This window comes from Paenibacillus typhae (genome assembly GCF_900099765.1).
In the GTDB taxonomy this organism is placed as follows: Bacteria; Bacillota; Bacilli; order Paenibacillales; family Paenibacillaceae; genus Paenibacillus_AQ; species Paenibacillus_AQ typhae.
In genome coordinates, this window is record NZ_FNDX01000001.1 from 115,343 (window position 1) to 230,685 (window position 115,343).

Below are 115,343 nucleotides of genomic sequence, written 5' to 3' on the forward strand. Positions count from 1 at the left end.
TTGACGGCGGCAATCGCTGCTTCGTAATTCGGGTGCTCGGACATTTCGCCAAGGTACTCAACATAAGTTAATTTGTCATTCTTGTCGATAACGAAGATAGAGCGCATATCCAGGCGGAATTCTTTGATCAGTACGCCGTAGGCTTGTCCGAAGGCGGCTTCCTTGTGGTCTGACAGGGTGATAACCCGGTCAATGCCGGCAGCGCCGCACCAGCGGGCCTGGGCGAACGGCAGATCTGTGCTGATGGTGAGGATGACAACGTCGTCTCCAAGCTCAGCTGCTTCGCTGTTGAAGCGGCGGGTCTGGGCGTCGCATACGCCTGTGTCCAGGGAAGGCACGACACTGATCAGCTTGATTTTTCCGGCATAATCACCCAGGGTGGCTTCCTCGAGCAGGTTCTTGCTTACTGTGAAATCCGGAGCGCTGTCTCCGGCTTTGAGCTCAGGTCCCACCAGTGTAATCGGATTGCCTTTGAATGCGGCTACGCCTGTTCTTTCTTGCGTCATGTCCTTGTTTCCTCCTCAGGTTACAATATTGGATTGTTACTGCCAGAATAAATTATAATCGTTTTAGAAGGTTGATGTCCAACCGGACAACATACATAAAGGATGGGTGCCATGATATTCATACGTTACGAAAACTGGAAAAGCTATCTGCGATACTATCCCGTAACCGTTATTCTTTTGTTAGCCAACCTTGTGATGTTTTTAATAGCATCGCTGAACGGCGGTTCAACAAATTTGGATACGCTTGTAAAGCTCGGTGCTGTGGTGGATAACGGGCCTGAAAAAGAAGAGCTGTGGCGTTATTTTGCTGCTATGTTTCTGCATAACGGATTTTCCCATCTTTTCTTTAACAGCTTCTCGCTGCTGGTGTTTGCTCCCCCGCTTGAACGGCTGCTGGGCTGGTGGCGCTATGCAATTCTGTACATTATCGGCGGATTCCTGGCCAATGTACTTTCGGTTGCACTCGGCGGGACGCCGGATCCTTATACCGCTACTGTATCTGTAGGCGCCTCAGGCGCGATATACGCGATTTACGGCGCATTTCTGTATATCGCCACCCTGCAGCGCGGTATGATGGATGAGGGCTCTCGTAAGACACTGTACGGACTCCTGATGATGGGGATTGTGATGTCGTTTGTTACTCCATATGTCAATTGGATGGCTCATCTGGGCGGACTGGTCGCCGGGTTTTTCCTGTACGGGCTGATTATCCGACTTTTAAAAAGAAGCAGGCGATAGGAGAGGTTGGGAAGTGGAACTTAGACAGCTGCAATACTTTCTGAAGGTTGCCCAAAAGGAGCACGTTACCAAAGCGGCGGAGGAGCTTCATGTAGCCCAATCGGCGGTAAGCCGCCAGATTCATCAGCTGGAACAGGAGCTCGGGGTGGATTTGTTTATGCAAAAAGGCCGAAATCTGCAGCTTACGCCTGTAGGACAGCTTTTTTGCAAGCGGGTCGAAACGCTGCTCAAGGATCTGGAGCGCTCTGTAGCGGAGGTTCATGAATTCCTGGACCCGGAGCTGGGGGAAATCCGTATCGGCTTTCCGCACAGTCTGGGAACACACCTGATTCCCTCCATTGTGGCAGAGTTCCGCAGGCATTACCCTAATGTCAGGTTCCGCTTCAAGCAAGGGACCTATGCGTCCTTAATCAAGGATGTTTCGTCAGGTGAGGTGGATCTGGCGTTTATTTCACCGTTCCCGGAGAATGAGGGGAACGTAGCCGGAGATATCGTAATGACGGAAGAGCTGTTTGCTATCCTGCCGCAGCATCATCCGCTGGCCGGTGAAACGGTGATCCGGCTTGAACAGCTGCGTGATGAGAAATTCGTATTGTTCAGCCAGGGGTACTCCCTGAGACCGATTGTCTGGCAGGCCTGTATCCAGGCCGGCTTTAAGCCCCAGATCGCTTTTGAAGGCGGGGAGACGGATACCATCCGCGGTCTGGTTGCCGCCGGCATGGGCGTCAGCCTGCTTCCGGAGACGGCGCTGTACCAGACGAATCCGATGCAGCCGGCCCAGGTTAGAGTTATAGAGCCGGCTGTTACACGGACGGTGGGGATCATTCACCGCAGCGACGGTAAGCTGCCGCTGGTAGCCAGATCGTTCAGGACTTTCCTGCTCACCTATTTCAAGGACAAAAACAACAATAACCCGGAAGGCTAGAGCCTTCCGGGTTATTTGTCTCAGCTGTGTTTTGCAGCGGAGGGAGGATTATTCACGGTTGCCGAGAAACATGGTGATCAGACGCAGAAGCTCAAGCAGGGAGACCAGGGCGGCAGCCACATAAGTCAGCGCGGCGGCATTCAGTACCTTGGCAACGCCGCGTTCTTCCTCGTTGCGGATGAAGCCTTGCTCAACCATAACCTGACGTGCGCGGTTGCTGGCGTTGAACTCGACCGGCAGCGTGACAAGCTGGAACGCTACGGCAGCAGAGAAGAAGATGATTCCAAGCCCGATAAGATTGGTGGCACTGAAAATGAAGCCTGCCAGCAGCATGAACGGCGCAACACCTGAAGCAAAGTTAACGACAGGGAACATCCGGTGGCGGAGCGTCAGCATCGGATAGTGTACCTTGTGCTGAATGGCGTGGCCGACCTCATGGCAGGCAACGGAAACTGCGGATATAGAATTCTCATAATAGACCGGTTCTGACAGGCGGACTACCCGGTTAATCGGATCGTAGTGGTCAGACAGAGTTCCGCGAACAGGTTCAATAGGGACGTCGTGCAGGCCGTTGGCATCCAGCATGCGCCGTGCCGCTTCGTAACCGGTTAATCCGTTTGCGTTGGGAACTTTAGCCCATTTATTAAAAGTACCCTTAACTCTGAACTGGGCCCACAAAGAGAACAGAAAGGCAACAATGACTAATAAAAACATATCTCATTCCTCCATCATGATGTGTGTGAGTAATTACATTGGCGGATTCTGCGTCAGCAGCAGCTTGATCGCCTCCATGCAGGCAACGCCTTGCGGAATGAGGGCAGCCAGCGCACGTCTGGCCTGTACAGGCTTCAGTCCGTTAATCATTGGCTCCAGCGCCTTGACTTCGCGTTCTAGACGCTGCATCTGAAGCTCCAGCTCTGCCAGTTTGTCCGAAACATCGGCTTCTGGAGTGGCGGCATTCCATTTATCCATCATGGATTTGATTTCTTCCAATGTATATTTCTCTTGCTTTAGCTGATTAATACGTTCCAAAGCGGCTAAGGTTTCATGGCTGTACAGCCGATAGTTCTTCATGCTTCTTGATTCCGGCTTGATCAGGCCGAGCTTCGTATAATAGTCGATGGTCCGTTCGCTTAAACTGGCGGCTTTGGCGAGCTCGCCAATCCGGTAAAGGATCATATCCCCATGTCGGTTCACCTCGCTGTATAATCCTCCCGCTAATGAGCGGAAGTTTCTAACTTAATGATTGATTATATCTATATCAAAAGGATACCAAAAATCGAACCGTACAGTCAAACGTCATACTTACTTTAAGTATATGCGGTATAAACATGAAAGATACTAATGATAATTCTTCAAACATAACGCACTTATGTCATATATTAAACTCCTGACTCGTCTTAGAAAGGCGTGTGCATTGTTTTAAAACTTGAAAAGAAAGCGCAGTTGTCACTGTTTTACTGCGATGTCAGCGTAATAAAGAAAATAATACCGCCAAATAGAGCAGCATGTTTAATCGAACTTGTTAATAAAAATACAATATATAATGCAAAGAGGTTGTATGCGTTTGCAGAGGGGGAGGCTTAAGAGTGCGGTTATGGCACTACTTCACCTGCTGTATTGCTTCAGCGCTATCCAACGGTGCAGAAATAATGGTATTCAAAAATAAAAGGACAGACTAATAAAAAATAGTCTTGTCAATTTACCTGACTTCTGATTATAATGACATTAAGAGTTTCACGCTTTGTTAGAAAATATAACATTGGGGAGTGGGGTTAAGATGAAGAAAAAGTTATTGATGATGTTTCTGGCCATGATTACCTTGATGATCTATCCGGTCAGTGCTTTTGCTGCTGACGGTCCGGCAGCACCGGATTTGCAGATCGGACTGGACACAGCGTTTACGTTTTTGGCATTCATCTTAGTATTCTTTATGCAATCAGGATTTGCACTTCTTGAAGCCGGTTCGGTCCGGATGAAGAATGCCGGTCACGTAGCCGGTAAAACAGTGCTGACACTGGCGATTGCCAGCTTATGCTTCTGGGCTGTCGGTTTTGCCTTTGGCTTCGGTAACGGTAACGGCTTAATCGGACTTGATGGTTTCTTCTATGGTGGAGATTCAATGTCCGCAGCTTTTGAGTCACTGGCCTTCTCCGATGTAACGCTTAACACTAAATTCCTGTTCCAGATGGCTTTCGCTGCAGTATCACTGGCGATCGTATCCGGTGGTATGGCTGAACGCGCTAAACTGAGCGTGTATATTATCTTCGGGATTTTGTTCTCCGTTATTATCTATCCTGTTGTAGCACACTGGGTATGGGGCGGCGGCTGGCTGGCTACGCTCGAAATGCAGGACTATGCAGGTTCTACAGTTGTTCACCTTACCGGTGCAACGGCTGCTGTAATAGCGACCATTCTGCTTAAACCGCGTCTCGGCAAGTTTAATAAAGAAGGCAAACCGGTCATTATCCCGGGTCACAACCAGGTGTTCACTGTACTTGGGGTAATTATCCTCTGGTTCGGCTGGTTCGGCTTCAATCCGGGTAGCGCATTGTCTCCTATGGGCGGTTTCTTCGGACACGTAGCACTGACAACTAATATTGCGGCTGCTGCCGGCGGTCTGGCCGCACTGGTTGCTTCCTGGCTGTACTTCGGTAAATCCGACATTCCGGCAATGCTGAACGGCGTACTGGCTGCACTTGTTGCCATCACCGGTGCTTGCGCATTCGTAGAGCCTTGGGCTGCTATTATTATCGGTCTTGTGGCTGGAGCATTCACTTTCATGACTTCGCAATGGCTGGAACGTGCAGGTCTTGATGATCCGATCTATGCTTTCTCTGTACACGGTATTGCAGGTATGTGGGGTGCGTTGTCCACAGGTCTCTTCGCAACTCCTGAGTTGATTGAACAAGGAGCGCTTGTAGGTGAACCTGGCCTGTTCTACGGCGGCGGCTTCCACCAGCTGGGCGTTCAGGCACTTGGTGTGGTCGGAACCTTCGCATTCGTAGCTGTACTGTCCTTTGTAATCCTTTATGTTATGAAATTGGTTATGGGCATCCGCGTTACTGAAGAGGAAGAATTGATGGGTCTGGATATCAGTGAGCACGGTACTTACGGCTATCCTGAGCAGATGAAGCTGATTGCAGATTCCGAATCCAAAACCCACAAAATGTAATTATATACAGATGGGGGGCGGACCGCGTGGCTGGGATGGAAATGACAGAGTGGAGTAAAGATGAAAGAATGCTATCCATCGCAACAGCCGGTTCGCCGCAAGAGCTGAAAGGCAGGCGTACCGCCTGCCAGCAGGCCCTTCTGGAGCAGTTAAATGTGATTCCGATTGAGGAATGGGTGTCCAAAGTCAACGCAATGCATGATCTGATTGCTGCGGCTGCGGTGAACATTTGTGAGGCGCAGATGAAAGAGGCGGGCTACGGCCCGCCTCCCTGCGCCTATTCCTTTATTGTATTCGGCAGCGCTGGCAGACAGGAATCCACCCTTTGGAGCGATCAGGATAACGGCCTGATTGTGGGGGGGGAACCGGATAACGTTAAGCTGACCTATTTTACTGCTTTTGGCGAGCTGCTGTCGGATGTGCTTGAGGCAGTCGGTTATGAGAAATGTGAAGGCAGAGTCATGTGCTCTGAGCCGCTTTGGCGGAAGACGCTGCCGGAGTGGAAGGAGCAGCTGAACAGCTGGATGAGCCAGCTGGAATGGGAGCCCATCCGTTATCTCATTATTGCTTCGGATATGAGGCATGTGGCTGGAAGTGCGGAGCTGTCGGCTGAATGGAGGGAAGCCTTTCATGCCGGCTTTGTGGGCAATGATAAATTGACTACGGCTGTTTTACGTAACACTGTCCGCCACAAAGCAACTTTGAACCTGCTTGGACAGGTGCTTACCGAACGTTTTGGCGATTATGCCGGCGGATTTGATGTTAAATATGGCGTTTATATTCCGCTTGTTAATATAGTAAGGCATTTAGCGTTGCTGAATGCGGTCAAGGACAGCTCAACCCTGAAACGGCTTGCAAGACTGGAAGTGCTCGGGGAATACGAATATCTTCAGGAGATCCGCGAGGCCTTCCTGACCGCTTTGCGGATGCGTGTGAATACACCGCATACGGTACAGGATGGACTGCTGCTCAGCAGTGATTATATTTCCGAAAATGATCTGAAGAATAAACAGCTTGTGTCCGAGCTTCGTGAAAGTCTGCTGCTGGTCAGAAGACTGCATAGGGCCTTACAGCGCCAGCTCCGGTCAGCGGAAAGGAGGCAGTCATGAAGGAGCCGAATAAAGGCGGCGGATTCTGGAACAACTTACGGCAGGGCGGAATGCCCTCCGCAATTGCATCTATAAGAGGCGGCGAATCCGCTCAGCAAACTGCGCAGCAGATGGCCTTTATCAGGTCCCTTATGCGTGAGAAGCGGCGGCCGGAAGTACTGCATACTCCGCTTTCCGAGCTGGAGACGGTCATATTTGATCTTGAAACGACCGGTTTCTCCCACCAGCATGGCGATGAAATTATGTCATTTGGTGCAATCCGGGTAGTTGGCCAGGACATTAAGGAAGAAGAATGCTTTTATACGCTGGTAAAATGCCAGACAGCCATTCCGGAGAATATTACCAGGCTAACAGGAATCACGGAGGAGATGACGGCTGCGGCTCCACCATTGATCGACGGCCTGCATAACTTCATGGCTTTTGTCGGTCAGCGTGTCCTGGTGGCGCATGGCAGTGCACATGACAAATCCTTTCTGAATGCGGCGTTGTGGAAAACCTCCAAGGTTCAGCTGACCCACCGTGTACTGGACACGATGATGCTGGCTCGCTGGCTGGAGCCGCAGCGCAGCAATTATACGCTGGATGAGCTGCTTGCCGTTCATAATATTCCAATCCAGGGGCGGCATCACGCACTGGAGGATGCCAAGATGACAGCACGGCTGTGGGTATCGTATCTCCGCGAGATTTCGAACAGACGTCAGGTCGATACACTTGGTGATCTCTACGCCTATTTGAGCAGAGCCTGAAGCGCTGCCGGCAGCAATTGCGCAGCGGTCTTTCCTTCAGTACTTTCCCGGCTGATAATAAAGCCGTTAAGAACCGGCAGCGGGCCGCTGCCGGTTCCCGGAGAGCCGATCAGATACACCTTGAACTCCGGCCCCAGGGCTTCAAGCCCTAGCATATCTGCAGGGGAAGGCCAGGGCGGTGAGGTTGGATGGGAATGGAACAGGCCGATGGGGGCCGGGTCACTGTAAAGCGCCTTGACCCATTCCCGCGGATCAGGCTCAAAAGCATGCAGCGGGTCAGGCGCTACGTTGCTCAAAGGCACATAGCTGCTTATGAGTATGCCTCCCGCTGCGGCAGTACCCAGCAGTATTCCGCAAGCTTCGTGCGGAAGACAGGTCAGCAGATGCTTCCCCAGCATGAGCTGTACGGAGGAATCCAGCCAAACCGGCGGGGTTGTTCCCTGGAATGCTGTCATGTATTGACCCCTCTCTCTTCATGGGATTCCGTCTTTGGGCGGAGTCCTCTTTTTTGTGTCTGGATGGTTTGAAATGGACGGCAATGGGGGTACAATAGGAGCAACCCATCCCATATGTAAAGGAACAGACATCTGATGAGAGCTGTTAATAGAAGGAATGTTGCAGTCCTGGCACTTGTTGTCCTGGTTACAGCAGTCGTCCTCGTACGCTGGCTGAATGATGAACCGGAGGCTGTTCCGGCAGTACAGCAGGCTTCTGGAGGCGGGATTGGCGCCGGTAAGCCGGCCCCAGCCTTTTCGCTCAAGGATAACGCTGGCCGTGAGTATACGGTTGGCGGTCCGAGGGATAAGGCGCTGATTGTGAATTTCTGGGCTTCCTGGTGCGATCCCTGCCGGCAGGAGGCGCCGGAGCTGAATGCGATGGCACTGAAATACAAAAATGTGCTGGATATCTACGGAGTTAACGTGACCAGCCAGGATTATAAGCCGAATGCCGAGCGGTTCATCAGGAAGTATATGCTGGCTTTTCCGGTTATGTTTGATCTCAAAGGCGAAGTGTTTGACCGGTACCGGGGCCAGGTTTTCCCGACCAATGTGCTGATTGACAAGAATGGCAAGATCACCGAGGTTGTGCTGGGTGCCCTGACCAGAGAAGAACTGGAGAAAAAAATAATAGCTCTGACCGGCTCCTGAGCATTCAGCATCCGGAAATGAAGCCCCTCTGCCGGTCCGGGAATTGTAGTCTCCCGCTGCAGAGGGGCTTCATGATGTGAGGCTTGGAGGCAGGCTGATATTAGTGATTGACCAGACCCCGCGGCTCGCTGCTGTGTGTGGTTTCATTCTCTAAAGAGATCTGTCCGAGCAGGGCATACCGCATACTGTCTACGAGTGCTTCCCAGCTGGCCTCAATGACATTGCTGGATACTCCGACCGTGCTCCAGGTATTATTGTAATCCTTCGATTCGATCAGCACGCGTACCTTGGCAGCGGTCTGATCCTGCTCATCAAGAACACGTACCTTATAGTCGGAGAGATGCATTTCATCAAGCCGCGGGAAATAGGTCTTCAACGCTTTGCGCAGCGCATTATCCAGCGCGTTGACTGGACCGTTGCCCTCGGCAGCAGTATAGAGGCTGTCACCGCCTACGCGTAGCTTAACGAAGGCCTCGGAGACTACAGGCTGGCCGGCATTTTTTTCAACAAGCATCTTAAAGGATTCAAAGACAAACAGCTCGTTCAGCTCACCGGTTGCTTCACGCAGCAGCAGTTCCAGGGAGGCATCGGCACCTTCAAACTGATAGCCCTGATGTTCAAGATTCTTAATCTTGTCAATGACTTTGCGGGCCTGCTCGCTGGTCGGGTCAAGACTCAGCCCCATATCCTGGGCTTTGGAGAGCACATTGCTCTGGCCGGCAAGCTCCGAGACGAGTACCCGCTGCTTGTTACCGACCAGCTCCGGGGCAATATGTTCATATGTGCGGGAATCACGGAGGATTGCCGAGACATGGATGCCGCCTTTATGCGCGAACGCGGCTGCTCCGACATAAGGCTGATTCACAGGCATATTCACATTGGCAACTTCGCTTACATAACGGGCGGTGTTGGTCAGCTGCGGCAGAGAGTCGCCAGGTATGCAGTGATAGCCCATCTTGAGCTGAAGCGTCGGGATGATGGAGCACAGATTGGCATTTCCGCAGCGTTCGCCGTACCCGTTGATGGTGCCCTGTACCTGGCGCGCTCCAGCGTTGATTGCACTCAATGCATTAGCAACAGCAAGCTCGCAGTCATTATGGGTGTGAATGCCCAGAGCAGCGCCGGGAAGATGGGCCGAAACAGAAGTTACGATGTCGTATACTTCATTAGGCAGGGTACCGCCGTTCGTATCACACATGACAAGCCAGTCTGCACCCGCCTCCCGGGCTTTGGCCAGCACGGCTGCAGCATATTCCGGATTGTTTTTGTAGCCGTCGAAGAAATGCTCGGCATCGAAGATGACCTCAAGGCCCTTCTGCTTGAGATAGGAGATGGAGTCGCCAATCATCGCGAGATTCTCCTCGAGCGTGGTCTGCAGTGCAGTATGCACATGGAAATCCCAAGATTTGCCGACCAGCGTAGCTGCAGGCACACCGGCATCAATCATTCTCTGCAGATTGTCATCATGCTCGGCGATGGAGTTTTTGCGGCGGGTGCTGCCGAAGGCGGTGATTTTGGCGTTCAGATACAATTCCTTGACCCGTTTGAAAAACTCAATGTCTTTATTGTTGCTACCCGGTATGCCACCTTCAATGTAATGCACACCGAGATCATCGAGCTTCTTGGCAATCTTCAGCTTGTCATCTGCCGACAGACTGATGCCCTCGCCTTGTGTGCCGTCGCGAAGTGTCGTATCGAAGATGGAAATGGACTTAGACATTAAGTCTCCTCCTAAAAGTTTTGTGAGCATGGCTTCCACGAACTGCTTCGTGCAAAACTGGCTCCGAAAGCATATGCTAAGTTTTGTGAGCATGGCTTCCACGAACTGCTTCGTGCAAAACTGGCTCCGAAAGCATATGCTAAGTTTTGTGAGCATCTGCTCCATTGATTCGGCTTCGCGCAAAACTGTCTTCGGAAGCATCAGCTACGTATTGAAATAATTTTTATATTATAGCATTTTTACGCGGGAATGTAACAAAGAACTTTACAGGAGAGATACGTCTTTAATTGACCTCCTGCAGACAAAAGCGTTATGCTGAATTGAACAATGGAAACCATGTAGATAAGAAGGTAGATATTGTGCATAATGTAGACCAATATTATCCGGCAAGCGGAAGGGTTATCCTGCATGTGGATATGAACGCTTTTTACTGCTCTGTGCATGAAGCGGAGGACCCGGATCAGTATAAAGGCAAGCCTACTGCCGTTGCCGGGAGTGTCGAGCAGCGCAGGGGGATCATTGTAACCTGTTCCTATGCAGCCCGCAGACTCGGGATATCTACAGGAATGCAGGTGCAAAAAGCGCTGCGCATATGCCCGTCCTTAACTCTTATTCAGCCGAACTTTCATCTATACCGCAAATATTCCAATGCTTTTATGCAGATTGCCTATAGCTATACCCCGCTGCTTGAAGCGGTCTCAATCGATGAATGTTATCTTGATATTACCGGCTCCAAACAGTTTGGCACTCCGCTGGAAATTGCCGGGGAGATACAGAGGCGGATTATGGATGAGCTGGGTCTTCCCTGCTCGATCGGCGTTGCACCCAACAAGCTTCTCGCTAAAATGGCCTCGGATCTGAAAAAGCCGAACGGTATATCCGTGCTGCGCCTGCGAGATGTACCTGAGGTGCTGTGGAACAAGCCGTGCGGTGAAATGTTCGGGATCGGCGGCAAGACGGCTGAGAAGCTGCGCAAGCTGGGAATCTACAATATAGGCCAGCTTGCGGCAGCCGACGAGCGGATGCTTACAGACCATTTCGGGGTGATGGGCTCCTGGCTGAAACGGGCCGGTAACGGCATTGATTACGGAGTGGTTAATCCTGAGCGTGAACAGAGCAAGTCCATCGGACATACGACAACCTTGCCCAAGGATGTGGTCGGGCTGGCAGATGCAAGGCCAATCCTGCTCAATCTCAGTGACCAGGTGGCAAGGCGGCTGCGGAAGCAGGGACTGGTGGCTTCAGGCGTGCAGCTTACAATCCGTACCCCTGATATGAAGACCATTACACGCTCCCGACAGCTTGAGGCCCCGACAGAAACCGCCGAGGATATTTACAAGGTTGTGTGTGATCAGTTTGCCCGCCACTGGAAAGGCGACAAGCCCGTAAGGCTGCTCGGCGTAACCCTGCAGAACCTTAGCCCCAAGGAAGAGTCGGCAATTCAGCTTGACCTGTTCGATTATGAACGGCAGCCGAAGAAGGAATCCCTGAACAAGGCCATGGATATGCTGCGCAACAAATTCGGTGAGAATGCCGTGCTTACCGCCGGAATGCTCAGCGGCAGCCATTCCGCCCGGCTGCGTAACCATAAGGAGCGCGGTACCTCACTGCAAAAGGATAATCTGCGGCAGGTGGACCACGATAAAGACTGACAGAATCCCGCGGCCGCCAAAGCTTATATCCGACAGATTATGCAGCAAAACTGTAAACATGTTGAAAATTCATTGAAATTGTATGCTTTTTATATTAATATGAGTGAAATAACAGGCTGCTGCTGCAGGCTGTATTGTTCAACGGGAGGCAGAGATAAAATGGCTAAGTACACCTGGGTCGAGAAAGACACTTGCATCGCTTGCGGTGCGTGTGGCGCAACGGCTCCTGATATTTTTGATTACGATGATGAAGGCTTGGCAGAAGTGATTTTTGAGAATGACGGAAACCGCGGATGCACAGTGATTCCTGATGATCTGTTCGACGATCTGCAGGATTCGGCTGACGGCTGCCCAACCGATTCCATCAAAATTGCGGACGCTCCTTTCAATAAGGAAGGCTAATCTTACAGGCTGGCGGTTTCGCACCGGATATGAGGGCCGGATATAAGATACAGGCTTATATTTGATTCTTGTATACACATAAAGACATCTTTACGCCGGCTTTGACCGGCGGGGATGTCTTTTTTGCTTGGACAGGCCGATATAAGGTATAAAGAATCCATTACCCGCGGAGGCCCAGATGAAAAATTCGCAGCATCTCAAGGCTTATGTCCAAATGCACCCCGATAACAAGATGGCATGGTACTTGCTTGGTAAGGAATACTATAAGAACGGCCAGCAGGGGAAGGCAAACTATTGCTTCAATCAGGCCGGAGAAGTGTATGAAGCTTTTGAACGCAGCAAAGTTCCGGCAGACATGCTGCGTGAATATGAGGATGGCCTGCTCAAGGTGGAGCATGAACGCCACCAGGCCGGGCTCCGCAAACGCCGGCTGCTGGTTGCGCTGGCACTTACCCTGCTCGTGTTCCTGCCGTCCGCAGTTCCAGCCGGCACGGACGCGGGGAGCGGGGCAGCTCTGGCGTCCCTGCTTAGTGAAGCGGCTGACGCCTCTGTCGAACCTGCAGCGGATAAAACCGGGGCAGAGCAGGTGAATGCGCCTGAAGAGCCGGAGCCAGGGCTGGCTTTCACGGCAATGGGCAGTGACGCCGCAGCCTCCGGAGCGGCGATTGCGCAGCTGCTGCGGGACGGAGCCCGTTCAGCTACAGCAATTCTGGCGATGGAGCGCTCCGGGAAGTGGCTGCTATGGAAAGAAAAGCTTCCGCTGGCCGCAACCGTGGTCCAGAGCGGAAAGGGCCGCGCTGTATACCAGTCCTATGATAAGGCGGGCTGCCGCTGCGAGCCGCCGGAAGCCGGAGCCTTGCAGCAGCAGGCCGGACAGTGGCAGCGGCAGCAGGAGCAGCTGGCTGTGCTGTGGAGCGCTATGCTCGCTTACAGAAGCAGCGAAGGCAGTCTTCCGCCATCCCTCGCCGCACTTACCGGTGCATTTCCCGGCAACTGGCTGGGCGGAACTACTCCCCTGATGAAGGAGAAATTCGCCTCTGTACGGAATGTGGCAGCCGCAGGAGCAGCACAGCAGCCTGCGGCAGACCCGGGCGGTAAGGAAACAGCTTCCGGCAGCGGGGAAGCCGCCGGAGGTAATGCAGCCGCCGCCGGAAGCGGAGGGCAGGAGCTGCCCTTTTTTACCGGACCGCTCACTATAATAGTAGATAAACAAAATCACCGCCTGGCAGTAACCAGCGGCTCCGTTATTATCAGAAATTATAAAGTGGGACTGGGCGGCGCGAGGACGCCGGAGGGGACTTTTACCATCACAGATAAGGTAGTGAACCCTAACGGGCGCGACAACGGGGAATTCGGCAGCAGGGGAATGCAGCTATCGGACAGCAATTATGCCATTCATGGAACAGATGAGCCGGAGAGCATCGGCAAGGATGAATCGCTGGGCTGTATCCGGATGAGCCGTGAGGATGTGGAGGAGCTATTCGCCATGGTACCGATGGGTACGAAGGTGCAGATTAGTAAAGGGGGTCTGCCTGAAGAACTGCTGGTTCCTGCGGATCGTTATCCTTCAGAAGCACCCGGCAATCAGACGAACCCCAATAAAGTCTACCACTGGCTAAATTAGTTGCCCGCTACCAGAAACAGAACGATAATCAGAAGAATCAGCAGGACCAGACTTGCACTAATCCACAGAATTGCTTTGCGGTTCACTTCTTCTTTCTTCTGCTGAAGTGTTGGAGGTTTGCGTTTTGTTGACATAATAGCCATCCCTCTTTCTCTCTTTATCGGTGATTACCCTTACATTGTAATGGGTTTGGATGAAAATTACTATACTCCCGGCCTCAGCATGGAAGATCCATAGGGTAAAAAACTTTTCTTTTCGCCCGGAAACGGATAAAATTAAGAAGAAAACTAATGAAACGGGGAATCGGAGGACGATTCGGGTAATCCCTTGAAGGAGCGAGAACGTTGCTGTATCGGCATTTAGGCAAACCTATTTTCTTTAAAATGGACCCGGAAAAAGCGCATCATCTCGTAATCGGCGGATTAAACAAAGCGGCATTTGTTCCCGGCGGCAGCGCGGCTATGCGGCTTATGTACGGTGTCCCCGAAACTGCGGATATGGCAGTTGATTTGTTCGGTGTGCATTTCCCTACACCGGTTGGCCTTGCGGCCGGTCTCGACAAGAATGCGGAGGCGGTCGGCGGCTTCTCATCCATCGGCTTCGGATTTATGGAAGTCGGCACAGTAACGCCCGTAGGGCAGCCGGGCAATGACAGTCCAAGACTATTCCGCCTGATTCCTGATGAAGCGCTCATCAACCGGATGGGCTTCAATAATGAAGGCGCAGAGGCGATGGCAGATCGCCTGAAAGGTCTTAAGCAGCGCAGGATACCGGTAGCGGTCAATATCGGGCGCAATAAATCCACTCCGAATGAAACTGCGCATGAGGATTACCGCAAGTGTATCCGCACGCTGTATCCGTACGGTGATTTTTTTGTGGTTAATATCAGCTCGCCGAACACGCCGGACCTGCGCAGTCTGCAGCATGGCAGTGAGCTGTCGAAGCTGCTCTCTGAGGTGAAGGAGGAGATGGCGGTCCAGCACAGCAAGAGCGGCAAGGCCAAGGCCAAAAGCCTGCTGGTCAAAATAGCTCCGGATGTCAGTGACAGCGAACTGGAATTTATGGTACATACGCTTTCAGAAGCTGGAGTAGACGGTGTTATTGCAACTAACACTACGCTAAGCCGCGAGGGGCTGACCAGCGACAAAGCCGGGGAAACGGGAGGGCTGAGCGGCAAGCCGCTCAGGGACCGGTCGACGGAAATTATCCGCAGCATTTACCGCCAGACCGGCGGCAAGCTGCCGATTATCGGCTCAGGCGGAATATTCAGCAGCCAGGATGCGTATGACAAAATCCGGGCAGGCGCAAGCCTGGTTGAAATTTATACGGCGCTCATCTATGAAGGACCGGAGGTTAACCGCCGGCTGCATGCCGGACTAAGGCAGCTCCTGCGGCGGGACGGATTCTCTCATATCCTGGAAGCGGTGGGCGCCGATCATCACTGAAGGATGAATGGACAGGAGGACGAAGGCGATGGACGGCAGGGACTGGGGAACTTTTTTGCTTCCATATGAACAGACTGTGGAGGAACTCAAGGTTAAATTCAAAACAATGCGCTCGGAGCTCAAAAAGAGAGAGGAATACACACCGATCGAATTTGTAACCGGACGTGTAAAGCGGCTGTCCAGCATTCTGGAAAAGGCCAAGCGTCTGAACGTGAAGATGGAGGATCTGGAGACAGGCATTGAGGATATCGCCGGCATCCGGATCATGTGCCAGTTCGTTGAGGACATCCGCAGAGTGGCGGAATATATCCGTGCCCGCAAGGATCTGGAAGTGCTGTATGAGAAGGATTACATTACGAATTATAAGGAAAGCGGCTACCGCAGCTTCCATATGATTATTAAATATCCGGTACAGACTGCCCTGGGACAAAAGATCGTACTGGCCGAAATTCAGATCCGCACGCTGGCAATGAATTTCTGGGCCACCATCGAGCATTCCCTGAACTATAAATACCGCGAAAGCCTGCCGGATGAAATGCGGCTGCGCCTGAAGACGGCAGCAGAAGCCGCATCGATTCTGGACAGTGAAATGTCCAGCATCCGTGAAGAAATTCTGGAGGCGCAGAAGCTATTCGAGGAAAACTCCAATACAACCACACAGGTACTTACCGCGATCCACCAGCTGTATTTCTATCATCTGGTGAATGAGGCGATTGAGAGCCAGAACCGCTTCAATGAGATCTGGCAGACGCAGGACATGGAAGCGATGAAGCAGCTGCTGGAGCATGTGCGCGAACTGATCTCGAATGCCAAAAAGGACAGTCTGCCGGATGGCCTATGAACCGCTGTACCTGGCATATCTGGTCTACTTTAACCGGGACAGGGATTATTTTGAATGCCATGAGGTGCTTGAAGAGCTGTGGCTCGCCAACGACAAAGACCCTTTATACAAAGCGCTGCTGCAGGTGGCAGTCGGACTGTATCATTTCCGAAACGGTAATGTGCGCGGCGGCATGATCATGATGAACAGGTCACATAGCGTGCTGGGAACGTATCCCGGCGAGACGCTGGGCATTAATCTAGCCAAGCTGGTGCAGGAGGTAGGGCTGTATGCTTCACAGCTCAATCACTACGCTGAAAGGCCGTTTGCTTATTACGACCTGACGATTGAAGTTGCCGATCCGGCGCTTGCACAGGAAGTAGAGCTGGCTGCGTCTGGCATTGTGCCTAACCGGCCGCAGCGGCGCGGCCCGCAAAGACCAGCGAAAGGGCACCGCAAATAACGACGCAATAATAGGAGCACCAAATCAGGAGCACCCGCAGGGGTGTTCCTTGATTATTGATCCCCAAAATTCAGGTAACACAAGCAGGAGGACAGCATCATGGCAGCACAACTGCCCGGCACTTTCACAGAGCGGATGAAGGAGCTGCTGGGGACAGAATATGAGCAATTTGCGGAAACCTATAAGGAGACACCTTATGCGGGTATCCGTGTCAATACACTGAAAATTACGGTTCCGGAGCTGCTCGAACGCTCTCCGTTTGACCTTGAGCCTATCCCATGGTGTCCTACAGGCTTCTATACGGAAGAAGGCGCACGGCCGGGTAAGCATCCGTATTACCATGCCGGCTTGTACTATATCCAGGAGCCAAGCGCCATGGCGCCGGTTGAGCTGCTGGTTATTCAGCCCGGTGACCGGGTGCTCGACTTATGTGCTGCGCCGGGAGGCAAGTCTACCCAGATCGCTGCTAAGCTTCAGGGCACAGGACTGCTGATCAGCAATGATCTCCATCCGGACCGGACCAAGGCGCTGGCTAAAAATCTGGAGCTGTACGGCGTAAGGAACGGTATTGTGCTGAACGAGAGCCCGGAGCGGATTGCTGCGGCTTTTCCGGGCTTTTTCGACCGGATTCTGATTGATGCACCCTGTTCCGGAGAAGGCATGTTCCGGAAAGACGAGGACATGGTGAAGCAGTGGGAGCCGGGGACTCCCCGGAAGTATGCCGATATGCAGCGGGAGATACTGCTCGCCGCAGCGGATTCGCTGAAGCCTGGAGGTACGATTGTGTATTCGACATGCACCTTCGCCCCGGAGGAGAATGAAGGGTCGATCCTGGAATTCCTCGCCGGGCATCCGCAGTTTACGGCGGTCCCGGCGGGCGGGTCCGGCTGGTTCGCGCCGGGCCTGGACGGACTCCCCGAGGCCGCGCGGCTGTGGCCGCACAAGGTCAAGGGCGAGGGCCATTTCATGGCGGTGCTGCGCCATGACGGCAGTGCCGCTGCGCCAGGAAGTGACGGGGACGCGGATACCGCGCTCCCGGCTTCCGTGCGCAGCAAGGGCGGTTCAGCCGCCCGGCCGGTCAAGGCGGGCGGCGGCAAAGACCGCGAGGCCAAAGGCGGCCGCGGTCAAGGCAAAGGCGGCGGCGCGCGCGGGCAGCGGCCGCAGGGCTCCGGCATCGATGCGGCGCTGGCCGCGTTCGCCGGGTTCTGCCGGGAGCAGCTCGGCTGGCAGCCGGCCGGCTTCCCGGTGCTGTTCGGCGAGCATCTGTACGTCTCGCCGCTGCCGTCTTCAGCCCTGGACGGACTCAAAACGATCCGTCCGGGCTGGTATATGGGCCAGCTGCGCAGCGGCCGGTTCATTCCCGGCCATCCGCTGGCGACGGCGCTGAAGCCTTCCGAGAGCGGCCGCAGCCTGTCACTGGACAGCACAAATGGTGAAGCCGTGTCCTATCTGAAAGGCGAGACGCTTGCTGTTCCCGAACAGCGGCTGGCTGTGCAGCCCGGCAGCTCCCCCAAAGGATATGTCCTGGTCTGCATCGACGGATTCAGTGCAGGCTGGGGCAAATGGCAGGACGGTATGCTGAAGAATGAATATCCCGCAGGATGGAGGTGGACCTAAGCATGAGCGCATCTAGTAATGCCGGCAAGAAGCAGCGCATTGATAAAGTGCTGTCCCATATGGGCATCGGCTCACGCAGTGATATCCGCAAGCAGGCCAAGCAGGGCCTGATTACCGTGAACGGCACTGTCGTTAAAGACAGCGGCTTTCATGTCGATCCTTATAAAGACTTAATTGAGGTGGGCGGTGAGGTTGTCCGCTACCGTGAATTTGTGTATCTGATGATGAACAAACCAGCCGGTGTCCTGTCAGCTACAGAGGATAAACGGGACCGTACGGTACTGGATCTGCTGAAGCCGGAGCATGCCCTGTTCGAGCCATTTCCGGTCGGCAGGCTGGATAAGGATACAGTCGGGCTTCTGCTGCTGACCAATGACGGCAAGCTGGCCCATGAGCTGCTCTCCCCGCGCAAGCATGTGCCCAAGACCTATGAAGCTACCGTAGAAGGGGATGTGGATGCTGCGGATGTGGAGGCTTTTGCCAAAGGGGTTGAGCTGGAGGACGGTTATGTGACCCTGCCTGCACAGCTGAGCATTCTTGGCCGCGAGCGGGGAAGCAAGACCATCTCGTACATTTCACTTACGATTACAGAAGGGAAGTTCCATCAGGTTAAACGGATGTTTATCGCTGTAGGCAAAAAAGTGACCTTTCTGAAGCGGGTCTCGATGGGCGAGCTGAAGCTGGATGAGAGTCTGCCGCTTGGAGCCTGCCGGGAGCTGACCGACGCAGAGCTGGCGCTGTTAACTGGCGAGGCTGGAGAATCTGCGGTTTGACGGCGTGAGCGTCCGGGTCGATTTTATATAGGCTAAATATATTAACGGGTTTTCATTGACCTGAGTTTGATAAGCTTGCTTAGTACAGCCGGGCAGAAATAGAAAGACAAGGATGGTGGGGGTATGAAATACAAGCTGATTGCACTGGACGTTGACGGAACGCTTTTGAATGATGATCATAAGCTGAGTGACGAAAATAAAGAAGCGATTGCCGAGGTGACGCGCCGGGGAGGCCAAATCGTATTGTGCACCGGCCGCAGCCCGCAGAACTCAATTCCTTTTATGGAGGAGCTGGGACTCACGGGGTATGTCCTTGGACACAACGGCGGGGCGACGGTATCGGTCAGTGACCGCAAGGTGCTTGATCAATACGGGATGGACGGCCGCGGCCTCGATCCGTATATCGAATACTGCCGGCAGCATGACATCCATTTCGATGTCAGCACGGCCTTCGAGATGTATGTGGACAACGTGGAGAATCTGACCAAGGAAGCCAACTATATGTATGAGCACTTCCGGATCATGCCGGCCTCCCTGCCGGCGTGGGAGGAATTCCGCGAACCGATTGTCAAATTTACAGTGTTCACCAAGTCTGCGGTGCTGGATGAGGCCATGCGGGAATGGGGCACCTGGACCCAGCAGTATAATATGCTGCGCAGCGGCGAGTTTTTTGCCGATTTCATGCATCATGAAGCCTCCAAGGGCAATGCGCTCAAGAATCTAGCCGCAAGGCTCGGTATCGCGCAGGAGGAAGTAATGGCTATCGGCAACTATTACAATGATATCTCGATGCTGACCTATGCCGGCCTGGGCGTTGCCGTAGATAATGCTCCGCTTGAGGTTAAAGCGGCCGCCGATGCCATTACAGGCACGAATAACGAGCATGGTGTTCGGGATGCACTTGTGAAATATTGCCTCTAGCAACTCCGGCCATAATTGCATTATAATCTTCCCAAGCATAAACCAGTGCCTTATGGCGCTGATTTATGCTTTTTTTGAGTTTGGGCGGTGTGACGGGAGGGGGTGTGGTGTTTAGACGGGAATGGACGGACTGGTGACGGATGAATTTGTGCTGGATAATGAATTCGGTATGTGTTATCTGATCTGACCGCCATATATTTGGGAGCCATCGAAGTAATAAGTGGAAATTCGCCACCTAATACTTCTCCAAACAATGAGAATAGAGTATTAGTTGGAAAAACGGCACTTAATTATCCGATTTTTGTGCAAAAAGGGGTTTGTGGTCTAATTTAGATGACGATTTTCTACTTAATGAGCTGAAATATTGGAAAACTGAGTAATTAAGTGGCCAAAATCCAACTAGATTCGGGAGGCCGGAGGCGGGAGGTGGGAAGCGGGAAGTGAGAAGTGGGAAGCGGGAAGTGGGAAGTGGGAAGTGAGAAGTGGGGAATGAGAAAAGGAAGTGGGAAGCGGGAGTGGGGAGTGAGAGGCGGGAAGTGGGAAGTGAGAAGTGGGGAATGAGAAACGGAAGTGGGAAGCGGGAGTGTGAACGTGAGAAGTGGGAAGTGTGAACGTGAGAAGTGGGGAATGAGTAACGGGAATGGGAAGTGGGAAGCGGGAGTGGGGGAGTGAGTGGCGGGAACCGGGAAGTGAGAAACGGCTACAGGCAGCAGCCCATTCTCCACAAGCCGAGCGGCCCGCCAGCTTAGCCTTCAGATCAAAAAGCGGCTGCACGGCCCCGGGAAGGGCGGCGCAGCCGCTTGGTGTCACTGTCGCATAAACCTGCGGACGGAATTAGACAAACAACGAACGGGAAATGATGACGAGCAGGATAAAGAGCACCAAAATTGCACCGGTCGAAGTAAAGCCTGGCATTGCACCCATGTCTGATTCCTCCCTTAACTTATGTCTGATCCCCATTGCTGCGTCTGCACCAGCTGCGGTGTCCTTGGGATAATGACATCATATGCATATAAGGGGGGGCTGAACTGGTCAGCTGCCTAAGACTCGTCAAGATGGGCTTTCAGGATTCTCAGTCCCTTGGGCAGATGGTTCTTCAGCTGGCCCGAGCTGGCTTTGCCCCAGCCGATTGGCAGGCCTTCGACGCAGACGAGCGTCCAGCCGTGCAGCTCAGCGGGAACCGGCAGGCTCTCACCGCGCAGCCAGGCCTGAATATCCAGACTGTCAGCAGACAGGTCGAAGCTGCGTGCAGCCTGCTCCGGTGAAAGCGCCATGGCCAGGGCATGGGCCGGTTCAATCCGGTTTTTCTTCAAATGCGCTACATGCAGCCCGGCGCGCGGGACCTTGAGGCCTTCCAGCAGGCCGGTATGCAAACGTTCATTAAACGCTTCAGGCAGCAGGTAAAGCGACTCTCCAAACAACACTGGTGTACCCTGCACGTTGTAGCCGGGCAGCTCCTTGGCGGCCCAGTCCAGGAACTGCTGATAAGCCTCACGGACCGAAGCGTTTACGCGAGGGCCGTTTTTGCTTTTTCCGCCGCCGCGTTTATTGCGGGTGCTGACCGCGTCACCGGATGCTGAAGCTGGTGCTTTATGCAGCAGCGCGACGAAATGCCCCTCGCCTTTCTCAAGATGAGGCCAGAGCCGTTTGGCCGTAATGAGCTCCATATCGGGATAAGCTGCTGTAAAACGGGCGATTGTCTCCTCGTTCTCCTGGCGGTTAAAGGTACAGGTCGAATAAACCATACTGCCGCCCGGCTTCAGCATGATATAGGCATCCTGCAGAATATCCCACTGCCTGGATGCACACATCCGGACATGGTCAGGGGACCACTCACGGATGGCTGCTGGGTCTTTGCGGAACATGCCTTCACCGGAGCAGGGAGCATCCAGCATAATCCGGTCGAAGACCTCCGGGAAACGCCGTGACAGCTCGTCGGGAGCAGCACTGGTTACGAGCGCATGGGGAATACCCAGACGTTCGACGTTCTCGGCCAGAATTTTGGCGCGTTCGGGATGAATCTCATTGGAGACAAGCAGGCCCTGTCCCTGCATCAGGGAGGCGAGGTGGGTGGTTTTGCCGCCTGGCGCAGCAGCCATATCAAGCACTGTTTCACCAGGCAGCGGTGCCAACAGCTCGGCCGCGGACATTGCTGACGGTTCCTGAATATAATATAGTCCGGCAGTATGGAAGGGGTGCCGGCCGGGGCGGGCAGGGTCCTCATAATAATAACCTGTACTGCACCAGGGAACCGGAGTCAGGCCGAACTGCGTAATTGCTTGGCTGGCAGGGGCGCTGCCGGAGGTGCTTTTTAAAGTGTTGAACCGCAAGCCCTGGGTCCGCGGCATCGTGTAGCTGTGCAGAAAAGCGTCCGCCTCCTGCCCCAGCAGCTCTTTCATGGCAGTGGTAAAAGCGGCGGGCAGCCGTTCTTCATTCATAAGTCATTCTCCTCTGGTTGATTTCAAAACAGGCTCAAGTGTTCTTATTCCTTGCTGTTTCAGGTGGATACCGATAAAATCAAGATATGGGACCTCAGCGTTGCCTGTATATGTACATATATATAACTATATCATAATTGCCGAGTCTCACCGTAATCGGGGCAATCGAAAAGGGGATGTACCTTATGAATTTGCTGCAAGCGCTATTCTTCCCGCCGGAGCAGCCCGGCGGCGTATCTTCCATGATTCCTTACCTGCAGGAGCGGTTCCGCTCCAGCCGCTGGGATATGGATTTGTTCTGGCTGCCCAAGCGGATTCGGAACAAGGGACGCGAAGAGATTGTCTTTGAAACGTTTGACTGGACGGTGTACGGCGAAAGTCCGGTTGTGCAAAAATATATCCAGACCTACCGTGACTATATCTGGTGGACCAAGCTGCGGATGAGCAAGCAGTATGATCTGATTCATGCCCATCATCCGATTGCCGGCCTGGCGATGAAGAGGATCTATCCGGATATTCCGCTGATTCAGACGTTGCACTCCAGTTACGAACGCGAGCTGATCCTTAACGGCGCTATCCAGGAAGGCGGAATAGAGCATCAGTTTCTGGTCTCCATATACCGCGAGCTTGAGCATGTCAGCGACCGGCTGATGACAGTATCGAACGCATTTGCCGATTATCTGGCACCTTATACAGATCATCCTGCGAACATCGGGGTTATCCCGAACGGTTTTGACGAAAAAAGATTTAAGCCGGTTCCGCATGATAACAGTATTCCGCAGCTGGTGACGGTTACGCGGCTGGTTCCTGCCAAAGGCCTGGATATCCTGTTCAGGGCTTGTGCAGAGCTGAAAAACCGCGGTCATGAATATGTGCTGCATATTATCGGAGACGGCCCTTCGCGCGGGGAGCTGGAGTCGCTGGCGCAGGAGCTCGGAATTTATAATGAAACGATTTTTTACGGCTATACGCTGCATCCTGAAGAATTCATGCCGTTTTTTGATATTTTTGTACTCCCGTCAAGGGCGGAAGCATTCGGTTCCGTGTTTGCGGAGGCTGCGCTAAGCTGTCTAGCCCTGGTCGGTACAAATGTCGGCGGGATACCGGAGCAGATTGAAGACGGGGTCAACGGTCTGCTGGTCAACCCGGATGACCAGAACGCACTTGCCGATGCACTCGAAAAGGTGATTGCAGATCCCGGCTACCGTTATGAGCTGTCGAGATCCGCATGGGATAAAGCAAAGAGCCAGTATTCCCTGACCCGGGTCGCCAATGAGCTCAAAAAAATCTATCTGCAGTACCAGCCGGAAACGAAAGGGTGAGCTCAGGTGATTCCTTTCCGATTCCTGCATGCTGCGGATCTGCACCTGGACAGCCGCTTCGTCGGTCTGGCGCAGCTTCCGCAGGCTGTTCGCTCCTATCTAAGGGAGTCCACCTTCGCCGCCCTCGGGCGGCTTGTTGGCGTAGCTGTAGAGGAGAAAGTCGATTTTGTAGTCATCAGCGGTGATGTATACGATGTTTCGGATGCTTCGCTGCAGGGCCAGCTGCGTTTTCAGGAGGCCCTCAGGGAACTGGCCGGACAGGGCATACAGGTCTACCTGATTCACGGCAATCATGATCCGCTGGACGGGCCGCGCCTGAACATGGAGCTGCCTGCCGGAGTCACCCTGTTCGGAGCCGGAGAGCCGGGACAAGCCGTAGCCTGCCGCCGGAGTGACGGGACGGAGCTGGCTGTGATCAGCGGCATTTCTTATCCCACGGCAAAAGTAACGGAAAATACCGCCTTACGGTTCAGCCGCAAGCCGGGCAGCAGCCTGTTCCATATCGCGCTTTTACACGGCAATGTAGACGGTGACTTGCAGCATGAAACCTACTCGCCGTGCACCCGCAAGGATCTGATTGGACGGGGATTTGATTACTGGGCCCTGGGGCATATTCATAAGCGCAGTATTCTGCACGAGCGTCCGGCCATTGTGTATCCGGGCAACATTCAAGGGCGCAGTGTCAAGGAGACAGGCCCTAAAGGCTGCTACATAGTGGATGTAAATGAAGAAGGCCACACCGCTCTGCGCTTTCGTGAGCTGGATACGGTCCGCTGGCAGGTAAAGGAAATACCGATTGACGGTCTGGCAGATGAGGCGGAGTGGACAAATGCCGTGGAACGGGCAGTAGAGGAAATCCGGGATGAGCTTCCGCAGCTGATGTCTGTCGTGCGCTTCAGACTTACCGGCCGCGGGAACGTACACAGACTATTGTCTGAAAAAGGGGCTGCTGCCGACCTTCTGACCGAGCTGCAGCGGCGGGAGGCGGTGCGTGCCGGGCAGCAAAGGTATGCGGGCCTGGTGTGGACCGAAGGCTTTTCTGTAGAGACAGGCCTGCCGGTTGACCGGGAGCGTCTTGTGCAGGAGGACAGTTTCCTCGGCGAGCTGCTGCGGCTCTCCGGCCGGAGCGGACAGACGCAAGACGGGCTGGAGGACTTGCTCTCGGCAGCGCTCAAGCCGCTGATGGAAAACCGCGAGCTGCGCAGGCTGCTGACCGCAATAGACGGAGATGACAAGCGGGACTGGCTGCGCAGCGCCGAAGAGCTTGGCATTACACTGCTGAGCGGTGCGGAGGAAGCTGCACGGACCGGCAGCCGTCATCAGGTTCATGGTGAAGAGGCAGCGGAAGACCCGGGTATGCCGGATACCTTGATTGGGAATTCAGCAGACACAGGAAGTGGCGCCGAAGAGTGGTAAAAGACTGCTGCAGGAAAATCAAGTTAACGTGCAGGGTGAAAGAAGCGGAAGTGTCAGACTGTAAGCAGCAGCGGGTATAGAAGCTGTATCAGGCGGCTGACCGGCAGAAGCGGGGGAATGCGCAATGAAGATAGAGCAGTTGCAGATCAGCGGCTTCGGGCGGCTGCAGCAGCGGGAAATTGAGCTGAAGGAAGGCGTTACTGTACTATACGGTCGTAATGAAGCCGGCAAGAGCACCACACTGCAGTTTATCCGGGCCATGCTGTTCGGGATTCCCGGCAGGGCGCATCCGGCGGAGCGGTATGAACCGCTGCAGGGCAGCCAGCACGGGGGGATTCTGACGGCATGCGACAGCACGGGGGCACAGTGGATCATCCGGCGCTACGCTGCCGGAGGGGAGCAGCAGGCCCGGAGCGAAAGGCTTAGTATTACCGTCCGGCATCCTGACGGCCGGACGGAAGAGGCGTCACAGGAGGAGCTGGAACGCCGGCTGCTGGGCGGCATCTCGCGAAGCATGTTCCGGCAGCTGTTCGCTGTATCACTGGACGAGCTGCAGGAGCTTGGCGCGCTGCAGTCCGAGGAAATGAGCAGCTATCTGTTCCACGCGGGCATGGGCGGAGGCGGTGATATTATGCGCGCCGAACGCAAGCTGCTCCAGGAAGCGGAGAAGCTGTATAAGCCGAGGGGCAAAGTGCAGGAGGCGGCCAAAATCCTTCAGCAGATTGAGAAGCTGGAGCGGGATATGGCCGAGAGCCGGGCTTTGCTGCCCCGGTATAACGCGAATCTGGCTGCGCTTGAGCTTGCGGAACAGAAGCTGGCAGAGCTTGAGCTTGCACGGAACAGCAAAGGCAGCAGACTGAAGCTGCTGCGCAAAGCGGCAGATATCCGTGAACTGTGGCTGAAGTGGCGTGAAGCCCGGTTTGAGCTGGAGAGCCTGCCGGAAATATCGGATTTTCCGGAAAACGGCACGGTGCGCTGGCAGACGCTGGAAGCGGAAATCAGCAGTGCGGCTGGTGCTGTTGAGCGGCTTCAACGGCAGCGTGACGAGCTTGCCGCCGAGCTGGCGCTCCACCTGCCGGACGAGCTGCTCCTTGCACAGGGTCCTGTGCTGGACCTTCTTGACCGCAGGCGTGTGAGTTACGAAGACCGCCGGGCAGAGCGGCAGCGCCTGGAAGCCGACCTTGCCGTACACGAGGCGCATCTGGAGCGCATCCTGCGCAGCCTCGGCACCGGGTGGAGCTATCCGGAGCTTGCCGCTTTTGCGGTTACTGCGGCGGAGCGCGAAGCTGCGCGGCGCTTTGCCGCCGCATTCGCCGGCTACGACCGGCGCATGGAGGCCCGGGAAGCGGAGCGGCAGAGCCTCCGCTCCCGCCTGGCCGCCGCCGCCGCTGCGCTGCAGGCGGCGGAGCGCTCGCTTGCGCGCGAGCACGCAAGCGGCGCCGCCAGCTTCGCGGGCCTCGCCCCGCGCAGCCCGCGTGAACGGCTGCAGCTGTGGGACGAGCTGCAGCAGGCTGCCGAGCGCTGGCGCGAAGCCCAGCTCGGCACAGCCGGGCCGCTCAGCGGCCCGGAAAGCGCCGGGCGCCGCAGCTCCGGCGCCGAGAACCGCCGGGCGGCACGCTACCGGCGGTGGCTGGCCGCAGGCGCAGCGCTGACGCTGCTGCTGCCGGCGGCCCTGCAGCTGAGCGGGGCTCCGCCGCTCAGCGTCTGGTCCGCGCTCGGCCTGCTGGCCGCAGCGGACCTGGCCCTGTGGGCCGGCCTGCGCGCAGCGGGCCGGCAGGGCACCCCGCCGGAGCACGGCGGCGGGGATCGCGCAGCGGCCGCAGCGGAGATGCTGCGGCTGCGCGGGCTGCTGCTCTCCGGTGCGGAGCCGGAGAGCAGGGGCATGGATGCCGGCGCGCTTGAGGCCGGCATGCGGGAGCTGCGCCGCCTGATGGAGGCGTGGAACGCCTGGCAGCAGCGCATGGACCGGCTGTCCGGCGAGTGCGAAGCATGCCGGACAGAAGCAGAGGCGCTCGCCGGGCATGAGCGCGCCCTGGCAGAGGAGCTGGAGCGCGCCGAGGCGGAGTTTGCTGAACTCGACGGCCGGTACACAGACTGGCTGCGTCAGCGCAAGCTGCCGGAAGGCTTGTCTCCGGATGGGCTGCCGGATCTCTTTGCGCTGGTAGAGCAGGGAAATGAGCTGCTCCGCCAGCGTGACAAGCTGACTGTGCGGCTCGGGGAGCTTGGAGCAGAGTGTGAAGCCTATGAGCATGAAGCCTTGTCCCTGCTGCAGCAGGCCGGAGGGAACAGCAGCGGTGAAGTTCCCCTGTTCACCTTGCTCAGCTGGCTGGAGAACCGGAAACGGGAGTGGGATGTGCTGCGGAGTGAGCTGCTTCGCAGGGAAGGCTTGTCTGCCCGGATGGCGGAAATGCATGAGGAGCTGGAGGAGAACAGGCGGCAGCTGGAAGGTCTGGTGCATCGGAGCAGCGCTCTTCTGCGTGAAGGCGGAGCCGGGGACGGCGAGGACTTTCTGCGGCGCGCTTCGGCAGTGCAGCGGCGGACGGAGCTTGTAAGAGCGATCCGCCAATGGGAGCTGGCCATGTTCACCGGCTGGGAAGGCAGCAGAGCAGAGCAATTGCAGCAGCTGCTGGAGCAGCACGATGCTTCCTCGCTTGAAGAGGAACGCTCTGCAGCCGAAAATGCTGCGGTGAACCTGGAAGAAGAGCGGAATATCCTTTTGGAGCAGAGGGGCAAGCTGCTGCAGGAGCAGGAGCATTTGCATGAACGCTGTATGGGGGACACTGTCAGCCAGCAGCTGGAGGAGCAGCGGTCGGCACTCCGCCAGCTGGCCGGACAGTATGCCGTGACGGCACTGGCAGCAGAGCTGATCGGGCGGACGAGAAGGATTTATGAGCAGGAGAAGCAGCCGCAGGTCCTGCAGCTGGCTTCAGCCTATTTTGCAAAGCTGACACAGGGGGAATACCGGAGAATGGTTATGACCCTTGGCCATAAAGAGCTAAAAGCCGAGCATGAAGCGTTGGGTCTGCTCGACAGCGGGCTGCTGAGCCGCGGCACGCAGGAGCAATTGTATCTTGCGGTCCGGCTGGCTCTGGCCGAAACCATGAGCCGGCAAATCAGGCTGCCGCTGATGCTGGATGATCTGTTCGTCAATTTTGATGAAGGCCGCTTGTCTGCAGCACTGGCCTTGATAGGCGAACTGTCGGCAACCAGGCAGATCGTTATGATGACCTGTCACCGCTATGTTGCGGATGCGGCAATGCGGATTATTCCATCTGCGTCGGTAATATCCGTCTGACTTCCCTTATTTCCGCCCCCGTATAACCGGCTTGACGGCAACAATCGTTATGCCTTTAGCTTTGTCTTTCCCTTCAGTTCCCTGAGGAGGGGGTGAAAGAGGTGCGCGCAGCAGCATGCTGACCCAGACCACGGCCAGAGCGCCGAAGATCGGGTAGAACACCCCGAGCAGCGAGCTGAAGCCGAACTGGCTGAACAGATAACAGAACAGCATGAGCAGCGGAGTCACCAGGGCGGGGGCAATCGGGAGGCGCTGCTGCAGCTGTACACTGACGCCGTAAATGTTGGCTATGAAGGTGCTGAAGATTTCAAGGAAGATCAGCAGCAGATAGATCAGCTGAACGGCGGAGCCGAGCCGGAAGGCGATACTTCCCATCGGGACTTCATACTGCAGAATGCCGGGCATCTGCGAGCTCATGGCGAAATGCGCAGCCAGCAGCATGAAGCCGATCCCGATGCCGCCCAGAATACCGCCGCGTACCAGCGACTGTTCGTCCCCGGTATGCCGGGCCAGCGGAACAAGCACAGCCTGGGCCATACCCAGATTAAAGGCGGTATACAGCAGAGGTGACATCCAAGCGCCGAAGCTGCTGCTGTCCGTCTGCAGGAACAGAAACCGCTCCGCCCCCGGCAATCCGAATGTATTAAAAATAATGATAAGCGACAGAGTAAGCATCAGCGGCACAACCAGGCTGTTCAGCTGCATAATGCCTGACATCCCGCGCTTCAGCAAAAAGAACGAGCCGGTCAGTGTAATCAGCAGTCCTGCCTGATAAGGGAAGCCAAAATGCTCCTGAAAGATGGCCCCGGCGCCGGCCAGCATAATGCTGTTGACCCCGATCAGGATAACCAGGGTGAACAGGCTGATGCGGCTGCCCGCTTTTTCACCGAACAGATGGCGGTTGAAATCCTCATACGAATCTGCACCGATCCGGCGGGCAATGACCATCATCTTCGTGCCGAGCCAAATGAACAGAAGGCTTGAGAGCATGATGGTAAGCAGGGCCCAGTGGCCGTACCGGGTAAAAAAACGGAGAATCTCCTGGCCGGTAGCAAACCCTGCGCCTACAATGGTGCCGATATAGGTGAAAGCAATCTGCAGCGTGCGGACATGCGATTTCATGGCTTCACTCCTCATGTGCTCTGATTATAAAAATGGGCGTTGCCCGCCGGATTGCCTTGTGCAGTCCATATAGTACAGGTTATGATGATAGCCAGAGGGACATGACTTCCGCACTGGTGAAATGAAGGTTTGCGGCTGCGGAGCGTCTGGAATTATTAAGGTAATGGGGGTACTAAGTCATGGAAGTATTGAAACAGCGGATATTAGAGGAAGGGGTTGTCCATTCCGATCAGGTGCTGAAGCTGGATGCCCTGCTCAACCACCAGGTTGATCCGATCCTGACGATGGAAATGGGACGGGAGTTTGCCGGGAGATTCGCGGATGCAGGGATCACACGGGTGGTCACTGTGGAATCCTCGGGTATTGCCGTGGCGTTTGCCACCGCTTTGGAAATGAAGGTGCCGCTTGTATTTGCCCGCCGCAAAAAAACGCTGCTGGCTGATCCGGATGCCCTGTGCGAACGGGTTCCGTCCTTTACCAAAGGGATTGTTACCGACATCATGCTGTCCCGCCAGTATATTTCCCGGGAAGATAAGGTTCTTTTTATTGATGATATTATTGCCAACGGTGATGCTGCGCGCGGGCTGATCAAGATTATCCAGCGTTCCGGCGCTGAGCTGGCCGGAATGGGAGTCGTCGTGGAGAAGTGCTTCCAGGCAGGCGCCCGTACGATCAGGGATCAGGGTATCCGTCTGGAATCGCTAGTCCGTATAGAGTCGCTGGAAGACGGAAAGGTTCATTTCGCCGATTAATTCAGTGACAATTATCGGAACAAAGCCTATTTTTAAAACATCTTCTTTTCACCCTATAACTTTTCCTTTATAATAAAGATTAGACATAGGAGAGGAGGCGTCACAATGGGGAAAGAACCGGTGACAGAGCAATTTTTTATTGATAAGCTAACCGAGGCCAAGGATCATTTCGAGCGTGCCCTGGATTGTAAACACACAGAGTTCGACGATCTGTATCCCTATATGATTGAACATCCTCAATTTTTCTGGTATAAACGTTATGTTGCCTGGTCGGAACTTTTAACGATCACCAGTCTGTGCCAAGAGCTGGAATTCAACTGGAAAGAGAATTTCACAGACAATCAGGTTGAATACCTGGAACAACGTGTGATGTCCGCTAAAGTTCTTGATTTCTGGTTTGAGAAGAATGAAGCGCTGATATAGGATCTTAGTCAAGCAAGACCCAAATGGATTCTCATTTGGGTCTTTTTTTGAATAGACAAGCTTTTTTGCAAAGGAGGGTTAGGAACATGATCAGTGATGAAGAATTGGATGCTTACCGTTTGTCCGGTGAGAAGGTGCGTGTTATTCGTGACGCACTCCAGAGCAATGATGTAAGAGGCATAATCCTGGCCTGGAATGAGACCCAGGTGATGGTGCGCCGTCCAAATAAGCATGTAGTCAAGCTCGACCGCAATTACATTTTTCAGCCGTACTCAGAGCCGCGCAAAGGGCTGGAGGATTTATAAGATAAAGCGCATCATAACGCAGAGAAGCCCCGTCCGGGTATGGACGGGGCTTCTCGCATACAGGCTGATAACCATCAGATGGACATAGCCATCTGTTCAACGCTCTCGTTCTTGGATAATACGGCGAGTTCCGGATTCAGCCCGAGGTAAGCGCGCATGCGCTGCATCATCTCATTACGGAAGCCGGGCCACTGGATGTTGATCTCGCCGGTATAGCCCCGGCAGGCATAAGAGGCTTCAACGCCGCGCTGATCCTGGCGGATCGTCGTAATCTTCAGATTGTGGGAGGTCAGCTCGCGGGTTACCTCCTGCAGCATCAGCGAAGTCTTCTTGGTTGCGCCAGTAACCAGCTCCATGTAGAGCTGGGGGGTCTTGAATAAACCGCTCCTGCCGATTACACGGCAATCACGCTCGAATACTTTATGAATAAACGTCAGCAGCAGATAGCTTCTCACAAGGGACAGTTCGTCTTTGGTTATATCTTCAGGAATAGTTGGTGTGTTCAGAGTGGTTCTGGTAGTAGTCGCCATATAAATCACCTCATTTATAGTATGCGAACTTTTGTTCTTATTATACCTTGAATTTATAATGAAAAGCAATAATTATCCAAAAAAATATGAAAAGAAATGAAAATAAAAAAGTCTTGACTCTTATATCTGTACATGGTAAGATCTATCTTGTGGCCGCGAGAGTGGCATAATAGAATTTGCGGTCGTGGCGGAATTGGCAGACGCGCACGGTTCAGGTCCGTGTGGTAGCAATACCGTGGAGGTTCGAGTCCTCTCGACCGCATCCTAATGAAGAAAGACCCGTAATGCCTTAGGCGATTACGGGTCTTTTTTTTGCGTGAAAATGAGCTTTAATTATATCTCCTCGTCTTCATCTATTGTTTACTGCCGCCCCCTTGACAGCAGAGCCCAAAGCCATTATATTTTCACTTATTAAAAGAGTTGTAATAACTCAGAAAACAGGAAGGGGACAATAATGCCAATAACCCACAACACCGCTCAAGTCAAGAAGATCAATGTGGAGCTGGTCAAAAATACGTTGAAGGCTGCCGGTACAGGCACAAAGGCGTCAATCGCCAATATGACACGGCTGAGCGTAGCCACTTGCGGCAGTATTCTGAATGAGCTGGTCCGCAGCGGTGAGGTGATTGAACTGGAGCTTGAGGAATCGAGCGGCGGGCGTCCTGCCAGGCAGTACAGGTTCAATGCTGATTATGCCTGTGTGCTGTGTCTGATGGTGAAGACGGAAGGCGGCCGTCATTCCATTACTTACCTTATTGTCAATCTGGCAGGTGATCAGGTGGAGGAGGGGACCCGGCATTATGGCTATATAGATGCAGATACCATTCATTCTCTGGTCGGGGAACTTGCCGGGAAACACCGCCATGTAAAAGCAGCCGGCATCGGCATTCCGGGAGTCGCGCACCGCGGGGTTATCGGAATCTGTGACGTGGCTGCACTTGCCGGGGTGCCGCTGGGTGAGCAGCTTAGTGAGAAGTACAATATGGACATCATTATCGAGAATGATATGAATGCTACAGTGTATGGCTTTTATCAGCTTCAGAACCTGGAGGAGGATCAGCCGTTTGCCGTAGTGACCTTTCCTGACAATCATTTTCCGGGAGCAGGCTTCATCGTTAACGGGCGCATGGTGACGGGCTCAACCCATTTTGCAGGGGAGATCTCTTATTTTCCGGTTGGCCTTTCACGGGAGGAGCAGCTGGAAAGGCTGCATAACAAGGATACGTTCGTATCTGTAGCGGCCCATATGCTGTCTTCCATCATAACGGTCCTTAATCCGGTCTCCATTGCGGTCACAGGCGATTTGACCCATCCTTCGATGACGGAGGAGCTGCTTGACGGCTGCCGGCAATACATACCGGAGGAGCATCTGCCGGCGCTGCTTATCAAAAACAATACACAGGAAGAATACAAAACCGGCCTAACTGCACTTACGCTGGAGAGTCTTACTTACCGGCTGCAGCTGGTGGAACGGAAATAACGAACGGTCCCGTGCGGCCCCATTGCCCATTGTTATACCCGTTGTCCAATAACAACTAATCCTTCAGGAGGCCATCAAGTTGAAACAGCGCACAACCTCATTCAATAAAACCTATGCCATGCAGCTTGTAACGATCTTTTTAGGCTTTATTATCTTCGGTATTTCCGAAAATATTAAAGGACCGGCTATCCCGCGGATTCAGTTTGACTTTGCCTTGAACGAGGAGCAGCTGGGGAGTCTGCTGTCCCTGAACGCCCTCGGCTATCTGATTGCCTGTTCATTCACCGCTATACTGGTGCGTAAATTCGGAATCAAAGCGACAAGCATTATGTCCTTTGCCTCCATGCTGCTGTCCGGTATTTTTATCTTTGTATCCCATGCCTATCCTGCGTTCGCGGCATCTTATTTCCTGATGTACATCGGCAACGGGATGCTGGAGATTGCCCTGGCTATCCTGGGGGCACGTATTTTTGTCAAAAATGTCGGGACCATGATGAACCTGTCCCACTTTTTTTATGGACTAAGCTCCACAGTTGCCCCGCTGATCGCTACAGGCATGATGTCTGTGCACCTTTTTGGCCATGAACTGGACTGGCGGGGAATGTATCTGGTCATGCTCTCGCTCTCGCTGCTGCCGATCCTGAGTGCGCTGCGCAGCTCCTTTCCGGGAGATGATATGCCGGCTGAGCACCGTACGCCGTTCAAGGAATTAAGACGGGACCCGGCCCTGTGGTGGATGGTGCTGATCCTGTCCTTCGGCGTTGTATCTGAGCTGGCCGTCGGCGGCTGGCTGGTTAATTTTCTGGAGAAGGCGTACGACTGGGATACTGTTAAGGCATCGGGTCTGCTGTCTGTTTTCTTCCTGCTGTTTTCGGTCGGCAGACTTGTGCTTGGACCGGTGACGGACAAAATCGGCTTCACCCTGTCGTTGATTATTTTCTCGGGCTTCTCCGCCGTTTGTACCTTTGCGGCGATTGCAGGGGGAGAGTCCCTGGCGTTTCTGTTCGCGGCCGCAGGGCTTGGGATTGCGATGATTTATCCGACCGTTATGGCCTTTATTGCGAAACGTTATCCGGGCGGCAGTGATACAGCTATTACCTTTACGGTTACCATGATGGGACTCGGAAGTGTTATCGGGAACTATGTGATCGGCTTTGTGATCGAAGCGGTGAAGAAGCTGTATGATGAAAATGACCCGAACGCCCTGCTGCACGGATTGCAGGCGGGATACGGATTTATCGGCCTGTGTGCCCTGCTGTGTGCGGTATGCGCCTTTGTGCTGTACCGCTACCTGAATAAACGCGGTGAACTGATCTGATCCGGCATCCGTTAATCCCTTTTGCCGAGCAGGTCTTCCGTAGCCTCCCACAATTTTTTCTGCTGTACTGGATCATTGCCCGGGAAGACGGGTTCAATGGGCCTGCCGGTTCCGACATTGAAGTATCCGCCGGTTACTTTACCGTATTCAGGCTCCAGAATGAGCCGGGTTATGATGTCTGTTCCTCTGCGGGGATCGCCGATATGAAGCCCTTTTAACAGCCGTTCGATTAAACCGGCAAACTTCAGTTCACGTCCAAGGCCAGTGACGTTAAATCCGGGATTGAGAGCATTGACAGTGATTCCGCTGCCCGACCATCTGCGGGCCAGCTCAGCGGTGAACATAATGTTGAGCAGCTTGGTTTTGCCGTAAAGCGCGGATGAGCCGCGGGCTGTAAAAGGGCTGGTGTCACTTAAATCCTCTGGCAGCTTCAGCGTTCCGTGATTGCGTGAAGCTTCGGAGGCAACATTGACCACCCGGGCCTGCCCGGCTTTCAATAGAGAGGGCTGAAGGATTTGGGTCAGCAGCCAGGGCGCCAAATAGTTGACAGCAATCATTTCGGCATAGCCTTCAGAAGTGACACGAGGCTCAAAGGCATGGATACCGGCATTGTTTAATAATACGTCGATTGCTGGATGAGCGGACAGGATTTCTTGTCCGACTCTGCGGACATCCTTCATTACCGAGAGGTCACCGTAATAAAAGTGGATTGGCGCACCGGGGGCTTGTTGTCTGATTTTGAGTGCTGCGGCCTCGGCACGTTCCATGCTCCGGGCTGTCAAAACTAGCCTGAAACCTCGTTCCGCCAGCGTAGCGGCAGCCAGCTGCCCGAGTCCGCTGGTGGCTCCTGTAATGACTGCAACAGGATTTTTAGACATGAGTTCGGTCTCCTTCATGTGATATAATGGTATAGCAATATAGTTGATATATGTCCATCATAATAATATGATTGATATATGTCAACTATATTAGGCGTTTATTCTGAACTGAAGGAAGAAAGGTGAACAGATTGAGTACAGATTCCTTGGCTGATGCAGGAAGAGAAGCGCTTGAAGCAGCGCTCGGAGAACAGCTGAACGCGCTGCTTAGCGCGTCCCATGCCATCAACGTGAGGGCGGCAGCCCGGTTTGATGATTCTTTGCAGCCGGCGGCTTTTCACCTCATCCGCTGGCTGTATTCTTATGGACCGGCCAGTGCTGCGGTGCTGGCGGAATCCACAGCAATGGACCGCAGCTCGGTAAGCCGGCTGATTAAACAACTGGAAGCCTTGGGTTATGTGAGGAGAGAGTCGTCTCCGGAAGACGGGCGGGCCATTCTGCTCTCACTCACCGGACACGGGCAGGAGAAGATCGTGGAGGCGCTTAAAGAGAAGGGTACTGTTTTTTATGAGCGGATTGCGGGCTGGAAGGATGAGCAGCTATATGAATTTGTTGAAATGCTTAGGCAGTTTAACGGCTTGAACCCTTGAACCCTTGAATCCGGGTGAACGTAGCTGAAAGTAATTAATATAGTGCAGAGGGAGATCGTTTGATAATTAAGGCACTGAAGCGGAGTATCAGGGGGAAGGTCTTGGAAGAGTCCTGCTGCGGGCAGCACTTCACACCGCTAAGAATAACGGCTACAGCCGGAGTATCCTGTGTGTGAATGCAGAGAACGAGCAGGCAAAAGCGTTGTACACCGGGGAGGGCTTCAGGGAGGCTGAGTCTGCTGAAATAAGGTGCTTTCCTTACGAGGAGAGCACCTTTTTGTCCTGCTATAACACAAATTCAGGTGCGGATCTGCGGAGCAGTCCTGCGGTTCAGCAGAAGCGCATTGATCTCTCCGCCCGCCAGAATGATGATGGAGCTGATATAGAGCCAGATTAACAGGATCATGACCCCGCCAAGGCTGCCGTAGGTTTTGGTGAAATCACTGAATTGATTGACATAGACGGAAAAAAGTACAGAAGTGACGATCCAGCCGACGGTAGAGAAGAGCGCACCCGGCATAACCTCCCTGAGGCGCAGTCTGCGGCTGGGAGCAATCCAGTAGAGCAGCGTGAATACGACGAACATAACGAATAGGGGAACGGCATACTGGAGCAGGTCCCAGAGCTTTTGCAGACCATAAGGCAGATCAGTGAGCAAAAAGACCTGTGTCTTCAGCCAGCTCCCGAATACGAGCAGCAGAATGCTGAGCAGCACCACCAGACCGATGGACAGTGTAGCCAGAAAAGCAATCCCCCTGACTTTCCAGAAGACCCTGCTCTCGTCAATATCGTAGGCGCGGTTGAGGCCTTTGATAATGGCGTTGATTCCCTTCGAGGCGGCCCACAGCGTAGCCAGCATACCAAACGACAGCAGGGCCTGGCTCCGCCCCTCAGAGACATCCTGCAGAATTTCTTCAATAATAGAGTAGGCTTCGGCCGGCATAATCGGCTGTAGCTGCTGAATCTTGTCCTCCAGGGAAATATGGGCGTACCCGATCAGCGTCATGATGAAGATCAAGAACGGAAACAGGGAGAGGATGAGATAATAGGTTAATTGTGCACTGACGCCCTGCACATCATCATATTTAATTTTGGTGAACAGCGCTTTGGCAAAAGCGTACATTCCGGCGGCATTCTTCTTCATAATTCCCTCCTCTGCGTACTCTATAATATGCACTGGTATGTTTATAATATTAACCTGCTTGAACAACATCACAGCCAAAATGCTGCCTGTCAGATATATAATACAGGGGTATGGGCTGCTTGAGCAGCGTAAATTGAATTAAAGGGGAATGAGGATGAAGCTTGCACGGGAGGATTTTCAAGGAATCAGAAACTGGTTTTACCGTAATGCCCGTCCGCTCGAATTGGCAAAATGGCAGTTTCATTTCGAGAATGGCGGACAGACTGCTGTGCTGACGGCACTTGCAGCCTACCAGAATGAAGACGGCGGATTCGGAAATGCCCTCGAGCCGGATGCCTGGAATCCGTATTCCTCGCCGCTTCAGACCGCAACCGGGGCGGATATGCTGATGGAGATTGGGTTTGAGGACAAAGATCATCCCGTTGTGCAGGGGATACTCAGGTATCTGAACAGCGGAGCCGAAATGGACGGTAACACATGGCGGAATGTGATTGCTTCTAACAACAATTATCCGCATGCACCCTGGTGGAATATGGACTCTGACAGCACAGCCCGCAGCATCTTTAATCCGACCGCGATTCTCGCCGGCTTTATTCTGCGGTTCGCTGACTGGGACAGCGCGCTTTATGCACGCGGCTTCGGAATTGCGAAGGAGCTAGAAGATCTTTTTTTACAGGAATCGGAGATCGAGATGCATCCGCTCAAATGTGTCCTTACACTGCTTGAGTATATCGCCCAGGCGGGACTGCAGGAGCAATTCGCTTACGCTGAGATGAAAGCAGCTGCAGAGCGGCGGATTACTGCACTGCTGCAGCGGGATGCCGCTGACTGGAACGGCTATACCTGCAAGCCTTCGTTTTTCATTCAAAAGCGGGAAAGCTTGGGCTATGAAGAGAATGCAGCTATCGTGGAGAAGGAATTGGACTATACGCTTGAAAGCCGCAACAAGGAAGGCGTCTGGAACCTGAACTGGAGCTGGGCCAGCTATGAGCGGGAGTTTGCCGTCAGCGAAAATTGGTGGAAGGGCTGGATTGCGCTGGAGAAGCTGCTGTTCTTGCAGGCCTTGGGGCGTCTGGACTGAATTCGGGTTAAAGACATAAATAAGGCGGCGGCGCAGCTGTTCTCCCGGGGGAGACGGCTTGCGACGCCGCCTTTTATCCGTTTCTGCCTGGTTAGAAGGATGGCGCTATTGCTGGTACGCTGTTAGGAGCTTTTACGGATGGCAGAGAACTCTTGGGCATAAATATCCCGGACCTTACTTAGAACGGCAGGGGCATGCTCGGAGAATTTCAGACCGGATACCTTATCCTTCATCAGGAAAATACCCGGCTGATCTTTGTGTCTGCCCAATGCGGCATTATACAGCAGACCGGCACCGTAGCTCGGATGGTGAAAGAACATTTTCATCAGGGGCTTGATATAGAAGGGCAGGCCCGAATTTTTACCTTTGCGGAGTGTGTTGTTGCCTCCCGGATCGGCACTGCGGATCATAATGCCTTCAGCAGCGAGCTGCGGTGCGAGTTCCTTCGTCCACAGGGATAGCGCCAGTTTGGAGACCGCGTACGGACCGAACAGCTTCTTGAAGGAACGGGGCCGCTCCAGCAGGGCGGGGTCGAAGGATTGTACACTGAGGATCGCATTGGAGGACGTGTTGATGACGGTCGGGGCAGAACCCTTCAGCAGCAGCTCCTTCAGTTCCATGGTGATAATATACGGGACAACCGTCTGCAGCTCGAAATGCAGCTCACGGCCCTGTGCAGAATAGCTGAGTTCCGAAAAACTGCCTCCGGCATTATTAAAGAGCAGATCAAGTTTGGACTCCCCGGCTTTAATCGCATCCAATGCCTGGTGCAGACTGGCGAAATCTGTCAAATCCGCGTTGTAAATTCTCAGCCTTTTGCTGGCTGCAGCTTCAGTTATCAGGGGATCACCGGCGGGAAAAGCGGAGCGGATCAGCACGGCGACCTGCCAGCCCTCGCCCAGCATTTTACGGGTCAGCTCAAGTCCGATGCCGTTGTTGGCTCCGGTAATCAGCGCGGTTCCGCGGCTGGCGTGATTATATTGTTCATTCATTGATATCTCTCCTTCGTTTGATCATAGTGACCAGGATAGCCGGTGCAGCAACACCGTGTATCTGATGGTGGGCTCATTCTATAACCTGGAGCCGACTCCAAGTCAAGGAATATTTTGACGGAAAAAGAGGAGCTTGACTTGGAGCTGACTCCAAGTTATACAATAAGGTAATCGGATATTACAGGTTCAAGAAAAGGCCGGGAATTCTGGAGGTGCTGGAATTGATAGAGGCAACAGAAGCAAGAAAGGAACAGACGGAAGAAGAACGGGCGAAGGAAGAACAAGCCGGTGGAGTAGAACAGGGAGCCCAGGAGGGCTATCCCATTAAAAAAGCAGCGGAGCTCACCGGTCTTGCCGAGGATACCATCCGCTACTATGAAAAAATCGGGCTGCTGCCCCGGGCGAAACGTAAAGGGAATACGCACCGGATCTATAGCAGGCCGGATGTGGAGCGGATCAAGCTGATTGTCTGCCTCAAAAAAACCGGAATGCCGCTGGATGAGATGCGTCCCTATCTGAGCCTGACCCCGGATTCCGCCCTGAGCGGATATCCGGAGCTGTATGACAAAATCCAGACCCATAAGCAAAATATCCTCGATCAGATTGCTTCTTTGCAGCAGATCGTGGATTTCATCGACAACAAAATTACGGGCAGCGGTATTGGAACCCGCAATGAGGATTGTACACTGACCGGAGATGTCAAACGGATGCCTGCCCGCAAAAAATAGATAACTGCCCACAGAAGCTCCATCCCGCCGGGATTGGGGCTTTTTTAATAGCGCAGGTAGCAGTTGCTTCTTTACAATGAAGGTCAATCGGAAAAAGGAGGGGATTGGCCTGAGACAGGTTACATATGCTCCGTCAAGGTACATCCAGGGTGAGGGCGAGATCGCCAGGCTTGGAGCTTATTGTGTGCAAATGGAAGCCGGGGAGGCTTATGCTATCGTTGATCCTTATATTTTGTCTGTATATGGTGAGGAGATCCGGAGCAGCTTTGCCCTGGAGACTATGGGACTCCAGGTGCGGAAATTTCAGGGAGAGTGCAGTTTGGTGCAAGTGGAACAGATTGTTGCTGAGCTCAATCTTGACAGGATAGGGGTCATTCTGGGGATCGGCGGAGGCAAAACACTGGATACCGCCAAAGCGGTCAGTCACTACGCCAGACTGCCCGTCATTCTGGTTCCGACGGTTGCTTCAACGGATGCGCCGTGCAGCGCGGTAGCGGTGCTGTATTCGGAACAAGGAGAATTTGACCGTTACTTATCCTTGCGACGCAGTCCTGATGCGGTAATCGCCGACACCGGGCTGATCGCCAAGGCACCGGCCCGGCTGCTGGCAGCGGGGATGGGGGACGCGCTGTCGACCTATTTTGAAGCGAGAGCCTGCCGCAGGTCAGGCGCTGTCACCGAAGCCGGCGGCGTAGGCTCGATCGCTGCCTTAGCTCTCGCCCGGGCCTGCTATGATACCCTTCTCCAGGACGGGCCTGCGGCTCTGGAAGATGTCCGGCAGGGCAGAGCCTCCGCGCAGGTCGCCCGCGTTATTGAGGCTAACATTTACCTGAGCGGGATAGGCTTTGAGAGCGGCGGCCTCGCTGCAGCCCATGCCATTCATAACGGGCTGACCGTTCTTGAAGAATGCCGGCACATGCTGCACGGGGAGAAGGTGGCCTTCGCCACACTGGCCCAGCTGATGCTGGAGCAGGCGCCGCAAGAAGAGACTGCTGCCGTTGCCGGGTTCTGCCGCGAGGCCGGGTTGCCCCTTACCCTGGATCGGATGGGGCTTGGAGGTATTCCTGCGGACAAGCTTATGGCTGCTGCTGCGGCCAGCTGTGCCGAAGACGGACCGATGAAAAACATGCCGTTTGCGGTGGCGCCTCAGGATGTATATGCAGCGCTGCTGGCAGCCGACCACCTTGGACGGCAGACTGAGCAGCACTGTTAATTATTGCGCATCCCGCCTGTACATATTACTCCTGCGGATTCCAAACAATGAGAGTATTAGTTATAGACGAAGGAGGCGTTTCTTATGAACAAAAGCCAGTACCCGCTGCTAAATTGCCGCAAGCCGCTCTCTTATGTTGCCGTAGCTGTCCTTATGACATCTCTGATTCTAGGAGCTCCGTCTGCAACGGGAGCAGCTTCTGAAATAAGGGCAGAGGGAGAGCGGTCCGGGACAGACATTGCGTTGTCCGGGATTTATGGTGTGCAGGCGACTGTAGATAAGCCGGCACGGGCAGCCCGCAGTAAGGTAGCGATCATCATAGACGATTTCGGCAACGGGATGCGCGGCACAGAGGAAATGTTCGCTCTGCCGGTCAAAATTACCGCTGCGGTCATGCCGTTCCTGTCCACCACGAAGCAGGACGCCAAGAGAGCGCATGAACGCGGCTATGACGTGCTCGTGCATCTGCCGATGGAGCCGCGCCAGGGCAAGCCGGAGTGGCTGGGTCCGGGAGCTGTGCTGACCAGTATGAGCGACGCGGAGGTACGGGAGCGGGTGGAAGCGGCGCTCGATAATGTTCCTTATGCTATCGGCATCAACAACCACATGGGCTCCAAGGTGACCGGGGATGAGCGGGTAATGGGCATTGTGCTGGCAGTCTGCAGAGAGCGGGGGCTATTTTTTGTAGACAGCCATACCAATTACCGTTCAATAGCCGGTAAGCTTGCCCGTGAGCAAGGGCTTCCCCCGGTGGAGAACCACATCTTCCTTGATGATGTCCACTCCGCGGGCCATGTCCTGAAGCAAATGCGGCTGGTACAGGAGCATGCACAGGACCAGCGGTATTGTATAACCATCGGGCATGTCGGCATACAGGGCAAAGAGACGGCCGCGGGTATCCGCAGCGGCATTGAAGAGCTGAAGGATACTGTAGATTTTGTCGGCATAGCGGATCTGATTAAAGACCAATGGAAATGGAATGCGCGGCTTACACTTCCATAAGATAGGCTGCGATCCCGGCGGCGATGGCCTCAGCCAGCTCCTCCTGCCCATGAGGCGTACAGAGCCGGCTGCGGTCCTCAGGGCTGCTTATGAATCCCGCCTCAACGATTACCGTTGTGGCGGTTATTTTATTTAGCAGATAGAACGGTTTGCCGGGTCTGGGGTCAGTCTTCATGCCATACAGCTTATCAAGCTGATCCTGAATCGACCTGGCCAGCAAAAAGCTGCGCCCTTCCTGGCGGTATAGGACCAATGGCCCGTGCTTGGCGGGTGAAGGCGCCCAGTTAATGTGTACACTGACGACCACGTTAGCAGGCAGAGTCTCGGCCAGCTCCTTGCGCTGGGCCAGATCTCGCAGATGGCGGGATTTGCTGCGCAGCCAGAGGTTCTCGTCGCTCGGGGCGTAATCACCGGTGCGGTTCAGGATGGCGTCAAAGCCGTCGCTGCGCAGGAGCAGAAACAACCGGCGTGAGATCGCGAGTGTAATATCCTTCTCCAGGATGTCGCCGTGGGAGGTTCCGCCGTCAATCCCGCCGTGCCCGGCATCAATCAGGATAATCCGCTGATCATGGCCCAGTACCTGCCGGCGCTCACCCTTCTGCAGAGGTGCCGGGGCCGAAGGCTCCTTTTGCGCAGCATCGGCAGGTCCGGCCAGCAGCGCCATCAATCCCGCTGAAGCAAGCAGAATGGTCCATCTGCGCCATCTCCGGTATAGAGCTTTTTTATCAAAGCCGGCAGCCCGCAAGCTTACATTTCTCAAGTGTATGTCCTCCTTGCACGTTATACTGGTTCATCCCGTGGTATCTTTGTTAGATTGTGCTGTAAAAGGCAACTCTATACGGGCTGCTGCCGGTTTAGAGAGATCACCTTTCGAGCACACTAGATCCATAGAGGTCCGCCACGGACCGGATGAAGTGCAGATTTGAAAGGAGGTATGGATAATGGCTTCCAGCGGAGATGATCTGGTTAAGTACATTACCGAAAAGGTAGTAGTCTATATGGAGGACCCGCAGGCCAGCCGGGAACGGCGCAGAGCGGAGAAGCAGCCGTGGGCGCAAAAATGGTTCGGCATGCTGCCGCTCGGCCTGTCAATCTGGCGGAGCAAATGGACCCGGGAGGGCCGCAAGTGAGCTTCAGAGACAAGGTGCGCAGCATGGGTCTAACGCAAATAAAACAACCTTCCCGGTGGCATTACGCAACTGACCGGGAAGGTTGTTTTGATTTACGGGATGAGAATTTGTAGCGGAATTAACGGCGCTGGAGTCCGTTAGCGTGAATGAGAGCAGCTGACGACCGCAACTATGGATGAAATAATCATGCGGTGAACGTGGTTAATGCAACGATACAATAGCGTCAGTCTCAGTCCCGTATGCCAAATCATTGCCCCGAGCATCGGGAAGCTTATGCAGGGTTCCCGTCTTTTGCAGCAGAGCAAAGGGCAGATAGCGGTAGCCCTTTACGCCTGTAGCGGCATAGATCACTGTGCGGCTGTCTGCGGCCTTCTCCTTGACGGAGGGCCGCCAGCTCTGATAGCCGGTGATCATAAAAGGAGCGCCGGTCGTATCATTCGCTCCAGGCGACTGATAGGCCAGGGCCCGCCCCTTGCCAAGCAGGACGGCAACATTCCCGCTGTCTACAGCCTTCAGCCTGGAGCTGGCCAGCCACCGGATGTCCGCATACGGATCATCCTGCCCGCCGCTGAGACTGGCCTGCAGCGGAGACAATCGGCTGCCGGAGCTGGTTACCGTATCGGCCGACGGCAGGGCTCCCTTCAGTACAGCATCAGCCCTGGCTGAAGTCCAGGGCAGAAGCTGCAGGGTTACAGCATTAATATAGTAGGTTTGTTTATCAACGGTCAGCTTCCACACCGGCAGCATGGGAGCATACAGAGCTGTGAGTTCGGCGTTGCCAGAATAGGATGAAGGAATAAGGTCCTCCTGCACCACAAACTGGCGCAGTTCGGTCAAGCTGTATGGAAGTCCGGTTGTACCTGCACCGTATTCACTGAGCATATAGCCGCCGTCTTCAGCCGCTGAGATGATCAGATAACCGATGCGCTGCCCGCCGCTAAGCACATTGATCAGCCAGCTGTGGGTGCCTGGTCCAAGCGGATAATATTCCGTTTCGGCATTCTTCCAGGCTGTAAAAGGCTCGGCTGCAGACAACCTGCTGATGGTATCGGCAGTGAATTCCTGCAGGGTTTTGGGTGACGGCAGAGGCTTTATGGAGAGGTCAGGCTGAAGCGCCTGGGAAACGGCTTGCGGCACAAGAATACGGCTGCCCTGGGCGGTTGCTTCACCAGCTGCCGGAACCACCGCAGCTGCAGGCAGCAGGGCCAGTCCGAGACACAGAAGGGGGAACAGCCGGCGGCGCCATGCCACTGCCTGTGGTCTTGCAGATGCTTTCATCTCATCATTCACCTTTCTTGTTCCAAAATCATACAGGCTTGTCCTCTACAGCTATTGTAGAAGACAAGCCCTGAAAAGGCTGTTGCTTGCTGTCGCGCGGCTAGAAAGAATGCGGCTTGTTTTTTTGCCTGCTTTTAGCAGACCTGGTCGTATTCTATGAGCTGCGCAGATGAAACAGACCATATGTGACAGCGGAAACTGCGATTTGCGGCTCATACTGCCAGGCCGTCTCAGTCCGCCGGGCGTTATATTGCTCCTCGATGGCCTGCTTCTTCTCCTCATCCGGCTCCTTCAGCAGCTCGGAGTAATAAAGATCCACAATGCTCAGCTCCAGTCTAAGCCGCTCCCGCGCTTCCTCAGCCCAACTGTAATCCAGTCCGGCAAGCTGGTCAGTCAGATAGCTCTCCAGCCTGTCCGCTCCGCCTGAAACGGTCAGCTCATAGGGCTGGATATGAATATTCTCCGGCAGGCGGGGGGTGAGCTCCAGACTGCCCAGCCTGGTGCCGAAATCAGCAGCAATTCTTCCTGTGGTCAGAGAGATGCCGAGGAAATGCAGCTCCTCCCGCTTCAGGTCGCAGGTCATTTCGACCTTGTAACACACGCCGAGCCAAGGCTCATAGGCTGCCGAGAATAAAGTCATGCGCTGTCTGCTCCCGGGGTCCTCGAACAGCTGCAGGCACTTGCCTTCATCTCTCGCAGCGGCCCATATTTGCTTGAGCCGCTTGCTTCCGTAGGTGACATCCTCGCGGCGGATCATACCGGGCCCCAACCGCGGCAATGCCGGGACGATGCCGAAGTAGCGTGCAAGGATGCTGTCCTGCGGTTCCGTGGAAACACCGGGCGGCACACCGGCCGGAGCGCCGCCTGCAGCTGCTGTATCCGTCTCAGCTGCAGCCTCCATGTCGTTGCTGCCCGGCTGAACCATGGGTGCCGGTCGAAGATTCGTACCGCCGCGCGGCCGGGCAGGGGCTGCCGCTGCCTGGGCTGCGGCATGATCATATTGCTCGGGATCAAATACGAAGGTAAAGGAAAGCGTCTCCGGCTCCGCGCCTGTCCGCTCCACGAAACCCCAGTAATAGGGCCTGTCGGTCAGCATCCGGTCGGCGCGTGGCGACAGCTTGACCGTTACATGCAGCGGTGAAACCTCGATAACGGTGCAGCCGGTAGCCTCCAGATAATCCATCACATGCCTGCGGACCTCCTGTGCCGTCAGTGTCATGGCGTAACCCCGCTTTCCTGCCGGGTTTCCTGGGACAGCTCACTCAGCGACTCGCCGATATGATCCAGTCCGCTGCGCAGCTCCTCGTCGCTGCGGGCTTCCAGCATGATTTTATAAAGGCTTTTTTCCAGGGATTCCTTCTGTTCAAAGCGCTCGAGAATGACATCCAGCCCCCCGATAACCATTTCGAACATGTTGATTTTCTCATGCAGCAGATGGAGGATATGCTCTTCGATCGTTCCCTGGGTAGAGAGATTATAGATGACGACATCATTCTGCTGGCCCAGCCGGTGTACCCGGCCGATCCGCTGCTCCACCCGCATCGGGTTCCAGGGCAGATCGAAATTGATCATATGGTGGCAGAACTGCAGGTTAATGCCCTCGCCGCCCGCTTCGGTGGCAATCATGACCTGGGCGCGTCCGCGGAACAGATCCATCATCCAGTCTTTTTTGCCGCGGTTCATTCCGCCGGAATAAGGGACGCACTGCAGCCCGTGATCGCGGAAATACTGCAGTAAATATTCCTGGGTGGCCCGGTACTCCGTGAAGACAATCACCTTTTCATTCATTTCCCGGATCAGCTCCATCGTCTTCTCCGCCTTGGTGTTCGTCTTGACTGTGCGGATACTCTGCAGCAGCTCCATCATCCGGTCACGTTTGGGCGAATCGGCAGGCAGCTTTTTGATCAGATTAACGAGAGTAATGAAGACGGCATCACGGCTGCTGCAGACTTCACGCTGAAGCGTTACAAGGGAGAGCATGCTGCTTAGATTACCGCCGGATTCCTGGTACGTATCTTTGACAAACGCGGTAACCCCGTCATAGAGTGCCTTTTCCTCAGGTGATAGAGTAAGCGGAATATTGCGTACCTTGCGCTTCGTGAAGCTAACAGGCCCCTCGCCGCGCCGGTTGCGGATCATTACCTTGGAGAGCTCGCCGCGCAGCTGGACCTCGTTCTTCGGCTGTCGTTTATCGACGACAAAATTGGCGGCAAAATCACCCTGATTCCCCAGCTGTCCCGGCTTCAGCAGCGTAATCAGATTGAACAGCTCGCCGAGGTCGTTCTGGACAGGTGTGGCGGTGAGCAGCAGGCAGTATTTTTTGCGCAGCTGCTGCACGAACTGGTAATTGGTCGATTTCTTGTTCTTCAGCTTGTGGGCCTCGTCAATAATCAGCATGTCGTATTCAGAGCTTAACAGCAGCTCCTTATGCGGATCACGCTTGGCCGTATCCAGGGATGCGACAACGATGTCGTTGCCCCACGAATAGGCTTTTTTCTGGGCGACAGCGTTAATTCCGAATTTGGCATTAAGCTCGCGGACCCATTGCAGTACTAGTGAAGCAGGGACCAGAATCAGCACCTTGCCCACCAGACCGCGTACCAGATACTCTTTCAGGATCAGGCCGGCTTCAATCGTTTTGCCAAGCCCCACCTCATCCGCAAGAATGGCCCGGCCGGACATTTCAAACAGCACTTTATGTGCGGTATCAAGCTGGTGGGGCAGCGGGGACAGGCTGGACAGATGCTTCGTGCACTGCAGCTCGTCAAAGCTGGTGACAAGGCCGCATTGTTCCCCCTGCACAGCCAGCCGGGATAATTTCCAGTCGCCCCAGGGGCCGCCTTTTTCCAGCCTGGATTCCAGATCCTGCAGCCAGTTCCGTTCAAAGGACAGGGGAACCGGAAGCAGCGGGGCTGATATGCCCCCCTCCTGCGGTAAGGAATTGCGGGATAATTGCATCATGTTGCAGCCTCCTCCGGCAAGGTCTCATATCGGAATGCGTAAAAGTAGTATGCTCGTAAAAAAGAGAATTCATAACAGAGACTAAAAAAACGAGATTTCGCCGGAAAATGCTGCCGAAAAGCCTTGTTTTTGCGCTAAGGCTTCTATTTTTAAAAAGGAACTCTGGTACAATATGTGGTATAGTGTTAAAGCATGTTTACACAATATATTGTTACAAAAGCTTGAAATGTTGGTTTGCGGCAGGCTTTTGGCGTTAATTTGTTATTGACAAGCCGAAGCTGGTATTGCCTGCAGTACTTGTTTTACATATCACATAGCGGGAGGTTTTTCTATTGAGTACAGTGGAACCTAAGCAGCGCCTTGAGGGACTGAGCGAGAAAATATTTTTGGATCGTTACGCCTGGAAGGATGCAGACAGCAATAACGCCAAGGTGGGCGATGTCGTGCTGGTGCTGACCAAGGATGACCCGAAATTTCCGACCAAGGAAGTTGGCGAAATTGTCGAGCGCAGCGGACGGATTGTAACCGTGAAGACCCGCAGCGGCGAGCTTGTGCAATCGGATGTGGAGAAGCTGACCCTTAATATAGAAAAGACGCCGGAAGAAATGTGGGACCGTCTGGCCGCAGCTATGGCCTCTGTCGAGAAGACACCCGAACTGCAGGAGGAGTGGACCGGCAAATTCCGTTCCATTCTCGATGACTGGAAGCTCGTTCCGGGCGGACGGATTGCCGCAGGGGCGGGGGCGAGCGAGGAGCTGACCTTGTTCAACTGCTACGTTGTTCCTTCGCCAAAGGACAGCCGCGGCGGGATTATGCAGACCCTCTCCGAAATGACCGAAATTATGGCCCGCGGCGGCGGTGTCGGCATTAACCTGTCCTCGCTGCGCCCACGCCGGGCAATTGTCAGAGGAGTCAACGGCTCATCCAGCGGTTCCGTATCCTGGGGCGGCCTGTTCAGCTACACCACCGGACTGATTGAGCAGGGCGGCAGCCGCCGCGGTGCGCTGATGCTGATGATCAACGACTGGCATCCGGATGTGGTCGATTTCATCACCGTGAAGCAGACAATGGGGCAGGTGACCAATGCCAACCTGTCGGTGTGCGTGAGCAACAGCTTCATGAAGGCCGTCAAGGAGGATCTGGACTGGGAGCTGGTCTTCCCGGATACAACCGATCCGGACTACGACGAAATCTGGGACGGCGATCTGGATAAATGGAAGGCAGCCGGCCGTGCGGTTATCCCTTACCGGACTGTCAAGGCCCGAGATGTCTGGCATACGATTATCGAATCAGCCTGGAAGTCCGCGGAGCCGGGCGTTGTGTTTATGGAATACTATAACCAGATGTCGAACAGCTGGTATTTTAATCCGATTATTTGTACGAATCCGTGTTTCCACCCGGACACCCGGATTGCAACAGAATATGGACTCCTTACTATAGAGGAATTATATAAAAAGACGGCTGGAGAATCGTTTCTTGTTGGAACCGATTTGAGACTGGTCGAGCAGGCAAAAGTGGTCGGCGGCCGAAGCTATGAAATTCCGGGGCTGCAGATGAGAAGGGCGACGGTATTCCCTACGGGAACCAGAGAGACCTTAAAAATTTCTCTGCAAAATGGGGTTGAACTATCCGTAACGCCTGAACATCGTCTGTTTACCGACTCCGGCTGGAAAGAGGCTCACACGTTAACCGCTGACGACCGTGTCTATCTGCAGTCCGGTGAAGGCGGCTTCGCGGCTGAAGACACACTCGGGGAGCAGTGGGGCTGGTTCCTGGGCTGGCTGACCGGCGACGGCTGGATTTCCGGACGCGGCGACATCGGTATGGTATTTGGTGAGGCGGACAGTGAAGTTATCCCGGCACTGATTGCTGCTGGCGAAAGTATTACTGGCGTGACCGCCAAAGTGTTTAACCGTAACAACGGGACCAAGCAGGCATACTGGTGGCGCAAATCGTTCCGCGAGCAGCTTGAAGCCCTTGGAGTCAAGGCTGTCAAAGCGGCAGAAAAAGAAGTTCCGGCCGCGCTATATTCCGCTTCGCGCAGGACGGTTGTGGCTTTCCTGCAAGGATTATTTTCGGCAGACGGAACGGTGTACGAGAATGACGAGATGCACCGGACTGTGAGGCTGACATCCGCATCCAAGAAGCTGCTGCAAGGGGTTCAGTTGCTGCTGCTTAATTTTGGGATTAACAGCTCCATTTATAACCGTCCGAAAAAAGCACAGGCTGTCTTTACTTACACAACTCTAGGCGGAGAAGAACGAATCTACGAGGGCAGCGGATTCTATGAGCTGATTCTAAGCGGAAACAACATTGTACAGTTCAAGGAAAAGATCGGCTTCAAGCTGATCACCAGAAAACAAGAAGCGCTGGAACGGATCGCCAGACCTTCGCGCAAATCAGAGAAGTTCATGTCCAGAGTCGTTGGTATTGAGCCTGGAGAGGTTGTACAGGTCTATGATATCACCGAGCCCGTAACGCACTCGCTGATTGCCGGCGGAGTAGTTGCACACAACTGCGGGGAACAAGGACTTCCGGGCTGGGGCGTCTGCAACCTGTCGGCGGTTAACCTGTCCAAATTCTATGATGCTGAGAATCATGATGTGGACTGGGCGGATCTGGCGAGAACGACCCGTTATTCCGTCCGTTTCCTGGACAATGTCATCGACAAAACCCCTTATCATTTCCCGGAAAATGAAGCGAACCAGAAGCTGGAGCGCCGCGTAGGTCTCGGTACGATGGGCCTGGCCGAGCTGATGATCAAGCTGAATATCCGTTACGGCAGCCCGGAATCTCTGGTATTCCTGGACAAGCTCTACGGCTTCATGGCAAGGGAAGCCTATCTGGCTTCTTCGGCCATCGCAGGGGAAAAGGGGTCTTTCAAGGCCTTTGATGCAGAAAAATATCTGCAGAGCGGATTTATGCGCAATATTGCCGATGTGTATCCGGAGGTTGGCGAATCCATCCGTAAACGCGGTATGCGCAACGTCACTGTTATTACCCAGGCACCAACAGGCAGCACAGGTACAATGGTCGGTACATCAACCGGAATTGAACCGTATTTTGCCTTCAAATATTTCCGCCAGAGCCGGCTCGGCTATGACGAGCAGTTCGTGCCGATTGCACAGGAATGGCTGCAGGCCAATCCGGGTGAGGAGCTGCCGGAGTACTTCGTAACCTCGATGGATCTGTCTGCCAAGGACCATATCCGTGTGCAGGCGGCGATTCAGCGCTGGGTGGACAGCTCAATCTCCAAGACAGCCAACTGCCCGTCCGACTTCACCGTCGAAGAAACGGCTGAGCTGTATGAGATGGCCTTTGACCTCGGCTGCAAAGGCGTAACGATCTACCGCGACGGCAGCCGCGATGTGCAGGTGCTGGAAACGTCGAAGAAGGAAGACAAGAAGGACGAACCGGCAGCAGCAGAGCCGGCTGCAGTTGAACCTGCTCCTGCACCAGCACCGGCTCCGGTAGTGGCAGCAGCTCCGGTACCGCAGGCGAATGTGGTCGACAAGCAATACAAAAAACGCCCGCAGGTGCTGCGCGGCGCTACCTATAAGATCAACACGCCATTCGGTATGGCGTATATCACCATCAACGACCTGGACGGCATTCCGGCCGAAATCTTCCTGAATGTCGGCAAGGCCGGCTCTGACGTCTTCGCCATGGCCGAAGCCCTGGGCCGTGTCTGCTCGCTGTTCCTGCGCTACGGCGACCACGGCGAGAAGGTTGAGCTGCTGATCAAGCATCTCAAAGGCATCGGCGGCTCCGGCGCCATCGGCTTCGGTGCCAACCGCGTCGAGTCCATCGCCGACGCGGTAGCCAAAGCCCTCGAGACCCATGTGCAGAACAACGCACATGACGATCACGTAGCCGCTCCGATCGCGGCCACCCTGGAGCTCGATTTCAATGAGGCGCTGAGCGCCGAGCTGAAATCGAGTGTGCCAGCCGCGGCTCCTGCGGATGCCGGGCATGGCGGCCATGCGGCGCATAGCCATATGGCGGCCTCGCGGGATCTCTGCCCTTCCTGCGGGAGTGCATCGCTTATTAACATTGAGGGATGTAAGACTTGCGGGAATTGCGGGTATAGCCGGTGCGGGTAAGGATTGGTAAAAAGGCATGTGAACAGGTTTGTTGTGATTTTCCATTTTAAAAGAGAATTGTTCCATTTCAAAAGAGAATTGTTCCATTTCAAAAGAGAAAAAAAGGTGGCATACATTTATTTGAATAAAAATTCATTAAATTCATAGTGAAAAGCCGATAAGGCCTTTATTAGGACTATCGGTCTTCTCCTGATTAAGTTAGGAGTAAATTATGTAATAAATGCCTGCTGTTATATCGAAATACTGGTTGAGGTTCTGTTTTCAAATAATAAAAAAATTTTACATTGGAAAAACTGAAAAAGTTATCAAACGTGAATGGGATTACACCTGATCAAATGGTTGTACTTTTGAATTTGCGAAGAGCAGGACCAATAGAAAATAATACGATGTATATTACAATAAAGAGAATTAAGTTTTGTGTTAGAAATGTCTAAGATCGAAGGAGTAACTAATATGAAATCTAAAGTATACGTTTCTATAGATGGGGTAGTAAAAGAAGCCATTGGTCCACAGCCTAAACATGCTTTGCTTTTTGCAGCCCCGCTTAAAAGCGCTGAAACGATAGTAAAAGAACAAAGGGAGGCGCGACTTAGAAATAGTGAATTTCTAAAGCAAAGATTTTCAGAAGCGATTAAGCGATAAACCTCAAAATTATATTATGGTAAGGAAATTTTTAAGCGCATTTATTGTGTGGGGTCATTAAAGTTGTGAAATGACCGCTTTTATTGATTCATTAAAATGGCATTTAATTAATACTGACCATATTGAAATATTAATCATTTGTGCTTTTATGTGAAATAGTTGATTTTGAGTATTGCGCATCAGATTCATCCAAATGTTTATTGAGACTTTAATTTCAAGCAAAATATCAATATGAATCACCTCACTGTTGTGAGGTGATTTTTATTGCATGAAGTTTAATATAATACTATATAGATTGAACTAATAATATTGCTGTTTTGGGATTGCATGTGACTCCACAGAATGTTTGGACTTCCAGCCGCTGTCCTTCTGCAAATTTCTTGATTTATTCCGTTTCTAACGGTTGAAATCCGCAGACTGCTTATGCTTCCGGAGCTAGCTTTTCCACGAAAAGCTTTTAGGCGGTCGCTACCGCTCTTCCAGTTCCAAAATTATCCTCCGCCACTCTTTCCTTAACATAAATTCTTAAGTTCAATCTATATAGCAAGAAGCCAATGTAGAGTGAAAAAATTAACAAGGGCGGTTGGTGTACCTACATGTTCTATCAATTCTAATAATTGTTTGAATAAAACGAGATTATTAAGTATAGTTCTCAGTGCTTAAAATTTTACTAATTGTTTATTAATAATTATAACTACAGATTTATTGTGTTAAGCGAAAGAACACGTATTAAATATAATCGCACTTATATTTTTGGGGATAATAATTATAGTCTTGTACTAATTGATCGGATAGCGCATTACTTGATTCCTTTCCTTATTATTAGCCTATGTTATTGGAGGAGACGATGAATAAGTTATTAGTTCTACCTCAACCTTTACATCCTAAGCCTTTTTATGATGAGAGTTTAAGTGGATTTTTATTAAGATTCTCTCTGATCAATCGTATACCTCCAAGATTCTTGTATGGCAAATTAGAAAAATTTATGGAGAAACAAATAAGCAATTATTGTATTGATAGAGAAATCTTAAATGATAGGGATTTGAAATTTATCGCCAATATATCCAATAATAAAATTGAAGATATTTCTAATATGAGGATAACTGAAAATAAAATCCATGGAAATCTAATTTCGTATGATGATTTAGAGACTGTTAAGGCAAAAGTTTGTCCTTATTGTTTATCTGACATAGAATATATTAGAAAGATATGGCTCCTAAGTATTGTGACTGCATGCCCGCATCATAAAGTTCAATTAATAGATTGTTGTAGTATATGTTCTAAAGATATATCTTGGAGAAGAGGAAATTTATTCATATGTACATGCGGACATCGACATAAGAAAAGTCAGGCGCCAATAGCTGCAACTTCAACAGTTAAATTTTCCGAATTTATTTACTCTAAATGTAACTTATACAAAGATAATTTAATCCTCAGCAACAATAGTTATTTTATAGATTGCGACTTATTAACTTTAAACTCAATGCTTCATTATTTAGGAAGAGAATTAACTACTGGATTGAGTGTTGAAAATAAATATAAGAGAGGAAATATATCTTTCTCAGAATATGTACAGTTCCAACTTGATGTAATTCAAATTTTAAAGAATTGGCCGGAAGGGTACAGAGACTTTCTTAGTAATTTACATCTCATTACAGATTTAACTCTAGATACTTTAGAGAATTCCCTTTATAAATTTCAAAGGCTACAACGTGGTAATTTAAAACCTTTAATAGAAGAATTTCATTTATACATGAAACCAATTGAAGAGAAAAAAGCATTGGAAGAAATTCAATCGTATAGACGAGCGCTAGCATCATTTAAAGTTGTGGAAAAGCAACTATCATTAAAAAGAAAGGCACAAGGCTTTTTAGGTTTAAAAGAAGTAGTAAAATTATTAGGATGTCAAGAATGGCATATAAGATTTTGGATAGATAAAGGTTTTATGAAAAAATGTGGAGATAATAAATATTATAACGAGGTTACTTTAGAAAGCTTTCAGAAATTTAAAAGGACATATATAACTTTAAAAGATATCCAAAAAAAACTTAAAACTTCATATTCTCAATTATTAAGAAAAGGTATGATACCAGTGTCTGGATTGAAAATTGATGGTGGTAGAATGTATCTGTATCGAAAAAAAGATATTAAACTATTATTGAAATAGTAGTGTAGGTAAGTTAAGTATACCTAGCGAATTTTCTGACTAACCCCAAACAGTTTAATTATTTTATATAAGATCAATAAAAGCATCTAGCTAAGTATAGCGGATGCTTTTTTATGTGATTTACTTGTGTTTTTAAAGATGCCTCTAAATATATTAAGCTTTTATCTGAATAAAATGGGTAAGTTTTAATAAAGGTTTATTTATGACCTTCAGTCTATTTAAATCCTATTAATTGTATATCTAATTTATAGATTGATAATAATAGATTTGAGGTGAGGTATATGGTAAAGCCAGCTAGAAAAATACCACCAAGTAGAGGCAAACACTCAAGATACGAAGTTCCGCTTATAAGAAAAAAATCTATGATTTTATGTGAGGGGAGTATTGAACGTGATTATGTGAAGGTTCTAGATTTTGACCCAACAATAAATGAAATCATTAGCCAACCGATAGCAATTTTTTACTCGTATCGAGGTAAAGTGCGTGTCTACTTTCCCGATTTTAAAGTAATTTTAAGTAATGGGAATGTATGGATAGTCGAAATTAAGCCTGCAGAAAAGCTTAGGAAAGAAGAGAATTTAATTAAATATGTAGTCGGAAAGCTCTACTGTGATCCAAGGGGATGGGAATACAAAGTTGTAACTGAGGATGAAATAAGACAGGGATTTTTAATAAAAAATTTAAATGATCTTCGTAGTTTCGGTACTACGCAGGTTGATTACAAATTATTAATATACATTACACAAAAATTAAAAGAGGTAGGGACATGCACAATTAAAGATTTATGCATTAGGTGTACAGAAATGGATAATGAGGATTTTTACAAGGGGATTTATTACTTAATTTATCATCACAACATTTATATGGACTTAGTTAATCAAGAGTTGAATGATGATTCGGAAATAAGCATTCAACTGGAGGTGTAAATTATGGAGGCTTTCGCTTTAATTCCAGGAATGCAGTTTAAAATGGATGATGACAAGTATCTTATTCGTAAATGTCTCGAAAATGACGATATTGAACTTTCAAACTTATCGTACAACAGCGTGGAGATATTCTCAACAAATGAATTGTTAGAAGCATGGTATGAAAAGCGGCTTATACCAAGAAAAGAATTAGCTATTCAAATGTTACCACGCTTGATGGATCCAGCACTGATTTCAGATGAAGAAAATAAAATCATGGAAAACCGCTTCAAAGTTTTAGAACCAGTTATTAAAGGATTAATAAAACCGGAAGATATTAGAAATTACGTAGATTCGTTACCAGTAGAGTTGAAACTTAGTATTGGTTCGTTTTCCATGCTATACAAATGGAAAAAGAAATATATAGAGACAGGTGATAAAAGGTCTTTACTCTCTACAGGACGATCTCAAAAGCGCGGTTTATATACGGACCCCATTGTTATTTCTCTGATTGAAAAAATGCTTCGTGATGAAGAGAGAACAGGTTTAACGACAACTATTCGGGATAAACACATCAGTCTAAAAGGACAAATTGAGGAACTTAATAAATTCCGAGAAAAGAATGACCGAATTAAACCTTGTGGCCAAACCACTTTATTCCGCATTATACAAGATAAGACTAATAGTCGAGCGAAAGATCGATCAAGACATGGACCAGTACAGGCGGCACTAAATATGAATGGTTCAACCTCAGAGCTAGTTGTAAAACGGCCATTAGAACGTGTTGAAGTTGACTGGACGCCTATTGACTTACTAATTGTTGATTTAGAAACATTAAAGCGAGTGCGTTATTATCTCATATACGCAATTGACGTATTTAGTGACTATCCTCTTGGTTTTTACATCTGCCCTAATGAACCGAATTCAAAAGATATCTTGCAGTGCCTACTACATGCAATGTTACCTAAACTTCATCTGAAAAAATTATATCCAGATTTAAAACATGATTGGACGGCTTTTGGTGTTCCTGAGGTAGTGGTAGTAGATAATGCTAAAGCAAATGAATCAGGAGACCTCAAAGAAATATTAGGTTTAATTAATGTCGAAGTGCAATTTTGTCCTGTTAAAACAGGGCATTATAAAGGGACGATCGAGAGAGGTTTGCAAACGGTTAATCGTATTTTACACAAATATCCAGGAACTACTTTTTCTAATCCGCAAGAAAAATCCCAGTATAAGTCTGAAGAAGAAGCTTGCATTGATATGCTTACTCTTTTAAATATCATTCATATCATTTTTATTGAAAAGATTGCCAATGATTACAGTTTGGCTGTTGGAGGAACTCCTGATTTTGTATGGAGGGAAGGCCTCAAAGAACTAAAAGTTCATAGAAAAATACCATTTAGTAAAGAGGAGCTAATTATACTCTTAGGTTCAGGAACAGAGTATCGGTCAATTTCGAATAAAGGAATTAAAATTCAATCACAGCACTTTACTAGTCCCTCGCTTATGGAACTAGCAGATAGAAAAAAACGAAGAAAAGATAAAGAAGATGTCAGAGTACGCTTTAATAAAGCTGATATGAGAATAATCTATGTTTATGATGAAGAAAATAAGCAATATATCGAGGTATATCCTACTAAGAATAGTCTGCAAAATAAAAATATTAATGATTTGTATCCGGTACATTATGATCAATTGCATTCTATCTCTTATAATAATGGGCAAAATTATCGTGATTTTAATACATCTGATTTATATCATGCAGATCAAGCCATTAAAAGGCTAATTACTGAAAGTGCGGGGAGATTAAAGGTAGTTGAACAATTACCTAAAGATGAGCGTGCAGAAATAATGTCGAAAAATTTGTCAGCAGCCCATGTTACATTTGATGCTCAGTTAGCACCTAATGATTTAGAGTCTATCCGTTTAGTGGACGAGGCATCAGAACATATTAAAGAGTATAAAGAGAAGTTTAAAAGGAAGAGAAAGAGTAAAGATACCCCATCAGACAAGAATACAGGAAACAAAAAAACTAGCTTTAAAACACCATCAGTGAGCCAATCAACTTTGGTTAATACTGATTCAGAACTGGAATTAATGCCATACGATACTGTTTATAACATTAATGAAGGAGAAAAATAATATGACCAAGATGTTTTTTGAACCACTTAATGGAAAACGGATATCTGAAAAGGAATTTAATTTAAGATATGCTCATATAGAGTCTTTAAGAGTAGTGCATCCAAAGTTTTCCGAGATTAAATCAGAGGTAACTAAAATTCATAATCTCTCAAAAGCCAATGTTAAGGCAGAACAATTATGTATTATTGGACAAACTGGTGCTGGTAAATCGTCTATTATAGAGCTGTATGCCTCCAAATATCCACATGTAGAGGAAGAAGAACGAACTCATATTCCAGTTCTACTTGTCAGCGTGCCTCCAAGAGCTAAATCTCCTAGGGTTTTAGCTTCAAAAATACTTCGTGAAATGAAAGATCAATTTTTTGATTCTGGTTCTGAAGAACATATGACCCATCGTATCTGTAATTACGTTGATAAGTGTGATATTAAGATGATATTTCTGGACGAATTTCACCATTTGATTGATAGGGATACAGATTACGTCCTTGCAAGCGCCTCTGACTGGCTGAAAACATTTATAGACAAGGTTAAAATTCCAGTAGTGCTTGTTGGATTACCTGAGTCAGAGCGAATATTCTCATATAATGAACAATTAGATGGACGTTATCCTAATCGTATGGTGCTACCCCCATTTTCTTACAGTTCTAAAAAGGATATAATTGAATTTAGGCGATTTCTCGTATCTATTGATGATAAATTACCATTATCAGAGCTTTCAAATTTATCGGATCCTGAATTAGCAGCGAAAATATTTTATTTCTCTTTTGGTGTTCCAAGATATGTAATGAACTTACTTAAAAGTGCGACTGAAATCTCACTTAATAAGGGCAAGGATCTAATAACTGAGATAGAATTACGAGATGCATTCAACAGAATTACTCGATCTACACGTCCATATGCTATAAACCCCTTTGAAAACACAAAATTTCATTTAATGGATGAGATTGAGAAAGAGAAAAAAATTCATGAACAGCTTTTTCAGTCTGAGCCTAAGAAAGGAAAAAGAAAATGATTTTCTGATTAAATATTAGCTCAAAATGAAAGTTATCTCCTCTCTGATAAGTAAGTAAGATGCCTACTAATTTTAGTAGGTTTTTTTTGTTTTGTCTTACTAGAATAAAGCGTTAATTAATCGGAAATACTAGAGTTATGACGATTTTTTTGGAGGGAGAATGTTGCGATTACTATTAAGACCAAGGATTAATGATGAGGAAAGTTTAGTGGGTTATGTTGAACGTATTTCTGCTCGAAATTGTTGTAAAGATAGTTTGGGGATTTATCACCTACTTTATTCTTCTACAAGAGATTTACAAAATAATATGTTTTCTAATGAGGATGCGATAATATTAGAAGATTTAACTGGTCAAATTAGTGATGTTTTAACATCGAAAAGTTATTTTCAGTGGATTGTTTCACATCAGTCTAGTAGTAATTATGTTTTGAGGAATCAAATAAAATTTTGCCCAGAGTGTGTGAAAATAAAGGGAATTCATAAATACATTTGGGGATTCCACCCGGTTTGTATTTGTCTAGAGCATCAAAGAAATCTAATTAACCTTTGCCCGAAGTGTAATAAAAATATTACTCTAACTGAATTATTAAGATCAGGAATATGTAAAAGATGCAGTTGTAAAATCCTAACTGACGCTAAGAATGAATCAATTATTTCACCTGAATATATTTCTTCACAGACATTAATCCAACGGTGTTTTCTTGAAGGAGATCCGTTACTTAGAAATATTAACATAAGAAACACAGAAGATTTTTTTTGCTTGGCCAAAATGTCCTTTCATATACTGGAAGGTCTCCAAAGCTTTTTAAATGAAGAGCATCTCTTAATTAACGCATTTACAAATAAGCGAAATGGAAGTTTAGATAATCAAAAAAGCTTAATTTCATGGGGGAATTTCGTGTGGATGTATGATAATTTTCCTATGAATTATTATCAGGTACTTAATGAGTTTTCAAAAAAGAATAGGAAGACATTATATGAACAGAAAAGCAGGTATGAGGAATTAATGGTAAATAAAGAGTTTTCAATCATAAGAAAAGCATATGAGCATTTCTGGATTGGAAAGCTGAATGAGGGAAGTATCAGAAAAGATTTTTCAGTTTTTAAATCCAACGAACAATTAATAAAAAAGCGCACTGCTTTAAGAAGAGAAGAAGTTAAACACGCTACAGGAATGGGCTATAGAAAAATGAATAGACTCCGAGAAATTGGAAAGCTTGATTTGCAATTAAATGGATTTGGCAATCAACATAGGTATATTGTTAGCCAAGATTCACTCAATAAAGTAATTGAAGATCGAAATACCTACATACATAAACATGAGGCTGCATCAATTCTTGGAATTACAAGTGATTCAATTACTCTTTTAATTAAAGCAGAAATTCTCCAAGAGTATGAAACTTCATATGCACATAACAAAATGATGTTAAAAAGAGATATAGAAGATCTGCTTCAGGAGTTTTCTGGTACTTATCAACCATCTTTCAAGGGGATTTCATTTCACGATGCACTAATCAAATATTCTGTGATTGGACTTAAAATTGTTGATCTTATGCGTTTTACAAAAGATGAGATTTTACATCCTAGAATAAAGTGTCTCAATGGAACACTAGCTGACGTTTCGTATTCGGATTATGAATTGGAAAGATGCATTAGAAGATTGAAAGAGGAACGTAGGGAAACGAAAGGTTATTATTTCTCCGAAATAATGAAAATACTGCATATTGGGGAGAAGAGATTGAAGTTGTCACTAATTGAGAAGCAAATCGAACCTGATGAAATAATTATTTTTAAAGATGGACGTAAAAGATATCTTTATTTTCTCTCAAAAGTTGAGGAGATAAGAAGAGCATTGAGATGAATATCTGAGGTTTTTAACAGGGTGCAGATTCTGATTAAATAATAAAACCTTGGAATGAAATGACTCTTTAGGAGCACATTTTAATTGAAATATCTTCTGAACTACACCGGGAAGAGTAGGCGAATCATTGTAGAATGGTACTCTAAATAGTATTCTGGAAAAATAATATAATTGAAGGAGAAAAAAGTGAAAGAGCTGCCTAAGCCATACTTTATTGTTAATGAAAAAATATATTTTACTGATCGAGTTGAAGAAGTATTTGTATTTAAAGCTGAAAGTGGTAAACAAGCTGATGCAATTGGCAACTTATTGAATGAAGCATATAAAGCTGCTTATCAGGATGGCCTTGCTGCTTCCTTAAGTGAGGAGTCTAGAGAACTTAATCACACATTGATAACTTTATCAATTGAGAATACTCGGTTGAAAAAACTATTGAAGATGAGTGAATAATTGCTAACGTTTCTTTGAAAAGGCCGATAAATCCCATGTAAGGACTATAGGACATTTAGTGACGAGATAAGTGTAATTAACTTTTGATTAATAAAGGCGTACTTCTTTATCATATTAAAGCACATCTTTTTTCATTCTTTTCCCTAAAAGAAAGCAAACCACTAGCATTGCATTAACCCTGACAGAAGAAAAAGAGATGTTTAATATTTAGTTTAAATGAATATTTTAACATGTTGTTTTCCCTCCTGAGAATCAAAGAGAAGGAGGAGTTAAATGTAGGTCGCTTTTTGTAAATTAGATCCATATTTATATTCGAATTACTTTTTGCTCGGCCGGAGTTCTCCTACGCTTGTCCGAAAGATTTTTGGTTTCTGCCTCGTTCCTGCTGGTTTCCCTTTGGAGGTTCTTCGTACGCGAAGGATCTTTTCTTCCAAGGCAGACCACGGTAAATAGAGATAAATTCCATCAGTTTTAGTAACTGCCAGGGTGTTATTTTGCGGGGCAGCGAAGTATTCATCTCTTGTACCAGCAGCGCTGTAATTAACGCCAGGAATAACTGATTCCAGATGGCTTGCGGCTTATAGCTATGCACATGCACGACCCGTAAATGCTGCTTCATCCATTTGAAAAACAGCTCTATGAGCCAGCGGCATTTGTATATTTGAGCGAGTCCTCTGCTGACAGATTCCAAATGGAAGTGACGAGACGGTAACGGCGGTCTTTTTCGTTCATGAACTTAATGAGCCGTAGTTCTTCCTTGTCAGCACGAGGGGCACTGCTCATATGGACCTTAGGATTCCGAAGAATTCGGCCTTCCGGCTCGAAAGTGGACTCCTCCAAAATAGTGGTAAAGGCCCGCTCTCGCAGACGCATGACAAATCGAATATCCTCTTTGCTCCAGCCCTCCATCTTTTTGTAGTCATCGTAGCCGCGATCCATGACGTAGGTCGTATCCGATGGAATGACGAGTTCGACGGCACATGCCCGGTCCCCTACATTGGCTGTCGTAGGCACCATGGCATCGGGAAAAATGACCTCAGGTGAGGCAGCAACGAGTCGCAGATGCATCTTGACACTGCTGGCTTTACGACTCACCTGTGCCCAATTCCCCAAAGCTAGCGGCAACGAAATCGTGGAAGCATCTACAATGCTCAGTTTACCAATAGTTTTGGACATTCCCTCTAGAGAAGCCGTCCGCCGTTTGGCACGCAAGGCCAGTTGCTGAAGTGCCACTCCAGCAGTTCAGTGGGTAGACGATCCAACGAACGGGATAACTGGGAGCCACTGATGCTCTCGAGATGAAACAGACGCTGAAGTTCGGTTTGTGCACGAATCTGAGCTTCAATCTCGCTGTAAGAAGACCAGCGATTTAACTGGGCGGCAACGAAAATGAAGATACTTTTCATCACGGTAAGCTTTTTGATGTAGTAATCGAACAGGGTCGGTTCCAGAACATTAACTGGAAGTAAAGATACGAAATGACGTATGACTGAATTTGGGTTAACGTTATCCATTAGAGGCTTCTTTGTAAGGGGGGGGACAACGTGCCTACCTTCTTACATTAGAGTTTTTTTCTGTTTTTGGACAGTTAGTTTATCCCATTTAGTTAATGTCAGCTTTTATGCAACGCTATTGCATTTTATTCACTTTGCCTCGCTACAACTGCTGCAAATTTATTTTTCGTGGGAGATTAATAGAGACTTGGCAGTCTAATAATATGGTGTAATTTTATATTAATTCCATAAGCTGTTTTCTGCAGAGACAGGTTGAGAGTGTGCTAAATGTACATTTTTTATAAAGGGAGTTAAAGCACGTATAAAAATTATATTAAGTGGTGAATTTAAACAAATAAAAAATATTGATAAACCAGAAGTTCAGGCTTATAATTAATTTGCGAGTTATGGATAGTGATTGTTTAATTACAAGCTAGACCTGCTTGCACACCAAGAAATAGGCCGATTACTCAGCCTTTATTTCGTTGTGTGCGAGTGGGTCTTTATTTGTTTAAAGGAGCCATTCCTGTAATGAATTAATTTGAGGTTTGAACAAAAAAAGCGCCTCCTGTATGCTGGGTCATGGAATGTTGGCCATTCACTGCCCGAATTAAAAGGAGGACGCTCACTATGAAGTATAAACAATCGAAGAAGCAGAATCAACGGATTACACGAATTTCCGACAAGACCCTTGTCGTAGGTGCAGACATTGCTAAAGAAATCCATGTAGCTCGTGCCATCGACTACCGGGGTATTGAACTGGGAAAGGACTGTGTGTTCTCCAATACCCGTAGCGGGCTGGAGCAACTGGTTCAGTGGATGAAGGAGCTTCAGCAGGAACATGCCAAGAGTGACGTCCTCTTTGGCATTGAGCCTACGGGACACTACTGGTTCAACCTTGCTGAGTATTTGGGGCAGCAAGGGATTCCACTCGTCATTGTCAATCCGCATCATGTACACAAAAGCAAAGAACTGGAAGACAACTCACCAACGAAAAACGACTATAAGGATGCTAAAGTCATCGCTGACTTAGTGCGTAACGGGAAGTACAGCGAGCCGAAACTTCCCACAAACCTCTATGCAGATCTGCGAATTCTCATGAATCTTCGGGAGAAGATCATGGTGAATCTCGGACAGGTGCAGAGGCGGATGCAGAACTGGCAGGATCGCTTTTTCCCGGAGTATACAGAGGTTTTCAAAGACTGGGAAGGTAAAGCCTCCCTAATTACCTTAAGCGAGTTTCCAACGCCAGCAGAGATCGTAGCACTCGGTGCAGAGGCCATTGTGAAGCGATGGAAGAAGGACGTGAAGCGAGCCGTAGGGACGAAGCGAGCGGAGCAACTGGTTGAAACGGCAAGAAGGTCCATCGGGCTTACCGAAGGACTTCCCGCAGCCAAAATAGAGATTAAAACGCTTCTGGAACAGTACGAAATGTTCGCCAGACAACTCGAAGAGATTCTGCACGAGGTGGAACGTCTACTTGCACAAATTCCGGGAACGAAAGAGATGCTCACCGTGCCGGGAGTGGCCGTGGTCACCTTGGCGGGGTTCCTTGCAGAAGTGGGGGATCTCAGCGGTTACGAGCACGGACGGCAAATTATTCGGCTGGCCGGACTGAATCTCAAAGAGAACAGTTCAGGAAAGAGAAAAGGAAAGACAGGCATTACCAAACGTGGACGTGCACGCCTAAGAGCCCTGCTGTTCCGGGCGGTCATGCCCATGGTAGCAAAGAATGCGGAGTTTAAGGCTCTGCACCAGTATTTTACGACACGAAGAGAGAATCCATTGAAGAAAAAGCAATCCCTAGTAGCCTTGTGTGGGAAACTCATACGTGTTCTGCATACGCTAGGAACCAAGCAACGACCCTACGATGCAAACGACGTGTTAGGGCCGATACGACAGGCCCAGTTACAGATGGTAGCTTAAGAAAAACCAAACTCATTTTTGCTCATTGAAGTAGGAATCACCAAAGACAAAGGAAGCACGGAGCAGCCGTAGGAATCATTTCCATAAGGGCAACGACCCTGTAAAGGAGCAAGAAACGGCATCCACCTCTTGAGAGGCAGAACGAAGGAATGTAAGGGCAACGACCCCGCGTGACATGGGAGGGTAAGCCGTCAGGAGATCGGTGTGGATATCCAAAGTGCGATCACAGAATGTATCTTTGGGTTGGGGGATAACTCCTCACTCTCTATTCCCGCCACCGGCTCTGCCAGAAAATAATGTCATCCTTACATGACTATTCCAACTCTCAATCTGTCAATGAATGAAAACCTGAGAACGAGTGAGCAAACATGAGGAAATATTAATTTATAGTGGGAGGAAATATTAATTTATAGTGGGAGGGATGAATATGAACATTATAAAAATCCTTAATAACAACGTGGCAGTAACGTATGATAAACACGGCCAGGAAATCATTGTAATGGGAAAAGGGATTGCTTATCAAAAGCGAATCGGTGACCCTCTCGATGAACAGAGCATCGACAAGATATATTCTCTTTCTACTAAAGATGCATTTATTAAATTTCAGGAATTATTGGCTGATATACCACTGGATTATTTTGTTGTAGCTGACAAAGTGATAAACTACGCCAAATTAACTTTGGGGAAGAAATTGAATGAAAGTATCTACATTTCGCTAAGTGACCATCTTTTCTCGGCTGTAAACCGCTTTCGCGAAGGGCTATCATTGAAAAATGCGTTACTCTGGGATATTAAGAGGTTTTATCCTGAAGAATATGAAGTGGGTTTACAAGCGCTCCTCTTTATTAAAGAAATGTTTGATATACAGTTTGATGAAGACGAGGCAGGTTTTCTCGCCCTACATATTGTAAACGCGGAAGATCGACAGGAAAGTCCTGATATTTACCGGGTAACCAAAACAATTCAAGAAATCAGTGATATTGTAAGATACTTTTTTCAAATTGAATTCAATGAACAATCGGTTTCGTTTCATCGTTTCATCACGCATTTGAAATTTTTTGCGCAAAGATTAATTAGCGGAAACTTGCATGAAAACGAGAATGACCAGGATCTTTTGGATGTAATAAAGATCAAACACAAAAGAGCTTTTCAATGTGTTGAGAAAATAGAAATATATCTTAAAAATAACTATAATCACAATCTTACGAATGAGGAAAAGCTGTATTTAACCGTTCATATTCAAAGAGTAGTTTTTAAAACAAATACTTAAAGTGAGCCCTTTAAGGAGGTGAGGAATTACAGTAATGCAGGATGGTGACATTAAGTTGGCCAAACCCTTCACTATGCTATTTCAATATAGATATGGAGGAAGTAAAGAATGAGCAAGTATCAAAAACTAGCGCAAGAAATCGTGAAAGAAATCGGTGGTGCTGAAAACATTACCGAACTGACGCATTGCGTTACACGATTAAGATTTCATTTGAAAGATGATTCTATTCCGAACGACGAGGTCATTAAAAATATGGATGGTGTCGTTACGGTTGTACGCTCAGGGGGTCAGTATCAGGTCGTCATTGGCAACCAAGTGTCAGAGGTGTATGGTGAGGTGAATGTCTTCGCTAAACGTAGTGAGGGTGCATTAAATGATACAAAGGAAACTAAGGCAAAGAAGAAAAAACCACTGGATGCCTTTATTGATGTTATTTCAGGCTTGTTTCAGCCTATCCTTGGTATTTTATGTGCTGCAGGAATGCTAAAGGGTTTTAATACTTTATTTAGCACGTTAGGAGTGTATTCAGCTGATAGCGGAACTTATATGGTCATTAATGCAATGGGCGATGCGCTCTTTATGTTCCTCCCTGTATTTTTGGGATACACTTCGGCTATTAAATTTAAAGTTCAACCTTTCATTGGATTGTTGATCGGCTTGGCTATGTGTTACCCTGCCATTCAGCTGGATGCTTTGGCCGGGAGTAGAGAACCTCTGTACACATTGTTTAGCGGCTCTGTTTTAGATTCTCCTGTATATTTGGATTTGTTCGGCATTCCTTTGATCAGCATGAATTATACATCTACGGTACTACCTATAATCATTGTTGTTTATTTTGCTTCAAAAGTTCAGAATATCTTGGATAAGATTGTACCGAGTGTAATTAAGTTTTTCATGGTTCCTATGGTTACAGTATTGGTTTCGTTGTCTTTGGGATTTTTACTAATAGGTCCTGTAGCTAGCTACGCTTCCGAACTAATTGCCCAAGGAATTCTTGCCGTACGGGAAACAAGCCCGCTGTTTGCAGGATTTTTGCTAGGTCTCTTATGGCAAGTTCTGATTGTATTCGGTCTGCACTGGGGAATCGTTCCTCTATACATTAACAATATGACGACCATGGGATACGACACAATTATGGCTTCTGTCTTTGCGACTTCGTTCTCCCAGATGGCAATTGTTATCGCAATTATTATTAAGACAAAAGATAAAAATCTGAAAGCGTTAGGGATACCTGCAGCCATATCAGCCTTATTCGGTATCACAGAGCCTGTTGTCTACGGAATTACCCTTCCCCGCAAGAAGCTGTTTATTATGAGCTGTATTGTGTCGGGGGTTGCCGGCGGCTTTTACGGATTATACAACCTAAGAGAATTCACTTTCGGAGGTTTGGGAGTATTTGAATTTTTGACCATGATTGATCCGAACGAACCTGGTGTTGCTAATATTATGATCGCTGTCATTGGAGTAGTATTCGCAATGATCGTTTCCTTTGGCTTAACACTTGTAATGTTTAAAGATGAGAATAAAGAACCCAAGACCAAAGAAGTTCAAAATACAGTGATTGAATCCAGTACCAGCAAAAAACATACTATGTTTAGTCCAATGGACGGTGAGATCTTTTCAATTAAAGAAGTAAAGGATGAAGCGTTTTCTCAGGAACTATTAGGTAAAGGCATCGCCATTCGTCCTTCGACAGGTGTGCTATCAGCTCCGTTTGACGGCAAGGTAGTTACTCTTTTTCCTACCAAACATGCTGTCGGGCTGGTATCGGATGAAGGTATGGAAATATTAATTCATGTTGGCTTTAACACTGTAAGGCTGAAGGGAAAACATTTTGAAGCTTTCGTACAAGAAGGAGACATCGTGAAAAAAGGCCAGAAAATGGTTGTTTTTGATAAGGAAGCAATTGAAAAGGAAGGTTTCTCTCTCGAAACACCAATTATTGTTACCAATACATTTGATTATCTTGAAGTAATTGAAACGAAAGCAACCATATTGAATGCAGGTGAAGTGTTATTAACTGGATTGCTATAAACGGCAGTTACGGATAATAGGTAAAACAATTAGCATAAGGGGAGCGATTAATATGGGTTTTAAAGAAGGATTTCTTTGGGGCGGAGCTACTTCAGCAAATCAATCGGAAGGCGCTTATAATGATGATGGCAGGGGGCTGGCTAATGTTGATTTAAGCCCTACAGGAGAATCCCGCGAGGGCGTCCTGATGGGAAAAATCAAAATGTTTGATTTTGACGATAATTGCTATTATCCTGCTAAAGAAGCAATTGATATGTACCACCGTTATAAAGAAGACATTGCTTTGTTCGCTGAAATGGGGTTTAAGGTTTACAGGTTATCGATTGCCTGGAGCCGAATTTTCCCAAAGGGTGATGAGAATGAGCCTAATGAAGCAGGGCTTCAATTTTACGAGAATATATTTAAGGAATGCCACAAATATAATATTGAACCTCTTGTAACGATTACTCATTTTGACGTGCCAATGCATCTTGTTGAAGAATATGGGTCCTGGCGGAACAGGAAACTGGTTACCTTCTACGAACGTCTTTGTACGGAAATTTTTAACCGGTACAAAGGGCTCGTAACCTACTGGATCACTTTTAATGAAATCAACATGGTTTTGGAGGCTCCGTTTTTAGCAGCAGGTCTATATATTGAAGAGCACGAGAATGCTCAGGCAGTTAAATATGCGGCAAGTCATCATCAGTTGGTGGCCAGTGCCTTAGCCACTAAGATTGCTCATGAGGTCGATCCCATGAATAAAATAGGCTGCATGCTGGCTGCGAACGCCCCTTATCCAAGAACTTGCGATCCGAAGGATATCTGGAAAGCCAAGCAGGTAGAAAATCAGAGTTATTTCTTTATAGATGTTCAAGTGAGAGGGGAATACCCTGGTTATACGTTAAAGGAACTGGAGCGGAAGAATATTGCACTTCCATTCGTAGAAGGAGATCAAGAGTTATTAAAGCAACATACCGTAGATTATGTTGGTTTTTCCTATTATTCCTCCAGCGTGGTCAGCGCTGACCCTGAACAGACTGGTACAATTGGAGGGAATTTGTTCCCAAGTTTGCCAAATCCATATTTAAAAGCGAGTGATTGGGGATGGCAGATTGATCCGCTCGGCTTGCGAATTACGATGAATGATATCTACAACCGTTATCAAAAGCCATTATTCATTGTGGAGAATGGTTTAGGAGCGGCAGATATTCCCGACTCTAATGGTTATATAGAAGATGACTATCGGATATCTTATTTAAGTGAACATATTCGTGCAATGAGAGATGCGGTTGATTATGACGGGATAGAGTTACTTGGTTATACCGTATGGGGTCCAATTGATATTGTAAGTGCAAGTACAGGTGAAATGAAAAAAAGATATGGGTTCATTTATGTGGACCGAAACGATCAGGGGCAAGGCACATTTAAGCGAACTAAAAAGAAATCATTTGATTGGTATAGAAAAGTTATTGCTACCAACGGCCAAGATTTAGATTGTTGAACAAGAAGATGCTTAGCAAGTTTTTCAAATAAGTAGCGGGTTGGATCAGATTCTAATCTAAGATGGAACTACTGTTAAAAAACTGATTTTATAAGTAAGAGTAAAGGGCTCGATAACCGCTGATATCGAGCCCTTTACTTAGTGTTATGCCCAATATGGGAGATAGCTAGGAGGTGCAAGTACTCAAAGAAAATAAAGTATTAAACGGGAACTGTTAATTTTACACGGTGAACTATTGTTTAACGCATATTATTACCACAGAATGAATCAAAATATTGCCATTTGTACTCATAACTTTGCCTATTTTTAAATTCAATCAACAAAAAATAAAAAAGCCATCTTTGGCTCTCTTGGATACTGAAGTTCTACCATTGATTTACTCTTTCTATAACCCCGAGTTTCTTTAACTTAGATCGCCACAATTCCCTTAGTTCAGCGCTGAAACTCATCTTATTAACATATAAAATGACGGATCGATAGCTTGGATATTCTCCGGAAAGATATATTTGTTCAGTATGATACCTCACCTGTTTAACTAATTCATTTTTCTGCAACATTCTTTTCTCAGCTAATAACGAATTATTTATATTTTTCAACTCTTCAACAAGTTTTGGGAAATGATTTTTAAAGTGGTCCTGCTTATTAAAAAAAGAATATATACTCTTTAATGTAATAAATTGTATTTTATGAAATCAATTCAATTAATTTTTGCTCAATATTAATAATGTTATCAGTTTGGACTTCTGTCAAGAAAGTAGACTGTTACGCAATGGATTTTTTAGTGAATTGCTTAGCAAAGCGGTCGGGGGAAAGATACCCCAGCGAGCGGTGATTCGCTTGTGATTGTAATAGAACTCAATGTATTGGAAAATAGCATCATACGCCTGTTCCGGGTTTTTGAAGCGCGGATTACAGTAGAAGAGCTCTTTCTTTAAAATACTGTGCCAAGACTCAATGCAGGCGTTATTGTAACAGTTTCCTTTACGGCTCATGCTGGATGTCATGTGGTATGTCTCTAATTGGTCGACATATTCTTTTGAGGTATATTGAGACCCTCGGTCAGAGTGGTGCAGGAGGCCCTCGCCGGGTCGCTTCGCCGTGTAAGCCGCCTGTAGCGCGTCTAAGACCAGGCTCGTCTCCCATAGGTTATACAGCCGCCACCCTACGATTTCTCGGGTGCATAGATCCATGACGCTAGCTAGGTATAAGCGACCTCCGCGACAAGGGATATACGTGATGTCGATAACCCAAACGGTATTGGGCTTAAGCACCTTAAACTCTTGGTTTAGTGTGTTTGGTGCAATGAGATGGTTATGCTTGGAATCGGTCGTTTGCACACGGTATGGCTTAGATACAATAAAGCGGAGCTTCATTTCTCGCATGTACACACTCACCGTGCGTTCCGTGACCGTATAGCCTTCCTGATGCAGCAGGCGGGTGATCTTCGGACCTCCATACCGTTTTTTATGGTCATCAAAATGGTACCGGATTCGCTCCATAACGGCAGCCTTGCGGAGTGCCTGCAAACTGGCTTTGGTGTTCAGCCAAAAAGGTTAGATTCAGAAATTAAAAGTTGTAGATTCGTGCTCTTTATGATCCGGACTTCCTGTTCGGCTCGGCCTACAACAGTTGCCGGCAAGAGCAACTGCAACTCGCGCTCCGGATGCTCTGCACAAAGCCCGGTTTCCCGTTCAGCAGGCAGCGGACCTTCAGCCTTTTTTTCAGCTTGCGTTTCATTAAGTGAATGGGCAGATTAGTGGAGGTTTTGTGTCGCATTTGACGCAAACTGAGTACTAAGGGAAGGATAGTACAGCTTATCGCGGCAGCTCTGAACTAAAAACCAAAGTCATAGACTGCCGCTGTTATTTTAAACTAACGTGTCCCGTTAGTTTAATGGACTAATTACTAAGCGAAAGTTTCATACCATCATGACTAGCCACAAATCCAAGTCGTTCATAAAACCTATGAGCATCTTTACGTTTTTTATCTGTTGTCAATTGAATCATCTTGCAACCCATTGTTTTAGCCTCATCAAGAGCATAACGTAATAAGGACTCTCCAATTCCTTTACCACGATACCCCCTGTCAATACGAACACCCTCAATTTGAGCACGTATTGAACCTAATCTTGATATCCCTGGAATAATTGTAAGCTGAAGACAACCAATAACCTTGTTGTTATCCAAAGCAACGATTATGGAATTACCAATCTGCTGTTCAATTTTTTCAAAAGCTTCAACGTATTCTTTTGGAAGTGGGTGTTTATAACTCTCTCGGGTAGCACCGAATTCATCATCCGCCAATAAATGAACAATTGCAGGGAGATGGTTCACAGTTGCTGTTTTAAATTCCATAAAGACCTCCAATGATTTATTGAATTTTTCATTATAAGTTTTCATGCAGATTAGCTCAACAATCTTGCTTCATATACCAATTAATCGCGTTTTTATATAGCACTTTTTCAGTTTGTTCCACATCTAGAATATTGTAAATAAGTTCAATATCAGAATGATTATAAGGTCTTTTTGCTCTCGTTGATGGTAAGTCAGTCCCAAACATTAAAGCATCTGGATTCACAGAACAAATGGATCTAATAGCATGTGTCACATCAAGTTCAACCCTGCCAAAGCCAGTTGCTTTAACTCTAACTCCTTTATCCACTAAAGAGAGAAGTTTATTGAATCCTTCTTTAGACAAACCCAAGTGGTCTACCGATACAGCAGGAAGATTTTCTAAAATAGTTGATATTTCTGGTAATGATTTAGAGTCAATATATAATTCTGAGTGCCATCCTACTAACTCATGTACTCGTCTTGCGAAGTACTCCAAATGAGATAAATCTTCTGAACCTCCTCGTTTGATATTAAAACGAATAGCTCTTACTCCGTATCCATTAAGTCTTATAATTTCTTCATCCGATGTATCATGTGGTAATTGAGTTACTCCAACAAAGTTTTTGCCGAGTTTTTGTAATGAATCAATCAAATAAGTTTGATCGAATCCTTGAAAGGAACCAGATACAACCGCACCACCTTTGACACTTAAACCCTGAACCTTTTCAAGATAATCTTTATGAGTAAAAGGATTAGGTAAAAATCCCTGATTACTTATTAATGGGAAACGCGGATCGATGATGTGTAAGTGAGTATCAAATATGGTTCGCATAAACTCTCCTCTCCTCTTGCCTAATGATTCTTATTTGTTCTGCTAAGTGAAACTAAGTTTCGTTTATGTGAATATTTTAACCTACAGGCTCTAAAATGAAAAGTTTCAAAATACAAGCTAGAGAAGTGAATGGACTACGTCTTATTTACTTTGCCTCTTTACACTTACTGAAGATTTAATTTTTCATGGGAGCTTAAGGAAGCTTTTTCATCGAGAGCCATAGCGATTGTTGCGCAGTACGACGATATTGCGTAATAAAAAAACGTGCTTATTGGGACTAACAGAAACCGTTATTGAATAACAATAGCGGCAGACTGAGCCTTTATTCATCTAATCTTATTCTGTCGCTACTTCGTTTATTGGAATAGTCAAAAGCTGACGATTCTTCAACTCATATACGTTGTTAATTCAAGCACTTTACTCCTAATATATTGTTTTTTAAACACTTTACGTAAAAATTTCTCTTTAAACCATTTATAGGGGAATGGAGAAATGATAAGAAATTTATAACGACTCATTATTGCTTAAGATTATATGGGACTAATATTTTATTGAAGCATAACTTTTCCATATATGGTTAGAAGCATAAGCTTGCCATTGCGGCATACTTATGGGTTAAATTACATGAACCAGTGCCAGTCGTGCCGAACGAGAAACTCAGCTTCATCGTCCGGAGCACTAGTCTACAACTTTATTTTTCAATAATGTCGTTTGAGGGAACTCAACCTGAGTTTTAAGAAATCTTAAATATACCAAGAAGTATGTAAAATAAATTAATTAAAAAGAACCATTAATAGTTCTAGCAGGGGATCGGTTAAGCTGTAGGGTCAGCTGAATTAACTTGAAGCTGATCCAAACCGCCAAACATGAAACCTATTGTTTATCTAGTTATGCGTGAAGTTAGCGAAACAAATACACTCAATTTCAAGCACTCAAAATTTAATTTTATTGAACTTACTTCAAATGAAGTTTATTTGTACAGATGGATATCGTCTACAGTGTCGTATCTATTTAGATAACATGCCTTGTTCACTACCTACCAAGTAGTTAACACTCCTGCAGTTCAGTATTAGCAGTAACTGCTACTAAAGAGAATCTCCTAAATTAAGTGAGTATTTTGCGAGGAGAAAGATTTAGTGGACTAGGACGATAAGTTGCTTAGCTATTTGAGTATGGATGTAAACTGAATTGTAAAAAATGTTCAAATCAATTGTGACTAAATACATGGAGTAAATTAAATATTCTTCACCCCCCTCCCCGTTGAATTTCTTTAACGGGGATTTTTCTGTTCCTGCAATAAAAACACAATCGTACTTGACGAATATCCAAGAGTCCAGATATAATTTAAATAATACATGATCAATTGTTCATATATTGAAATTAGAGGTGATTGTAATGGAAACCGCAAATGCAGCCACTGTGAAACGTAAAGTTCTGCTTAAAGGGTTGGATTGTGCCAATTGTGCATTAAAAATTGAAAATGGCGTACAAAAAATTGAAGGTGTTAGATCATGTTCTGTAAATTATGTAAAGCAGACCATGATAATAGAGTTAAATTCAACACACGAAGAAGAAATTATGGGATTCGTCCGTAAAAAAGTAAACTCGCTGGAACCGGACATCAAATTTATTAGTGGTATAAAAGGAACCGTCCCAAAACTAAGTGCTCATTCCCACAATGAAGCTAGTCATGGCGAGCTTGTAGTAAAATCAAAGCCTCTTAATCATGAAGACTCATACAATACTTCCCATAATCATTCCCATGACGACTCCAAGGACAATGTAATTGACGATAGCCATGGACATGGTCATGATCATGGTGAAAGCGGCGTGAAAACAATGATCTTACGCTTAGTGGCGAGCATTGTAGTAGGTGCAACAGGAATGATATTCAATTTAAACGGAATAATTGGGTTCTCTCTATTCATCATCGCTTATCTTATTATCGGCGGAGACATCTTGCTGAGAGCGGTTAAGAATATTATCAGGGGACAAGTTTTTGATGAATACTTTCTGATGAGCATTGCTACTATTGGTGCATTCGTAATTGGAGAATATCCTGAGGGTGTTGCCGTCATGCTGTTTTATCAGGTTGGCGAGCTGTTTCAGAGCATTGCCGTTAACCGGTCACGCAAATCAATCAGTTCCCTGTTGGACCTCCGTCCGGATTTCGCCAATGTAAAAATTGGGGATGAAACTAAACAAGTTAATCCAGAGGAGGTTAGAGTAGGTGAACGAATCATTGTTCGACCAGGAGAAAAGGTTCCACTTGACGGAAAGGTGATCGACGGCCACTCGGCTATGGATACCTCTGCTCTGACTGGAGAGTCTGTTCCGCGTGAGGTGGCTTCTGGAGATGACGTATTGAGCGGGTTCATTAATATAAACGGTGTGTTGACGATTGAAGTAAGTAAAACATTCGGAGAATCTACTGTAGCTAAAATTTTGGATTTAGTTGAGAATGCAAGTAGTAATAAGGCAGAGACAGAAAAATTCATCACAAAATTTGCACGTTACTATACTCCAGTAGTGGTTATTATCGCAGTACTGCTTGCTACGATTCCTCCCCTTTTATTCAGTGGGGCGACCTTCTCTGACTGGTTATACCGCGCTTTAGTCTTTCTGGTCATTTCCTGCCCTTGCGCATTGGTTGTATCCATTCCACTCGGTTTCTTCGGCGGGATCGGGGCAGCTTCCAAAAACGGTGTGCTAGTAAAGGGCAGCAATTATTTAGAAGGCCTCAATAATGTGAAATATGTTGTATTTGACAAAACAGGTACATTAACCAAAGGTGCATTTAAAGTCAAGGCTATCGTCTCTGCCAGTGATTGGAATCAGGAGCATATACTGCTCTATGCAGCGTACGCTGAGACTTACTCTTCTCACCCGATTGCTCTTTCCATTAAGGAAGCCTACGGTTTCGATTTGGATGAGCATCGGATTACTGATTACAATGAAATTTCTGGTCATGGCATCCAGGTTACATTTGAGAATAGCTCCGTCCTTGCAGGAAATGAAAAGCTAATGCAGTCCGAAGAAATATCTTTCGTAAAACCTACAGAGGTAGGAACGATTGTTCATGTCGCTATTAACCACAAATATGCAGGTTACATTGTGATTGCCGACGAAGTCAAAGATGATTCAGCAACTGCTATTCGCTCACTCAAACAAATGGGTGTGAAAAAGATTATAATGCTGACCGGTGACAATAAAGCTGTTGGAGAAGCGATAGGACGTAGTCTAGAAGTGGATGAAGTTCATGCGGAATTATTGCCACAGCATAAGGTAGAGGAACTTGAAAAACTGGATGCGAAAAAGTTACCAAAAGAAAAAATTATATTTGTTGGTGACGGCATTAATGATACTCCCGTTTTGGCGAGAGCAGACATTGGAGTGGCTATGGGGGGACTTGGATCTGATGCAGCCATTGAAGCAGCAGATATTGTAATAATGACGGATGAACCCTCCAAACTGGCTGCGGCTATGCAAGTTGCCAAGAAAACGCGTAATATTGTCTGGCAAAATATTGTCTTCGCATTACTTGTGAAAGGACTTTTCCTTTTACTTGGAGCATTCGGAATAGCTACTATGTGGGAAGCTGTTATCGGCGATGTCGGTGTAAGTCTTATTGCAGTATTAAATGCAATGCGTGTGCTCAAAATCAAACCTGAAATTGTTCGAACTTCGTAGGGGCCTCTTAGATAAAACGATAAATTTTTGGAGTTTTAAAATATTGATTAATGTAAAGGGGACATCCGTTTGTGAATGATTCAGCGGAACTGCATAGGGTGCAATATGAAGAGGTAATTATTCATTCAGGCAAGGCTCCTATTGTATTATCACTATGGAAAAATCGAGTAGAGGATCCTTGCATCGTTTTTATCCCTGGCACTGCAACCCACCCACTATTTTATGAGCAATTTCTCGGTACACTTGCTGAAAAAGGCTTTAACATTATTGGAGTGCACCCTATAAGCCATGGTAAAAGCCCTCGTATCCATAAAATGTTTACGTTTGAAGATATCGTCCAGAACGGGAAGGATGCCGTGTCCTATGCCCGCAAGCATTTTAACGCTAACGTGATGGTTATGGGGTCCAGCCAAGGCGGTGTTGTAGCTATTGCTTTAGCGGGTCAGGATGACAGAATACGTGCTGTATTCCCTCATAATATTCTCATCCCGCAAGTATCTGAATCCATTGTAGTTACGAGGTTTCCAAATTCACTTCAAAGCAAGTACAAGTTGTTGGTTAATGGTATAAGGTATCTGGCTAAGATTGTTCCGAAACTTCCCATCCCTGTAAGCCTCTATCTTGATTTAAAAAAGGTATCGGGCGATAAGGGGATTATTCAGCAGTTCTATGATGATCCTATTGGGTTTATGAGTTATCCGCTTTATTTCATTTCCAGCCTATTTAATGCGGACCTTAGTTCCATTCAAGATGGAAGTATAAAGTGCCCAGTTATTGTTATTGCGGCAAAGGGTGATCCTTTATTTCCTGAAGGTTACACACGCACCATATATGAAATGATTCAGGCACCGTATAAGGAGCTGATGCTTTTGGACGAGAATGTACATCTTATCTTTAATGAACGTATACCCCAGGTGCTTGGTTCAATTGTTGCTAAACTAAGAACCATCAGTGTATCCTCGGAAGACCTCATTAATTGAATGCAGATAATTAAAAACCTCTGTTCTGATAGCACCTGTTCTTGAATATAATTATTTTTTATTTGTTTTTAATTTGAGTTAAACCAATAAAGAAAACAGACTTGGTAAGTTACTTCCTAACCAAGTCTGTTTTCTTTATTATGAACCTTAGAATTTTCTCGAAGGCTAAACGGATTAATATTCGTCAAATTAAAGTAGGTCAGCATTAAAAGAGAAAAAAAGTATTTAATCCTATTTATTGATTTTAATTGACATAATATTACTTGTAAAATATAATCACTTTAAAGCATGAACAATTATTCATACATTGATAGAAAATAATATTTTATTCATGTGATTTTATTCACTTGTTTTTTTAAATAGGGGAGGTAAAGTATTGTGTTTCTGGAGATTAAGGATGTAGAGAAGTATTACGAATCAGGCACCACTCATACGCAGGTCTTGAATAAGGTCTCTGTTTCTATTGAGAATGGTGAGCGCTGTGTGATATTAGGGCCGAGTGGATCAGGTAAATCTACCTTATTAAATGTAATAGGAGGACTAGATCAGGTTGATTCAGGAACCATTACAATTGAAAATAAGGAAATTTCAAAATTAAAATCTAAAGAATTAAGCTTATATAGAAGGGATTATGTAGGTTTTATATTTCAGTTTTATAATCTAATACCTAACTTAACGGTTAGAGAGAATATTCAGGTGTTAGAATTTTTAGCCAATAACCCGTTAAACATTGAAGAACTGTTAGATACCTTGGGACTTGCAGAACATAAAAATAAATTTCCCTCTCAACTATCCGGAGGGCAGCAGCAAAGATGTGCCATAGCAAGAGCTTTAGTAAAAAATCCTAAGCTGTTACTGTGCGATGAACCGACTGGAGCATTAGATTATTCCACATCCATTGAAATGCTGATACTTATGGAACAAATTAATGAAAAATTCGGTACAACAATGTTAATTGTTACACATAATACTGCGATTAAAGATATGGTACATAAAGTAATAAAAATTAAGGATGGAAGGGTCGTTGAAGATTACAGGAATGATACTCTTATCCCTGCTAAGAACCTGGAATGGTAGGTGACTATTATGATCATTAATAAAAGGATTCGAAGAGAACTAGCCTGGAATAAGTACCGTTACGGCGCATTATTCTTCCTGGTAGTTCTTAGCGTAAGTATTGTTGTAAGTTTGGCTGGGGCTGCCGACTCGGTGTTTCATACAGTTGATACCAACAAAATCAATAATATAATTGAAGATGGAGAATTTGAGGTGATTGCTCCGCTTTCAAGTAAACAGGAATCTGATATCCGGCAATTAGGAGTAATTTTAGCAGAAAATTTCTATATGGATGGAACTATTTCGAACGCTGGGACCTTGCGACTTTTTAAGAACAGAGAAATTATGAATATTGTTAAGCTGGATAGTGGCAGTCTTGCAAATTCTCAAGATAATATTACCGTAGACAAAAACTTTGCTAGAAGTCAGGGTATAGCACTGAGCGATTTATTGAAAGTTAATGATGAAACATATGTAGTGACAGGTATAGGTTCGGCGCCTGATTATTCATTTGTACTTAAAAATCCATTTGATGTGGTCTCTGATCCGGAGAAATTTAGCATTGGTTTTATTTCAGAGGAAGCATTCAAAAATTTATCGGAGCAGGGATACGGTATAACGTATAATTATGGTTTCCTTCTCACTGATGGCGCATCCGCAAAAGAATTGAAGGAATACATAAAGGGAGATTTAACATTTTTTATTGAGGCAAGCGATAATACAAGAATTGACGGAGTGAAATCAGATTCACAAATTAATAAGTCTAGTGCCCTTATAGCAGGTGTTATTGTATTAATTTTAGTGGCGTATATGATATCTATATTTGTTGCTCATAACCTTGATAAGGAAAGTTCGGTCATTGGTGCTCTTTATGCTTTAGGCTACCGCAAGAAAGATCTAATTAAACACTATATGATATTGCCCTGCTTTCTTGTTTTTGCAGCGTCTTTAATAGGCGTTATATTAGGTTATTTATTGATTCCTTACCTTGAGGATACCTCATCCTATTACTCTATTCCATCAATTCAACCAGTGCTTCGCCCCTACCTTATAGTCTATGGAATAGCAATTCCTTTGATAATAACTTGGACTGTGAACATTTTAGCCATCAACAGAAAGTTATCTACTCCTCCACTTCAATTGCTCAGAAAAGAAAAAAACTACAACAAAAGTATAAATGTAAATCTGGGCAATATAGGCTTCATTTTACGTTTCCGCATACGCCAATTCTTGAGAGAAATGAAAGCCAATATTACCATTGTTGCAGGTTTAATACTGGCAATTTTATTAATGGTCTTCAGCTTCGGTATTAATGGAACTATCACTAACTATGTTAACCATGCTACAGAGGATGCTAAGTATAGCTATATGTATGCAATGAAATACCCTCTCAGTGAAATTCCTGCTGGTGCTGAAGAGGCCTTTGTCAAACCACTCTATAGTTACTTAGGCATAGCCGGCAAAGAGCTGGAAATAAATCTGCTAGGAATACGCCCAGAGAATCCATACTTCAAATTTACAGTGGGCGGGGTTCGTGATGAGGTATACATCTCTAATGCTGTAGCCTATAAATATGGTTTAGGTCCAAACGACACAATTGATCTGAGGGATTCTATTAATGATAAGTCTTACACATTTAAAGTTAAAGGTGTAGTACCATACTCACCAGGCCTATATATATTTGCAGATATTAAGTACGTGAGAGAAGTATTTATGCAGGATGAGGGATACTACAACATTCTATTGTCTGCAAATGAATTAAAAATTGATAAAAGTTTAATTGCATCTGTTATAACACTAGAAGATATAGCCCAGTCTGCTGCTAAACTTCATGATATTATGAAAAGTTTAATTTCGTTGCTCCTTACAGTCTCTATTGTGATTTTTATATTGGTGTTATATCTTCTTCTGAAAATGATGGTAGACAAAGCTATATCAAGCATTGCCTTAATCAAAATGTTTGGCTATAACGAAAAGGAAGTAAGGAAATTATATTTGGGAAACACATCTTATACAGTTGCTCTTGCAGTATTGTTAGGATTACCACTTAGTACTTGGATTGTAAAACGTATATGGCCATATATGATCTCAAATATTGCTGCAGGGTTTGAAAGTGTTATTCCGTTTAATTTATACCTTGTTACTATTGGAATTGTCTTCATATCCTATATCACCGTCCAACTTATGTTGGCTCGGCATATTAAGCAAATATCTTTGCTGGAAGTGTTAAGGAGCAGGGAATAAGCAGGCAATTTTGTTATATGTGTACCAAATAATCAATAAAGGGGAGTAGACAATGGCATTTGAAAATCTAATTGAGATGATTCGTAAAGGCGGAGGAGAACGAGGGGTAACATTTATCTCTAAGAATGGAAGCGAGAAGTATCTTTCTTATAATATGCTATTGCATAATGCACAAAAAGTCTTGCAACGTCTTCGTTGCAAAGGGGTCAATCCCGGTGAAGAATTAATCATGCAAATTGAAGAAAACGAACTATTTTTATTAGTCTTTTGGGCATGTATTATTGGTGGAATAATACCTGTACCGATAAGTGTCGGACATAACGATGAACATAAGTTGAAAATATTTAAAATTTGGAGCATATTAAACCATCCTTATGTCGTTGGATCGGAAAAAACCTTAGCTGAATTGGAGAACTTCGCTAACAAAAGTAATATGACTGGTATGGATGGGGGAGTAAATAGACGAGCCTTTTCACTTGAGAAAGATTTTAGTGATCTGGATAATAACAACAGTTCAATGTTTGAACAACCTCTATATTGGCCTGAGCCCCATGATATCGCGTTTATACAGTTCTCATCGGGTTCAACAGGGACGCCAAAAGGCGTAGTGCTTACTCACCGTAATCTAGTTACTAATATTGAAGGGATCACTGCAGGTGCTGTAATATCGTCTCAAGATAAAGCGTTAAGCTGGCTTCCCTTAACACATGATATGGGACTAATCGGATTTCATCTTGGAGCTCTGGCTAACAGGGTCGATCTATTTCTCATACCTACAGATCTTTTTATCAGAAGACCGTCGTTGTGGTTTGATAAAATTAATGAGCACCGAGTGACATTAACCTCTTCACCTAACTTCGGTTATAAGCACTTTTTGCAGTCATTTAGAAATGTACAGGATAAAGATTGGGATCTTAGCTGTGTCCGGCTCATATTCAATGGTGCAGAGCCGATATCCCCGGGAATTTGCCGGGAATTTATTGCTAGAATGGAGCCCTTTCAGTTAACCGGATCAAGTTTATTCAATGTATATGGTCTAGCTGAGGCAAGTCTTGCGGTTGCGTTCTCACCGGTTCATGAGGGTCTTGCTACAGTTAATGTGGAGCGGAGCAGATTATCAATCGGCTGTGAAATAATGGAGCTTAATCAGTATGAAGAACATTGGGAAGTCGTGGATTTAGGATTTCCGGTTATGTATTGTGAGATCCGTATCTGTGATGAAGAGGGCATAATCTTTCCGGAGAAACATGTCGGAATCATACATATAAAAGGCGAGAATGTAACAACAGGTTATTATAACGATCCTGCTGGAAGTGCTGCAATCATAAGTGCTGATGGTTGGCTAAATACCGGGGATTTAGGATTTATACGCGATGGGCGTCTTATTGTAACTGGAAGAGCAAAGGATATTATTTTTGTAAACGGGCAAAATTACTATCCTTCTGATATAGAGACTGTGGCACAGCAAATGGATGGAATCGAATTAGGAAAAATAGCTGCTTGTGGGGTGTGGAATAAGGAACGGGAAAGTGATGAGCTTTTCATTTTCATTTGGAACAAACATCCGCTTGAGCGATTTGTAAAGCAATCTACAGAGTTGAAACGGTATATAAGTGGGAAGATGGGCCTGGACGTTAGCTGCATAATCCCATTAAGCACAATGCCCAAAACAACTAGCGGGAAAATTCAACGTTTTATGCTGAATCAGTGGTATGAGGAAGGTAAGTTTGAAATTGTTATAAGAGAAATGCACGAGATACAAATCCTATCCGAATCAACATCCTTATCTGCTAAAGAAACATCCTTCGGGCTCGAAGACGAATTGGTGGAGCTGTGGAGGAGGTATTACCCGGATCTCAAGCTTGGTATCAACGACAATTTTTTTGAAGCGGGAGCTACATCACTAATTGTTAACCAAATGGCCGATCTAATGGAAAAAACATTTAACCGCAATATTTCTGTAACAGATTTATTTGCAAATCCTACTATTGTCAAAATGGCTCGGTTTCTATCCTGCAGGGATGCCTTTAGTATTTCCTGTATTCAATTATCATCCGCTTTTTTTGTGAACAATTCGACAAATGCAAATCGTTCAAATGGTTATCATTTCACCATTTCCGGGTCTACCTTCAAAAATCTATCTTTAGTATGTACGGGACAACAAATCACCATCGGTGAATACTTAGCGTTCTGCTATGGTGTAGCCCTCTCAAAACTGGCAGATGCGAAAAACATTGTCTTCAACACAATGTTGGAGCAAGAGAACAGCGTTGAACTCTCATTCATAGATACATTAGACATGGATTTACAAAAAGGCAATCAGTCTTATTTTTCATTAGACGACCTGCAGATAATTAAACTGAAGAAAGAGTTAACTGAAGCAGCCGTCTTTGTTTATGATAAGACGTTAAAAAGATCTGGAATTGAATTGTTGAATTATTTTGATATTGTGATCGAGTTTGAACTTACAGCTAACAGCATTACGGTTGGTTGCTATTTCGAACCAAGAAGAATGCATGAAATGGCACTAAAGGATTCATTTGATTATCTGGCAGAAATGGCCTGTAATCTAGTCAAGGAGGTATAGCGTGGGGAAAACAGTGTTTTTATTTCCAGGGCAGGGATCTCAATTTGCGGGCATGGGCAAGCAGCTATATGACAAATACAGTATGGTATCAAAAATATATGAAGAAGCCTCTGATGCTTTGGGATATGACCTTGCTGCACTCAGCTTCGGTGCAGATGAGAACAAACTATCGAATACGGAATATACCCAACCTGCATTATTGACATTGAGTTACAGTATGTTTCGAGTGTATATGCAAGAGATAGGCAACGAGCCGGACTATATGGCTGGCCATAGTCTGGGTGAGTATACTGCACTAGCTTGCAGTGGAGCAATCCCTTTTGTTAAAGCGGTGACAATGGTTAGCCATCGTGGAAAAATCATGCAGAAAGCAGTGCCACATGGTGAAGGCTCCATGTTGGTTGTACGTGGAATTTCCTATTCTTACTTGAATCATCTCTGCAATCTAAGCGGAGTGATGGGCAAACGGGGAGCTGAGATTGCATGTTACAACTCTTCTGAACAATTTGTTGTGTCGGGAGATACAAATTCCATTAGCTGCATGGAACGGCAGATCAAGCAAGCGGGAGGAGAAAGTATTTCGTTAAGAGTAAGCGCCCCATTTCACTGTCATCTGATGAACAGAGCCGCGCTTGATTTGAATCAAGAGCTTAAAAAGCATACTTATCATTATTTACAATATCCGATTGTATCGAATGTAACCTCTAAACCATATAAAAGTGAAAATGATATCATCCCGTTATTAACGAAACAAATGACCAGTACAATTAAATGGTATGATTCAATGTTATTTTTGCTTGCTCAAGGTGTAGATCAATTTATTGAACTGGGTCCAGGACAAGTTCTTGGACGTCTTATGAAACAAATATCTAAACAATCGCCTGCTTATTTAATTGAGCATATAGACAATTACAAGCCCAAAGAACCGGAAGAAAGTGAAAAGTTGCAGGTCTACGTGCAAATCATAGATGCATGCTTGGCCAATGCAGTTAGCACTGAGAATATTAATCTGGATGATGATTATACGAACTTTGTTTTCCCCCCATACGAAAAACTGAAAAGGATGAAAGATGAAGCTGATAAAGAAACAGGCAGCAACCTCAGGCAACGGGGTATTGAGTCGATAGAATTATTGAAGGCCATTCTGTTTTTTAAAAAAGTTAATGTTCTTGAGGTCGAGTCCAGGTTAGCCCCGATTCAAAGGTCTCTCTCTCAATTATAAAGGGGTGTTGAAATGTCAAAGAAATTCTCGTTTTTAGCAAATGCAACTAATTATGAGTACACGAAGCAAGACAGAGAACATATGGTGAATACTGGAAGTAGAGATATAGCGATTATCGGATTATCATCCAGATTTCCGTTCGCAGATAACTATACAGAATTCTGGGATGTGTTGTCTGCCGACGCGAGTTGTATTCGTACTTTTCCGGCCGTAAGAAAACAAGATGCTGAAAACTATTTGAAGTCTATTCGTCCTACTGAACACAGTTTTGATTTTATTGAGGGAGCCTATTTAGATCAAGTAGATCAATTTGATTATTCGTTTTTCCGTATAACACCTATAGAAGCTAATATGATGAATCCTAACCAGCGTATTTTTTTAGAGACAGCATGGGAATGTCTGGAGGACGCAGGGTATGGCGGCGATAAAATCAAAGGAACTAACACTGGAGTTTATGTTGGTTACATGGCAGATTCTGAAGGGAGCCAATACCGGCTAATGGCTTCAGATACGAATAAACAACATTATGCAGCGGGAGTTACTGGTAATTTGGCTTCAATTATTCCAAGCAGAATTTCTTATTTGCTTGACTTAAAGGGGCCAAGCCTGCTGGTCGATACCGCCTGCTCTTCATCATTGGTTGCAATTCATCTTGCATGCAGTGCCATTAGAAGTGGTGAGTGCAGTATGGCATTGGCTGGGGGAGTAAGGACTGTATTGCTTCCTCTTAATGTTCAGGAGAAGATTGGCATTGAATCTATGGACGGGCGGACAAGAGCTTTTGATGATCTTGCAGACGGGACAGGTATAGGTGAAGGGGCAGCGGCAATATTACTCAAGCCATTGGATGAAGCCCTGAAAGATCGCGATCATATATACGCCGTTGTTAAGGGGACAGCTGTAAATCAAGATGGCGCTTCTATTGGTATTACTGCTCCGAATGTAGTGGCTCAGACTGAAGTTATTGTGAAAGCTTGGAGAGATGCAGGGATCGAACCCGAGACAATTTCTTATATTGAATCGCATGGGACGGGGACAAACTTAGGAGATCCTATCGAAATCAATGGAATTCATGCAGCCTTTCAAAAATTTACGGATCGTAAGCAGTTTTGCGGAATTGGTTCGTTGAAATCCAACATTGGTCATTTGTACGATTGTGCAGGGATCGCAGGTATGTTGAAGTTGGTACTGTCCCTGCAACACAGGGAAATCCCGGCAAGCATTCATTTTACCACGCCGAATCGAAAAATTGATTTCTTGAATTCCCCGATATATCTCGTAAATCGTAAGAAAAAATGGGAAAAGAACTTTCCCTTACGAGCGGGAATAAGCTCCTTTGGTTTCAGTGGAACCAATTGTCACATTGTAGTTGAAGAAGCCCCTCGTCTTCAAGGATCCCCAACAGTGGAAGGAGCATCACCTGAAGTGTTTACCCTCACCGCTAATTCCAAGAGAACATTGATCCGATACATAGATCGCTATTATCAGTTTTTAACAGATCACGAGGATATTGATCTTAAGAACTTATGTTATTCAGCTAATACAGGAAGGTCCATTCATTCCTTTCGTATAGCAATGATAGTTGAAAGTATCGCTGAACTAAAGGAATATTTAAATCGTTTGATAGGAGGAGTGTTAGACGATTATCGTGATGGAAAAGGACCCATTTTTTATGGAGATAAGGAGACTAAGAAGAGCACTAATACAGATATTTCAGATCATCTTGTGAAATTAGCACAAGCTTATACTGAAGGAGAAAATATCAGATGGCTTGGTCTCTACAATAAGAAGCATCGCTATACTATTCCTCTACCTACATATCCTTTTGAGAGAGAGAGATGCTGGATTAGTATTCCTGATTCTGATGATTCTGTATCAAAGGCTGTAGGAGGTTTTTCCCTTGAAGGAAAAGCGAATTCCGAGATGTATTCGGAAACAGAATATCTTTTAGGAAAAATCTGGTCTGAAGAGCTCGGTTATACCAGCATTAACATTCATAGTTCTTTATATGAAATGGGGGGGGACTCGATCCTTGCCACCAAAATTGTAAATAGATACAACCAGATTTGCTCATCTACAATAACTATTGCCGATGTCTTGAAGTGGCAGACAATTAGCGAACTTGCGCATGTTATAGAACACAGAGAATACTTTGGAGTAGGGAATCAAAGTATATATATAATTGAAGCTCTACCTCCACAGCCGTATTATCCGATCTCGTCAGCTCAAAAAAGAATCTATATTCTGCAGCAAATGATTGGTAAAGAGATAAGTTATAATATGCCATTTGCTATCAAAGTAGAGGGGCTTGTAGATTACAGTAGGCTTGAAGAGGCTATAGTACAACTCATTCACAGGCATGAGGCATTCAGAACATCCTTTCACGACGTTGACGGAGAGATTGTACAGAGAATCTCCGATCAAATTCACTTTACTTTACATCATCAGCATTCTACCCTAGAGCAACTACCCAACCACATCCGGAATTTCATTATACCGTTTAGTTTGAATCAAGGCCCGTTAATACGTGCCAACTTGTTTTGTCTGCACGCCGGGAACCATGTTTTGTTGATTGATATGCATCATATCATTTCGGATGGCACATCACTGTCAATTTTGCTTCAGGATTTTGTTCAATTGTATAACAAGGCAGAAATAAACGCCTTACCTATTCAATATAAAGACTATGCCGGCTGGCATAACCGTTTCCTTCAATCAAAAGAATTAGAAGAGATGCGTCAATACTGGCTCGATCAATTCAGTGGAAGAATTCCGACGCTCTATGTTCCTACAGATTACCCGCGCCCAACCCTAAAAAACAGTGAGGGCAACATCTTTGAGTTTTATGCAGATGAATCATTATTCGGTGCTATTAACAAACTATGCCTGGAAACGCAATCCACCTTGTTTATGATCCTACTCTCAGCATATTATTTGTTACTGTTTAAATATTCAGGACAGGAAGATTTAATTGTAGGCACTCCGATCTCAGGAAGAAGGAGTGCGGATACAGAGAAGATGGTCGGGATGTTTGTTAATATGCTTGCTCTGCGAAATTATCCAAATAACCACAAATCGATCAAAGGCTTTATTGAAGAAGTGAAAGAGAACGCACTAAGTGGATTTCAAAATCAGGATTTTCAGTTTGAAGACTTGATTGACCAATTGGGGATGCCTAGAAGTGTTAATCGACATCCATTGTTTGATGTCGTCTTTGCGCTGCAGGACGGAAGAATGTCTTCGCTTCAATGCGGGGAGCTTCAATTGAGTTCCTATAGCATTAACTCAAACTCGAAATTTGATTTTACGCTGCAGGCTTTTCCGAGAAAAACGGATATTTTATTTACTTTTGAGTACAGTACACAACTGTTCCAAGAAGAGACAATGAGGAACATGGCACATCATTATTTGTTGGTATTAATCCAAATGACTCAAGATCGTAATCAACTTATTAAAGAGCTTGAATTAAAAAGAGCAGATGCAACCAATTCGGCAAAGCTCTTTCAGGAAATGGATTTTGATTTCTAAATTGAACTAATAAGATTGGGGCGATTATATTGGTTAATCAATCATTAACTGGCTATAAGGGCATAGACCAGCAAGATAAGGATGAACTGCATTACTGGTCAACAATTCTTGAAGAAGATATGCAAATGAGCGGCTTTGCTGCATCTGCAACAGCTGTTCAATTTAATGAGTGTGTCTCAGATCAGCAGTGCTATAACCATATTATAGATGTGCCTCTGGCTCAACGGATGATATCCCAGTGCAGAGGAAATAAGAATGCATTGTTTCTGTTTATGTTGTCTTCGCTAAATTTGTTATTGAGCAAATATAACTGTAATTCAGATATTCTGGTGGGTATACCACCACTTAATAATGGTGGTAAACTATCACAAGTTTCATCCGCGAAGCTTCTACCAATTCGGACTCAAGTGAATTGGACGGTATGCTATAAACATTATTTAGCCAGCGTTAAACAGATTGTCTCGGAAGCTTATTTGCATCAAAATCTTGCGTATGCTGAATATCTCAATAATACCTCTGGTAATTCTGCGGATACATTTAAAACAATTGTTATGTTTGAGGGGATTCATCCCTCTGTAGCATTAGAGAATTTGGGACCCGAAATCTTATTTAAAATGCATGAAGAAGCTGGAATGATCACATTATCTGTATATTTTAACAACAAATATCATATTATTGAAACGGTTCAGCAATATGTTAAGCACCTGACCCAATTATTGAATTGGCTAACCTTGCATCCGGATGAAACCATGGAGCAAATTGACTTATTAACTACAGCAGAGCAAGATAATTTATTACAAATGTACAGTGGCTTTGCTGAAAGTACAGCTTCAAATCTGGGCTCAGTTGTAGAACATTTTGAGATAGCGGTAAGGCAGCACCCTACTTTAACGGCAGTCATTGACAATAACCAATCGCTGTCCTATGAAGCATTAAATGACCGGGCTAATCAATTGGCGCATTTCTTGCTTAAGCACAACATAGACGTAGAAGAACCCGTGGGCATTCTACTTCCCCAATCGGTGGAGCAGGCAGTTGCAATGTTAGGAGTGCTGAAGGCATCAGCCACTTTTGTCCCGCTAGACGTTGAAAATCCAGAAGAGCGTATTCGTACGATCATAAAGGATGCAGGAATCAAAATTTTGATCTCATCTAAAAAGTACATCAGAATATTGAATCGCCTTCAGTGGGAATGTCCAGAAATGAAAAGTTATATCTGTCTGGATAGTATTTACATTTATGATGAGGTGGAGAATGAAGCGAATAGCTTAATGGATGAGAATCTCTGGGAGTACATGGGGAGTGTTTCAGTAGACGATATCACAGGTGGAGGCTGGGTTAACAGCTATACAGGATTAAATTTTAGTCAAGAAGAGATGGATGAATATGGTGATAATGTACTGGCAAAGCTGCGGCCTTATTTGAATCGTAATCAGAAAGTGTTAGAGATAGGTTGCGCTTCAGGCATTACAATGTTTCGGATTGCACCTCTAGTCCTTGAATATTATGGAACAGATCTTTCTGGTGCTATTCTGGAGAAAAATCAATTGAAGATCGACCAGCAGGGAATTAAGAATATCCGTCTGGGTAAGATGCCCGCCCATGAAGTGGGTTTTATTCCAGGCAATTTCGATGTCATCATTATGAACAGTGTAGTACAGTGCTTTCATGGCCACAATTACTTTCGTCAAGTGTTGAGCAAAGCAATTGAAAAGATTCCGGAGCAGGGAATTATCTTCATAGGCGACATTATGGATTTAGACAGCAAGAGTGCCTTTACAGATTCCCTGCATCAGTATGCCAGCAAACTACAAACAGCGCAAAAGCAGGCTTTAAAACTAGAGTGGGAGGAAGAACTGTTTTTATCACGTGCATTCTTTGAGGATCTGCAATGTGAACTAGATAACATTGAAAGCATCGAGTTCACAGGGAAACAGGGAAATATTACTAATGAGTTAACCGAATATAGATATGATGTTTTATTGGTTATCAATAAATTGAAAAAGAACAATAGAGTTCCACAAAAGAAGAAAAATAAATACCAGTTCAGTCGGAGTGATTTGAATTCAATCATTACGCTGAATAATCCAGATCGCAAGCCAGGCCCTGATAACCTTGCATATATTATTTATACATCGGGGACCACCGGAACGCCTAAAGGTGTCATGATTGAGCATCGTGGGCTTGTTCATTTATGTGAATGGCATAATCAACGTTTTCAAGTCACTTCAAATGATAAAGCAACAAGATATGCGGGATTTGGATTTGATGCCTCCGTATGGGAGTTATTTCCTTACTTACTGAAAGGCGCTGCAGTTTACTATATTGACAATTTCCTTAAGCTGGATATGCTGAAGCTGAATAGATATTTTGAGGAGAAGCAGATTACAATCAGTTTTTTACCTACGCAAGTCTGTGAGCAATTTATGGAGTTCGACAATCAGTCATTAAGATATTTATTGACGGGCGGGGACTCCCTTAGAATTATTAAACCTACTTCATATAAAATTGTGAACAATTATGGTCCCACGGAGAATACGGTAGTAACCACAAGCGGGCAGTTAAATATAAATAATACAGTCATTCCTATAGGTATGCCGATTGCTAATGTTGCTGTATACATTATGGATGCTTATGGTCATTTACAGCCAATTGGAGCTTCAGGAGAGTTATTCATCGCAGGTCCGGGGCTTTCAAGAGGCTATCTGAAAAGAGACAAGTTGACAACCGATAAATTTATCGCTAATCCATTTGTACAAGGAACGCTAATGTTTAAAAGTGGTGACCTGGGAAGATGGCTCCCGGATGGGGAAATTGAATTTCTTGGACGAGCTGATCAACAAGTTAAAATAAGAGGATATCGAATTGAGCTTGGCGAGATTGATAATAAACTTCTTAAACTGCCATACATAAAGGAATCTGTTGTGATTGATCGTTTGGAAGAGGGCGGAGACCGTTACTTATGTGCGTATTATGTAGCCAATAATTCAAGTGTTGATGTAGCTGATATTAGAAAAGAGTTGTCAAAAGAGTTGCCGGAATATATGATTCCTGCATATTTCGTAGAACTAAAGGCAATGCCTCTCACCTCGAATGGGAAGGTGAACCGTAAGGTACTTCCAGAGCCAGAAGAAAGACTGCTTACCAAACTGAGAAATTATAGGGCACCGATGAATGAAATTGAAATTGCTGTATGCGAGATTTGGCAGGATGTATTGGCGGTTAACAAAATCGGGGTAACAGATAACTTTTTTGAAGTAGGAGGTAATTCGCTTAAAGCAGTCCGGGTCATTTCAAAGTTATCTGAACAGTTTGAAGTTGGAATCAATCAGCTATTCCAATATCCAACAGTTGAGACGTTAGCAACTCAAATTCATTTTAAAGGTATCTCATTAGAACAAAAAATAGAGCAAGCCAAGCAATGGATATCGCGTTCTCATAATCGTGCTGAACAGGCTGAGGAAATAGATGATAAAATGAAGCGGTACTCTAAAAGTTACAATGATGAATTGTATTTAGTAGGTGAGCAGAGAGATTATAAACTTCCGAAACAAATTCTGCTTACGGGTGCTTCAGGGTATTTGGGGATTCATTTATTGTATGAAATATTAGTCACCTCACAGGATCATATTTATATTCTAAAGCGGGGCTTAAATGAAAGAGACGCCGTAAATACATTAATACGCAAAATAGAATTCTATTTTGGTGCCAGCGTTTACGAAGAACACAAACATCGGATTCATGTAATTTGCGGAGACTTAACGAAAGTACAATTTGGTGTGGATTCAATGTGTTATTACCAGTTGATCAACCAAATAGACACGGTCTTACATGCAGCGGCAAATGTTAAGCATTATGGAGCACTTGATGACTTTTATAAGGTGAATGTGACAGGAACTGAGCATATCATTGATTTCGCCCTTTCGGGGCGGGAAAAGTGCTTGCACTTTATCTCAACCGTGGGTATAGCCAGTGGAACGGTCAATAATCAACCTCACATCTTGTTTACTGAGGATGATTGCAACGTAGGTCAACAAATAGATAATTTCTACACTCAAACCAAGCTTGAAGCAGAATTGATGGTGCTTAGAGCCTGTAGAGAGGGATTAACCGCAAAAATCTATAGAGTCGGGAACTTAGTGTGTCATTCAGAGTCAGGAAAGTTTCAAGAGAATATTGAAGAAAATGGTTTTTACAAAACTCTGAAATCTTTTATCCGGTTGAGGAAAATGCCTGAACAAAGCCCACATCATATCGATTTTACGTTTGTGAATTCTGCTAGCAAGGCTATTTTACTTCTTATGGGAGTCCACGGCAATAAACAGGCGATTTATCATGTTTATAATCATAAGTTCATCAGCTTACTGCAACTAAACCAAATGTTTAATGAAAGTGGATTAGGTGTTGAGGCTATTTCTCCACCAGCTTTTCTCGATTTTTTGTATAGCAAACGCAATGAGACGTATGCTGAGGAATACGTCGAGAATATCCTGTTGCACTCCAGAATTTTAAATACTGATGAGACCTTCTTTACTATGATTTCAGAAAAAACAGTTAGCCTATTGCAAAAGTTGAAATTTGAATGGCCGGCGGTGAGTGAAGAACATATCCGGAAAATGACTGATTACTGTAAAGAAGTGAATTTTATATAAGGAGTGATCTTTAATTGAATAATAATGACGTTATTGAAAATCTCCTCACAGGGGAACGATTGACAGTTATTGAATCTGCGGGAAATGGAAGTGATGATTTCATTTATGAATATGCTTGTCTGCCCCGGACACCTACTGCACCAGAACATCTTCATCCAATAGCGGAGGAATCTTTTGAAGTAGTTCAAGGTGTAATGACTTGCCGAATCAACGGCATCGAACGAACGTTTACTGCAGGAGAAAAAGCGATCATTCCACCCGGTACTCCACATACAGGGTGGAACAGTGGAACTGGTGAATTAATTCTGAGAGCCAAGATTTCACCAGGCATGAATTTTGAGCAGTACTACCGGACAATTTTTTACTTATCCAAACAGAATAAAACCAATGAGCACGGTGTTCCTGGACTGTTGCATCTTGCAGCTATAAGCTTTAATATGAAAAATCAAACCTTTTATCCAAAATACATTTTTCTACAGAAGCTGTACATCAATCTTGCGGGACCTGTTGGAAATTGGCTTGGTTATAAAGCCGATTATAAATAAATGAGATGTTTCTTTTCGACATCAAAGGAGGGGATTTTTGAGCAGTAGTAGAATCTGAAGGTGTTACTCTCGAATCATGCGAGAATAAATTCCATAGCTACAAAAAAGACGTTCCATTGGAGCGTCTTTTCTAAGTGGCATAAAACTCTTTCTTATCCTATTTTGACAAGTGAGATCTATATTCCATTTAACAGTGGTTCTCGCTAACAATTACTATTAATCTTAGCGAAATATTGATTTAATTCTTCCCATTCCAGTAGCCTTATTTGTTTTGGGAAATTCGGGTTTTGACTACAAACGGATAGGGCATATTCGTTATTGAGATTGTATTGCATAAGATTCCACATGAAAAAATCACTTTTAGATTTTTGTAAAATAACTGGCTTTCCATTGGAGAAGTCTATAGCAAAAGAATTTAAGGGGATAGACAATCCTTTACCAATTGCTTTCACATAGCTTTCTTTTAGCGTCCATATTTGGTAAAAAAGCTTGATTTGCTCTTGCTTGTTATTTCTCATTTGGATCACATTTAACTCAGAAGAAGCAAAAAAACTCTTTGAAATCTCCAAATCAATGGGGACTATTTTTTCAATGTCGATCCCGACTGGGGAATTATCAAAAGCTGCAACCACCCAATCTCCAGAATGGGAAATATTGAAATGATGCTCAGGATAATTAGCAAAGACAGGTTTTCCATAGCTATTTACTTCTCGCATTATACTTTTCCGGGGGAAATTCCAATAATAATAGGAAAAGATCTGTAGTAGCATTTCTCCACAAAGTGATCTTAATTTATCTTCATAACGATGAAACTTATGAATTTTCTGCCGGATATTAGGATCTATTCCTTTAAGAATTTCCTTAAAATTTTTAGTTGATTCCTGTTCCTCATGAAATTTCAAACGTACTGCTAATATTTCCATAAAAGATACCTTTCAAAATAGTTTATTTATATCAATTTATATATTCCTCGTAAAAGTCTGTTTTCCTTTGAGATACTTCATTAATATAGAGTTCTTATTGATTTATAAATACTAGGCAATAAAAATATGGATGTTCGTACAATCTTGACCGGAAAGAAGAGGAAAAAAAGTTAATGGAATTTCGTTGGTGTGTAGAGTTATGTGATGAATGAAAAGAACATAAACATAAATTATGAATTGTTATGATTAAGGGAGGAGGAGGGAATGTGAAAAGAGTGTTTTCTAGAAAAAGCACAACCTTTTTCATTATTGGATTTGTTGTATTTTTTTTCATCCCCTTGGTAGTTAGTATTAGTTATGGCAACATTCCGTTCCATAAAGATTTTCTTGGTTATCAAATAAAAGGGACCTTGCCTTCATCAGTTCCTTTGCTCGGAATTCCGACTGGTAATACAACATCTCCGAATTCAATCTTACCATCGACTGCTACGAGCGTAGATCCTTCTAAATACTATTTAAAAAAAGAAAAGTCTTTCTTGCATGTGCAAAGGGATGTAGGGGTGCTTATTTTAGTAGCGATTCTGTCAATCTTATTAGACCGTAAATTTGGGAAATGGGTTAAGTATGGAGGACGAAGGAGATGATAAAAGACTCGATCCTCCTGAATTTACCAGGTGAGGTAGCCTGTTTAAGTAAGAAGGGGCTTTTTTTATCTATATTACAGAGTAAAACTATCAATGATGTTCTTCAAACCCCCTTACAAAAAGCACCTTCCGAATGTTTTAGTGATCGTATGTCCGTTCACTTCATCATGCGTGAGGTGTTTTTTTGACGTTGAAATTAACGAATACTCATTAATGAAGTCTATATTTGACAGGTACACAGTACATTTAATACACTACATAATGTAGTATATTAAATGTACTGTTATGAATAATTAGAAAGTATAGGGGAGTGGCATGACGTTTTGAATAAAAAATGGAGTGTTTATTTTAAAAGATTATTGTGGATTTCTGTATTTTTGGGTGTAGTCGCAGCAATGCCGCTGGGGTACTCAAGATGGATGATGGAGAAAACCTCCAAGCAAGTAGAATTTATATTTGATTTTCGCGATTTGCTGCAGATTGCCTCATACCAGTCTAATCCAGAGACGTTTGTAAAGCTTCAACTTAAATCTATGAAAGAAGCTGGTATCACCACAATCTCTGTATACGAATCAACATTGAATGATTTGAAACTGGCAGGGAGGCTCAACATTTATAATGAATCACAAGCTGCTTTATTGCAGCAAAAGATACCTATATTAAATAGGAACTTTACATATGTTCTTTTTACCAGTGAAAAAGAAGAAGACGTACTAAGTCCAATTATTAAAAAAAGATTTAACAAAGACAATATTAAGGTAAGCAACTGGTCCTTCAGTAATCGTTCCGGATTAATAATAGAAACGTCCAGTGAAAATGCTCTGATTAAAAACATGGAACCAGACCCGCTCGCATTACAGCTCATTCATGATGAAGGATTTCGAATCATACCCCGAATATCAGACCAAGACCGTCCCTTTGACCAAGAGGCCACGGAGAGAATGCTAGTTGATTTTCAAAAGCTAGGAGTAAAACGAATTCTTTTTGATGGAAGTGCTGTAAAAGGCTTTGGTGATCAGGCTGAGAAGAAATCACTAAACTCATTTGGGGATTTATTGAACAAATACAACATTGGACTAGCTGCCATTGAGAATCTGAAAACTCCGCAATCAGGATTTGAAACACTTGCTAATGTAGTAGATTATGACGTAGTTCGCTTATACTCACTGTCAGAAAATGATGCTGCAGCCTTAAAGACGGATGTAATCGCAGAGAGGTTCCTGCTTGCTGCAAAAGACCGGAATATTAGAATGTTCTACCTGAACGGTTCAGTAATGCGAAGCACGGATAAATCTGAAATTACAAATTCATTGGATAATGTTTATAGAGCAATTGGTTCCCCTAATGGAGCTATAGATAAAATAGAATCTGTGGGCTTTTCGATTGGTGAGGCAAGTGCATTTGAAAGATCGGGTATTCCTGAGAGCAAATTACTTAAAGCAGTTATAGCTTTGGGGGCAGTGGCGATTATTACATTGCTGGTAGCGGCTTTTTTTCCTAAGTTACTATTGCCGGCCTTTTTACTCGTGCTTTTTGGTAGTGTTACGCTTTATTGTGTTTCTCCTGCATTCGCCATGCAAGGTTTGGCACTTGGCACAGGAATAAGTACTTCAACCATGGCAATGATCTGGTCAATCAAACGGATTGATAAATACTTAAGGAAACAAAGGAAGTCACCTGAAGGTTTTAGCGTAAAAAAACGTATTGAAATATCTGTTTTTTTATTGATTTCAACAACTATGATTACTGGACTTTCGGCTCCTTATTTAATTGGCCTGCTGAGCGATATTACATATAATTTACGTCTCGAACAGTTTAGAGGAGTAAGTCTGCTCCATTTAGCTCCCATTCTACTCGTCTCGCTGTATACGGTTGTATTTTCAAGGCGGTCTTCGATAGTGAATTTCAAAAAGCTGCTGCAATCGCAAATTACAGTTGTATGGATTCTAGCGCTATTAGTCATTGGAGCAGTGGGATACTATTATTTGTCCCGGACCGGAAATAGTGGGACAGTCTCTTCACTCGAAATCATATTGCGAGGAAAGATAGAACAGTTTTTTGGCGTTCGCCCAAGAACCAAAGAGTTTCTAATAGCACATCCCTTATTACTCTTGGGATTCTTTTTAAGTACTAGGTACAGGGATGCTCGAGTGCTAATCATTATAGGTACAATAGGACAGCTTTCAATTATTGATACGGTTGCTCACTTACATACACCGCTGTATATTTCTAGCGTGCGTATTTTACTGGGTCTTGGCCTGGGACTAATCATCGGATTATTGCTTATCGTTATTTGGCAATTGCTGGAGGGCCGAATAGTAAGGGGCTATAATAAATGGTTTGGGATGAAAGAATGAAGAAAACTCAAAAAATCAGATGAAACCAGACAGCACTCCATTTCTGAAAAAATGTTCACTTAATTGTCGTATAAAAAAGTTATTTCCTTGAACAGTAACTTCAAATTTTAAAGATAGGGTGCGAATTAGTTTATAATGATTAAAATTTAATTGAATAAATGAGCAAGTATTCATGTTATGGAGGTGTTGTTTAGTTTGGCTATTGACACAGTACTATGGAGTAGATTATTGACAGGACTAACTTTAACATTTCACGTTATCTTTGCCACCGTTGGAGTCGGTATTCCGTTAATGATATCGATTGCGGAATTTATAGGTATACGAAAACGCGATAAGCATTACTCTTTGATGGCAAAAAGATGGACTAGAGGATTTATAATTTCCGTCGCTGTTGGAGTAGTGACCGGAACAGCAATTGCATTGCAGCTAGCGATTGTTTGGCCTAACTTTATGCAAATGGCAGGCAACGTTATTGCGCTTCCCTTGTTTATGGAGGTATTCGCATTTTTCTTTGAAGCGATTTTCCTAGGAATTTATTTGTACACATGGGACCGTTTCCGTAATCCCTATATCCACTGGCTGCTTACGCTACCTATCGTTGCTGGGGCTACCATGTCAGCATTCTTTATCACCACGGTGAATGGCTTCATGAACCAGCCTGAAGGATTTTTACTGGAAGCCGGCCAATTTACAGCAGTAAATCCGCTTCAGGCAATGTTCAATACAGCAACTCCATCCAAAGTGTTTCATGTCCTGTCATCGGCCTATTTAACCGGCGCAGCATTGCTGGCTGGAATTGCTGCTTTCTCGATTTTAAAGAAAGGGCCTACAGTTTATGCAAAAAAAGCTTTAAAGCTGATGATGTCTGTCGTACTAATATTCAGCATTTTGACAGCGCTCGCCGGGGACATCTCTGCTAAGTTTCTGGCCGAGCATCAGCCGGAGAAGCTGGCTGCAGCCGAATGGCATTTTGAAACTGAAAAAGGAGCTGACCTGATCTTACTTGGATGGCTGAACGCCGAAAGAGAAGTCGTTGGGGCACTCCGCATTCCAAAAGCACTTAGCTTTCTTGCCTTCGGTGATTTCAATTCCGAGGTTACAGGATTGGATGAGTTTCCACTCGATGAGCAACCACCGCTGATCGTACATTATTTATTTGATCTCATGGCTGGAACAGGGTTTATGTTGCTTGCCATTTCAGTTCTATATTTCGTATTTGTATTTTGGAAAAAAAGGGACGAATTCAACCGTTGGCTGCTCCGAGGCATAGTACTAACTACACCTTTGGCTTTCTTGGGAGTTGAATTGGGCTGGTTTTATGCTGAAATTGGACGTCAGCCTTGGATGATCCGTGGTTACATGCGCGTAGAAGAAGCGGCGACATCTTCGCCTAGTGTACGGATTCTGTTTTTCGTATTTCTGTTACTCTATATTGTACTGGGGACATTGTGCGTTTTGGTGTTGCGACGTCTATTCCGCAATCGTTCAGTCGAAGCAGAACTGGAAAAAGCAGCTAAAGCAAAACAAGTGCGCCTGGAAGAAAAAGGTGAACCCGTATGATTAATTATGAATTAGTTGGAATTTCAGTATTATGGTTGTTTTTGTATGGTTATCTAATCGTAGCTTCCATTGACTTTGGTGCTGGATTTTTCGCATTTTATGCTAAGGCAACAAAGCAGGACCATTTGATTAACCGCTTGATCTCCCGGTATTTATCACCGGTCTGGGAGATTACAAATGTCTTTTTCGTCTTTTTTCTCATCGGCATTATCGGGTTCTTTCCGAGTACGGCCTATTACTATGGCTCTTCCCTAATTGTACCTGGAAGTATTGCCGTAGTACTTCTGGCGATTCGCGGTTCTTTCTATGCTTTTGAGAACTACGGCTCCAAAAAAAGTCTCATATACCTGTTCCTATATGGTGCAACAGGTCTGCTCATTCCAGCCTCTTTGTCCGTTGCGCTAACAGTTTCTGAAGGTGGCTTCATTATAGAGAATGGCGGAGTGGTTTCCCTAAAATACTGGACTCTTCTAACAAGTCCCTTGTCATGGAGCATTGTTGGACTGTCTGTTGTTTCAGTACTGTTTATCAGTGGTGCTTTTCTATCTTTCTACGCAGCACGGGCAAACGATCAACCGGCTTTGAAACTCCTTCGTACGTTCGCTCTGTTTTGGAGTACGCCGACAATCATCGCCGCCTTTACTGCAATTATTTACTTAAGTGTGCATAATGAACGGCATTTCAATAACATGATGGATTTATGGTGGCTGTTAGCTCTTTCCGTAGGCTTTTTTCTTGTTGCTATATGGTTGCTCTATAAAGGGCAGCGTTACGGTCTGGCCTTCATGTGCATTATGCTGCAGTTTTTGTGTGCTTTCTTTGCTTATGGAATTGGCCAATATCCGTACATCCTCGACCCGTACATCACCATTCAAGAGGGGGCTACACAAGAAGCAATGGGAATTGCGCTGGTTTCAGCATTTATTGGTGGTTTACTCCTGCTAATCCCGTCCCTAATTTTGGTGTTCCGTCTATTCCTTTTTGATGCTGATTATGTGAAAGGGAACAAATAAGATGGTCTTACATTCTGATGATGAAAGGAGGAGATGATGTATGAGCAGAAAAGCAGGATTACTATCAGAGCTAATGTCACTTCAAAGAAAGAGGATGCTTCTCTTAACCGGGTTCTCTGTTATGCTCGGCGCCGCGGTCACCGGCCAAGCAGCGCTACTTGCAGAAAGTGTACAGCGTATTTTTGTTGAACGAGCTTCACTTGCCTCAGTGGCTTCTCTATTGTTCGCATTACTGGCAGTAATGGCCACCCGTGCCTTGATTTCTTATGGAAATGGCTATGTCGGACTGAAAATGGCGGAAAGTGCCAAAACGGAAATGCGTTCTCAGCTCCTGCGGGGGCTGAGTGACGCTTCACTGGCAGTGGCATTGGACGGGCAAACCGGCGGGAAAGTTAGCGTAGCGCTGGATGCGGTGGATGAAGCAGAAAGCTATTTTAGCCAATACATGCCTAGGATGATCGAAGGAAGCGTTATTCCCCTGATAATACTGGGGTTTGTATTCGGATTGCATGCAAATTCAGGATATATTATGTTGGCCTCAGCTCCGTTTATTCCTCTGTTTATGATATTGGCCGGGCTGAACACGAAGAAGAGGGCAGATGAGAAGTTTGATCAGTTAGCCCAATTTTCTGGAACGTTTCTTGACTCTCTGCAAGGTCTTGTTTCCTTAAAATTGTTCGGCAAAGCGGCACGGCAAGAGCGTGAAATTGAGCGCAACAGCTTAGCCTTTCGGGATGCCACTATGGGCATTTTGCAAATAGCCTTTACGAACACATTCATGCTTGAGATTGTGGTTATGCTTAGCATCGGTATTGTCGCAATTGAATTGGCACTTCAGTTGGTTATATTCAACTCTATTACCTTCCACCCCGCTTTTTTGGTGCTGCTGCTGGTGCCTGAATTCTATAATCTTTTAAAGAATACAGGAACGGCATTTCACAGCGGCCGAACCAGTATGGGGGCGATCAGGAAGGTAGAAAGGTTGTTGAAGGAAGCAGGTAACTCTGTTGATGAAACAAACTTAACAACTATACAGCTAGAAAGCGGCAAGCTTTCCATTGAGTTGAACAATATATCTTTTCATTATCGTCCAGATTCTTTCGAGCTTCAGACAGGTCAGCTTATTCTGCATCCCGGCGAAAAGATTGCAATTGTTGGTCCTAGCGGTTCCGGTAAAAGTACGTTGCTTCATATCGTATCCGGATTGCTCCAGCCATCGTCCGGACAAGTTCTGGTGAACGGCCAGCCGTTAAACCGGACCGACCTTGCTATTTGGTTCAATCAAATCAGCTATATTACACAGCATCCTTATATTTTTGCGGGTACGCTATATGATAATATAGCAATCGGCGTAAAGGACCATGCATCCAGGGCGGAAGTATTCCAGGCGGCAGAAGCAGCGGGCCTTGCGATGCTCGTAGCAGAGCTTGATCAAGGTTACGATACCATTGTAGGTGAAGGTGGCCGGGGTCTATCAGGAGGAGAGAAGCAGAGGCTGGCCTTAGCGCGCGCTTTTTTGAAACGTCCTTCGGTTATTTTGTTCGACGAGCCAACTGTCGGACTTGACTTGCATACTGAAAATATACTCCAGCAATCCATAACCGCGCTTACCAAGGATGCTACAGTGCTTACCGTAGCGCACCGTTTATACACGATTCGGCATGCGGACCGAATCTTATTCATGGAACATGGTAAATTGGCAGATGTCGGAAGACATGAAGAACTGCTTGCCCGGCTGCCTCAGTATGCCGAAATGGTCGATATTCAGCATAGAGGAGGATTATCATGAAAGAACTGGCGATTTTTACTCAGTTGATGATCCGGGAACGCAAAGATATTGCACTTTCCATTGTCGGTGGCTTTATCGCCGGCATTGCAGGGGTTGGGCTGTTCGGCGCAAGTGGATACCTCATCTCAAAAACTGTTTTCGCTCCCCCATTATATACACTTATCGTGCTTACCTCGCTCGTCAAAATCCTTGGTTTGGTAAGGGCGGCAAGTCGTTACGGAGAACGATTGTATTCGCACAGAGCTACGTTTTCCTTGCTTAGCAGGTTGAGAACAGCTTTTTTTGTCAAGCTGCTGCCTCTGGCGCCTGGAGTTTTAAGTAATAAGCGAAGTGGTGAGCTTCTTACACGCATTGTCGGAGATGTTGAGAGCTTACAGTTTTACTTTTTGCGAGTGGCGTATCCACCTGTCATGGTTATAATGGTATTTTTGGCTACTGTACTATTCACTTCGATCTATTCGGTTTGGATTGCGTTAGTGTTTGTATTGGGTATGCTGATAGCGACTTTTGTCATTCCGGCAATTGTGATGTCAGGCCAGCGGAAATTTCATGGCCTTGTCCGTCAACAGCGTGCAGCTTTTGCAAATAATGTTACTGAAATGCTGTATGGGTTCCGTGATATTAAAGTATATGGTTACTTGAAACCGTTGAAAGAAGAACTGGAACTTGCTTCCGCAGAGCTTGGCGCCAATCAGCGTGAAGATGCTGTGCGACTGCTCCGAGGACAATCGCTGCACATATTTCTCACCTTTCTGGTATCATGGAGCGTTCTTGTGCTCAGCGCCTATCTGATCGTGCAGGATTCGCTTGCAGGCGTATTTCTTGCCATGCTCGTAATGACATCGAATACAGCATTTGAAGAGGCTGCACCTATGGCTACGTTGCCAGCTTATAAACAAGACAGTGAATATGCCGCTGAGCGGCTGACCGAAACAGTGTTATCCGCAGAAGTGCCAAATAAGCAGAGCCTTAGAGAATTTCCAGGTAATACAGCGCTATCCATTAACTTGCGCGAAGTATCTTACCAGTATGAAGGTGACTGGAGACCGGTGCTTCGGGAGGTAACGTTTGCTCTGCCATCCGGTTCAAAAACAGCAATTGTAGGTCCAAGTGGATCAGGTAAAAGTACGCTGCTTGAGCTGCTGCTTAAATTAAGGAATCCGGTAAGCGGCGATATTTACATGAACGGTGTTTTAATCAGTCAACTGGATGAAGAGGACATTTGGCGTAATTCAAATGTTGTGCTGCAGCATAGTCATTTCTACCGGGGGACTATTCGAGATAACCTGTTGGCAGAGGAGGGGCGGTACACTGATGCGGAGCTGACAGCAGTACTGGTTAAAGTACAGCTTATAAATACCAGTTTGGATGATTCCGTCTTTGAAAGAGGAGAGAACTTATCGGATGGGGAGAAACAGCGCCTGGCTATGGCTAGAGCAATACTTCAGACGGGGCGGCTGTGGTTGCTGGATGAGCCTACCTCCTCATTGGACTACGTCACAGAGCGCCTTGTGCTTCTTCAACTGATGAATCGAGCGGTAGACGACACTCTGGTGCTGGTCAGTCACCGGCTGGCTGGCCTGGAAATAATGGATCAAATTGTTGTTATGGAACAGGGACGGGTTGTAGAGACAGGCACATTCACTGAATTAATGGAGCTACAAGGATACTTTTACAGAATGAAGCAAATTGAGTCTCAAGTTATTAGCAGTGCTGGTGATTAACATTGAATTATGAAAAGCCTGAGGTTATTACCACTAGAGATTAATCCAAATCCAACTCATATTGGAGATGCATATGAATAATAAGTGGAATAAAATGATTTATAGAATCTGGACTCCTTTTTATGACAAAGTATTTAATTCAGGTGTATTTCTAAAAGCAAGAAGTAAAGTATTCGAAGGATTATCCGTAACTCAAGGTCAACACGTTTTGTTTGTCGGGGTCGGCACAGGCGCCGATCTTGAGTATTTTAATACTTTAGGCGTTAAGATAACGGCAATAGATCTTTCACCATCTATGTTAGCATCAGCAAGGGCAAGAGTGAGCACCGAAATGGACATTAGATTTATTGAGATGGATGCGCAAAGTCTTGATTTTCCTGAGCAGACTTTTGATCTAGTCATAGCAAGCCTTATTCTCTCAGTTGTTCCTGACGCCAAACGTTGCATGGGTGAAATTTCTAGAGTAACCAAGGGTGAAGGGACTGTATTAATTTTTGATAAATTTGAAACTGTTAAGGGGAAACTCTCAATATCTAAAAAACTTTTACGTCCGCTTGTTTCATTATTGGGAACGGATATAGGACGGAGTTTCCAAGAAATCATACAACCTTTTAATGATCAGTTAAAAATACATCAAGACACTCCTGTTATGTTTAATGGAATGTACAGGAAAATCATATTGGAAAAAGTGAAGTAACTCCTAGATCAACGTTTATTAGTCAGTTGTTTGTGAGTAATTACAAGCAACCCATAAGTTGTCCACTAATCAAAGTGCTCAACTTATGGGTTGATAGATCCTCACGTTCACTTATTAGTGTTTTCCGTGCAGCCCCCAATGAGGTGCCTGAAAGTGCCCGTGATCTTCGTGTTTGTCGTAATGGCCAGGGATGCCTACCCAATGGAGTCCATGGGGAACTTCAAGTGTTGGTGGGAATCCTGTGGGATATACCTCGCCTTCTCCTGCTTTGATAAATCCGATGTGGGCTGTTTCATGTTCGCCAAGGTCAACATGGTTTCCATGGGCTACAAATTCATAGTGCTCCGGGATGTGAATATGCTGCCATTCGTGATTTGACATTTTATTTCATTCCTTCCAGCGAATTTTGATACAAAAAATATTGTCGGAAAAAACGACTCGTTTTATACAATAATCTAGAAATATGGAATAATTGAATGAAACATCGTTGACAAAGTGAAAAATAATATACTACAATGTGTAATGTGACAAAACGTTAATAAATTGGTTTCACAAACGTAAGATTTACCGCTATAACAATCTTTTAGCATTTAATATTAGCAATATTCATAAGGAGGAGCATATTTTTGAAAAGAATATTAATATCCTTATTGGGTGCAACGATCGCGTTTGGGGCTCTTGGTACAAGTACATATGCTAATGGTAATTCGATTGAGAGCGAGGTTAGTGAGGTGATCGGAACTCCATATAAATATGGAGGGACCACGACTGCTGGGTTCGATTGTTCTGGCTTCATTCTACATATTATGGACAATTATAAACTGGATTTACCGCGGACTTCTCAAACACAGGCTAAAACAGGTAGTTATGTCGAAAAAGAAGATTTGCGTGCGGGAGATCTCGTTTTCTTTAATACAAATGGCCGAGGCATTTCACATGCAGGTATCTACATAGGTGAGAATAAGTTTGCTCACTCTTCAACCAGTAAGGGAGTTACCATAAGCAGCTTATCCGAAGGGTATTACAAGGATAGATACGTAACTGCGCGCAGAGTCCTAAGCAATTCAATGTTTGAAAAAGTCACCAAAGAAATTCACAAATAATTTGCTGGAGGGTTGATTTATGCAAGTGAAAAAAATCAACTTAAATGAGGTTGGCCTTCATCGCTTTTTTGGTACTCTTGAAACCAAAATCATGGAGATCCTTTGGTTGAAAGGAAGGCTGACCATTAAACAAGTCCATGAGATCATTGACAATGAAAGTCCCATTGCTCTAAATACAGTTATGACTGTGATGGTTAGACTTTCAGATAAGGGACATCTGTTTAAAGACTCGAATGGAAAGGGAAGAAATAAGATCACTTATTTTTCCCCTACGCAGGATAAGGAGCAGTTTATTATTGAACAGACCAAAATGGTCACAGACGGCTTAGTAGAAGACTTTGGCTCCTTAATGGTAAGCCATCTGGTAGATAATTTGGATAAAGCCGACCCGGATTTGATTGATAGACTAATTCAGAAACTGGATATGATGAGAAATAAATCATGAAGCAGTTAACTTTGCGCTTACCTCTACAAACCAGATTTGCACTAATAGCTGTTGGGATTACATTTGCATTGGTTACTGGCATGCTTGGAATTAATATACTACATCAAATACAGGATGTGTCGTTAAACACTAATCTTTTCAAAGCATTTTTAGATGTAACTACAGATGTACTTACAAATCATTTTATTTGGGAACTTGTATTAAATGCATTACTTATATTTTCGGTAGCGATATTTTGTAAGAATGTAATTCGGCAAGTCAAGGAATACCGGAATTGGAATCAGTACGTAGATGCTTACAGTGATCTCAAAAAATCTAATCTTGTGATTACTAAATTTAAGCTGGAGAAGATACGTTTTATTATTTTGGATGAACCCCAAATGATAGCTATGACTGTTGGATTCTTTAGACCCAAGATTGTCCTCTCCTCTTTTGTTGTTGAACATTTTAATGAAAAGGAACTTGAGGCCATTATTTATCACGAGTTGTATCATTATAAATCACGTCATCCGTTACAATTACTTTTATTAAATGTGCTGGCTGAATGCTTCGCTTTTCTACCTGTATTAAAAGAATTAGTCAAGCACTATGAGGTTTGGATGGAACTGCTTGCAGATCGATATTCAATCAAGCGAATGGGAAGCGATGCTCCAATATCACATGTGCTGCTTGCAGTTATAAAAAGCGAAAAATTTGAAAGTCAAAATTTTAGTGTGCATTTTGCGAATGAAGCTATTAATTATCGTCTAAAGCAATTGATTGAACCCGATCATAGACTCAAGATTCCATTATTTAATTGGAAAGAGATGACGATATCTCTTTTTATGCTGCAGATCATGTTAATAATCGTTGTTTTCAGTTGCATGTAAGGTTGGATTAAGTTTTACTTGTGAATATTAAGACACTTTCTCGCATAAGGGAGTGTCTTTTATATTTTGTCGAATGGTTCTACCGGGACGCTATATTAGACAGTATTAGATCAAATTCATTAAACTACTTAATGTAGTATATTGTTAAACTGGATTTTATTAATGATAAATTTCTAGAGGAATAATCAATTTATGCTGCACTATATCTAGAAAAGATCGGAGTAATAGTAATGAAGAAGCGGAGTTTTACAATAGTAATAATCTTTTTAATATTCTTTATTATTCAACCTGGGCATGGCTTTGCTAAAACAAAAAGCGAAATAGACAAAGAATTGTCTCAGCTTCAAAAGCAAGCCGAACGAGCCGAGGATAAGAAGGAAGAGTCGGAAAATGAGAAACAGGAAGCCCAGCATTATGTGAATAAAAATCAACAATATCTACAGCAAGTGTTAAATGAAATGGAAGCTGTAGGGATGGACTTGACACGAATAGCTTCGGATATTGACCAAACAGAAGAGAACTTACGTGAAAGTTCGACGAAACTGAATGAAATTAAATTGCGAATAGAAGAGCGCCGAACGTGGTTGGAGTCACGGATTCGTTTCATGTATACTGAAGGTGAAGTTTCATATTTGAATGTACTATTTTCATCAACTAGCTTTGGGAATTTCTTGGAGCGTATTAACGTGATACAGGATATCATTAATCAAGACCGGATGATATTATCTGAAGAAGAAAAGGATAGAGTGCTAATTGAGCAGCAACAGCAAGAATTGGAAGGATACTACGCAAAAATCAAAGATCTTTATGCTAATGCAGAAGCACGTAAAAATGTTCTGAAGCAGAAGGAGGAAGAAAAACAAGAGCTTATAGCAAAATTCAATAATAATTTAGAGGAGTCTGAGGCTGTATCCGAAGAGCAGGAAGCAGTTCTAGTCGAACTTGCAGCGAAAAGAGCAGCATTAGAAAAGGAGAAAAATAAGCTGAAAACAGAAAAGGTCTATACTTATTCTAAAAATTTTGTAGGTAATGGTGGGACAATGGCGTTGCCTGTGTCAAATGCCCGAATATCCTCCGATTTTGGCAGCAGGGTGCACCCCATTACAGGAAAAGTAAAAAATCATAATGGAGTTGACATGGCAGCGACTGAAGGAACAGATATTAGAGCTGCAGAAGACGGTGTAGTTATTGTTGCGGAATGGTGGGGAGGGTATGGAAATACTGTTGTTATCGATCACGGGAACAACCTATGGACCCTTTACCCTCATATTCGTAATAACGGAATAAAAGTGGAAAAAGGTCAAATTGTTAAGCGTGGACAAAAAATTGCTGAGGTAGGTAGTACGGGGAATTCAACTGGACCTCATTTACATTTCGAAGTTCGTAAAAACGGAAAAGCAGTAAATCCAATGCCTTATTTGTAAATGATTCTCAGAGCACTTTATTAATGAAAGCCATAGTTTGCAAGAGGAACAGGGGAATAGATGCATAGACGTAAGGTTGTTGTCGGAGTCTTTTATATAGCCTCACTCATTTCTATTTATACTTTGAGGGGGGAACTGCTCTCTTGGCTTGACAATCTGGCTCCTAACAGTTGGCCCATCATATTGCTGGTTTCCTCCGTAATTGCAATGTTTCCGATTATTCCTTTTGCTCTTGTATCAGGAATTCTGGGTATCAAATACGGAGTTTGGACTGGGGGAGCGATGAGTTTATTCTCATCGACGCTGGCTGCGGTTTTTTCCTATTGGATTTTTGCAACGAGAGGAAGAGCGAATCATATTAGTTCCCAAAATAAGCTGTTCGTATGGAATGAACATGTTCAGCGTCGGCCATTCCTATTTATTCTTATTGGTCGGCTGCTATCATTTATCCCCGCGATGCTGATTAATGGATACTCAGGTTGGTTAAGGATTTCTTTTTTTTCGTACGTAATTGCAACGTTCTTGGGCAAAATCCCTACGATGCTCGTATTTGCCTATCTTGGTATCTCAACAGTATCTGGTTCGCAATACTTGTTGCCAATACTTATAATCTATGCTGTTTTTTTATTCGTCGTATATGTGTTTTATAAGAAGTTTTTTTACAATATTTCAGCCTTTCGGAACACAGAAAATGAACCATAAGATTAAAAAGAAAATCTGATAACAATAACAGGTCGGGTTATGCACCGGCCTGTTTGAGTGTGATTATTCATGGCTTAAGTGTTGGAGGGTTTGTTGAAAAATCTGTTCAATATGTGTGTCGTGCAAAGAATAAAAAACAGTTTTCCCTTCTTTTCGACGCTTTACGATGCGTAGGTTTCTTAAAAGTCTTAGCTGGTGAGAAACCGCAGATTGTCCCATATCAATTAAAATGCTTAGATCATTAACGCATAACTCTTCATGGAGAAGTGCATCTACAATTTTAATTCGAGTAGAATCACTAAAGGCTTTAAACCAATCAGCCATTTGAGATGCTGAAGTTGTATTCATCATTTTTGATTTTATAGACTGAAATTCCTTTTCAGAAGTGATAATTGTAACTTTATCTTCCTCGTTCGTGTATCCGCCCATTATTTTCACCTTCCTGTATCAACAGCTTTTTTATAGTATATCATGTTTGCTGAAAAATCTATTATCTTAGCAAACTAAGCCATGCCACATTGTTTGCTAATCGCTGCTAAAACATTGACTTGGATAAATGAGTAAGCATATAATGTAATTAATACATGAACACTTGCTCATATATATTTCTTTTGAGGAGATGACGATATTGGGACAATTAGGTCAAGCTAAAGAAACCGTGAAGCGTGAATTGTTGTTAGAAGGACTGGACTGTGCGAACTGTGCTTTGAAAATTGAGAATGGAGTAAAAAAAATCCAAGGCGTTTCAGATTGCTCTGTAAATTTTGTGAATAAAACGTTGTCTTTTGAGGCAAACAAAGATAAGGATGAAGAAATTGTAACTGCGGCAACTAAGCTGGTTAATAAGCTTGAACCGCATATTGAAGTTAGTATCAAGAGCAAAGGAGGGGCAAGTCGAGTGCGTGCAAAAGAAGGAAATAACCATAACCATTCTCATGGGGGACACGAAGGCCATTCACATGCTAGCGATGGTCATGCAGGCCATTCTCATGGAGAAGATGGTCATGAGGGCCATTCTCATGACGTCGGCAAAAACAAAATAAGAATAATGTTAATTCGTTTAGCTTTAGGTGCAGTTATTGGCGCAGTTGGATTATTAGGCTCTTTTACAGGATGGGTAGAATTTACAATTTTTTTGGCAGCATATCTCCTGATCGGGGGAGATATTGTCCTTCAAGCGTTAAAGAACATTCTTCGTGGTCAAGTGTTTGATGAATACTTCCTGATGTCTGTAGCCACAATCGGTGCATTCGCCATACAGGAGTATCCTGAAGGTGTAGCAGTAATGCTCTTTTATCAGGTGGGTGAATTGTTTCAAAGTATTGCCATTAACCGATCCCGTAAATCAATCAGTGCGTTATTAGATATCAGGCCGGATTATGCAAATCTAAAAACCGGAAATGATACAAAACGTGTATCACCGGAAGAGGTTAACATTGGTGACCATATTGTTGTAAAACCAGGAGAAAAGGTACCATTAGATGGAATTGTGCTTGAAGGAAGCTCTGCGGTAGACACCTCTGCGCTAACCGGTGAATCAATGCCGCGGGAAGTAGAAGTCAGGAGCGAGGTCCTGGGCGGTTTTATTAATAAAAATGGTGTTTTAACGATAGAAGTAACTAAACCGTTTGGAGAATCCACGGTATCCAAGATATTGGAACTTGTTGAAAATGCAAGCAGTAAAAAAGCGCCGACAGAAAAATTCATCTCAAAATTTGCACGTTACTACACGCCGGTAGTTGTAATCGTCGCTTTACTCTTGGCTGTGGTGCCTCCTCTAATTTTAAGTGGGGCTACTTTTTCAGATTGGATCTACCGTGCACTTGTCTTTCTGGTCATATCTTGCCCGTGTGCGCTTGTGGTTTCTATTCCTCTCGGTTTCTTTGGAGGAATTGGTGCAGCATCTAAGACAGGGATTCTCGTCAAGGGAAGCAATTACCTGGAAGCTTTAAATGATGTGAAATACGTAGTCTTTGATAAGACGGGGACGCTAACTAAGGGAGCCTTTAAAGTTACTAGCATTAAACCGGTTGCCGGATATACCAAAGATGAACTCCTGGAATATGCAGCTGCCGCGGAATTGCATTCAACTCATCCGATTGCTGAATCAATCAGAGTTGCCTATGGTAAGGAAATAAATGAAGATCGGTTGGATGGTTACAATGAAATTTCAGGACATGGGATACAAGTAGCAGTTCAAGGAAATGAGGTCTTAGCCGGTAACATTAAGTTGATGAACAAGTTTGGAATAACCTTTGACACTCCTAATGAAGCAGGGACGGTTATTCATGTTGCAATCGAAAAGAAATATGCAGGCTACATTGTTATCGCAGATGAGATTAAAGATGATTCTGCAAAAGCAATACAATCTTTAAAAGAATTAGGTATTAAGAAAACCGTGATGTTAACAGGGGACTCCAAGGTAGTTGGTGATTCTGTAGGAAAACAATTAGGCATAGATGAAGTGCATGCAGAATTACTTCCACAGCACAAAGTGGATGAGATCGAGAAGATAATGCAGAGTAAACCGGCCAAGGAAAAAATTATTTTTGTCGGAGACGGTATTAATGATACCCCCGTGTTAGCCAGAGCCGATGTTGGGATCGCAATGGGGGGGTTAGGGTCAGATGCTGCTATTGAAGCTGCTGATATCGTAATTATGACGGATGAACCATCAAAAATTTCGTCTGCTATTCGGATTGCTAAAAGGACCAGACGAATTGTTTGGCAGAATATCATCTTTGCACTGGGAGTAAAAGCTGCATTTTTGATTTTAGGCGCTTTTGGCTTTGCTACAATGTGGGAAGCAGTATTTTCAGATGTAGGGGTGACGGTGATTGCAGTTCTTAATGCTATGCGCGTATTAAAAGTGAACCAATCGTAGTAGTTTTCACCAAAGAGATTCATTTGAAATGTTAAAAAACTATAAAATTAAAGACCGCGCAAAAATCGATTCGATTTTTGTGCGGTATTTTTTAAGAACTTATAGTGAGACTGGTAGCGTCAAGAAGTTTGTGTAAAAGATTAGAAGTACCTCCCCGGGGTTACGGGTTGAGGGTGTAGGTGTTTCTGGGGGAGGGGGAACCCCGACCCCAGAAACAGGATTCATCAGCTACTTCTCTTCAGGTGCGGGTACATAAGGGTAGGGTAGCGTGCTTCAAATAGCTCATTTAGCTTCTTTTTAACGGTGTCCATCCCAAAGCCTGAGACGACCCGCTGCCCAAACGGTTCATTGTAGTCTAGCATTTCTAGGTACACGATTTTCTCTGCTGCATCCATATTCGTCAAGCTGTTCATCGGTTTAAGGCGCTTGCGGATTTCCTTGTTCATTCGCTCAATGGGATTCGATGTATAGATCGCTTTGCGGATGGGCTCCGGGTACTTGTAGAATGTCAGGAGCGTAGGCAATTGTTTTTCCCATGACTTTGTTTCTTTCGCAGCTTGTTCCACTTGGCTTTGAACGTATCAAAGCAAGCCCGGGCCAACTCCTCATCCCGTGCGGTATACACCATCTTCAGCCCTTCAAGGACATCCGTTTTGTGCTCGATTCGGATTTTGGGAAACGTGGCCCGCACTTTATGCACGACAAATGCTGCACATCCGCCTAAGGGTACGTTTCCTTAAAGGCCGCATCGAGCCCGGGAAGCCTGTCAAACACACCCAACAGTACTTCCTGAGCTCCACGGTTGTACAGGTCTTTTAGGACCTCCCGCCAGCCGTTCGAACTCTCTTGACCACCGATGTAGAACCCGAGGATTTGACGTTGTCCTTCTTCGTCGATGCCCATCGCAAAGTAGACCACTTCGCCAAGGACGGTGCCGCGTTTGAGCTTCACGTACAGTCCATCCAGGTAGATCACGGAGTAGCGCTTGCTCAGCGGTCGTTTCTGCCACTGGTGAATATCGTCAAGGACGGTAGCGGTAATGTTGCTGACCGTCGTAGGAGAGTACTGGCTGCCGAACATACTTTCAAAGAACCGGGCGACGTCCCGCGTCCCCATACCGCTTTTGATCTGGATTACCGCCTCCTCAAGCCACCCGTCCCGGCGTTGTTACGGCTCAAACATCTGCTTTTGGAAGAGACCCTGGCGGTCGCGGGGGACCTCCAGATCCTCCAGGTTGCCGTATTTCGTGTGCAGATTTCGCGTGTAGTATCCGTTGCGGCTTTTGCGTGTACCGCTTCCTCGCTCGTCATGAACACCTGGATTTCAGCACGCATAATGGATTCTATGTTGTCTTTGACAAACTGAGTGACAAGATTTTCAAATAGATTATTTAGCGGGTTTTCGGGTAAAATAGTCATCGAGTAGGGTTCCTCCTAGGTGGTTTCGCAATCCCGAGGATACCCTACTTTTTTGTTGCCTGGCTAGGCTCCAAATACTGGTACACAACTTATTTTACGCCATCGTGAGACTCAGCTTCAGTCCATTTCCAACATAATTAAATGAATATAAATACCTTACTCTATCTGGATTACACTCAGCCGTGGGGAAAATGTTTAGGGAAGATAATAAACGACAACCAGATATAAGAACTTCTATCGAAAAGATTATGGATGATTATGAAGAAAATTTTGAAGTTAGTAAGGTTTGTGAATATACAATTTATTTATCAATTTTGAAGAGAATGGAATCGATTGTAAGAGAGACAGACTCTCAGCGGAGTTATTTAATAAGTGAGTTCTTTCCGGGGGTTAACATTGAGAATGTAGCAGGAAATTAATGTGGATGCTTAGTAGTGATAACACAAAATTAAATGAAACTACTTTAGAACAATTAATATTAATGGATGGGCATACAGAATTTTTACGTTAAATTGAGGAAATTTTAGAAGAAATTAAAAAAGAATTGGACCCTCAGGAATATAAAACTATTGAGAATGACTATGTCATATTGGATAGACCTTTTGATGAAAATTCTATGATTCAAGCTTAAAGTGAATTGATTTTCTACTCCTACAAAGAAAAGAGTTTAAAGAATCAAATGTTTATTTTTACTTTCTAAACACCTCGGGGCTGAAGCTCCCCCTTGGTGTGGTCAGTATTGTTTACTGATCCACATGATAATTTCTACTCCCATGAATTTCACGGATAAGTAAAATTTTTTCATGCGGTACCCTCCTCACAATAGTAGCTAACAGTTAATCATATGATTTCTTTTAGGTTTTATTACTCTTAACCTGACTATAGGGGATACTACGGCGCTGATTTTATTTATGATATAACATCACCTGAACAGAACATTAGTTCTTCTTTTGGCTGTTTAGTGGTATACTGAGATAAAATGTATAGAATAAACTTTTTAAGTTAAATCTAATTCATTACGATACTTAAAAAATCTTAATAACGACTAAAAAAGACAACAATCGACGTATATTGTCTGGTATTATTGGACTATATTACCATACGTGGAGGCGTTGTTATGGATGGAATTATAGACTTCAAAAATTTCAATGATATTAACCTAAACGATCCTTTCTTTGATACATTAAAAGAAGATTATCCTGGATTTGGACAATGGTTTAAGAAGAAGGGGAATGAGTTAGCTCAAGTATTTTATAATGAGTCAGGCAATCTCGAAGCCTTTCTATATATGAAAACTGAGATAGGTCCAATCAATGATGTTCGGCCCGTACTGGATAACGGGTTATGGCTAAAAGTCGGAACCATGAAAGTTAATCCCCATGGGACTAGACTCGGAGAGCGATTCATAAAAAAAATTCTTGATTATGCTATTGTCAAAGATATTAAGAATATTTATGTTACTGTTTTCAGAAAGCATCAAAAATTAGTACAAACTTTTAAAAAATATGGTTTTATTGAAAGCGGGATAAAGTCATCGTCAGCAGGTGAAGAATTAGTATTTACAAAAAATTTAAAAGACATCGTAAATAACACCCTTCATGATTATCCACTGGTCGCATCAAGAAATAAAGCTAAACATTTGTTATCAGTAAAACCTAAATATCATACGAACTTATTCCCTGATTCTATTTTAAATAATGAAAGCTTCGATATCATCTCGGACGTTTCTCATACCAATAGCATACATAAAGTGTATCTCTCATCAATGCCGGGATTAGCTTCTGTTAAAGCTGGAGATCTGTTGGTAATATATAGGACTAAAACTGAAAATACGGTTGCGTGGTACACGTCTGTTGCAACTTCAATTTGTGTAATTGAAGAAGTTAAAAGTCCTCGTGATTTTTCAAGTTTGGAATCATATATGAAGTATTGTAAGAGTTATTCTGTTTTAACGGATTCAGAACTACTAGAATACTGGTATAAAAAAGGGCGAGTTTACATAATCAAAATGACATATAATATTGCATTTAGAAAAAGGCTAAATCGAAAAAGATTAGTTGAAGAAGTCGGATTAGACAAAAATGACTATTGGGGTTGTATAACTCTTTCGGATCAAGAGTTTGAAAAAATACTAACTTTAGGTGATGTTTATGAAAGTCTTATTATCAATTAAACCTGAATATGTAGAAAAAATATTTAACGGAGAAAAAAAATACGAATATAGAAAAGTCATTTTTAAAAAAAATGTAGATACGATTGTTGTATATTCCACGATGCCTGAAGGGCTAATAGTAGGAGAGTTTAAAGTTGATACTATCCTATTCGATAGTCCAGAGTTAATCTGGAATGAAACGAAAAAATTTGCTGGGGTTAGCGCAAAGTTCTTTAAAGAATATTTTGCAAACAGACACGAAGGTTATGCAATTAAGATAATCGACCCAGTGAGATATGAGAAGCCAATTGATCCAAAGCTTGAATTTGATTCCTTCTATGCTCCTCAATCATTTTGTTACATAACATAACAAATATGGTTTATGTGTAAAGAACTGATTGAATGCTTGAAAAGCAAACTTATATTTAATCAAATATAATACTACTTGGTAGAAATAACTTTGACATATAGTCCCTGGCCATATTAGAGCTAGAAATCTCAAAGTTTATTGTGAATATATGTATTGCTGTAGACCTGCGCCAAACGTAGAGTTCTCTTCTTTCTTGTCTCTTCTAAAAGGATTGTTTTGTTTTAAAGACAATTTTAAACTAGTGAATCAGGGCATTCATTAAGTGGAGGTTTTATGATTAATAATTCATTACTGAGTGAATTGGTGACTGAACTGGAACATCGATATATTTATGATTTCATGGAAGATTTTACAGTTTTACGATTGGATGATGAAAGGTTTGAAATTTCCCATAAAGATTTTGATTTTACTCTAAAACTGGATTACTTAAGGCAGGATAAGGTAGGAATCTCTTTTGATGCAGCTCGTGAGATTCTGTATTCATTTAATAAAAAATACATTGAACATGAAAATAAGTTTATAGAAATTTTTGAGGACTGTGGTTTTCTTTTGAAAAAAAATAATTATGCAGAGTTTCTTATAACTTATGATTCTCTCTTTTATGAACATCCAAATTACAATGATAATTTTGATATTGGTGAAAGTGAAATAGAGATTTCAGAGCCAAGTTTATTATACAAATTGTTATTTAATTCTTTTGGAGATGATAAAACATTCATTTCTTGGGAAACCTTGAAAACAATAAAACTTAATAATTTTCCAATTGAAAAGCTAGAGAATTATTTGCAGCAAATCCTGTTTATAATGGCTAAGTATGATGCTCCTGAATTTGAGGGGATCGGAGATCATCCAAGGATTATTCCTTATCAATATCATGGAGAAGACACGATATGGAATGATCCTGGCGAAAGAGAAGAATTTGATGAT

Annotated in this window: 92 protein-coding genes, 1 tRNA gene and 2 pseudogenes (2 of these 95 running past the window's edge); 68 read left to right on the plus strand and 27 right to left on the minus strand. The window is 45.5% G+C overall.

Annotation, left to right across the window (positions count from 1 at the left end; genetic code table 11):
- Nucleotides 1–506: the 5' portion of a thiol peroxidase gene (gene tpx, locus BLR64_RS00460; protein ID WP_090711129.1), read on the minus strand. It extends 13 nt beyond the left edge of the window; 506 of the gene's 519 nt are visible here — the first part of the coding sequence; its start codon is at nucleotides 504–506; its stop codon lies beyond the left edge, outside the window.
- A 111-nt stretch (nucleotides 507–617) separates the two neighbouring features.
- Here tpx and BLR64_RS00465 point away from each other — a divergent pair, with 111 nt between their 5' ends.
- Nucleotides 618–1,244, plus strand: a complete 627-nt coding sequence (locus BLR64_RS00465; protein WP_090711132.1) for a rhomboid family intramembrane serine protease — start codon at nucleotides 618–620, stop codon at nucleotides 1,242–1,244.
- Nucleotides 1,245–1,257: 13 nt separating this feature from the next.
- Nucleotides 1,258–2,169, plus strand: a complete 912-nt coding sequence (gene gltC / locus BLR64_RS00470) for a glutamate biosynthesis transcriptional regulator GltC (RefSeq protein WP_090711134.1) — start codon at nucleotides 1,258–1,260, stop codon at nucleotides 2,167–2,169.
- Nucleotides 2,170–2,217: 48 nt separating this feature from the next.
- Here gltC and BLR64_RS00475 read toward each other — a convergent pair whose 3' ends face one another.
- Both BLR64_RS00475 and BLR64_RS00480 read right to left on the minus strand, forming a co-directional pair.
- Nucleotides 2,218–2,883, minus strand: a complete 666-nt coding sequence (locus BLR64_RS00475; protein ID WP_090711136.1) for a zinc metallopeptidase — start codon at nucleotides 2,881–2,883, stop codon at nucleotides 2,218–2,220.
- Nucleotides 2,884–2,916: 33 nt separating this feature from the next.
- Entirely contained in the window at nucleotides 2,917–3,348 is a 432-nt protein-coding gene (locus BLR64_RS00480; RefSeq protein WP_068727857.1) for a MerR family transcriptional regulator, read from the minus strand.
- Between the two features lie 601 nt (nucleotides 3,349–3,949).
- Here BLR64_RS00480 and BLR64_RS00485 point away from each other — a divergent pair.
- Genes BLR64_RS00485 through BLR64_RS00495 form a run of 3 tightly spaced genes read left to right on the plus strand, consistent with a single transcriptional unit; the run spans nucleotide 3,950 to nucleotide 7,199 of the window.
- The gene (locus BLR64_RS00485) at nucleotides 3,950–5,344 is read left to right on the plus strand and encodes an ammonium transporter (protein ID WP_090711138.1); all 1,395 of its coding nucleotides are present in this window, start codon (nucleotides 3,950–3,952) and stop codon (nucleotides 5,342–5,344) included.
- A gap of 35 nt (nucleotides 5,345–5,379) precedes the next feature.
- Nucleotides 5,380–6,453 carry a DUF294 nucleotidyltransferase-like domain-containing protein gene (locus tag BLR64_RS00490; RefSeq protein WP_090711534.1) on the plus strand — a complete coding sequence of 358 codons (1,074 nt, stop codon included), beginning with the start codon at nucleotides 5,380–5,382 and terminating at the stop codon, nucleotides 6,451–6,453.
- Complete coding sequence (locus BLR64_RS00495; RefSeq protein WP_090711140.1) at nucleotides 6,450–7,199, plus strand: exonuclease domain-containing protein; 750 nt, start codon at nucleotides 6,450–6,452, stop codon at nucleotides 7,197–7,199. Before BLR64_RS00490 ends, BLR64_RS00495 begins: the two co-directional genes overlap by 4 nt.
- Here BLR64_RS00495 and BLR64_RS00500 read toward each other — a convergent pair.
- Nucleotides 7,181–7,654: a M67 family metallopeptidase gene (locus tag BLR64_RS00500; protein ID WP_090711142.1), complete on the minus strand. Its 474-nt coding sequence runs from the start codon at nucleotides 7,652–7,654 to the stop codon at nucleotides 7,181–7,183. The genes BLR64_RS00495 and BLR64_RS00500 overlap by 19 nt on opposite strands.
- A 135-nt stretch (nucleotides 7,655–7,789) precedes the next feature.
- Here BLR64_RS00500 and BLR64_RS00505 point away from each other — a divergent pair, with 135 nt between their 5' ends.
- Nucleotides 7,790–8,347 (plus strand): TlpA family protein disulfide reductase, encoded by a 558-nt coding sequence (locus BLR64_RS00505; protein ID WP_090711144.1) that lies wholly within the window; start codon nucleotides 7,790–7,792, stop codon nucleotides 8,345–8,347.
- A 100-nt stretch (nucleotides 8,348–8,447) separates the two neighbouring features.
- On the opposite strand, the gene cimA is transcribed toward BLR64_RS00505, so the two are convergent.
- A complete protein-coding gene (gene cimA, locus BLR64_RS00510; RefSeq protein WP_090711146.1) occupies nucleotides 8,448–10,067 on the minus strand; it encodes a citramalate synthase in 1,620 nt (539 codons plus the stop codon).
- A 359-nt stretch (nucleotides 10,068–10,426) separates the two neighbouring features.
- Between cimA and BLR64_RS00515 the strand changes: the two genes are divergently transcribed.
- From BLR64_RS00515 to BLR64_RS00525, 3 genes are all read left to right on the plus strand, one after another.
- On the plus strand, nucleotides 10,427–11,719 hold the full coding sequence (locus BLR64_RS00515) for a DNA polymerase IV (RefSeq protein WP_090711536.1): 1,293 nt from the start codon (nucleotides 10,427–10,429) through the stop codon (nucleotides 11,717–11,719).
- A gap of 159 nt (nucleotides 11,720–11,878) precedes the next feature.
- Nucleotides 11,879–12,121: a ferredoxin gene (locus tag BLR64_RS00520; protein ID WP_039872044.1), complete on the plus strand. Its 243-nt coding sequence runs from the start codon at nucleotides 11,879–11,881 to the stop codon at nucleotides 12,119–12,121.
- A gap of 178 nt (nucleotides 12,122–12,299) precedes the next feature.
- Nucleotides 12,300–13,745, plus strand: a complete 1,446-nt coding sequence (locus tag BLR64_RS00525; protein WP_090711148.1) for a L,D-transpeptidase — start codon at nucleotides 12,300–12,302, stop codon at nucleotides 13,743–13,745.
- Here BLR64_RS00525 and BLR64_RS30170 read toward each other — a convergent pair.
- Nucleotides 13,742–13,879, minus strand: coding sequence for a hypothetical protein (locus BLR64_RS30170; RefSeq protein WP_167360562.1), 138 nt, complete (start codon nucleotides 13,877–13,879; stop codon nucleotides 13,742–13,744). The two genes, BLR64_RS00525 and BLR64_RS30170, sit on opposite strands and share 4 nt — an antisense overlap.
- Nucleotides 13,880–14,089: 210 nt before the next feature.
- Here BLR64_RS30170 and BLR64_RS00530 point away from each other — a divergent pair, with 210 nt between their 5' ends.
- The 6 genes from BLR64_RS00530 to BLR64_RS00555 all read left to right on the plus strand — a co-directional run bounded on the left by BLR64_RS00530 (nucleotide 14,090) and on the right by BLR64_RS00555 (nucleotide 19,784).
- The gene (locus BLR64_RS00530; RefSeq protein WP_090711150.1) at nucleotides 14,090–15,190 is read left to right on the plus strand and encodes a quinone-dependent dihydroorotate dehydrogenase; all 1,101 of its coding nucleotides are present in this window, start codon (nucleotides 14,090–14,092) and stop codon (nucleotides 15,188–15,190) included.
- A gap of 28 nt (nucleotides 15,191–15,218) precedes the next feature.
- Nucleotides 15,219–16,031 (plus strand): GTP diphosphokinase, encoded by an 813-nt coding sequence (gene yjbM / locus BLR64_RS00535; protein WP_090711153.1) that lies wholly within the window; start codon nucleotides 15,219–15,221, stop codon nucleotides 16,029–16,031.
- Nucleotides 16,021–16,473: a DUF309 domain-containing protein gene (locus BLR64_RS00540; RefSeq protein ID WP_090711155.1), complete on the plus strand. Its 453-nt coding sequence runs from the start codon at nucleotides 16,021–16,023 to the stop codon at nucleotides 16,471–16,473. Before yjbM ends, BLR64_RS00540 begins: the two co-directional genes overlap by 11 nt.
- Nucleotides 16,474–16,572: 99 nt before the next feature.
- A complete protein-coding gene (locus BLR64_RS00545; protein WP_090711157.1) occupies nucleotides 16,573–18,090 on the plus strand; it encodes an RsmB/NOP family class I SAM-dependent RNA methyltransferase in 1,518 nt (505 codons plus the stop codon).
- Nucleotides 18,091–18,092: 2 nt separating this feature from the next.
- Entirely contained in the window at nucleotides 18,093–18,863 is a 771-nt protein-coding gene (locus tag BLR64_RS00550) for a pseudouridine synthase (RefSeq protein ID WP_090711159.1), read from the plus strand.
- 123 nt (nucleotides 18,864–18,986) lie between these two features.
- Nucleotides 18,987–19,784, plus strand: a complete 798-nt coding sequence (locus BLR64_RS00555; RefSeq protein ID WP_090711161.1) for an HAD family hydrolase — start codon at nucleotides 18,987–18,989, stop codon at nucleotides 19,782–19,784.
- Nucleotides 19,785–20,618: 834 nt separating this feature from the next.
- On the opposite strand, the gene BLR64_RS30505 is transcribed toward BLR64_RS00555, so the two are convergent.
- Nucleotides 20,619–20,708: a sporulation protein YjcZ gene (locus BLR64_RS30505; RefSeq protein ID WP_198536574.1), complete on the minus strand. Its 90-nt coding sequence runs from the start codon at nucleotides 20,706–20,708 to the stop codon at nucleotides 20,619–20,621.
- A gap of 116 nt (nucleotides 20,709–20,824) precedes the next feature.
- Nucleotides 20,825–22,222, minus strand: a complete 1,398-nt coding sequence (locus tag BLR64_RS00560) for an RsmF rRNA methyltransferase first C-terminal domain-containing protein (RefSeq protein WP_090711163.1) — start codon at nucleotides 22,220–22,222, stop codon at nucleotides 20,825–20,827.
- Between the two features lie 185 nt (nucleotides 22,223–22,407).
- Between BLR64_RS00560 and BLR64_RS00565 the strand changes: the two genes are divergently transcribed.
- From BLR64_RS00565 to BLR64_RS00575, 3 genes are all read left to right on the plus strand, one after another.
- The gene (locus BLR64_RS00565) at nucleotides 22,408–23,544 is read left to right on the plus strand and encodes a glycosyltransferase family 4 protein (RefSeq protein WP_090711165.1); all 1,137 of its coding nucleotides are present in this window, start codon (nucleotides 22,408–22,410) and stop codon (nucleotides 23,542–23,544) included.
- A 6-nt stretch (nucleotides 23,545–23,550) separates the two neighbouring features.
- Nucleotides 23,551–24,960 (plus strand): metallophosphoesterase family protein, encoded by a 1,410-nt coding sequence (locus tag BLR64_RS00570; protein ID WP_090711167.1) that lies wholly within the window; start codon nucleotides 23,551–23,553, stop codon nucleotides 24,958–24,960.
- Nucleotides 24,961–25,084: 124 nt separating this feature from the next.
- Nucleotides 25,085–28,255 carry an AAA family ATPase gene (locus tag BLR64_RS00575; RefSeq protein WP_090711169.1) on the plus strand — a complete coding sequence of 1,057 codons (3,171 nt, stop codon included), beginning with the start codon at nucleotides 25,085–25,087 and terminating at the stop codon, nucleotides 28,253–28,255.
- A 6-nt stretch (nucleotides 28,256–28,261) separates the two neighbouring features.
- On the opposite strand, the gene BLR64_RS00580 is transcribed toward BLR64_RS00575, so the two are convergent.
- Nucleotides 28,262–29,377: a YkvI family membrane protein gene (locus tag BLR64_RS00580; protein WP_090711171.1), complete on the minus strand. Its 1,116-nt coding sequence runs from the start codon at nucleotides 29,375–29,377 to the stop codon at nucleotides 28,262–28,264.
- Nucleotides 29,378–29,556: 179 nt separating this feature from the next.
- On the opposite strand from BLR64_RS00580, the gene BLR64_RS00585 reads away from it, so the two are divergent.
- The 3 genes from BLR64_RS00585 (at nucleotide 29,557) to BLR64_RS00595 (ending at nucleotide 30,857) form a co-directional block, all read left to right on the plus strand.
- Nucleotides 29,557–30,129 carry a xanthine phosphoribosyltransferase gene (locus BLR64_RS00585; protein WP_068728181.1) on the plus strand — a complete coding sequence of 191 codons (573 nt, stop codon included), beginning with the start codon at nucleotides 29,557–29,559 and terminating at the stop codon, nucleotides 30,127–30,129.
- Between the two features lie 105 nt (nucleotides 30,130–30,234).
- Entirely contained in the window at nucleotides 30,235–30,552 is a 318-nt protein-coding gene (locus BLR64_RS00590) for a hypothetical protein (protein ID WP_068728180.1), read from the plus strand.
- A gap of 86 nt (nucleotides 30,553–30,638) precedes the next feature.
- On the plus strand, nucleotides 30,639–30,857 hold the full coding sequence (locus tag BLR64_RS00595; RefSeq protein ID WP_068728179.1) for a hypothetical protein: 219 nt from the start codon (nucleotides 30,639–30,641) through the stop codon (nucleotides 30,855–30,857).
- Between the two features lie 74 nt (nucleotides 30,858–30,931).
- Here the strand turns inward: BLR64_RS00595 and BLR64_RS00600 are convergent, their stop codons facing one another.
- Nucleotides 30,932–31,387, minus strand: a complete 456-nt coding sequence (locus BLR64_RS00600; RefSeq protein ID WP_090711173.1) for a YhjD family protein — start codon at nucleotides 31,385–31,387, stop codon at nucleotides 30,932–30,934.
- A gap of 178 nt (nucleotides 31,388–31,565) precedes the next feature.
- Between BLR64_RS00600 and BLR64_RS00605 the strand changes: the two genes are divergently transcribed.
- The 3 genes from BLR64_RS00605 to BLR64_RS00615 all read left to right on the plus strand — a co-directional run bounded on the left by BLR64_RS00605 (nucleotide 31,566) and on the right by BLR64_RS00615 (nucleotide 34,185).
- Nucleotides 31,566–31,649, plus strand: a tRNA-Leu gene (locus BLR64_RS00605).
- A 189-nt stretch (nucleotides 31,650–31,838) separates the two neighbouring features.
- On the plus strand, nucleotides 31,839–32,867 hold the full coding sequence (locus BLR64_RS00610) for an ROK family protein (protein WP_090711175.1): 1,029 nt from the start codon (nucleotides 31,839–31,841) through the stop codon (nucleotides 32,865–32,867).
- Between the two features lie 118 nt (nucleotides 32,868–32,985).
- Nucleotides 32,986–34,185: an MFS transporter gene (locus BLR64_RS00615; protein WP_090711539.1), complete on the plus strand. Its 1,200-nt coding sequence runs from the start codon at nucleotides 32,986–32,988 to the stop codon at nucleotides 34,183–34,185.
- 11 nt (nucleotides 34,186–34,196) lie between these two features.
- Here BLR64_RS00615 and BLR64_RS00620 read toward each other — a convergent pair whose 3' ends face one another.
- Nucleotides 34,197–35,063, minus strand: coding sequence for an SDR family NAD(P)-dependent oxidoreductase (locus BLR64_RS00620; RefSeq protein WP_090711177.1), 867 nt, complete (start codon nucleotides 35,061–35,063; stop codon nucleotides 34,197–34,199).
- 131 nt (nucleotides 35,064–35,194) lie between these two features.
- Between BLR64_RS00620 and BLR64_RS00625 the strand changes: the two genes are divergently transcribed.
- A complete protein-coding gene (locus tag BLR64_RS00625) occupies nucleotides 35,195–35,653 on the plus strand; it encodes a MarR family winged helix-turn-helix transcriptional regulator (protein WP_090711178.1) in 459 nt (152 codons plus the stop codon).
- An 85-nt stretch (nucleotides 35,654–35,738) separates the two neighbouring features.
- Nucleotides 35,739–36,050: pseudogene (locus BLR64_RS31160) on the plus strand (GNAT family N-acetyltransferase); the annotation flags it as partial.
- On the opposite strand, the gene BLR64_RS00635 reads toward BLR64_RS31160, so the two are convergent.
- Nucleotides 35,952–36,797 (minus strand): YihY/virulence factor BrkB family protein, encoded by an 846-nt coding sequence (locus tag BLR64_RS00635; protein ID WP_090711182.1) that lies wholly within the window; start codon nucleotides 36,795–36,797, stop codon nucleotides 35,952–35,954. The pseudogene BLR64_RS31160 and the gene BLR64_RS00635 sit on opposite strands and share 99 nt — an antisense overlap.
- A gap of 154 nt (nucleotides 36,798–36,951) precedes the next feature.
- Between BLR64_RS00635 and BLR64_RS00640 the strand changes: the two genes are divergently transcribed.
- Entirely contained in the window at nucleotides 36,952–37,878 is a 927-nt protein-coding gene (locus tag BLR64_RS00640) for a hypothetical protein (protein ID WP_090711184.1), read from the plus strand.
- Between the two features lie 122 nt (nucleotides 37,879–38,000).
- Here the strand turns inward: BLR64_RS00640 and BLR64_RS00645 are convergent, their stop codons facing one another.
- Entirely contained in the window at nucleotides 38,001–38,870 is an 870-nt protein-coding gene (locus BLR64_RS00645; RefSeq protein ID WP_090711186.1) for an SDR family NAD(P)-dependent oxidoreductase, read from the minus strand.
- Between the two features lie 221 nt (nucleotides 38,871–39,091).
- Here BLR64_RS00645 and BLR64_RS00650 point away from each other — a divergent pair, with 221 nt between their 5' ends.
- From BLR64_RS00650 to BLR64_RS00660, 3 genes are all read left to right on the plus strand, one after another.
- Nucleotides 39,092–39,598 carry a MerR family transcriptional regulator gene (locus BLR64_RS00650; protein WP_244157565.1) on the plus strand — a complete coding sequence of 169 codons (507 nt, stop codon included), beginning with the start codon at nucleotides 39,092–39,094 and terminating at the stop codon, nucleotides 39,596–39,598.
- Between the two features lie 76 nt (nucleotides 39,599–39,674).
- Entirely contained in the window at nucleotides 39,675–40,811 is a 1,137-nt protein-coding gene (locus BLR64_RS00655) for a glycerol dehydrogenase (RefSeq protein WP_244157566.1), read from the plus strand.
- 84 nt (nucleotides 40,812–40,895) lie between these two features.
- Complete coding sequence (locus BLR64_RS00660) at nucleotides 40,896–41,813, plus strand: divergent polysaccharide deacetylase family protein (protein WP_244157567.1); 918 nt, start codon at nucleotides 40,896–40,898, stop codon at nucleotides 41,811–41,813.
- On the opposite strand, the gene BLR64_RS00665 is transcribed toward BLR64_RS00660, so the two are convergent.
- Nucleotides 41,800–42,573, minus strand: a complete 774-nt coding sequence (locus BLR64_RS00665; RefSeq protein ID WP_244157568.1) for an N-acetylmuramoyl-L-alanine amidase — start codon at nucleotides 42,571–42,573, stop codon at nucleotides 41,800–41,802. The two genes, BLR64_RS00660 and BLR64_RS00665, sit on opposite strands and share 14 nt — an antisense overlap.
- A gap of 181 nt (nucleotides 42,574–42,754) precedes the next feature.
- On the opposite strand from BLR64_RS00665, the gene BLR64_RS00670 reads away from it, so the two are divergent.
- Nucleotides 42,755–42,943, plus strand: a complete 189-nt coding sequence (locus BLR64_RS00670) for a YqzE family protein (protein WP_090711188.1) — start codon at nucleotides 42,755–42,757, stop codon at nucleotides 42,941–42,943.
- A 201-nt stretch (nucleotides 42,944–43,144) separates the two neighbouring features.
- Here the strand turns inward: BLR64_RS00670 and BLR64_RS00675 are convergent, their stop codons facing one another.
- The 3 genes from BLR64_RS00675 to BLR64_RS00685 form a co-directional block, all read right to left on the minus strand.
- Entirely contained in the window at nucleotides 43,145–44,221 is a 1,077-nt protein-coding gene (locus BLR64_RS00675; RefSeq protein WP_090711190.1) for a hypothetical protein, read from the minus strand.
- 154 nt (nucleotides 44,222–44,375) lie between these two features.
- Nucleotides 44,376–45,440: a YqhG family protein gene (locus tag BLR64_RS00680; protein ID WP_090711192.1), complete on the minus strand. Its 1,065-nt coding sequence runs from the start codon at nucleotides 45,438–45,440 to the stop codon at nucleotides 44,376–44,378.
- On the minus strand, nucleotides 45,437–47,182 hold the full coding sequence (locus BLR64_RS00685) for a DEAD/DEAH box helicase (RefSeq protein ID WP_090711194.1): 1,746 nt from the start codon (nucleotides 47,180–47,182) through the stop codon (nucleotides 45,437–45,439). The genes BLR64_RS00680 and BLR64_RS00685 overlap by 4 nt, the downstream gene beginning before the upstream one ends.
- Before the next feature lie 332 nt (nucleotides 47,183–47,514).
- Between BLR64_RS00685 and BLR64_RS00690 the strand changes: the two genes are divergently transcribed.
- The 8 genes from BLR64_RS00690 to BLR64_RS00725 all read left to right on the plus strand — a co-directional run bounded on the left by BLR64_RS00690 (nucleotide 47,515) and on the right by BLR64_RS00725 (nucleotide 60,467).
- Nucleotides 47,515–51,285 carry an LAGLIDADG family homing endonuclease gene (locus tag BLR64_RS00690; protein WP_090711196.1) on the plus strand — a complete coding sequence of 1,257 codons (3,771 nt, stop codon included), beginning with the start codon at nucleotides 47,515–47,517 and terminating at the stop codon, nucleotides 51,283–51,285.
- 453 nt (nucleotides 51,286–51,738) lie between these two features.
- Complete coding sequence (locus BLR64_RS00695; RefSeq protein ID WP_090711198.1) at nucleotides 51,739–51,927, plus strand: hypothetical protein; 189 nt, start codon at nucleotides 51,739–51,741, stop codon at nucleotides 51,925–51,927.
- Nucleotides 51,928–52,774: 847 nt separating this feature from the next.
- Nucleotides 52,775–54,094, plus strand: a complete 1,320-nt coding sequence (locus BLR64_RS00700; protein ID WP_167360564.1) for a TniQ family protein — start codon at nucleotides 52,775–52,777, stop codon at nucleotides 54,092–54,094.
- 281 nt (nucleotides 54,095–54,375) lie between these two features.
- Nucleotides 54,376–55,020 (plus strand): TnsA endonuclease N-terminal domain-containing protein, encoded by a 645-nt coding sequence (locus BLR64_RS00705; protein WP_090711203.1) that lies wholly within the window; start codon nucleotides 54,376–54,378, stop codon nucleotides 55,018–55,020.
- A gap of 3 nt (nucleotides 55,021–55,023) precedes the next feature.
- Nucleotides 55,024–57,144 (plus strand): Mu transposase C-terminal domain-containing protein, encoded by a 2,121-nt coding sequence (locus tag BLR64_RS00710; RefSeq protein ID WP_090711205.1) that lies wholly within the window; start codon nucleotides 55,024–55,026, stop codon nucleotides 57,142–57,144.
- A gap of 1 nt (nucleotide 57,145) precedes the next feature.
- On the plus strand, nucleotides 57,146–58,156 hold the full coding sequence (locus tag BLR64_RS00715; protein WP_167360565.1) for a TniB family NTP-binding protein: 1,011 nt from the start codon (nucleotides 57,146–57,148) through the stop codon (nucleotides 58,154–58,156).
- A 160-nt stretch (nucleotides 58,157–58,316) separates the two neighbouring features.
- The gene (locus BLR64_RS00720) at nucleotides 58,317–60,017 is read left to right on the plus strand and encodes a TniQ family protein (protein WP_090711209.1); all 1,701 of its coding nucleotides are present in this window, start codon (nucleotides 58,317–58,319) and stop codon (nucleotides 60,015–60,017) included.
- 186 nt (nucleotides 60,018–60,203) lie between these two features.
- A complete protein-coding gene (locus BLR64_RS00725) occupies nucleotides 60,204–60,467 on the plus strand; it encodes a hypothetical protein (RefSeq protein WP_090711211.1) in 264 nt (87 codons plus the stop codon).
- 343 nt (nucleotides 60,468–60,810) lie between these two features.
- Here BLR64_RS00725 and BLR64_RS30970 read toward each other — a convergent pair whose 3' ends face one another.
- Genes BLR64_RS30970 through BLR64_RS00740 form a run of 3 tightly spaced genes read right to left on the minus strand, consistent with a single transcriptional unit; the run spans nucleotide 60,811 to nucleotide 61,981 of the window.
- On the minus strand, nucleotides 60,811–61,086 hold the full coding sequence (locus tag BLR64_RS30970; RefSeq protein ID WP_279615452.1) for a hypothetical protein: 276 nt from the start codon (nucleotides 61,084–61,086) through the stop codon (nucleotides 60,811–60,813).
- 17 nt (nucleotides 61,087–61,103) lie between these two features.
- Nucleotides 61,104–61,643 carry a transposase gene (locus BLR64_RS30975; RefSeq protein WP_090711215.1) on the minus strand — a complete coding sequence of 180 codons (540 nt, stop codon included), beginning with the start codon at nucleotides 61,641–61,643 and terminating at the stop codon, nucleotides 61,104–61,106.
- A 5-nt stretch (nucleotides 61,644–61,648) separates the two neighbouring features.
- The gene (locus BLR64_RS00740) at nucleotides 61,649–61,981 is read right to left on the minus strand and encodes a hypothetical protein (protein ID WP_090711217.1); all 333 of its coding nucleotides are present in this window, start codon (nucleotides 61,979–61,981) and stop codon (nucleotides 61,649–61,651) included.
- A gap of 609 nt (nucleotides 61,982–62,590) precedes the next feature.
- Between BLR64_RS00740 and BLR64_RS00745 the strand changes: the two genes are divergently transcribed.
- From BLR64_RS00745 to BLR64_RS00760, 4 genes are all read left to right on the plus strand, one after another.
- The gene (locus BLR64_RS00745; RefSeq protein ID WP_090711219.1) at nucleotides 62,591–63,886 is read left to right on the plus strand and encodes an IS110 family RNA-guided transposase; all 1,296 of its coding nucleotides are present in this window, start codon (nucleotides 62,591–62,593) and stop codon (nucleotides 63,884–63,886) included.
- 427 nt (nucleotides 63,887–64,313) lie between these two features.
- A complete protein-coding gene (licT, locus tag BLR64_RS00750; RefSeq protein WP_090711221.1) occupies nucleotides 64,314–65,156 on the plus strand; it encodes a BglG family transcription antiterminator LicT in 843 nt (280 codons plus the stop codon).
- 108 nt (nucleotides 65,157–65,264) lie between these two features.
- Nucleotides 65,265–67,190, plus strand: a complete 1,926-nt coding sequence (locus tag BLR64_RS00755; protein WP_090711223.1) for a beta-glucoside-specific PTS transporter subunit IIABC — start codon at nucleotides 65,265–65,267, stop codon at nucleotides 67,188–67,190.
- A gap of 52 nt (nucleotides 67,191–67,242) precedes the next feature.
- On the plus strand, nucleotides 67,243–68,673 hold the full coding sequence (locus tag BLR64_RS00760) for a 6-phospho-beta-glucosidase (RefSeq protein WP_090711224.1): 1,431 nt from the start codon (nucleotides 67,243–67,245) through the stop codon (nucleotides 68,671–68,673).
- A 746-nt stretch (nucleotides 68,674–69,419) separates the two neighbouring features.
- On the opposite strand, the gene BLR64_RS31165 is transcribed toward BLR64_RS00760, so the two are convergent.
- The 3 genes from BLR64_RS31165 to BLR64_RS00775 all read right to left on the minus strand — a co-directional run bounded on the left by BLR64_RS31165 (nucleotide 69,420) and on the right by BLR64_RS00775 (nucleotide 71,838).
- Nucleotides 69,420–70,217 (minus strand): IS3 family transposase, encoded by a 798-nt coding sequence (locus tag BLR64_RS31165; RefSeq protein WP_139171894.1) that lies wholly within the window; start codon nucleotides 70,215–70,217, stop codon nucleotides 69,420–69,422.
- A 354-nt stretch (nucleotides 70,218–70,571) separates the two neighbouring features.
- On the minus strand, nucleotides 70,572–71,027 hold the full coding sequence (locus BLR64_RS00770) for a GNAT family N-acetyltransferase (protein ID WP_090711228.1): 456 nt from the start codon (nucleotides 71,025–71,027) through the stop codon (nucleotides 70,572–70,574).
- Between the two features lie 55 nt (nucleotides 71,028–71,082).
- Nucleotides 71,083–71,838, minus strand: coding sequence for an amidohydrolase family protein (locus BLR64_RS00775; RefSeq protein ID WP_090711230.1), 756 nt, complete (start codon nucleotides 71,836–71,838; stop codon nucleotides 71,083–71,085).
- Between the two features lie 1,395 nt (nucleotides 71,839–73,233).
- Between BLR64_RS00775 and BLR64_RS00780 the strand changes: the two genes are divergently transcribed.
- The 9 genes from BLR64_RS00780 to BLR64_RS00820 all read left to right on the plus strand — a co-directional run bounded on the left by BLR64_RS00780 (nucleotide 73,234) and on the right by BLR64_RS00820 (nucleotide 92,342).
- Nucleotides 73,234–75,528: a heavy metal translocating P-type ATPase gene (locus BLR64_RS00780; RefSeq protein WP_090711232.1), complete on the plus strand. Its 2,295-nt coding sequence runs from the start codon at nucleotides 73,234–73,236 to the stop codon at nucleotides 75,526–75,528.
- Nucleotides 75,529–75,599: 71 nt separating this feature from the next.
- Nucleotides 75,600–76,508 carry an alpha/beta hydrolase gene (locus tag BLR64_RS00785; protein ID WP_090711233.1) on the plus strand — a complete coding sequence of 303 codons (909 nt, stop codon included), beginning with the start codon at nucleotides 75,600–75,602 and terminating at the stop codon, nucleotides 76,506–76,508.
- A gap of 378 nt (nucleotides 76,509–76,886) precedes the next feature.
- Nucleotides 76,887–77,585, plus strand: coding sequence for an ABC transporter ATP-binding protein (locus BLR64_RS00790; protein ID WP_090711235.1), 699 nt, complete (start codon nucleotides 76,887–76,889; stop codon nucleotides 77,583–77,585).
- A 9-nt stretch (nucleotides 77,586–77,594) separates the two neighbouring features.
- Entirely contained in the window at nucleotides 77,595–79,808 is a 2,214-nt protein-coding gene (locus BLR64_RS00795) for an ABC transporter permease (RefSeq protein WP_090711236.1), read from the plus strand.
- Between the two features lie 52 nt (nucleotides 79,809–79,860).
- The gene (locus tag BLR64_RS00800; protein ID WP_090711238.1) at nucleotides 79,861–82,395 is read left to right on the plus strand and encodes a non-ribosomal peptide synthetase; all 2,535 of its coding nucleotides are present in this window, start codon (nucleotides 79,861–79,863) and stop codon (nucleotides 82,393–82,395) included.
- Nucleotide 82,396: 1 nt separating this feature from the next.
- Nucleotides 82,397–83,617, plus strand: a complete 1,221-nt coding sequence (gene fabD, locus BLR64_RS00805; protein ID WP_090711240.1) for an ACP S-malonyltransferase — start codon at nucleotides 82,397–82,399, stop codon at nucleotides 83,615–83,617.
- 12 nt (nucleotides 83,618–83,629) lie between these two features.
- Nucleotides 83,630–87,145 carry a condensation domain-containing protein gene (locus BLR64_RS00810; protein ID WP_090711242.1) on the plus strand — a complete coding sequence of 1,172 codons (3,516 nt, stop codon included), beginning with the start codon at nucleotides 83,630–83,632 and terminating at the stop codon, nucleotides 87,143–87,145.
- Nucleotides 87,146–87,174: 29 nt separating this feature from the next.
- Nucleotides 87,175–91,797: an AMP-binding protein gene (locus BLR64_RS00815; protein ID WP_090711243.1), complete on the plus strand. Its 4,623-nt coding sequence runs from the start codon at nucleotides 87,175–87,177 to the stop codon at nucleotides 91,795–91,797.
- Nucleotides 91,798–91,811: 14 nt separating this feature from the next.
- Entirely contained in the window at nucleotides 91,812–92,342 is a 531-nt protein-coding gene (locus BLR64_RS00820) for a cupin domain-containing protein (RefSeq protein WP_090711245.1), read from the plus strand.
- 203 nt (nucleotides 92,343–92,545) lie between these two features.
- Here BLR64_RS00820 and BLR64_RS00825 read toward each other — a convergent pair whose 3' ends face one another.
- Nucleotides 92,546–93,265 carry a 4'-phosphopantetheinyl transferase family protein gene (locus BLR64_RS00825; protein WP_090711247.1) on the minus strand — a complete coding sequence of 240 codons (720 nt, stop codon included), beginning with the start codon at nucleotides 93,263–93,265 and terminating at the stop codon, nucleotides 92,546–92,548.
- 266 nt (nucleotides 93,266–93,531) lie between these two features.
- Between BLR64_RS00825 and BLR64_RS00830 the strand changes: the two genes are divergently transcribed.
- From BLR64_RS00830 to BLR64_RS00865, 7 genes are all read left to right on the plus strand, one after another.
- The gene (locus BLR64_RS00830) at nucleotides 93,532–93,909 is read left to right on the plus strand and encodes a hypothetical protein (protein ID WP_090711249.1); all 378 of its coding nucleotides are present in this window, start codon (nucleotides 93,532–93,534) and stop codon (nucleotides 93,907–93,909) included.
- 323 nt (nucleotides 93,910–94,232) lie between these two features.
- Complete coding sequence (locus BLR64_RS00840) at nucleotides 94,233–96,266, plus strand: DUF5693 family protein (protein ID WP_090711253.1); 2,034 nt, start codon at nucleotides 94,233–94,235, stop codon at nucleotides 96,264–96,266.
- Nucleotides 96,267–96,461: 195 nt separating this feature from the next.
- Entirely contained in the window at nucleotides 96,462–97,826 is a 1,365-nt protein-coding gene (locus BLR64_RS00845) for a cytochrome ubiquinol oxidase subunit I (RefSeq protein ID WP_090711255.1), read from the plus strand.
- Nucleotides 97,823–98,839 (plus strand): cytochrome d ubiquinol oxidase subunit II, encoded by a 1,017-nt coding sequence (locus BLR64_RS00850; RefSeq protein ID WP_090711257.1) that lies wholly within the window; start codon nucleotides 97,823–97,825, stop codon nucleotides 98,837–98,839. Before BLR64_RS00845 ends, BLR64_RS00850 begins: the two co-directional genes overlap by 4 nt.
- 40 nt (nucleotides 98,840–98,879) lie before the next feature.
- Nucleotides 98,880–100,628 (plus strand): thiol reductant ABC exporter subunit CydD, encoded by a 1,749-nt coding sequence (gene cydD / locus BLR64_RS00855; RefSeq protein ID WP_090711258.1) that lies wholly within the window; start codon nucleotides 98,880–98,882, stop codon nucleotides 100,626–100,628.
- The gene (cydC, locus tag BLR64_RS00860; RefSeq protein ID WP_090711260.1) at nucleotides 100,625–102,352 is read left to right on the plus strand and encodes a thiol reductant ABC exporter subunit CydC; all 1,728 of its coding nucleotides are present in this window, start codon (nucleotides 100,625–100,627) and stop codon (nucleotides 102,350–102,352) included. Before cydD ends, cydC begins: the two co-directional genes overlap by 4 nt.
- 73 nt (nucleotides 102,353–102,425) lie before the next feature.
- Nucleotides 102,426–103,049, plus strand: a complete 624-nt coding sequence (locus tag BLR64_RS00865) for a class I SAM-dependent methyltransferase (RefSeq protein WP_090711263.1) — start codon at nucleotides 102,426–102,428, stop codon at nucleotides 103,047–103,049.
- Nucleotides 103,050–103,163: 114 nt separating this feature from the next.
- Here BLR64_RS00865 and BLR64_RS29930 read toward each other — a convergent pair whose 3' ends face one another.
- Nucleotides 103,164–103,430: a hypothetical protein gene (locus tag BLR64_RS29930; protein ID WP_139171893.1), complete on the minus strand. Its 267-nt coding sequence runs from the start codon at nucleotides 103,428–103,430 to the stop codon at nucleotides 103,164–103,166.
- Nucleotides 103,431–103,675: 245 nt separating this feature from the next.
- Here BLR64_RS29930 and BLR64_RS00875 point away from each other — a divergent pair, with 245 nt between their 5' ends.
- From BLR64_RS00875 to BLR64_RS00895, 5 genes are all read left to right on the plus strand, one after another.
- Complete coding sequence (locus tag BLR64_RS00875) at nucleotides 103,676–104,152, plus strand: C40 family peptidase (RefSeq protein ID WP_090711267.1); 477 nt, start codon at nucleotides 103,676–103,678, stop codon at nucleotides 104,150–104,152.
- Between the two features lie 19 nt (nucleotides 104,153–104,171).
- Nucleotides 104,172–104,597: a BlaI/MecI/CopY family transcriptional regulator gene (locus tag BLR64_RS00880; protein ID WP_090711269.1), complete on the plus strand. Its 426-nt coding sequence runs from the start codon at nucleotides 104,172–104,174 to the stop codon at nucleotides 104,595–104,597.
- Nucleotides 104,594–105,466 (plus strand): M56 family metallopeptidase, encoded by an 873-nt coding sequence (locus tag BLR64_RS00885; RefSeq protein WP_090711271.1) that lies wholly within the window; start codon nucleotides 104,594–104,596, stop codon nucleotides 105,464–105,466. Before BLR64_RS00880 ends, BLR64_RS00885 begins: the two co-directional genes overlap by 4 nt.
- Nucleotides 105,467–105,696: 230 nt before the next feature.
- Nucleotides 105,697–106,890, plus strand: coding sequence for a murein hydrolase activator EnvC family protein (locus BLR64_RS00890; RefSeq protein WP_090711273.1), 1,194 nt, complete (start codon nucleotides 105,697–105,699; stop codon nucleotides 106,888–106,890).
- Between the two features lie 60 nt (nucleotides 106,891–106,950).
- Nucleotides 106,951–107,592, plus strand: coding sequence for a TVP38/TMEM64 family protein (locus tag BLR64_RS00895; RefSeq protein WP_090711275.1), 642 nt, complete (start codon nucleotides 106,951–106,953; stop codon nucleotides 107,590–107,592).
- Between the two features lie 63 nt (nucleotides 107,593–107,655).
- Here the strand turns inward: BLR64_RS00895 and BLR64_RS00900 are convergent, their stop codons facing one another.
- On the minus strand, nucleotides 107,656–108,021 hold the full coding sequence (locus BLR64_RS00900) for an ArsR/SmtB family transcription factor (RefSeq protein ID WP_090711277.1): 366 nt from the start codon (nucleotides 108,019–108,021) through the stop codon (nucleotides 107,656–107,658).
- Nucleotides 108,022–108,220: 199 nt separating this feature from the next.
- Between BLR64_RS00900 and BLR64_RS00905 the strand changes: the two genes are divergently transcribed.
- Entirely contained in the window at nucleotides 108,221–110,476 is a 2,256-nt protein-coding gene (locus BLR64_RS00905) for a heavy metal translocating P-type ATPase (protein ID WP_244157569.1), read from the plus strand.
- Nucleotides 110,477–110,700: 224 nt separating this feature from the next.
- Here BLR64_RS00905 and BLR64_RS00910 read toward each other — a convergent pair.
- Nucleotides 110,701–111,894: pseudogene (locus BLR64_RS00910) on the minus strand (IS256 family transposase).
- A gap of 1,117 nt (nucleotides 111,895–113,011) precedes the next feature.
- On the opposite strand from BLR64_RS00910, the gene BLR64_RS00915 reads away from it, so the two are divergent.
- The 3 genes from BLR64_RS00915 to BLR64_RS00925 all read left to right on the plus strand — a co-directional run.
- A complete protein-coding gene (locus BLR64_RS00915) occupies nucleotides 113,012–114,067 on the plus strand; it encodes an N-acetyltransferase (protein ID WP_090711279.1) in 1,056 nt (351 codons plus the stop codon).
- Nucleotides 114,045–114,416 carry an ASCH domain-containing protein gene (locus BLR64_RS00920; RefSeq protein ID WP_090711281.1) on the plus strand — a complete coding sequence of 124 codons (372 nt, stop codon included), beginning with the start codon at nucleotides 114,045–114,047 and terminating at the stop codon, nucleotides 114,414–114,416. The genes BLR64_RS00915 and BLR64_RS00920 overlap by 23 nt, the downstream gene beginning before the upstream one ends.
- A gap of 273 nt (nucleotides 114,417–114,689) precedes the next feature.
- Nucleotides 114,690–115,343, plus strand: the 5' portion of a protein-coding gene (locus BLR64_RS00925) for a hypothetical protein (protein ID WP_090711283.1). It continues 504 nt past the right edge of the window; only the first 654 of its 1,158 coding nucleotides appear in the window; the start codon lies at nucleotides 114,690–114,692; its stop codon lies beyond the right edge, outside the window.

Bases quoted from the DNA above. Each gene is read 5' to 3' on its own strand.
- BLR64_RS00695 (WP_090711198.1), top strand. From the start codon at position 51,739: ATGAAATCTAAAGTATACGTTTCTATAGATGGGGTAGTAAAAGAAGCC.
- BLR64_RS00775 (WP_090711230.1), bottom strand. From the start codon at position 71,838: ATGCGAACCATATTTGATACTCACTTACACATCATCGATCCGCGTTTC.
- BLR64_RS00495 (WP_090711140.1), top strand. From the start codon at position 6,450: ATGAAGGAGCCGAATAAAGGCGGCGGATTCTGGAACAACTTACGGCAG.
- BLR64_RS00485 (WP_090711138.1), top strand. From the start codon at position 3,950: ATGAAGAAAAAGTTATTGATGATGTTTCTGGCCATGATTACCTTGATG.
- BLR64_RS00670 (WP_090711188.1), top strand. From the start codon at position 42,755: ATGGCTTCCAGCGGAGATGATCTGGTTAAGTACATTACCGAAAAGGTA.
- BLR64_RS00580 (WP_090711171.1), bottom strand. From the start codon at position 29,377: ATGAAATCGCATGTCCGCACGCTGCAGATTGCTTTCACCTATATCGGC.
- BLR64_RS00675 (WP_090711190.1), bottom strand. From the start codon at position 44,221: ATGAAAGCATCTGCAAGACCACAGGCAGTGGCATGGCGCCGCCGGCTG.
- BLR64_RS00575 (WP_090711169.1), top strand. From the start codon at position 25,085: ATGAAGATAGAGCAGTTGCAGATCAGCGGCTTCGGGCGGCTGCAGCAG.
- BLR64_RS00620 (WP_090711177.1), bottom strand. From the start codon at position 35,063: ATGTCTAAAAATCCTGTTGCAGTCATTACAGGAGCCACCAGCGGACTC.
- BLR64_RS00900 (WP_090711277.1), bottom strand. From the start codon at position 108,021: ATGGGCGGATACACGAACGAGGAAGATAAAGTTACAATTATCACTTCT.
- licT (WP_090711221.1), top strand. From the start codon at position 64,314: ATGAACATTATAAAAATCCTTAATAACAACGTGGCAGTAACGTATGAT.
- BLR64_RS00500 (WP_090711142.1), bottom strand. From the start codon at position 7,654: ATGACAGCATTCCAGGGAACAACCCCGCCGGTTTGGCTGGATTCCTCC.
- BLR64_RS00585 (WP_068728181.1), top strand. From the start codon at position 29,557: ATGGAAGTATTGAAACAGCGGATATTAGAGGAAGGGGTTGTCCATTCC.
- BLR64_RS00645 (WP_090711186.1), bottom strand. From the start codon at position 38,870: ATGAATGAACAATATAATCACGCCAGCCGCGGAACCGCGCTGATTACC.
- BLR64_RS00590 (WP_068728180.1), top strand. From the start codon at position 30,235: ATGGGGAAAGAACCGGTGACAGAGCAATTTTTTATTGATAAGCTAACC.
- BLR64_RS00895 (WP_090711275.1), top strand. From the start codon at position 106,951: ATGCATAGACGTAAGGTTGTTGTCGGAGTCTTTTATATAGCCTCACTC.
- BLR64_RS00545 (WP_090711157.1), top strand. From the start codon at position 16,573: ATGGCAGCACAACTGCCCGGCACTTTCACAGAGCGGATGAAGGAGCTG.
- BLR64_RS00660 (WP_244157567.1), top strand. From the start codon at position 40,896: ATGAACAAAAGCCAGTACCCGCTGCTAAATTGCCGCAAGCCGCTCTCT.
- BLR64_RS30975 (WP_090711215.1), bottom strand. From the start codon at position 61,643: ATGTCCAAAACTATTGGTAAACTGAGCATTGTAGATGCTTCCACGATT.
- BLR64_RS00540 (WP_090711155.1), top strand. From the start codon at position 16,021: ATGGCCTATGAACCGCTGTACCTGGCATATCTGGTCTACTTTAACCGG.
- BLR64_RS00810 (WP_090711242.1), top strand. From the start codon at position 83,630: ATGTCAAAGAAATTCTCGTTTTTAGCAAATGCAACTAATTATGAGTAC.
- BLR64_RS00640 (WP_090711184.1), top strand. From the start codon at position 36,952: ATGAAGCTTGCACGGGAGGATTTTCAAGGAATCAGAAACTGGTTTTAC.
- BLR64_RS00795 (WP_090711236.1), top strand. From the start codon at position 77,595: ATGATCATTAATAAAAGGATTCGAAGAGAACTAGCCTGGAATAAGTAC.
- BLR64_RS00740 (WP_090711217.1), bottom strand. From the start codon at position 61,981: ATGGATAACGTTAACCCAAATTCAGTCATACGTCATTTCGTATCTTTA.
- BLR64_RS00850 (WP_090711257.1), top strand. From the start codon at position 97,823: ATGATTAATTATGAATTAGTTGGAATTTCAGTATTATGGTTGTTTTTG.
- BLR64_RS30970 (WP_279615452.1), bottom strand. From the start codon at position 61,086: ATGAAGCAGCATTTACGGGTCGTGCATGTGCATAGCTATAAGCCGCAA.
- BLR64_RS00705 (WP_090711203.1), top strand. From the start codon at position 54,376: ATGGTAAAGCCAGCTAGAAAAATACCACCAAGTAGAGGCAAACACTCA.
- BLR64_RS00710 (WP_090711205.1), top strand. From the start codon at position 55,024: ATGGAGGCTTTCGCTTTAATTCCAGGAATGCAGTTTAAAATGGATGAT.
- BLR64_RS00550 (WP_090711159.1), top strand. From the start codon at position 18,093: ATGAGCGCATCTAGTAATGCCGGCAAGAAGCAGCGCATTGATAAAGTG.
- cydC (WP_090711260.1), top strand. From the start codon at position 100,625: ATGAAAGAACTGGCGATTTTTACTCAGTTGATGATCCGGGAACGCAAA.
- BLR64_RS00865 (WP_090711263.1), top strand. From the start codon at position 102,426: ATGAATAATAAGTGGAATAAAATGATTTATAGAATCTGGACTCCTTTT.
- BLR64_RS00880 (WP_090711269.1), top strand. From the start codon at position 104,172: ATGCAAGTGAAAAAAATCAACTTAAATGAGGTTGGCCTTCATCGCTTT.
- BLR64_RS00885 (WP_090711271.1), top strand. From the start codon at position 104,594: ATGAAGCAGTTAACTTTGCGCTTACCTCTACAAACCAGATTTGCACTA.
- BLR64_RS00565 (WP_090711165.1), top strand. From the start codon at position 22,408: ATGAATTTGCTGCAAGCGCTATTCTTCCCGCCGGAGCAGCCCGGCGGC.
- BLR64_RS00920 (WP_090711281.1), top strand. From the start codon at position 114,045: ATGAAAGTCTTATTATCAATTAAACCTGAATATGTAGAAAAAATATTT.
- BLR64_RS00745 (WP_090711219.1), top strand. From the start codon at position 62,591: ATGAAGTATAAACAATCGAAGAAGCAGAATCAACGGATTACACGAATT.
- BLR64_RS00755 (WP_090711223.1), top strand. From the start codon at position 65,265: ATGAGCAAGTATCAAAAACTAGCGCAAGAAATCGTGAAAGAAATCGGT.
- BLR64_RS30170 (WP_167360562.1), bottom strand. From the start codon at position 13,879: ATGTCAACAAAACGCAAACCTCCAACACTTCAGCAGAAGAAAGAAGAA.
- BLR64_RS00780 (WP_090711232.1), top strand. From the start codon at position 73,234: ATGGAAACCGCAAATGCAGCCACTGTGAAACGTAAAGTTCTGCTTAAA.
- BLR64_RS00715 (WP_167360565.1), top strand. From the start codon at position 57,146: ATGACCAAGATGTTTTTTGAACCACTTAATGGAAAACGGATATCTGAA.
- BLR64_RS00890 (WP_090711273.1), top strand. From the start codon at position 105,697: ATGAAGAAGCGGAGTTTTACAATAGTAATAATCTTTTTAATATTCTTT.
- BLR64_RS00615 (WP_090711539.1), top strand. From the start codon at position 32,986: ATGCAGCTTGTAACGATCTTTTTAGGCTTTATTATCTTCGGTATTTCC.
- BLR64_RS00760 (WP_090711224.1), top strand. From the start codon at position 67,243: ATGGGTTTTAAAGAAGGATTTCTTTGGGGCGGAGCTACTTCAGCAAAT.
- BLR64_RS00520 (WP_039872044.1), top strand. From the start codon at position 11,879: ATGGCTAAGTACACCTGGGTCGAGAAAGACACTTGCATCGCTTGCGGT.
- BLR64_RS00505 (WP_090711144.1), top strand. From the start codon at position 7,790: ATGAGAGCTGTTAATAGAAGGAATGTTGCAGTCCTGGCACTTGTTGTC.
- BLR64_RS00465 (WP_090711132.1), top strand. From the start codon at position 618: ATGATATTCATACGTTACGAAAACTGGAAAAGCTATCTGCGATACTAT.
- yjbM (WP_090711153.1), top strand. From the start codon at position 15,219: ATGGACGGCAGGGACTGGGGAACTTTTTTGCTTCCATATGAACAGACT.
- BLR64_RS30505 (WP_198536574.1), bottom strand. From the start codon at position 20,708: ATGGGTGCAATGCCAGGCTTTACTTCGACCGGTGCAATTTTGGTGCTC.
- BLR64_RS00560 (WP_090711163.1), bottom strand. From the start codon at position 22,222: ATGAATGAAGAACGGCTGCCCGCCGCTTTTACCACTGCCATGAAAGAG.
- cimA (WP_090711146.1), bottom strand. From the start codon at position 10,067: ATGTCTAAGTCCATTTCCATCTTCGATACGACACTTCGCGACGGCACA.
- BLR64_RS00825 (WP_090711247.1), bottom strand. From the start codon at position 93,265: ATGGAAATATTAGCAGTACGTTTGAAATTTCATGAGGAACAGGAATCA.
- BLR64_RS00475 (WP_090711136.1), bottom strand. From the start codon at position 2,883: ATGTTTTTATTAGTCATTGTTGCCTTTCTGTTCTCTTTGTGGGCCCAG.
- BLR64_RS00480 (WP_068727857.1), bottom strand. From the start codon at position 3,348: ATGATCCTTTACCGGATTGGCGAGCTCGCCAAAGCCGCCAGTTTAAGC.
- BLR64_RS00680 (WP_090711192.1), bottom strand. From the start codon at position 45,440: ATGACACTGACGGCACAGGAGGTCCGCAGGCATGTGATGGATTATCTG.
- BLR64_RS00700 (WP_167360564.1), top strand. From the start codon at position 52,775: ATGAATAAGTTATTAGTTCTACCTCAACCTTTACATCCTAAGCCTTTT.
- BLR64_RS00635 (WP_090711182.1), bottom strand. From the start codon at position 36,797: ATGAAGAAGAATGCCGCCGGAATGTACGCTTTTGCCAAAGCGCTGTTC.
- BLR64_RS00655 (WP_244157566.1), top strand. From the start codon at position 39,675: ATGAAGGTCAATCGGAAAAAGGAGGGGATTGGCCTGAGACAGGTTACA.
- BLR64_RS00600 (WP_090711173.1), bottom strand. From the start codon at position 31,387: ATGGCGACTACTACCAGAACCACTCTGAACACACCAACTATTCCTGAA.
- BLR64_RS00595 (WP_068728179.1), top strand. From the start codon at position 30,639: ATGATCAGTGATGAAGAATTGGATGCTTACCGTTTGTCCGGTGAGAAG.
- BLR64_RS00915 (WP_090711279.1), top strand. From the start codon at position 113,012: ATGGATGGAATTATAGACTTCAAAAATTTCAATGATATTAACCTAAAC.
- BLR64_RS00685 (WP_090711194.1), bottom strand. From the start codon at position 47,182: ATGATGCAATTATCCCGCAATTCCTTACCGCAGGAGGGGGGCATATCA.
- BLR64_RS00490 (WP_090711534.1), top strand. From the start codon at position 5,380: ATGGAAATGACAGAGTGGAGTAAAGATGAAAGAATGCTATCCATCGCA.
- BLR64_RS00525 (WP_090711148.1), top strand. From the start codon at position 12,300: ATGAAAAATTCGCAGCATCTCAAGGCTTATGTCCAAATGCACCCCGAT.
- BLR64_RS29930 (WP_139171893.1), bottom strand. From the start codon at position 103,430: ATGTCAAATCACGAATGGCAGCATATTCACATCCCGGAGCACTATGAA.
- cydD (WP_090711258.1), top strand. From the start codon at position 98,880: ATGAGCAGAAAAGCAGGATTACTATCAGAGCTAATGTCACTTCAAAGA.
- BLR64_RS00770 (WP_090711228.1), bottom strand. From the start codon at position 71,027: ATGGAATTTAAAACAGCAACTGTGAACCATCTCCCTGCAATTGTTCAT.
- BLR64_RS00800 (WP_090711238.1), top strand. From the start codon at position 79,861: ATGGCATTTGAAAATCTAATTGAGATGATTCGTAAAGGCGGAGGAGAA.
- BLR64_RS00555 (WP_090711161.1), top strand. From the start codon at position 18,987: ATGAAATACAAGCTGATTGCACTGGACGTTGACGGAACGCTTTTGAAT.
- BLR64_RS00720 (WP_090711209.1), top strand. From the start codon at position 58,317: ATGTTGCGATTACTATTAAGACCAAGGATTAATGATGAGGAAAGTTTA.